Annotated in this window: 105 protein-coding genes and 1 pseudogene (1 of these 106 running past the window's edge); 51 read left to right on the forward strand and 55 right to left on the reverse strand. The window is 68.0% G+C overall.

Features of this window, described 5'->3' with window-relative positions; genetic code table 11:
- Positions 1-198: 198 nt before the first annotated feature.
- Positions 199-888, reverse strand: coding sequence for a pentapeptide repeat-containing protein (locus tag H0X95_RS00700; protein WP_059721506.1), 690 nt, complete (start codon positions 886-888; stop codon positions 199-201).
- Positions 889-1,020: 132 nt separating this feature from the next.
- Positions 1,021-2,001, reverse strand: a complete 981-nt coding sequence (locus tag H0X95_RS00705) for a bifunctional helix-turn-helix transcriptional regulator/GNAT family N-acetyltransferase (protein WP_043205865.1) — start codon at positions 1,999-2,001, stop codon at positions 1,021-1,023.
- Positions 2,002-2,244: 243 nt separating this feature from the next.
- On the opposite strand from H0X95_RS00705, the gene H0X95_RS00710 reads away from it, so the two are divergent.
- Positions 2,245-2,622, forward strand: a complete 378-nt coding sequence (locus tag H0X95_RS00710; protein WP_006484823.1) for a hypothetical protein — start codon at positions 2,245-2,247, stop codon at positions 2,620-2,622.
- An 81-nt stretch (positions 2,623-2,703) separates the two neighbouring features.
- On the opposite strand, the gene H0X95_RS00715 is transcribed toward H0X95_RS00710, so the two are convergent.
- Genes H0X95_RS00715 through H0X95_RS00730 form a run of 4 tightly spaced genes read right to left on the reverse strand, consistent with a single transcriptional unit; the run spans position 2,704 to position 6,164 of the window.
- A complete protein-coding gene (locus H0X95_RS00715) occupies positions 2,704-3,879 on the reverse strand; it encodes an ABC transporter ATP-binding protein (RefSeq protein WP_006484826.1) in 1,176 nt (391 codons plus the stop codon).
- Positions 3,876-4,529 (reverse strand): ABC transporter permease, encoded by a 654-nt coding sequence (locus H0X95_RS00720; RefSeq protein ID WP_059721462.1) that lies wholly within the window; start codon positions 4,527-4,529, stop codon positions 3,876-3,878. Before H0X95_RS00720 ends, H0X95_RS00715 begins: the two co-directional genes overlap by 4 nt.
- Positions 4,530-4,539: 10 nt before the next feature.
- Positions 4,540-5,451, reverse strand: a complete 912-nt coding sequence (locus H0X95_RS00725; protein WP_006484838.1) for a glycine betaine ABC transporter substrate-binding protein — start codon at positions 5,449-5,451, stop codon at positions 4,540-4,542.
- Entirely contained in the window at positions 5,448-6,164 is a 717-nt protein-coding gene (locus tag H0X95_RS00730) for an ABC transporter permease (protein ID WP_006484827.1), read from the reverse strand. The genes H0X95_RS00725 and H0X95_RS00730 overlap by 4 nt, the downstream gene beginning before the upstream one ends.
- On the opposite strand from H0X95_RS00730, the gene H0X95_RS00735 reads away from it, so the two are divergent.
- Positions 6,163-6,345 (forward strand): hypothetical protein, encoded by a 183-nt coding sequence (locus tag H0X95_RS00735; protein WP_006484836.1) that lies wholly within the window; start codon positions 6,163-6,165, stop codon positions 6,343-6,345. The two genes, H0X95_RS00730 and H0X95_RS00735, sit on opposite strands and share 2 nt — an antisense overlap.
- A gap of 383 nt (positions 6,346-6,728) precedes the next feature.
- Here the strand turns inward: H0X95_RS00735 and H0X95_RS00740 are convergent, their stop codons facing one another.
- Together H0X95_RS00740 and H0X95_RS00745 are read right to left on the reverse strand one after the other, a co-directional pair.
- Complete coding sequence (locus H0X95_RS00740; RefSeq protein ID WP_006484846.1) at positions 6,729-7,658, reverse strand: agmatinase; 930 nt, start codon at positions 7,656-7,658, stop codon at positions 6,729-6,731.
- A 48-nt stretch (positions 7,659-7,706) separates the two neighbouring features.
- Positions 7,707-9,008, reverse strand: coding sequence for an MFS transporter (locus tag H0X95_RS00745; RefSeq protein WP_059721461.1), 1,302 nt, complete (start codon positions 9,006-9,008; stop codon positions 7,707-7,709).
- Positions 9,009-9,171: 163 nt separating this feature from the next.
- On the opposite strand from H0X95_RS00745, the gene H0X95_RS00750 reads away from it, so the two are divergent.
- On the forward strand, positions 9,172-10,122 hold the full coding sequence (locus H0X95_RS00750) for a LysR family transcriptional regulator (protein ID WP_059721460.1): 951 nt from the start codon (positions 9,172-9,174) through the stop codon (positions 10,120-10,122).
- Positions 10,123-10,132: 10 nt separating this feature from the next.
- Here the strand turns inward: H0X95_RS00750 and H0X95_RS00755 are convergent, their stop codons facing one another.
- Positions 10,133-11,227, reverse strand: a complete 1,095-nt coding sequence (locus H0X95_RS00755; RefSeq protein ID WP_006484842.1) for an AraC family transcriptional regulator — start codon at positions 11,225-11,227, stop codon at positions 10,133-10,135.
- A gap of 293 nt (positions 11,228-11,520) precedes the next feature.
- On the opposite strand from H0X95_RS00755, the gene H0X95_RS00760 reads away from it, so the two are divergent.
- Genes H0X95_RS00760 through H0X95_RS00770 form a run of 3 tightly spaced genes read left to right on the forward strand, consistent with a single transcriptional unit; the run spans position 11,521 to position 15,785 of the window.
- The gene (locus H0X95_RS00760) at positions 11,521-12,867 is read left to right on the forward strand and encodes an APC family permease (protein ID WP_059721459.1); all 1,347 of its coding nucleotides are present in this window, start codon (positions 11,521-11,523) and stop codon (positions 12,865-12,867) included.
- A 50-nt stretch (positions 12,868-12,917) separates the two neighbouring features.
- On the forward strand, positions 12,918-14,315 hold the full coding sequence (locus H0X95_RS00765; protein ID WP_006484830.1) for an aspartate aminotransferase family protein: 1,398 nt from the start codon (positions 12,918-12,920) through the stop codon (positions 14,313-14,315).
- Between the two features lie 30 nt (positions 14,316-14,345).
- Positions 14,346-15,785, forward strand: coding sequence for an aldehyde dehydrogenase family protein (locus tag H0X95_RS00770; protein WP_059721458.1), 1,440 nt, complete (start codon positions 14,346-14,348; stop codon positions 15,783-15,785).
- Between the two features lie 78 nt (positions 15,786-15,863).
- On the opposite strand, the gene H0X95_RS00775 is transcribed toward H0X95_RS00770, so the two are convergent.
- Positions 15,864-16,721 (reverse strand): FadR/GntR family transcriptional regulator, encoded by an 858-nt coding sequence (locus H0X95_RS00775; protein ID WP_006497935.1) that lies wholly within the window; start codon positions 16,719-16,721, stop codon positions 15,864-15,866.
- A gap of 229 nt (positions 16,722-16,950) precedes the next feature.
- Between H0X95_RS00775 and H0X95_RS00780 the strand changes: the two genes are divergently transcribed.
- The 10 genes from H0X95_RS00780 (at position 16,951) to H0X95_RS00825 (ending at position 29,240) form a co-directional block, all read left to right on the forward strand.
- Entirely contained in the window at positions 16,951-18,159 is a 1,209-nt protein-coding gene (locus tag H0X95_RS00780) for an ABC transporter substrate-binding protein (RefSeq protein ID WP_059721457.1), read from the forward strand.
- A gap of 70 nt (positions 18,160-18,229) precedes the next feature.
- The gene (locus H0X95_RS00785) at positions 18,230-19,090 is read left to right on the forward strand and encodes a branched-chain amino acid ABC transporter permease (protein ID WP_012493680.1); all 861 of its coding nucleotides are present in this window, start codon (positions 18,230-18,232) and stop codon (positions 19,088-19,090) included.
- The gene (locus H0X95_RS00790) at positions 19,087-20,130 is read left to right on the forward strand and encodes a branched-chain amino acid ABC transporter permease (protein WP_059721456.1); all 1,044 of its coding nucleotides are present in this window, start codon (positions 19,087-19,089) and stop codon (positions 20,128-20,130) included. Before H0X95_RS00785 ends, H0X95_RS00790 begins: the two co-directional genes overlap by 4 nt.
- Positions 20,127-20,894: an ABC transporter ATP-binding protein gene (locus tag H0X95_RS00795; RefSeq protein ID WP_006485184.1), complete on the forward strand. Its 768-nt coding sequence runs from the start codon at positions 20,127-20,129 to the stop codon at positions 20,892-20,894. The genes H0X95_RS00790 and H0X95_RS00795 overlap by 4 nt, the downstream gene beginning before the upstream one ends.
- Positions 20,891-21,592 carry an ABC transporter ATP-binding protein gene (locus tag H0X95_RS00800; protein WP_006485194.1) on the forward strand — a complete coding sequence of 234 codons (702 nt, stop codon included), beginning with the start codon at positions 20,891-20,893 and terminating at the stop codon, positions 21,590-21,592. Before H0X95_RS00795 ends, H0X95_RS00800 begins: the two co-directional genes overlap by 4 nt.
- A gap of 34 nt (positions 21,593-21,626) precedes the next feature.
- Positions 21,627-22,916 carry a Zn-dependent hydrolase gene (locus H0X95_RS00805; protein WP_059721505.1) on the forward strand — a complete coding sequence of 430 codons (1,290 nt, stop codon included), beginning with the start codon at positions 21,627-21,629 and terminating at the stop codon, positions 22,914-22,916.
- Complete coding sequence (locus H0X95_RS00810) at positions 22,913-24,415, forward strand: M81 family metallopeptidase (protein ID WP_059721455.1); 1,503 nt, start codon at positions 22,913-22,915, stop codon at positions 24,413-24,415. The genes H0X95_RS00805 and H0X95_RS00810 overlap by 4 nt, the downstream gene beginning before the upstream one ends.
- Positions 24,416-24,542: 127 nt before the next feature.
- Complete coding sequence (locus tag H0X95_RS00815) at positions 24,543-25,730, forward strand: beta-propeller fold lactonase family protein (protein WP_034203920.1); 1,188 nt, start codon at positions 24,543-24,545, stop codon at positions 25,728-25,730.
- A 644-nt stretch (positions 25,731-26,374) separates the two neighbouring features.
- Positions 26,375-28,870, forward strand: a complete 2,496-nt coding sequence (locus H0X95_RS00820; protein ID WP_195904299.1) for a GH92 family glycosyl hydrolase — start codon at positions 26,375-26,377, stop codon at positions 28,868-28,870.
- A 49-nt stretch (positions 28,871-28,919) separates the two neighbouring features.
- The gene (locus tag H0X95_RS00825; RefSeq protein ID WP_185716441.1) at positions 28,920-29,240 is read left to right on the forward strand and encodes a beta-mannosidase; all 321 of its coding nucleotides are present in this window, start codon (positions 28,920-28,922) and stop codon (positions 29,238-29,240) included.
- Here the strand turns inward: H0X95_RS00825 and H0X95_RS36155 are convergent.
- The gene (locus H0X95_RS36155) at positions 29,194-29,328 is read right to left on the reverse strand and encodes a hypothetical protein (protein WP_006767081.1); all 135 of its coding nucleotides are present in this window, start codon (positions 29,326-29,328) and stop codon (positions 29,194-29,196) included. The two genes, H0X95_RS00825 and H0X95_RS36155, sit on opposite strands and share 47 nt — an antisense overlap.
- Positions 29,329-29,739: 411 nt before the next feature.
- Here H0X95_RS36155 and H0X95_RS00830 point away from each other — a divergent pair, with 411 nt between their 5' ends.
- Both H0X95_RS00830 and H0X95_RS00835 read left to right on the forward strand, forming a co-directional pair.
- Complete coding sequence (locus H0X95_RS00830) at positions 29,740-30,216, forward strand: hypothetical protein (protein WP_006485202.1); 477 nt, start codon at positions 29,740-29,742, stop codon at positions 30,214-30,216.
- 72 nt (positions 30,217-30,288) lie between these two features.
- Entirely contained in the window at positions 30,289-31,098 is an 810-nt protein-coding gene (locus H0X95_RS00835; protein WP_006497946.1) for an alpha/beta fold hydrolase, read from the forward strand.
- Positions 31,099-31,144: 46 nt separating this feature from the next.
- On the opposite strand, the gene H0X95_RS00840 is transcribed toward H0X95_RS00835, so the two are convergent.
- Genes H0X95_RS00840 through H0X95_RS00850 form a run of 3 tightly spaced genes read right to left on the reverse strand, consistent with a single transcriptional unit; the run spans position 31,145 to position 35,231 of the window.
- Positions 31,145-33,133: a DUF4034 domain-containing protein gene (locus tag H0X95_RS00840; RefSeq protein ID WP_230204587.1), complete on the reverse strand. Its 1,989-nt coding sequence runs from the start codon at positions 33,131-33,133 to the stop codon at positions 31,145-31,147.
- Between the two features lie 14 nt (positions 33,134-33,147).
- Positions 33,148-33,930 carry a DUF1266 domain-containing protein gene (locus H0X95_RS00845; protein ID WP_006497948.1) on the reverse strand — a complete coding sequence of 261 codons (783 nt, stop codon included), beginning with the start codon at positions 33,928-33,930 and terminating at the stop codon, positions 33,148-33,150.
- Positions 33,924-35,231 carry a hypothetical protein gene (locus tag H0X95_RS00850; RefSeq protein WP_059721452.1) on the reverse strand — a complete coding sequence of 436 codons (1,308 nt, stop codon included), beginning with the start codon at positions 35,229-35,231 and terminating at the stop codon, positions 33,924-33,926. Before H0X95_RS00850 ends, H0X95_RS00845 begins: the two co-directional genes overlap by 7 nt.
- 611 nt (positions 35,232-35,842) lie before the next feature.
- On the opposite strand from H0X95_RS00850, the gene ampC reads away from it, so the two are divergent.
- From ampC to H0X95_RS00865, 3 genes are all read left to right on the forward strand, one after another.
- Positions 35,843-37,012, forward strand: coding sequence for a class C beta-lactamase (ampC, locus tag H0X95_RS00855; protein ID WP_006485212.1), 1,170 nt, complete (start codon positions 35,843-35,845; stop codon positions 37,010-37,012).
- Positions 37,013-37,276: 264 nt separating this feature from the next.
- Complete coding sequence (locus H0X95_RS00860) at positions 37,277-38,188, forward strand: NAD-dependent epimerase/dehydratase family protein (protein ID WP_080331936.1); 912 nt, start codon at positions 37,277-37,279, stop codon at positions 38,186-38,188.
- Between the two features lie 199 nt (positions 38,189-38,387).
- Positions 38,388-39,290: a LysR substrate-binding domain-containing protein gene (locus tag H0X95_RS00865; protein ID WP_048988543.1), complete on the forward strand. Its 903-nt coding sequence runs from the start codon at positions 38,388-38,390 to the stop codon at positions 39,288-39,290.
- A 104-nt stretch (positions 39,291-39,394) separates the two neighbouring features.
- On the opposite strand, the gene H0X95_RS00870 is transcribed toward H0X95_RS00865, so the two are convergent.
- From H0X95_RS00870 to H0X95_RS00885, 4 genes are all read right to left on the reverse strand, one after another.
- On the reverse strand, positions 39,395-40,789 hold the full coding sequence (locus H0X95_RS00870) for an efflux transporter outer membrane subunit (protein ID WP_059721451.1): 1,395 nt from the start codon (positions 40,787-40,789) through the stop codon (positions 39,395-39,397).
- Positions 40,786-43,977: an efflux RND transporter permease subunit gene (locus H0X95_RS00875; protein ID WP_006497954.1), complete on the reverse strand. Its 3,192-nt coding sequence runs from the start codon at positions 43,975-43,977 to the stop codon at positions 40,786-40,788. The genes H0X95_RS00870 and H0X95_RS00875 overlap by 4 nt, the downstream gene beginning before the upstream one ends.
- Positions 43,974-45,155, reverse strand: a complete 1,182-nt coding sequence (locus H0X95_RS00880; RefSeq protein ID WP_230204586.1) for an efflux RND transporter periplasmic adaptor subunit — start codon at positions 45,153-45,155, stop codon at positions 43,974-43,976. The genes H0X95_RS00875 and H0X95_RS00880 overlap by 4 nt, the downstream gene beginning before the upstream one ends.
- Before the next feature lie 311 nt (positions 45,156-45,466).
- On the reverse strand, positions 45,467-45,811 hold the full coding sequence (locus H0X95_RS00885; RefSeq protein WP_006497957.1) for a DUF4148 domain-containing protein: 345 nt from the start codon (positions 45,809-45,811) through the stop codon (positions 45,467-45,469).
- Positions 45,812-46,142: 331 nt separating this feature from the next.
- Between H0X95_RS00885 and H0X95_RS00890 the strand changes: the two genes are divergently transcribed.
- Together H0X95_RS00890 and H0X95_RS00895 are read left to right on the forward strand one after the other, a co-directional pair.
- The gene (locus H0X95_RS00890) at positions 46,143-47,162 is read left to right on the forward strand and encodes an aldo/keto reductase (RefSeq protein WP_006485206.1); all 1,020 of its coding nucleotides are present in this window, start codon (positions 46,143-46,145) and stop codon (positions 47,160-47,162) included.
- A gap of 17 nt (positions 47,163-47,179) precedes the next feature.
- Positions 47,180-47,596, forward strand: a complete 417-nt coding sequence (locus H0X95_RS00895) for an SRPBCC family protein (RefSeq protein ID WP_059721449.1) — start codon at positions 47,180-47,182, stop codon at positions 47,594-47,596.
- 116 nt (positions 47,597-47,712) lie between these two features.
- Here H0X95_RS00895 and H0X95_RS00900 read toward each other — a convergent pair whose 3' ends face one another.
- Positions 47,713-48,651: a LysR family transcriptional regulator gene (locus H0X95_RS00900; RefSeq protein ID WP_006497959.1), complete on the reverse strand. Its 939-nt coding sequence runs from the start codon at positions 48,649-48,651 to the stop codon at positions 47,713-47,715.
- Positions 48,652-48,882: 231 nt separating this feature from the next.
- Here H0X95_RS00900 and H0X95_RS00905 point away from each other — a divergent pair, with 231 nt between their 5' ends.
- Positions 48,883-49,671: an SDR family oxidoreductase gene (locus H0X95_RS00905; protein ID WP_034203932.1), complete on the forward strand. Its 789-nt coding sequence runs from the start codon at positions 48,883-48,885 to the stop codon at positions 49,669-49,671.
- Between the two features lie 63 nt (positions 49,672-49,734).
- On the opposite strand, the gene H0X95_RS00910 is transcribed toward H0X95_RS00905, so the two are convergent.
- On the reverse strand, positions 49,735-50,703 hold the full coding sequence (locus H0X95_RS00910; protein ID WP_006497961.1) for a cyclase family protein: 969 nt from the start codon (positions 50,701-50,703) through the stop codon (positions 49,735-49,737).
- 281 nt (positions 50,704-50,984) lie between these two features.
- On the opposite strand from H0X95_RS00910, the gene H0X95_RS00915 reads away from it, so the two are divergent.
- Positions 50,985-52,568: an aldehyde dehydrogenase (NADP(+)) gene (locus tag H0X95_RS00915; protein ID WP_034203933.1), complete on the forward strand. Its 1,584-nt coding sequence runs from the start codon at positions 50,985-50,987 to the stop codon at positions 52,566-52,568.
- 60 nt (positions 52,569-52,628) lie between these two features.
- Here H0X95_RS00915 and H0X95_RS00920 read toward each other — a convergent pair whose 3' ends face one another.
- Positions 52,629-53,540: a LysR family transcriptional regulator gene (locus tag H0X95_RS00920; protein WP_006497963.1), complete on the reverse strand. Its 912-nt coding sequence runs from the start codon at positions 53,538-53,540 to the stop codon at positions 52,629-52,631.
- A gap of 101 nt (positions 53,541-53,641) precedes the next feature.
- Here H0X95_RS00920 and H0X95_RS00925 point away from each other — a divergent pair, with 101 nt between their 5' ends.
- Positions 53,642-54,661, forward strand: a complete 1,020-nt coding sequence (locus H0X95_RS00925; RefSeq protein ID WP_048988556.1) for an aldo/keto reductase — start codon at positions 53,642-53,644, stop codon at positions 54,659-54,661.
- 103 nt (positions 54,662-54,764) lie between these two features.
- Here the strand turns inward: H0X95_RS00925 and H0X95_RS00930 are convergent, their stop codons facing one another.
- A complete protein-coding gene (locus tag H0X95_RS00930) occupies positions 54,765-56,081 on the reverse strand; it encodes an MFS transporter (protein ID WP_048988559.1) in 1,317 nt (438 codons plus the stop codon).
- A gap of 227 nt (positions 56,082-56,308) precedes the next feature.
- Between H0X95_RS00930 and H0X95_RS00935 the strand changes: the two genes are divergently transcribed.
- Positions 56,309-57,472, forward strand: coding sequence for an iron-containing alcohol dehydrogenase (locus H0X95_RS00935; RefSeq protein WP_034203934.1), 1,164 nt, complete (start codon positions 56,309-56,311; stop codon positions 57,470-57,472).
- 54 nt (positions 57,473-57,526) lie between these two features.
- Positions 57,527-57,841, forward strand: coding sequence for an NIPSNAP family protein (locus H0X95_RS00940; protein WP_006497967.1), 315 nt, complete (start codon positions 57,527-57,529; stop codon positions 57,839-57,841).
- Here the strand turns inward: H0X95_RS00940 and H0X95_RS00945 are convergent.
- The 5 genes from H0X95_RS00945 to H0X95_RS00965 all read right to left on the reverse strand — a co-directional run bounded on the left by H0X95_RS00945 (position 57,834) and on the right by H0X95_RS00965 (position 62,559).
- Positions 57,834-58,775, reverse strand: a complete 942-nt coding sequence (locus H0X95_RS00945; protein WP_006497968.1) for a LysR family transcriptional regulator — start codon at positions 58,773-58,775, stop codon at positions 57,834-57,836. The two genes, H0X95_RS00940 and H0X95_RS00945, sit on opposite strands and share 8 nt — an antisense overlap.
- A 111-nt stretch (positions 58,776-58,886) precedes the next feature.
- Positions 58,887-59,669: an ABC transporter substrate-binding protein gene (locus H0X95_RS00950; RefSeq protein WP_006485210.1), complete on the reverse strand. Its 783-nt coding sequence runs from the start codon at positions 59,667-59,669 to the stop codon at positions 58,887-58,889.
- A 40-nt stretch (positions 59,670-59,709) separates the two neighbouring features.
- Entirely contained in the window at positions 59,710-61,146 is a 1,437-nt protein-coding gene (locus tag H0X95_RS00955; protein ID WP_059721448.1) for an FAD/NAD(P)-dependent oxidoreductase, read from the reverse strand.
- Positions 61,143-61,442, reverse strand: coding sequence for a (2Fe-2S)-binding protein (locus H0X95_RS00960; protein WP_006485198.1), 300 nt, complete (start codon positions 61,440-61,442; stop codon positions 61,143-61,145). Before H0X95_RS00960 ends, H0X95_RS00955 begins: the two co-directional genes overlap by 4 nt.
- On the reverse strand, positions 61,435-62,559 hold the full coding sequence (locus H0X95_RS00965; RefSeq protein ID WP_006497970.1) for an NAD(P)/FAD-dependent oxidoreductase: 1,125 nt from the start codon (positions 62,557-62,559) through the stop codon (positions 61,435-61,437). Before H0X95_RS00965 ends, H0X95_RS00960 begins: the two co-directional genes overlap by 8 nt.
- A 149-nt stretch (positions 62,560-62,708) precedes the next feature.
- Here H0X95_RS00965 and H0X95_RS00970 point away from each other — a divergent pair, with 149 nt between their 5' ends.
- Complete coding sequence (locus H0X95_RS00970; RefSeq protein ID WP_006497971.1) at positions 62,709-63,623, forward strand: LysR substrate-binding domain-containing protein; 915 nt, start codon at positions 62,709-62,711, stop codon at positions 63,621-63,623.
- A 67-nt stretch (positions 63,624-63,690) separates the two neighbouring features.
- On the opposite strand, the gene shc is transcribed toward H0X95_RS00970, so the two are convergent.
- Positions 63,691-65,730 (reverse strand): squalene--hopene cyclase, encoded by a 2,040-nt coding sequence (gene shc / locus H0X95_RS00975; protein WP_059721447.1) that lies wholly within the window; start codon positions 65,728-65,730, stop codon positions 63,691-63,693.
- 52 nt (positions 65,731-65,782) lie between these two features.
- On the opposite strand from shc, the gene H0X95_RS00980 reads away from it, so the two are divergent.
- Positions 65,783-66,469, forward strand: a complete 687-nt coding sequence (locus H0X95_RS00980) for a TetR/AcrR family transcriptional regulator (RefSeq protein ID WP_059721446.1) — start codon at positions 65,783-65,785, stop codon at positions 66,467-66,469.
- Positions 66,470-66,667: 198 nt separating this feature from the next.
- Here the strand turns inward: H0X95_RS00980 and H0X95_RS00985 are convergent, their stop codons facing one another.
- Entirely contained in the window at positions 66,668-67,576 is a 909-nt protein-coding gene (locus tag H0X95_RS00985; RefSeq protein ID WP_006497974.1) for a LysR family transcriptional regulator, read from the reverse strand.
- A gap of 130 nt (positions 67,577-67,706) precedes the next feature.
- Here H0X95_RS00985 and H0X95_RS00990 point away from each other — a divergent pair, with 130 nt between their 5' ends.
- From H0X95_RS00990 to H0X95_RS36240, 5 genes and pseudogenes are all read left to right on the forward strand, one after another.
- The gene (locus H0X95_RS00990; RefSeq protein ID WP_006497975.1) at positions 67,707-68,117 is read left to right on the forward strand and encodes a (R)-mandelonitrile lyase; all 411 of its coding nucleotides are present in this window, start codon (positions 67,707-67,709) and stop codon (positions 68,115-68,117) included.
- On the forward strand, positions 68,114-69,040 hold the full coding sequence (locus H0X95_RS00995; RefSeq protein WP_346269437.1) for a carboxymuconolactone decarboxylase family protein: 927 nt from the start codon (positions 68,114-68,116) through the stop codon (positions 69,038-69,040). Before H0X95_RS00990 ends, H0X95_RS00995 begins: the two co-directional genes overlap by 4 nt.
- A gap of 28 nt (positions 69,041-69,068) precedes the next feature.
- Complete coding sequence (locus tag H0X95_RS01000) at positions 69,069-69,806, forward strand: SDR family oxidoreductase (protein WP_048988565.1); 738 nt, start codon at positions 69,069-69,071, stop codon at positions 69,804-69,806.
- Between the two features lie 48 nt (positions 69,807-69,854).
- A complete protein-coding gene (locus H0X95_RS01005) occupies positions 69,855-70,082 on the forward strand; it encodes a tautomerase family protein (protein ID WP_006483372.1) in 228 nt (75 codons plus the stop codon).
- A 100-nt stretch (positions 70,083-70,182) separates the two neighbouring features.
- Positions 70,183-70,328: pseudogene (locus H0X95_RS36240) on the forward strand (LysR family transcriptional regulator); the annotation flags it as partial.
- A gap of 41 nt (positions 70,329-70,369) precedes the next feature.
- On the opposite strand, the gene H0X95_RS01010 reads toward H0X95_RS36240, so the two are convergent.
- From H0X95_RS01010 to H0X95_RS01020, 3 genes are read right to left on the reverse strand one after another with little or no spacing between them, the layout of a single operon-like run.
- A complete protein-coding gene (locus tag H0X95_RS01010) occupies positions 70,370-70,735 on the reverse strand; it encodes a hypothetical protein (RefSeq protein WP_006483389.1) in 366 nt (121 codons plus the stop codon).
- Positions 70,732-71,679, reverse strand: coding sequence for an alpha/beta hydrolase (locus H0X95_RS01015; RefSeq protein WP_196445875.1), 948 nt, complete (start codon positions 71,677-71,679; stop codon positions 70,732-70,734). The genes H0X95_RS01010 and H0X95_RS01015 overlap by 4 nt, the downstream gene beginning before the upstream one ends.
- A gap of 49 nt (positions 71,680-71,728) precedes the next feature.
- Positions 71,729-72,622, reverse strand: a complete 894-nt coding sequence (locus H0X95_RS01020; RefSeq protein WP_006491561.1) for a LysR substrate-binding domain-containing protein — start codon at positions 72,620-72,622, stop codon at positions 71,729-71,731.
- A 167-nt stretch (positions 72,623-72,789) separates the two neighbouring features.
- Here H0X95_RS01020 and H0X95_RS01025 point away from each other — a divergent pair, with 167 nt between their 5' ends.
- The 5 genes from H0X95_RS01025 to H0X95_RS01045 all read left to right on the forward strand — a co-directional run bounded on the left by H0X95_RS01025 (position 72,790) and on the right by H0X95_RS01045 (position 76,772).
- Positions 72,790-73,320: a hypothetical protein gene (locus tag H0X95_RS01025; protein WP_006483378.1), complete on the forward strand. Its 531-nt coding sequence runs from the start codon at positions 72,790-72,792 to the stop codon at positions 73,318-73,320.
- On the forward strand, positions 73,313-73,639 hold the full coding sequence (locus tag H0X95_RS01030; RefSeq protein ID WP_006483371.1) for a hypothetical protein: 327 nt from the start codon (positions 73,313-73,315) through the stop codon (positions 73,637-73,639). The genes H0X95_RS01025 and H0X95_RS01030 overlap by 8 nt, the downstream gene beginning before the upstream one ends.
- A gap of 18 nt (positions 73,640-73,657) precedes the next feature.
- Positions 73,658-74,503, forward strand: coding sequence for an MBL fold metallo-hydrolase (locus H0X95_RS01035; protein ID WP_059721444.1), 846 nt, complete (start codon positions 73,658-73,660; stop codon positions 74,501-74,503).
- 257 nt (positions 74,504-74,760) lie between these two features.
- Positions 74,761-75,015 carry a glyoxalase gene (locus H0X95_RS01040; RefSeq protein WP_288047147.1) on the forward strand — a complete coding sequence of 85 codons (255 nt, stop codon included), beginning with the start codon at positions 74,761-74,763 and terminating at the stop codon, positions 75,013-75,015.
- A 191-nt stretch (positions 75,016-75,206) separates the two neighbouring features.
- Positions 75,207-76,772, forward strand: a complete 1,566-nt coding sequence (locus H0X95_RS01045) for a methyl-accepting chemotaxis protein (RefSeq protein ID WP_048988569.1) — start codon at positions 75,207-75,209, stop codon at positions 76,770-76,772.
- Positions 76,773-76,781: 9 nt separating this feature from the next.
- Here H0X95_RS01045 and H0X95_RS01050 read toward each other — a convergent pair whose 3' ends face one another.
- Positions 76,782-77,189: a DUF3224 domain-containing protein gene (locus H0X95_RS01050; RefSeq protein WP_034203941.1), complete on the reverse strand. Its 408-nt coding sequence runs from the start codon at positions 77,187-77,189 to the stop codon at positions 76,782-76,784.
- Between the two features lie 239 nt (positions 77,190-77,428).
- On the opposite strand from H0X95_RS01050, the gene H0X95_RS01055 reads away from it, so the two are divergent.
- Together H0X95_RS01055 and H0X95_RS01060 are read left to right on the forward strand one after the other, a co-directional pair.
- Entirely contained in the window at positions 77,429-78,346 is a 918-nt protein-coding gene (locus H0X95_RS01055) for an acetoacetate decarboxylase family protein (RefSeq protein WP_196445876.1), read from the forward strand.
- A 43-nt stretch (positions 78,347-78,389) separates the two neighbouring features.
- On the forward strand, positions 78,390-79,640 hold the full coding sequence (locus H0X95_RS01060) for a saccharopine dehydrogenase family protein (RefSeq protein ID WP_006497984.1): 1,251 nt from the start codon (positions 78,390-78,392) through the stop codon (positions 79,638-79,640).
- 82 nt (positions 79,641-79,722) lie between these two features.
- Here H0X95_RS01060 and H0X95_RS01065 read toward each other — a convergent pair whose 3' ends face one another.
- Entirely contained in the window at positions 79,723-80,601 is an 879-nt protein-coding gene (locus tag H0X95_RS01065) for a LysR substrate-binding domain-containing protein (protein WP_059721443.1), read from the reverse strand.
- 132 nt (positions 80,602-80,733) lie between these two features.
- Between H0X95_RS01065 and H0X95_RS01070 the strand changes: the two genes are divergently transcribed.
- Positions 80,734-81,363, forward strand: coding sequence for an FMN-dependent NADH-azoreductase (locus tag H0X95_RS01070; protein WP_006483359.1), 630 nt, complete (start codon positions 80,734-80,736; stop codon positions 81,361-81,363).
- Between the two features lie 34 nt (positions 81,364-81,397).
- On the opposite strand, the gene H0X95_RS01075 is transcribed toward H0X95_RS01070, so the two are convergent.
- On the reverse strand, positions 81,398-82,015 hold the full coding sequence (locus H0X95_RS01075; RefSeq protein WP_059721442.1) for a LysE family translocator: 618 nt from the start codon (positions 82,013-82,015) through the stop codon (positions 81,398-81,400).
- Between the two features lie 67 nt (positions 82,016-82,082).
- On the opposite strand from H0X95_RS01075, the gene H0X95_RS01080 reads away from it, so the two are divergent.
- Positions 82,083-83,006, forward strand: coding sequence for a LysR family transcriptional regulator (locus H0X95_RS01080; RefSeq protein ID WP_059721441.1), 924 nt, complete (start codon positions 82,083-82,085; stop codon positions 83,004-83,006).
- A gap of 98 nt (positions 83,007-83,104) precedes the next feature.
- On the opposite strand, the gene H0X95_RS35855 is transcribed toward H0X95_RS01080, so the two are convergent.
- Complete coding sequence (locus tag H0X95_RS35855) at positions 83,105-84,106, reverse strand: hypothetical protein (RefSeq protein ID WP_230878135.1); 1,002 nt, start codon at positions 84,104-84,106, stop codon at positions 83,105-83,107.
- 737 nt (positions 84,107-84,843) lie between these two features.
- On the opposite strand from H0X95_RS35855, the gene H0X95_RS01090 reads away from it, so the two are divergent.
- Positions 84,844-85,176, forward strand: coding sequence for a cupin domain-containing protein (locus tag H0X95_RS01090; protein ID WP_006483368.1), 333 nt, complete (start codon positions 84,844-84,846; stop codon positions 85,174-85,176).
- A gap of 172 nt (positions 85,177-85,348) precedes the next feature.
- Here the strand turns inward: H0X95_RS01090 and H0X95_RS01095 are convergent, their stop codons facing one another.
- Entirely contained in the window at positions 85,349-85,648 is a 300-nt protein-coding gene (locus H0X95_RS01095) for an H-NS histone family protein (RefSeq protein ID WP_196445877.1), read from the reverse strand.
- Between the two features lie 228 nt (positions 85,649-85,876).
- Between H0X95_RS01095 and H0X95_RS01100 the strand changes: the two genes are divergently transcribed.
- Positions 85,877-86,365, forward strand: a complete 489-nt coding sequence (locus H0X95_RS01100) for a RidA family protein (protein ID WP_006483369.1) — start codon at positions 85,877-85,879, stop codon at positions 86,363-86,365.
- A gap of 41 nt (positions 86,366-86,406) precedes the next feature.
- Here H0X95_RS01100 and H0X95_RS01105 read toward each other — a convergent pair whose 3' ends face one another.
- Entirely contained in the window at positions 86,407-87,396 is a 990-nt protein-coding gene (locus H0X95_RS01105) for an AraC family transcriptional regulator (RefSeq protein WP_058903851.1), read from the reverse strand.
- Positions 87,393-88,451: an NAD-dependent epimerase/dehydratase family protein gene (locus H0X95_RS01110; protein ID WP_006497990.1), complete on the reverse strand. Its 1,059-nt coding sequence runs from the start codon at positions 88,449-88,451 to the stop codon at positions 87,393-87,395. The genes H0X95_RS01105 and H0X95_RS01110 overlap by 4 nt, the downstream gene beginning before the upstream one ends.
- A 767-nt stretch (positions 88,452-89,218) precedes the next feature.
- Here H0X95_RS01110 and H0X95_RS01115 point away from each other — a divergent pair.
- Together H0X95_RS01115 and H0X95_RS01120 are read left to right on the forward strand one after the other, a co-directional pair.
- Positions 89,219-89,470, forward strand: a complete 252-nt coding sequence (locus tag H0X95_RS01115) for a hypothetical protein (protein ID WP_006483379.1) — start codon at positions 89,219-89,221, stop codon at positions 89,468-89,470.
- A gap of 343 nt (positions 89,471-89,813) precedes the next feature.
- Complete coding sequence (locus H0X95_RS01120; protein ID WP_227746376.1) at positions 89,814-90,899, forward strand: helix-turn-helix transcriptional regulator; 1,086 nt, start codon at positions 89,814-89,816, stop codon at positions 90,897-90,899.
- A 35-nt stretch (positions 90,900-90,934) separates the two neighbouring features.
- Here H0X95_RS01120 and H0X95_RS01125 read toward each other — a convergent pair whose 3' ends face one another.
- Together H0X95_RS01125 and H0X95_RS01130 are read right to left on the reverse strand one after the other, a co-directional pair.
- Positions 90,935-91,129 carry a hypothetical protein gene (locus H0X95_RS01125; RefSeq protein WP_006483370.1) on the reverse strand — a complete coding sequence of 65 codons (195 nt, stop codon included), beginning with the start codon at positions 91,127-91,129 and terminating at the stop codon, positions 90,935-90,937.
- Positions 91,130-91,219: 90 nt separating this feature from the next.
- Positions 91,220-93,397: a glycoside hydrolase family 28 protein gene (locus H0X95_RS01130; RefSeq protein WP_059721440.1), complete on the reverse strand. Its 2,178-nt coding sequence runs from the start codon at positions 93,395-93,397 to the stop codon at positions 91,220-91,222.
- A gap of 577 nt (positions 93,398-93,974) precedes the next feature.
- Here H0X95_RS01130 and H0X95_RS01135 point away from each other — a divergent pair.
- From H0X95_RS01135 to H0X95_RS01145, 3 genes are read left to right on the forward strand one after another with little or no spacing between them, the layout of a single operon-like run.
- Complete coding sequence (locus H0X95_RS01135; protein WP_006481984.1) at positions 93,975-94,961, forward strand: TRAP transporter substrate-binding protein; 987 nt, start codon at positions 93,975-93,977, stop codon at positions 94,959-94,961.
- Positions 94,958-95,530 (forward strand): TRAP transporter small permease, encoded by a 573-nt coding sequence (locus H0X95_RS01140; protein WP_012493692.1) that lies wholly within the window; start codon positions 94,958-94,960, stop codon positions 95,528-95,530. The genes H0X95_RS01135 and H0X95_RS01140 overlap by 4 nt, the downstream gene beginning before the upstream one ends.
- 4 nt (positions 95,531-95,534) lie before the next feature.
- On the forward strand, positions 95,535-96,887 hold the full coding sequence (locus tag H0X95_RS01145) for a TRAP transporter large permease (protein WP_006482542.1): 1,353 nt from the start codon (positions 95,535-95,537) through the stop codon (positions 96,885-96,887).
- A 109-nt stretch (positions 96,888-96,996) separates the two neighbouring features.
- Here the strand turns inward: H0X95_RS01145 and H0X95_RS01150 are convergent, their stop codons facing one another.
- The 14 genes in view from H0X95_RS01150 to H0X95_RS01215 are tightly spaced (at most 37 nt apart) and all read right to left on the reverse strand, a layout consistent with a single transcriptional unit that may run on beyond the window.
- A complete protein-coding gene (locus tag H0X95_RS01150; protein ID WP_006482540.1) occupies positions 96,997-97,239 on the reverse strand; it encodes a hypothetical protein in 243 nt (80 codons plus the stop codon).
- Positions 97,240-97,271: 32 nt separating this feature from the next.
- Positions 97,272-98,690 carry an FAD-binding oxidoreductase gene (locus H0X95_RS01155; RefSeq protein WP_059721438.1) on the reverse strand — a complete coding sequence of 473 codons (1,419 nt, stop codon included), beginning with the start codon at positions 98,688-98,690 and terminating at the stop codon, positions 97,272-97,274.
- Positions 98,691-98,692: 2 nt separating this feature from the next.
- Positions 98,693-99,235: a hypothetical protein gene (locus H0X95_RS01160; protein ID WP_006491295.1), complete on the reverse strand. Its 543-nt coding sequence runs from the start codon at positions 99,233-99,235 to the stop codon at positions 98,693-98,695.
- 37 nt (positions 99,236-99,272) lie between these two features.
- Positions 99,273-100,352: an ABC transporter permease gene (locus tag H0X95_RS01165; RefSeq protein WP_034203954.1), complete on the reverse strand. Its 1,080-nt coding sequence runs from the start codon at positions 100,350-100,352 to the stop codon at positions 99,273-99,275.
- Positions 100,345-101,358 (reverse strand): ATP-binding cassette domain-containing protein, encoded by a 1,014-nt coding sequence (locus tag H0X95_RS01170; RefSeq protein ID WP_034204100.1) that lies wholly within the window; start codon positions 101,356-101,358, stop codon positions 100,345-100,347. Before H0X95_RS01170 ends, H0X95_RS01165 begins: the two co-directional genes overlap by 8 nt.
- An 11-nt stretch (positions 101,359-101,369) precedes the next feature.
- The gene (locus H0X95_RS01175) at positions 101,370-102,443 is read right to left on the reverse strand and encodes a TauD/TfdA family dioxygenase (RefSeq protein ID WP_034203955.1); all 1,074 of its coding nucleotides are present in this window, start codon (positions 102,441-102,443) and stop codon (positions 101,370-101,372) included.
- A 3-nt stretch (positions 102,444-102,446) separates the two neighbouring features.
- Positions 102,447-103,109 (reverse strand): class I SAM-dependent methyltransferase, encoded by a 663-nt coding sequence (locus H0X95_RS01180; RefSeq protein WP_059721437.1) that lies wholly within the window; start codon positions 103,107-103,109, stop codon positions 102,447-102,449.
- Positions 103,110-103,138: 29 nt separating this feature from the next.
- Positions 103,139-104,383, reverse strand: a complete 1,245-nt coding sequence (locus tag H0X95_RS01185; RefSeq protein WP_196445878.1) for a citrate/2-methylcitrate synthase — start codon at positions 104,381-104,383, stop codon at positions 103,139-103,141.
- A gap of 1 nt (position 104,384) precedes the next feature.
- A complete protein-coding gene (locus H0X95_RS01190) occupies positions 104,385-106,235 on the reverse strand; it encodes an acyl-CoA dehydrogenase (protein ID WP_059721435.1) in 1,851 nt (616 codons plus the stop codon).
- Positions 106,235-107,326 (reverse strand): hypothetical protein, encoded by a 1,092-nt coding sequence (locus tag H0X95_RS01195; RefSeq protein WP_059721434.1) that lies wholly within the window; start codon positions 107,324-107,326, stop codon positions 106,235-106,237. The genes H0X95_RS01190 and H0X95_RS01195 overlap by 1 nt, the downstream gene beginning before the upstream one ends.
- Positions 107,323-108,906: an acyl-CoA ligase (AMP-forming), exosortase A system-associated gene (locus H0X95_RS01200; protein WP_059721433.1), complete on the reverse strand. Its 1,584-nt coding sequence runs from the start codon at positions 108,904-108,906 to the stop codon at positions 107,323-107,325. Before H0X95_RS01200 ends, H0X95_RS01195 begins: the two co-directional genes overlap by 4 nt.
- Positions 108,907-108,922: 16 nt before the next feature.
- Entirely contained in the window at positions 108,923-110,098 is a 1,176-nt protein-coding gene (locus tag H0X95_RS01205; RefSeq protein WP_006493646.1) for a PLP-dependent decarboxylase, read from the reverse strand.
- Entirely contained in the window at positions 110,088-111,071 is a 984-nt protein-coding gene (locus tag H0X95_RS01210) for a 3-oxoacyl-ACP synthase (protein ID WP_059721432.1), read from the reverse strand. Before H0X95_RS01210 ends, H0X95_RS01205 begins: the two co-directional genes overlap by 11 nt.
- A gap of 3 nt (positions 111,072-111,074) precedes the next feature.
- Positions 111,075-111,414, reverse strand: the 3' end of a protein-coding gene (locus tag H0X95_RS01215) for a ferritin-like domain-containing protein (protein ID WP_048988596.1). The gene runs 644 nt beyond the window's last position; 340 of the gene's 984 nt are visible here — the last part of the coding sequence; its start codon lies beyond the right edge, outside the window — the gene reads right to left on this strand; the stop codon is at positions 111,075-111,077.

The raw sequence follows: 111,414 nt of genomic DNA on the forward strand, positions 1-111,414 counted from the left end.
TCGGATAAATCGCTGTAAGGATGTCTCCGGATTTTCCCTAGTGATGGGTAGGGTGGCGACGCGGTGCGGCAGCGTGCACATCGCGCTTGCGAGCGTACTGGCGGTGGCCGGAATGCGGTCGAAGTGATGAGAATATTAGACGGCTGGATAGCCCGCGCCGTCTCGCGACGACGAAGCGGGCGCGGGTGTGGCGGCGCGTTATGCGACCCGAATCCCGAAGTTCTCGATCAGCATGGCCGCCTGATCGTAGGAGACGGTCGCGCCGCGCAGCACGCCGGACGCGAGCAGCCTGGGCGTGCCGCCCAGATCCACGTCGCGCAGGTCGGCACCCTCGAAGCGAGCGTCGTTCAGATGTGCGTTGCGCAGGCTGCCGCCTTCGAACACGGCATCGCGGAAGTCCACGCCGGCGAGATCGGCGTCCGAGAAATCGAGCGCCACGAGCCGGGTTTTACGGAACGAAAAGCGCCGCAGGCTCGCGCCGACCAGCAGCGTGCTGGCGAATTCGAGTCCCAGCGATTTGCATTCCTCAAAATCGGCACCGGTCAGCCGGCATTCGTTGAAGCGGACCGATCCGAGCTTGCTGCGCCGCCAGCTCGTATTGTTGAGGTCGCACGACCGGAACGCGGCGTCCTCGAGATCCGACGACGCAAAGTCGGTTTGGCGGGCCCGGCAGCGAATCCACGTGGTGTGCGCGAGCGTGGCGCCGACGAACGACGCTTCCGCGAGCGCGCAGCGCTCGAATCGCGCGCCGCGCAGATCCAGGCGCGACAGATCGGCGCTTTCGAGGTCGCAATCCTCCAGGTGGAGGGGCGCAGGTGAGCCTTCGATGAGCTGCATCAATTCGGCGCGATCCAGCGTGCGGCCGGTCACGAGGACACCGGGAGTCATGAGCGGATCCATTGTCGGGCGAATGTTCGGGGCAGACATTATCCGGATTTCGCGCGCGTCGTGCATCGGGCGGCGTGCGACAGCTAACGCCGGGCTGCTGCCCCCCACGCACGGCGAAGCTGTCCGCCGATATCAATCGCCGGACGGCCCGGGCCGGCTGAAGCGCTGCTCGACGACCTTGGTTCCCCAGTGCGTGCCTGCCGACTCGTTCGTCAACGCAAAGCCGAACGACTCGTACAGATGGCGCGCCGCATCGAGCCCCTTGAAGGTCCACAGGTAGGTTTCGCGAAACCGGTGTTCGTCGACGAAACGCATCGCCAGCGTCATCAATTGACGCCCGACGCCCGAGCCGCGCAACGCGTCGTTGACGATGAACCAGCGCAGGTGCGCGACGCCCGTCGCCGGGTCGCCGTCGATCGCGAGCGACGCGAGTGTCCGGCCGTCTTCCTGGCACAGCCACAGCGCCTTGCCGGCGGCCGGCAGCGTGCCCGCGAAGGCGGCCAGCTCGGTCGCCACCCGCTGTTCGAAGAAGGCGCCGAAACCCCAGTGTTCCGCATAGAAGCGCGCATGCAGGCTCGCGATGTCGCCGATGCAGCCCGGCTGATAGCCTTCGCGAATCGACGGCGCGTCGGCGGGTGCGACGGGCGCGCGGGCCGCGTTGTCCTGGGCGAGTGCATCGGCATACAGCGCGAGCGAACGCAGCAGCGCCTGCTGGTCGGCCGGAATCATCCGGCGCAGCGCGTTCGACACCTGATCGGTCGCGAACGTATCGATTCTTTTTCGGAGCTTTTTGCCTTCGGCGGTCAGGTACAGCTCGATCGCCCGCGCGTCTTCGCTCGACACGCGCCGCTCCACGATACCGGCGGCTTCGAGCCGCGCGAGTTGCCGGCTCGTGTTCGATTTGTCGAGCCGCAGGATGGCGCCCAGATCCTTCGCGTTGATGCCGGGCGCCATCCCGATCTCGAGGATCGCGTGCACGGCCGACGGCGCCCAGTCGCTGTCGGCCAGCGTCGCGCGCATGAAGCCGAGCTCGCGTACCAGTTTGCGCGAGAAGTCGCGCAATTCGAGGATGGTCGCGTCGCGCGGCTTGGCCGGCGCGTCGATGAGGTCCATGGTCTGCCCCTGAAAGGTTGCGTATCGCAATCGATAATAGTTGCGGGTCGCAACTTGATCAAGGCGGATTTTCACGTAATCGATTGCTTCGGGGCGGCGCATCCGTGCGGCCGCCACCGCGACGGGTACTGAAGCGGATGGCCGGGCGCGGCGAAGTGACTGCATACTGGGCGGCGCTGGCCGAACTGCGAGCAGGGGCATCGGCCGACCCTCGATCGACGACCGCGGACCACGGAGATCACCATGAACAAGCTGTTGCCGATGACGATCGCGTTGCTGGCCGGGAGTGGCCTCGGCGCGGTGCCGCTCCATGCGGCCGGCGTGATGGATGCGGCGCCGTGCAGCGCCGCGCATGCGGCGGATCAGCGCGGCGGGAACGCCGCGATGCCGGGCACGTCGGTCCGCAGCTTCTCGACCGCCGGTTGTTCGGGCGCGGTTTTGCAGGGCGACCGGGCCACGGCAACCGTCAACGGCGACAGGGTGGAGTTGCGCGACGGCGTCGTCTATGTGAACGGCCGATCGTATGGTGCCGTCACGCCCGCGCAGACCGTCGAATACGAAGTCGCGCGCGATCGGCGCACATTGAAGGTCGACGGAAAAACGCGCGCGCCGCTGCGCTGATGCGTCTGGTTGTTTTCTGCAACGCGCGATGTCGATTCACTTCCCGAAGCCGGTGCAACGAAGCACCGGCCCGGGCGCGACTCAGGACGTGGCGACCGAGGCGACCGTCTCGGCCGGGCTGCCAGGCGGCTGGCCGGTTTGCCGGCGCGAGCGGCCCGAGCTGAGGTACGCGGCGATCGAGTCCTGCGTGATCTCGCCGAGCCACGCACCGTCGGGGTCGAGCACCGGCATCCACGACGCGCTGTACTGGTACATCTTCGACAGCACGATGCGCAGGTTGTCGTCCGCCGCGACGCCGGCCGGGAACGGCGTCACGCGTTCGCCGCACACGCCGCCGTCGGTGCGTGCCGCGCGGCGCGTCACGTAGCCGAGCGCCCGGCCCGCGTCGTCGAGCACGGTCAGGTAGCGGCAGTCGGTTTCGTCCATCACCGCCAGTGCGTGTGCGAGCGGCGTATCGACGCGCGCGGTTTCGGGTTGCGTGGCGGCGTCGCCGGCCTTCACGAGCAGCAGGCGCTTGAGCGTGCTGTCCTGGCCGACGAACTGCGCGACGAATTCGTCGCGCGGGCGGGCGAGCAGCGTGTCGGGGTGATCGTACTGAACGAGCTGGCCGCGCCGGAACACGGCGATGCGATCGCCGAGCTTGATCGCTTCGTCGATGTCGTGGCTCACCATGATCACGGTCTTGTTCAGTTGCCGCTGCATCTGGAAGAACTCGTTCTGGATCGATTCGCGATTGATCGGATCGACCGCGCCGAACGGCTCGTCCATCAGCAGCACGGGCGGATCGGCGGCCAGCGCGCGAATCACGCCGATGCGCTGCTGCTGCCCGCCCGACAGCTCGCGCGGATAGCGCTTCAGGTACAGCTTCGGATCGAGCGCGACCATCGACATCAGGTCGCGCGCGCGTTCGGCGCAGCGCTTCTTGTCCCAGCCGAGCAGGCGCGGCACGACGGTGATGTTCTCCTCGATCGTCATGTTCGGGAACAGGCCGATCTGCTGGATCACGTAGCCGATGTGGCGCCGCAGGTCGACTTCGTTCAGCTGCGCCGTGTCCTCGCCGTTGATGAGCACGCGGCCCGACGTGGCGGCGATGAGCCGGTTGATCATCTTGAGCGTGGTGGTCTTGCCGCAGCCCGACGGGCCGAGGAACACGCAGATTTCCCCTTCGGGCACCGACAGGCTCACGGAGTCGACCGCGCGCACGGCCTGGCCGTCCTTGCGCGTGAAGGTCTTGGTCAGTTGGTCGAGTTCGATCATGTCTTCTGCACTCCCTTCGGTGTCAATGCACGTTGCAGCATCTGCAGCAGCCGGTCGGCAACGATCGCGAGCAGGCTCACGAGCACCGCGCCCACCAGCAGCTTCATCATGCTGCTCTGCCCGATCGCACGCAGGATCAGCGTGCCGAGGCCGCCCGCGCCGATCACGGCGGCGATCGTCATCACGCCGATGTTCATCACGACCGCGGTGCGCACGCCCGCGAGAATCACCGGCACCGCGAGCGGCAAGTCGACGAGACGCAGGCGCTGCCACGAGGTCATCCCGATGCCGGTGCCGGCTTCCTTGATCCCTGCATCCACGTTGTGCAAGGCCAGGTACGTATTGCGCATGATCGGCAGCAGCGAGTAGAGGAATACGGCCGTGATCGCGGGCGCGGCGCCGATGCCCTGGCCGAAGCGCGAGAAGAACGGGATCATCAGGCCGAACAGCGCGATGGACGGCAGCGTGAGCACGAGCGTGGCGATGCCGAGCAGCGGCCCGGCGAGCCATTCGTGGCGATTGATCAGGATGCCGAGCGGTACGCCGGCGACGATCGCGCAACCTACGGCGATCGCGACGAGCCACACGTGCTGCAGCGTGAGCTGCAGCAACTCGGGCCAGCTCGAAGCGAGATAGTCGAATACGCTCATCGGTCCTCCTTCAGGGCAGCGGGTGGGTGCGCAGGAACGCATCGGCGACGTCGCGCGGCGACTTGCCGTCGAGATCGACGGCCTTGGCCATCGCCTGCATCGCGTCGTTGTCGAGCGCGGCCGACAGCGCGTTGAGCTGCGTCGCGAGCTTCGGATTGCTTTCAAGCGTGCCCTTGCGGACCACGGGCGTCGCGTTGTACGGCGGGAAGAAGTGCTTGTCGTCCTCGAGCGGCACGATGCCGAAGCCCTTCACGCGGCCGTCGGTCGTGTAGACGAGGCCGATCTTCAACTGATTGTTGTGCAGGGCCGTATAGACGAGCCCCGGATCCATCTGCTTCAGTTGCGCGCGGCTGAACTGCATGCCGTAGGCGGCGAGCAGCGGCTTCAGGCCGTCGGGGCGATTCGCGAATTCCGCGTCCATGCCGAATACGTAATGCTTCGCGGCGGGATCGTTCTTCAGGTGCTCGGCGAGCTGCGACACCGTGCGGATGCCGGTGGCCTGCGCGAGTTCGCTCGGCAGGCCGATCGCGTAGGTGTCGTTGAGCGGCGACGCATCGAGCCACACGAGCCCGCGCGGCACGTCGAGCGCCTTGACGCGCCGGTACATCTCCTCGGGCGACAGCTTGTCCTGGATCTTGTTGTAGACGAGCGCCGCCGTGCCCGTGTAGTCCCACATCAGGTCGAACTGGCCGTTCTCCAGCGCGCTGCGCGCGAGCGTGCTGCCGAGCCCGGCGCGGACTTCGACGTCGTAGCCGCGCGAGCGCAGGTATTGCGACGTGAGTTCCGCCAGCACGTACTGCTCGGTGAAGTTCTTCGCGCCCAGCACGAGCTTCGCGGCGAACGCCGGCGTGCTCGCGGCGACGCACAGCGCGCCGACGGTGCACAGGCGTGCGAACGATCGAAGGATGCGATGAAGCGTCATGCGGCACCTCCGTGGCGTGCCAGCCAGTGACGGCTGCCGGCCGCGACGATGCCGTCCAGCACCAGTGCCAGGATCGCGGTGAGCGACGCGCCGAGCAGCAGCAGCGGCTGGTTGTCGAGGTAGATGCCGGGGAAGATCAGCGAGCCGAGACTGTCCGCGCCGATCAGGTAGGCGAGCGGCGCCGTGCCGACGTTGATCGCGAGCGCGGTGCGCACGCCGCCGACGATGATCGGCAAGGCGTTGGGCAATTCCACGCGAACCAGCGATTGCCAGCCCGTCATGCCGATGCCCTTGGCGGCTTCGCGCAGCGCGGCCGGTACGTTCTTCATCCCTTCGTAGGCGTTACGCGTGACGGGCAGCAGCGAGGCGAGAAACAGCGCGACGATCGCCGGCACGTTGCCGATGCCGAAGATGCCGAGCGCGATGGCGAGCACCGCGAGCGACGGGATCGTATTGCCGATGTTGAAGACCTGCATGAAGCGCTCGGCCTGGCGCTGGAATCGCGGCCGGCTCAGCAGTACGCCGGCCGGCACGCCCACGGCGATGGCCAGTGTCATCGAATAGACGACCAGCAGCATGTGCTGGCCCGCGTAGTAGGCGAGATCGTCCGAGCGCTGCTTGAACGTCTCGGCGCCGATGCCGCGCGCCAATGCCCATCCCACGGCGATGATGGCCACCAGGCTGCCCACCAGCTGGACAGTGCGTCGAGTCATGAAGATACGCCTCCTCGATTCGGTGCGGCGCGCGCAGGCGCACGCCGCGATGACGCCGCATGGCGTCGCGATGGAAGTTCGTGATCCCGGCATGGCCGCGATTGAACTGACGGAAACAGTGCTGCCGGCTGCACCGAGGTGCGGCTGGCGGTCGGTTGAACGCGACGACGCGTTCGTCTGATTGTCAGGTTCAGCCCGGCGGCGCCGTAACGGCGAGGCGCGTTCGAGCAGGGCACCGTCCTGTGAAGACGGCATGGATGCGGGCGGCTTGGCGCCGACCGCTGGGGCCGGAGGCCCCTTTTGACGTGGCGAAACGGATGCATGCGCAACGAAGTGCGAAATGACATCACGTTGCGCACGAGATCATGCGTTTTGTGATGAAGTTGAGGCGAGTATAGAACAATCGATCGAACGCGTCTACCGTGGGGAGCGATCGCGGCGATGCGTGGCCGGTCGTGCGAGGGCCACGAGCAGGGTGCGTGAAAATTGATTCGAAGCCCGAATCAGTGGGCGAGACCGGCGTGGCGACGGGCGATGCGCGAGCGGTCTCGCCGCATGAAATCGTTACCGCGCGATGCGGCGCGCGGTGGTGCCGATCACGTTGGTCAGCAGCCGCACGATCGTCAGCGCGGTCATCTCGCGCACATCGAGCGCCGGGTGATATTCGACGACGTCGATTCCCGCGAGCCGCGTGTTCGCGCACAGGTGCCGCAGTACGCCGCGCGTCTGGTGGAACGTCAGGCCGCCCGGCATCGGCGCGACCACGCCCGGCGCGATGCTCGGGTCGAGGCCGTCGATGTCGACGGTCACGAACCACGGCGCGTCGTCCACGAGGTGCCGCGTGACGGCTTCGATGCCTTCATCGTGCACGACGTCGGCCGGCACGAGCACGTTGCCCGAGCGCAGCGCGTCCTCCACGTCGCTCGGGCGCGCGCTGCCGCTGCCGCGCAGGCCGACCTGGACGATCCGCCTGACGAACGGCATCTCGCGGATGCGCCGGATCGGGCTCGAATAGCCGTGCCGTTCGCCGTTCACCTCGTCGCGGAAGTCGAGATGCGCGTCGAACTGCAGCACGTTCAGCGGTCCGTACGCGTCGAACGCGCGCACGCACAGCGCCGGAATCGAATCGTCGCCGCCGAGCACCACCGGAATCGCGCCGCGCTCGAGCAGCGACGCGACGGCGGACGTCACGGCCGCCGCGTTGCGCGCGACGTCCAGCGTGCCGGGCAGGTTGCCGCAATCGACGCAGGTCGCGCCCGTGTCGCCGAACAGCGTGCCTTGCAGGTCGAAGTCATAGTGTCCGATCTGGCGCCCGTAGCGGAAGCTGCGCTCGCGCACCTTGTCGGGCGCGTTGGACGCGTCGCAGTGCAGCAGCGCCGGGCCGTACGGCACGCCGTACGGCGCGCCGAGGACGGCGAACGTGGCGGAGACTCGCTCCGTATCCGGCTCGCAACCCTGAGCAAGAAACGGCACCTTCGGTGAATCGCAAAGCATGTTTTCCTCGTTGAATAAGCGGGCCGAACGCGTGTGAACGTGTGACCGTCAGTCGGCGACCACGTGTTCGAGCACGTCGGAGCGGATCGGCCCGAGCATGAAGATGTAGATCAGGCATCCGATGATCGCCATGATCGACGCCGAGATCAGGCCGGGCGTGAACGAGCCGGTCGCGTCCTTCAGCAGGCCGATCACGGCCGGGCTCGCGATGCCCGCGAGATTGGAGATGCAGTTCTGGAACCCGGCGACCGTGCCGGCCACCGAGCGTTCGCCGCGTGCGGACACGTCGGCCGGCAGCGCGAGAATGCTCGACGTGGCGACCGACACGCCGAAGAACGCGATCGACAGGAGCAGCAGCGCGAGCCAAGCCTGCGACGCGAGCCCCGCCAGACCGATCGTCGCGCTCAGCGCCATCCCGACGACGATGCAGAACTTGCGCGCAAAGTTCAGGCCGTAGTGGCTTGCCGCGATGCGGTCGGAGATCCAGCCGCCGACCCACGAGCCGACCAGCCCCGCGAGGCCCGGCAGGATGCCGTAGAAACCGAGCTGCAGCAGGCTGAAACCGCGTTCCTTCACCAGGTAGGTCGGGTACCACGTGATGAAGAAGTAGACGACGTAGCCCTGGCAGGCGAAGCCGAGCGACATTGCCCACACCACACGCGACGTGAACAGCCGGCCCCACTTGATGCGGACCGGTGCGCGCTTTTCGGTGGGTGCGTCCTGGTCGACGTGCTTGGCTTCGGCCGCGTTGACGAAGCGGTTCTGCGACGGAAACTCGCTCGCGACCAGCAGCCAGACGACGACCCACACGAGGCCGATCGCGCCGGTGAAGATGAACGACGCGCGCCAGCCGTACGCGGTGATGATCGCGGTGCAGATCGGCAGCGCGATCAGTGTGCCGCCGCGCGCGCCGCAATCGTAGATGCCGGACGCGAGGCCGCGTTCGGTCGGCGGGAACCAGCGCTCGACGAATTTCGTCGCGGACGGGAACGCGCCGGCTTCGCCGACGCCGAGCAGGAAACGCAGGCCGAGCAGCGACGCGCCGCCGCGCGCGAGGCTCGTCGCCATCGTGAATGCCGACCACCACACGACCGCGCCCGCGAACACGAGTTTCGCGCCGAACCGGTCGACGAGCATGCCGGCCGGGATCTGGCAGGCCGCATAAGTCCAGAAGAACGCGCCGAGGATCAGGCCCGATTCGGCGGACGACAGGTGCAGCTCCGTATTCATGTACGGCAGCGCGACCGCCAGGTTGGCGCGGTCCATGTAGTTGGTGACGATCGCGAGAAACGCGAGGAACACCATGAACCAGCGGAATTTGGTGGGCTTGTGCGCCCGTAAGCTCGACATTGTCTGCATCGTTGTGTCCCCTGACCTGCCCGTTGCGGCCGCTTTTGTGTTCAAAGCCGTGATTTCATCGAATTCCGGCCTGTTCCGCCAATACATTGTCGGACCGCGACCTATAACCGTGGGTTATGCTCTCGCGATCGTGCGGCGTCGAAAGGAGGGGAACATGGCAAGGCGAACGCTGAACTATCACCAGGTCGAACTGCTGTACGAGGTGGTCCGGTGCCGGACGCTGACGGCGGCGGCGCGCAATCTGCACATCTCTCAGCCGGCGGTCACGAAGCAGTTGAAGGTGCTGGAAGAAAGCCTCGGCGTCGAGCTGTTCAAGCGCGAGAAAGGCCGGTTGCTGCCGACGGCCGAAGCGATCCTGCTGTTCGAGCAGACCGAGCGGACCAACGCGAGCCTGCATGCGCTCAACGAACTCGCGGACGGCTTGCGCGCGGGCACGCTCGGCCGCCTCGGCATCTGCGCGTATCCGGCGGTCACCGAACGGCTGCTGCCGGAAGCGATCACCGTGTTCCAGGCGAAGTACCCGAAGGTGTTCGTCGAAGTCGCGATCGAGAACGCGGAGCGGATGCTCGATCTCGTCGAGAGCCAGCAAGTGGATCTCGGCATCTGCGCGCCGTTTCGCGCGATGCGCAACGTCACCGAACAGCATCTGCTCGATTCGACGATCGTCTGCGCGATGCGCGCCGACGATCCGCTGGCCGTGCGGCAGACGGTGACGCTCGCCGATCTCGAAGCCGGCGGGCTGACGAGCGTCGATGCGCTGGAAGGCATCCCCGAACTGGAGGCGCTGCTGTCGGCGTCCGAGAACCGGCACACGATTCACGCGCGCGTGTCGAGTTCGGCGCTCGCGTGCCGGATGGTGCAACTGGCCGGGCGGCGCGCGATCGTCGACAGCCTGACCGCCGTGTCGATCGATGCGGCCGGCCTCGCGTTCGTGCCGATCGACACGATTCCGCCGCGCCGTATCGCGATGCTGCGCCCGTCGCTGCGGCCGGGTAGTGCGTTCACCGAAGCGTTCTGCCGGATCCTCGAAAGCCAGGCGAAGCGACTTCAGGTCGACATGACGCGCCGGTGCGCGAGCCGGCGGCGCGTCAGGGCGAAGGGGTAACGCATCCGAGTCACGCGTCGGTGTCCGACGCCGAGCGCGGCGTCTTGCCGGTCCAGCGCCGGTACGCGTGACGGAAGCTGCGCGGTTCGCTGTAACCGAGCCGCTCGGCGATCGCGGCGACGCTCAACGCATGATCGTCGAGCAACCGCACGGCTTCGTCGCGACGCACGTCGTCGAGCAACGACTGGAACGTGATGCCGTCCTTGTCGAGCCGCCGGCGCAGCGTGCGTTCGGTCAGGTGCAGCGCGCCGGCGAGCGCCGTCATCGACTTGAACCGCACGAGGTCGCGCGCCATCAATTCCTTCGCGCGATCGGCGAAGCGCGTGCCGACCGACGCGGCCCACTGCCGTTCGAGCACCTCGCACTGGCCGTGCAGCGCATTGAAGCTGACTTCGTTCGCGAGGCGCGGCGCTTCCGTGCCGTTCACCGACGTGAACACGAGCCGGTTGTCGGCCGCATTGAAGACGACCGGGCAGCCGAAGTGGCGCGCGTAGTCGGCCGCGTTGCGCGGCGTGCGGCGCGCGAGCTGCACCTGCTCGGGCCACACCGGCTTGCCGACGAGGTCGGACACGATCAGGCGCAGGCTCGACAGGCACATGTCGGCCTGGAACACCTCGAGATCGGGCTCGCCGTTGTAGCGGCCGATGGTCACGCTCATGCCGCCGGCATGCGCGTCGATACGCACGTCGAAATACAGCCCCATGAACAGCGGAAACTGGCCCATGCAGCGGAACGCCTGCATCACCGAGCCGCTGATCAGCATCGCGTAGCCGGCGAGACCCAGCGTCGACACATGCAGCCGCGCGCCGATCGACAGCCCGATCGACGGCACGCCGCTGCAGCGCAGCAGGTTGCGAAAGCAACGTTGCTCCTGGCCGCGATTCACGTGCAGGTTCGGCGATGCGACTTCGTCCGCGCCGAGCCCCGTGCCTTCGAGCAGTGCGGCGCCGTCGATGCGCCGCACGCGGCACTCGTCCAGCGCGACCGCGATCGCGTGAACCGTGGCGGGAATATCCTCCTGGCGTCCGGCCGGACGCGCGAGGCCGAGCGCCGAACGCAGGCTGCGTTCGGCCCGGCTCTGGTTTCGTTGGGAACGGCTGTCCATGGTGCCGATGCGGTGACGGGGTCGCACAGAACATAGCCGGAATGTCCGCAAAACGCCAGTGCCGCACAGCAGCATGCAGGGCGGCAGGGCACCATGCCCGACGATGTGTCCGGAAATATCCCTCGATTACGTCCGCTTTTCTCATTCGTCGTCGATTTTTTGGCGCACCACACTTTCTTCCAGTCGTGCCCCGCCGGCAGCGCCGGACGCACGCGTGTTGAAGTCATGGACGCCACCCACGTGAGGACAGCATGGACAACGACAGGCCAGGTCGAACCGCATCAGCCGCCGCGATGCACGAGTTCGAGGCGTACGCGCCGCGCGGCGACACCGACGCACGCAAGCCGCACCTGCTCGGACTCTCGACGCTGGTGATCTTCGGCCTCGCGTACATGCTGCCGATGACGGTGTTCACGACCTACGGCCTCGTCACGAGCGAGACGAACGGGCATCTGACGGCCGCGTACGCGGTCACGCTGATCGCGATGCTGTTTACCGCGCGCAGCTACGGCCACATGGCGCGGCTGATGCCGAGCGCCGGCTCGGCCTACACGTTCGCGAGCCGCAACTTCGGCACGTCGGCCGGTTTCATGGTCGGCTGGGCGTTGCTGATGGATTACCTGTTCATTCCGATGATCAGCTATCTCGCGATCGGCATCTACATGAAACAGATTTTTCCGACGGTGCCGGCCAGCGTGTGGATCATCGGCAGCATCGCGCTGATCACCGGGCTGAACATCGTCGGCATCCGGCTCGTCAATCGCGTGAACCTGATCCTGATCGCGAGCCAGCTCGTGTTCATCGCGGTCTTCGTGATCGCGTCGGCGCACGTCGCGGCGGGCGAAGGGCTGTCGATTGCCATCGCGTTGCCGTCGTCCGGCGATGCACGCGCGATCTTCGCCGGCGCCGCGATTTTGTGCCTGTCGTTCCTCGGCTTCGATGCGGTCACCACGCTGTCGGAGGAAACGCGCGAGCCGCGGCGCACGGTGCCGCGCGCGATCCTGCTCTGCACGCTCGCGAGCGGCCTGCTGTTCATGCTGATCGCGTATGTCGGTCAAGTGGTGTTTCCCGACTGGCATGCGTTCAAGGATCTCGATTCGGCGAGCCTCGAACTGATGCGGCGGGTCGGCGGCCGCACGCTGTCGGCGTTCTTCGTCGCGGTGTACGTGGCCGGCTGCTTCGCGAGCGCGATGGCGGGCCAGGCGAGCGTGACGCGCGTGCTGTTCGCGATGGGCCGCGACCGCGTGCTGCCCGAATGCGTGTTCGGCCATCTGCATGCGCGGTTGCATACGCCGGTGCGGGCGACGCTCGCGGTCGGCGTCGTGTCGCTGTCCGCGCTCTTCATCACGCTCGATCTCGCGTCGACGATGATCAGTTTCGGCGCGCTCGTCGCGTTCGCGATCGTGAACCTGTGCGTGATGCGCAGCTATCTGAGCCGGCCCGAGCATCGCCACGCAGCGGGCTGGATTGCATACGGCCTGATGCCGGCGATCGGCTTCGCGATGAACGTGTGGCTCTGGTCGGGGCTGTCGCGCCAGACGTTCTACGTCGGCATCGGCTGGCTCGTGGTCGGGCTCTGCCAGCTCGTCTGGCTGACGCGCGGTTTCACGCGGCCGGCGCCGACGCTGTCGATGAATTGAAGGACCGGCTGCGCGATGCCGGTTTTGAAACCCTGAAGGAGGAGTGATCCATGCACGCTGTTGACGTCAATCTCGATGCGGACCTGCAGGCGCTCGGCAAGCGCCATCTGCTGATGCACTTCACGCATGCCGATGCATACCGCGAGAACGCGCTGACCGTGTTCGACCGCGGCGAAGGCTGCTGGCTCGTCGACCGCAGCGGCAAGCGCTATTTCGACGGGCTGGCCGGGCTGTACTGCGTGCAGGTCGGCTACAGCCACGGCGCGGAGATCGGCGATGCGATTCGCGAGCAGATGGTGCGGCTGCCATTCGCGACCAACTGGGGCTACGGGCACGAACCGGCGATCCGGCTCGCGCACCGGCTCGCGGCGCTCGCGCCCGAGGGCCTGAACCGCGTGTTCTTCACGTCGAGCGGCTCGGAGTCGAACGAATCGGCGATCAAGCTGGTGCGCCAGTATCACCAGTCGCGCGGCGAGCCGCAGCGGCGCAAGTTCATCGCGCGGCGCGTCGCGTATCACGGCACGTCGTTCGGCGCGCTCGCGCTGAACGGGATGACGAACTTCCGCAAGCATTTCGAGCCGCTGATGTCGGGCGTGCGGCACGTGGGCAACACGAAACGCTACGGCCGCCCGGCGGGCGAGACGGAGGCGCAGTTCACGCGCCATCTGCTCGACGAAATCGAATCGCTGATCGTGCAGGAGGGGCCGGACACGGTCGCCGCGATCGTCGTCGAGCCGCTGCAGAACGCGGGCGGCAGCCTGACGCCGCCGGCCGGCTACGCGGCCGGGCTGCGCGACATCTGCGACCGGCACGGCGTGCTGCTCGTCGCCGACGAGGTGATCTGCGGGTTCGGCCGGCTCGGCGAGTATTTCGGGTCGGCGCGCTACGGGCTGAAGCCGGACATCATCACGTTCGCGAAGGGCATCGCGTCGGGCTACGTGCCGCTCGGCGGCGTGATCGCGAGCGACGCGGTCGTCGACACGGTGCTCGACGGGCCGCAGCAGATGTTCCTGCACGGCGCGACCTACGGCGGCCATCCGGTCGCGTGCACGGCCGCGCTCGCGAACCTCGCGATCATGGAGCGCGAAGGGGTGCTCGCGAACGTTCGCGACAACGAAGCGGTGTTTCGCCGGACGCTCGACGGGCTGCTCGAACTGCCGTGCGTCGGCGACGTGCGCGGCGACGGCTATCACTACTCGCTCGAGCTCGTGACCGACAAGGTCGCGCGCCGCTGGGCGGCCGGCATCAGCGCGCAGGCGTTCGTGTCGACGCTGCTCGCGCCGGCGATCTTCGACGCGGGGCTGCTGTGCCGCGCGGGCGTGGATCACGAAGGCACGCCGATCGTGCAGTTTTCGCCGCCGCTGGTGATGTCGCGCGACGAGATCGCATGGTTCGTCGCGCAGATCCGCGACATCCTCGTCGAGACCTACGCGCGGGCGACGCGCTGAGCGCGGCATCCGTCATTCCGGGAGTATTCGATGCGAACCTCACAGCAGTCCTATATCGACGGCCAGTGGCGCGATCCGGCCGAGGCGCGATCGATCGACGTGATCGATCCGGCCACCGCGCGGCCGTATGCACGGCTCGCGATCGGCGGCGCGACCGAGGTCGACCGTGCGGTCGGCGCGGCGAAGCACGCGTTCGACACGTATTCGCGCTGGTCGGTGGACGAGCGCGTCGCGTTGCTGAAGCGCGTCCTCGAGATCTACCAGCGCCGCTACGAAGAAGTCGCGCAGACGATCAGCCAGGAGATGGGCGCGCCGATCGCGTTCGCGCGGGCGATGCAGGCGGCGGTCGGCACCGCGCATCTCGAACAGACGATCCGCGCGCTGCAGTCGTTCCGCTTCAGCACGCAGACCGGCTCGCTGCTGGTGTCGCACGAGCCGATCGGCGTGTGCGCGCTGATCACGCCGTGGAACTGGCCGATCAACCAGATCGTGTGCAAGGTCGCGCCGGCGCTCGCGGCCGGCTGCACGATGGTGCTCAAGCCGAGCGAGATCGCGCCGTTCAGCGCGATCCTGTTTGCGGAGATCCTGCACGAAGCCGGTGTGCCGGCCGGCGTGTTCAACCTCGTGCACGGCTACGGACAGGAAGTGGGCGACGCGCTGTCGCGGCATCCGGACGTCGACATGGTGTCGTTCACGGGCTCGACGCGCGCGGGCGTCGAGGTCGCGAAGGCGGCGGCCGATACCGTGAAGCGCGTGCACCAGGAGCTCGGCAGCAAGAGCCCGAACCTGATCTTGCCCGATGCCGACATCGAGGATGCCGTCACGCGCGGCGCGCGCAGCTGCTTCAGCAACAGCGGCCAGTCGTGCAACGCGCCGACGCGCATGCTGGTGCACGTCGATCATCTGGCGCGGGCCGAGCAGGCGGCGCGCCGGGAAGCGGAACGCACCGTCGTCGGCGATCCGCGTTCGACGGAAACCGGCATCGGGCCGGTGGTCAGCCGCACGCAGTTCGAGCGCATCCGGCACTTCATCCGGCTCGGGATCGAAGAGGGCGCGACGCTCGTCGCCGGCGGCCCCGGCCGGCCGGAGGGGCTCGCGGACGGGTTCTACGTGCGGCCGACGGTGTTTTCGAACGTCACGCCGGGCATGACGATCGCCACGGAGGAAATCTTCGGACCGGTGCTGTCGATCATGACCTACCGGACCGAGGACGAGGCCGTCGCGCTCGCGAACGATTCGGTCTACGGGCTCGCGGCGTACGTGCAGTCGAAGGATCTCGAGCGCGCGCGCCGGATCGCCGCGCGGTTGCGCGTCGGCAACGTCCACATCAACTACCCGGCATGGAACCCGGCCGCGCCGTTCGGCGGCTACAAGCGCTCGGGGAACGGGCGCGAGTACGCGGAGTTCGGCCTCGTCGAGTATCTGGAAACGAAGGGCACGACCGGGTACACGGAAGGCGACGCGCGATGATGGCCTGAGCGCGCGGAAGAAGTCCGCGGGGTCGCCGCGCAGCGGCCGGCCCCGACGCCACGCCGCCGGTGCCGCCGCTCAGCGCTCTTCCGCGTCCGCCTCGGCCGCATCGGGTCCCGCCACCGGCGCGGCGGCGGCCCGCCGGCGAATCTCGGAATCGAGGATCAACCGCCCGCGCAGCTTCCCTTTCATCCGCTTCACATGCTTGGGCGCCTCGGTCATGTGCTCGACCATCAGCGCCCGGACGCGCTCGGCGTCGCGCTCGCGCGCGGCCTGCAGGATCGCCTTGTGAATCGACACGTTCGCTTCGCCGAAGCGCTTGTGCTCGACGAGCGGCGTATCGTTCCGGAACTCGATCAACTGCCGGATCATCTCGTTGATCAGTTCGCAACTGAAGCGCAGGAACGGATTCGGATTCGCGGCCGCGAGGATATCGTGGAACGTCGTGTCCTCCTGCCGCTGACGCAGCATGTGGCCGCGATCGTGCACGCCCGACGCGCCGTCGCAGCACGCGATGTTCGCTTCCAGCGCCGCGAAGTCGCGCTCCGTCAGGTGCGGCACGGCGCCGGCGGCCAGCTCGGGTTCGAGCAGCTTGCGCACCGTATAGATGTCGTCGATCGTCACGTCCTTGAAGAACAGGTAGTTCTGCAACAGCTGAAGCGTGCGGTCGAGCGGCACCTCGACGACCATCCCGCCGCCCGACGGCCCCGTCGTGACCTTGATGAGCCCCTGCACCTCGAGCGATTTCAGCGCTTCCCGGATCGTGCTCTTGCTCACCGCATAGAGCTGCTGCAGCTCGGCTTCGCGCGGCAGGCGGTCGCCCGGCTTCAGGTCCTTCTCGGTGATCAGCCGCTTGATCTCCTCGGCGACGAGGTCGGCCCGCTTCGGCTGCTTGATTTCGACCGCGAGGCCCGCCCTGGCTCGGTCCATGACCATCTTCACGACTCCTTTGTCTGACCGCGCGCCGCGTCATCGTCGACGATCGGTCCCGGCGCGGGTACGGAATTTTGCCTGATTGACACCAATTTTGATCAACTCTAGCATCAGGTTCATTCTATTTATCATGATAAATAGAATGAACCGGCGGCGCGCATCCAGGAGTGGCGTGGGCACGGTTTGGCAGTCGGTCGTATCGCGTGTGTCCCCCATCATGAGGAGCGTCAACTTGAATCGCCGAGAACTGTTGAAACTGGCCGCGCTGTCGGCCGTGCCGGGCGCGCTCGGCAGCATGTCGTCCCGTGTCGCGTTCGCGCAGGGCTCGCCCATCCAGCTCGCCTGCCCGGTGCCGATGTCCGGCCCGTTCGCCGCCAACGGCAAGTACGCCGATCTCGGCATGCAACTGGTCGTCAAGCAATACGGCAAGGTGCTCGGCGCGCCGCTCGCCTATACGGCGCTCGATACCGAGGGCAAGCCCGCGACCGCCGTGCGGCGCGTGCAGGAGATCGCGCAGCAGAAGGGCGTGCGATTCTTCGCGGGCGGCATCCTGTCGTCCGAATCGCTGGCGATGGGCAAGGAAGTCCAGAAGGCGGGCGGCGTGTTCATCACGACGGCCGGCGCGGACGAGATCACCGGCAAGGACTGCAACGCGGCGACCTTCCGCTGGTCGGTGCCGACCTTCGGCGCGATCGAGCAGACGGTGCGCCCGTTGATCCAGATGCTGCCGAAGGCGAAGCGCTGGTACACGATCACGCCGCAATACGTGTTCGGCGACGGGCTGCTGTCGGCCGCGAAGGCGATCTTCAAGGAAAAGGGCATCGAGCACGTCGGCAACAGCTACCACTCGCTCGCCGAGAAGGAGTTCAGCGGCTACCTGACGAACGCGGCCGCCGCGCAGCCCGACGTGCTGCTGATCCTGAACTTCGGCTCGCAATCGTCGGACACGCTGCGCCAGGCCGTCAGCTTCGGGATGAAGCGCAACTGCACGATCCTGCTCGCGTGGGCGTCGGGCCTCGAACAGTTCGAGGCGCTCGGGTCGGACATCTGCGATGGCGTGTATTTCGGCGCGCAGTACTGGCACGGCATCGATTCGCCGCTGAACCGCGATCTGGTGAAGCGCGCGAACGCCGCGTTCAAGGCAAACCCGAACTACAGCCTCGCGGGTTCGTACATCTGCTCGAAGATCCTGATCGACGCGATGGTGAAGGCCGGCAGCGCCGATCCGAAGAAGGTCGTCGCCGCGATGGAAGGGATGAAGTACGACGGCCTCACGGGCCCGGAGGAAATCCGCAAGGGCGACCACCAGGTGCTGAAGAACTACTACCTGCTGAAAGGCAAGCCGAAGGCCCGGATGAAGAACGCGGACGACTATGCGGACATCGTCAGCTCGGGCCAGTCGTTCCTGCCGCTCGACAAGACGGGCTGCAAGCTCGCTTGACGCCGTGCATGCGTTCGCGGCGCATCGCGCGCCGCGGGCGTCCGTTACCTTCCTTTCCGACACGGAAGCCATGAACGTCTATCTGCTGCAGATCGTCAACGGCATCGGCGTGGGCATGCTGTATTTCCTGCTCGCCGTCGGCCTGTCGATCGTGTTCGGCCTGCTGCGCTTCGTGAATTTCGCTCACGGCGCGTTCTATTTGCTCGGTGCGTATCTCTGCTACCAGGCGCTGCAATGGTCGGCGAATTTCTGGGTCGCGCTCGCGATCGTGCCGCTCGTGGTCGGCGCGTTCGCGTGGGGCGTCGAAAAACTCGTGCTGCGCCACGTGTACGCGCAGCAGCACGAATTCCACATCCTCGCGACGGTGGGGCTCGCGCTCGTGCTGCAGGAGTGCGCGATCCTCGCGTGGGGGCCGCTCGGCGACAACGTGCCGCCGCCCGACGCACTGAACGGCGTCGTGATCTGGGGCGGCTTCGTCTATCCGAAGTACCGGCTGTTCGTGATCGGGTTCACGGCCGTGCTCGCCGCGCTGCTGTGGTGGGTGCTCGACGGCACGCGGCTCGGCAGTACGGTGCGCGCGGGCAGCGAGTCGACGGAGATGGTGTCGCTGCTCGGCATCAACGTGACGCGCGTGTTCAGCCTCGTGTTCGCGCTCGGCGCGGCGACGGCCGCGCTGGCCGGCGTGCTCGCCGCGCCGATCCGCGGCGTCGATCCGTTCATGGGGATCGAGGCGCTCGGCATTGCATTCGTCGTGGTGGTCGTCGGCGGAATGGGGAATTTTCTCGGCGCGCTCGTCGGCGGCCTGCTGGTCGGCATCGTGCAGAGCCTGATGAGCACGCTGTGGCCGGAAGGCGCGCGGCTGATGATCTATGTCGCGATGGCCGCCGTGCTGCTGCTGCGTCCGAACGGTTTGCTGGGGAGGGCCGCATGATCGAATCGTCGAAACCGCTGCCGCCGGGCGCGGCGGCGTCGCAACGCCCGCGGCCGTGGCGCGGCGTGCTGCAGCGGCCGGAAGGCTGGCTCGCGGTGGTGGCCGCGTGCGTGTTGCCGCTCGTGTTGAGTTCGGGCTCACTCGCGACCGAAGTGCTGGTGTTCGCGCTCGCCGCGCTCGGCTGCAACCTGCTGCTCGGCTACACGGGGCTACTGTCGTTCGGGCAGGGCATCTTCTTCGGGCTCGGCAGTTACACGGCGGGGCTGGTGCTGACGCGCGGCGTCGCGTCCGTGACGGCCGCGCTGGTCGCGGCCGCGGTGTTCGGCGCGATCGCGGCCGCACTCGTCGGCTGGTTCTCGATCCGGCAGCGCGGTACGTACTTCGTGATGCTGACGCTCGCGTTCGGGCAACTGTTCTACTTCCTCGCGTATACGACGCCGGATGTGACGGGCGGCGACAACGGGTTGCTCGACATCCCGCGTCCGGCGCTGTCCGCGTTCGGCCATCCGCTCGTGTCGCTCGATTCGCCGTGGCGCTACTACGGCTTCGTCGCGGTGCTGTTCGTCGCGGTGTTCTGGCTGCTGCTGCGCGTATCGCGCTCGGTATTCGGCCGGACGCTGCTCGCGATTCGCGACAACGAGGCGCGCGCGGCGGCGGCCGGCTACGACGTGAAGCGCTTCAAGCTCGCGGCGTTCGTGATCTCGGGCGCGGTCACGGGCCTTGCGGGCGCGCTGCACGCGCTGATGACGGGCATCGCGCCGCTGTCGAACATCGACTATCACACGAGCGAGATGATCCTCGTGATGACGGTGATCGGCGGCACGGGCAACCTGTTCGCGTCGGTGCTCGGCGCGGCGTTCTACGTGCTGTTCGCGGACTGGCTGTCGACGCTGTGGCCGCGCTGGCTGCTGCTGCTCGGCCTCGTGCTGATCGCGGTCAGCCTGTTCATGCAGCGCGGGTTGTGGGGGCTGGGCGAACGAGTCGTGGCGTCGCTGCGGCGTGGCGATCGCACGGTGGTCACGGTCAAGGAGCGGCAATGAGCGAAGCGATTCTCGAAGCGCGCGGCATCGTCAAGCGCTACGGCAAGTTCACCGCGCTGGGCGGCGTCGATCTGCGCATCATGCCGCGCACCGTGCATTCGGTGATCGGCCCGAACGGCGCGGGCAAGACGACGCTGTTCCATACGCTGACCGGCACGCTGCCGATCACGTCGGGCTCGATCCTGTTCGACGGGCACGACGTGTCGCACGAACCCGATCACAAGCGCGTGCGGCGCGGCATCGCCCGCTCGTTCCAGGTGACGAGCCTGTTTCCGAACCTGAGCGTGCGCGAAAACCTGCGCGTCGCCGCGCAGGGCGTCGAATCGCGGCGGGCGCTCAATCCGTGGACGCCGCCGCGCGGGGCGCTCGCGCACGACGGCATCATCGACGACGTACTCGAGCGGCTCGGCCTGCAGCGCTTCGCCGACACGGCGTCCGGCGTGCTGTCGCATGGGCAGCAGCGCCGGCTCGAGGTCGGCATGGCGCTGGCGGCGCGGCCGCGCGCGATCTTTCTCGACGAGCCGACGTCGGGCATGGGCATCGACGATCTCGACGACATGAAGGCGCTGATCCGCGGCCTGCGCGACGACTACACGGTCGTGCTGATCGAACACAACATGGGCATCGTGATGGACATCTCGGACACGATCACGGTGATGCAGCAGGGACGCGTGCTGGTCGAAGGCCGACCCGATGCGATTCGCGGCGACGCGCGCGTGCGCAGTGCGTATCTCGGCAACATGATCACGGGAGGCCGCGCATGATGCTCGACGTGAAGGAGGTGCACGCGTGCTACGGCAAGAGCCACGTGCTGCAGGGCATTTCGCTGAACGTGAACGAAGGCGAGACGGTGACGCTGCTCGGCCGCAACGGCGCGGGCAAGTCGACGACGCTCAAGACGATCGCGGGCGTCGTCGCGCCGACCGGCGGCACGGTGACGTTCGCGGGCCGGCCGGTGTCCGGGCAGCCGGCGCACCGGATCGCCGCGCGCGGCCTGTGCTTCGTGCCCGAGCATCGCGGGATTTTCCGGCTGCTGTCGGTCGAGGAAAACCTGCGGCTCGGCGCGCGTCGCGATTCGCCGTGGCAGCTCGACGACATCTACCGGATCTTTCCGCGGCTGAAGGAGCGTCGCCGCAACGGCGGCGCGCAGTTGTCGGGCGGCGAGCAGCAGATGCTCGCGATCGGCCGCGCGTTGATGAATCATCCGCGGCTGCTGATGCTCGACGAACCGGTCGAGGGGCTTGCGCCGGTGATCGTCGAGGAGATCGTCGCGCAGTTGAAGCAGATCAAGGCGGCCGGTGTCGCGATCCTGCTCGTCGAACAGAACCTCGAAGTGTGCACGCAGCTCGCGGATCGCCACTTCGTGATCGAACAGGGCGTGATCGTCTACGAAGGCAGCAACGCGGCGTTCGCGGCCGACCATGACGTGAAGGACCGCTACCTGGGCGTCGGTGTCGCATGAGCGCCGGGCCCTTTCAATGCGAGGAATGGCAACGATGCAAGTACAGGATGTGACTCCGGGCGTCGCGGCGTCCGGCTTGCGCGTCGATGGCGCGCGGCTGTGGGACAGCCTGATGCGGCTCGCGCGGATCGGCGCGACCGACAAGGGCGGCGTGTGCCGCCTCGCGCTCACGGACCTCGATCGCCAGGCGCGCGACCTGTTCGTCGCGTGGGCGAAGGACATCGGTTGCACGGTGCGCGTCGATGCGATCGGCAATATCTTCGCGCGGCGCGCGGGCGAACGCGACGACCTGCCGCCCGTGGCGACGGGCAGCCACATCGACACGCAGCCGACCGGCGGCAAGTTCGACGGCAACTACGGCGTGCTGGCCGGCCTCGAGGTGCTGCGTACGCTCGCCGCCGCCGGGGTGCGCACGCGCGCGCCGCTCGAGGTGGCCGTCTGGACCAACGAAGAAGGGTCGCGCTTCGTCCCGGTGATGATGGGCTCCGGCGTATTCGCGGGCGCGTTCACGCTCGACCATGCGCTCGCGCAATGCGATCGCGACGGCGTGTCGGTGCGCGATGCGCTGGCCGCGATCGGGTACGCGGGCAGTGCGGACGACGGGCGCGGCGCGCATCCCGTCGGCGCGTATTTCGAAGCGCATATCGAGCAGGGGCCGGTGCTGGAGGCGCACGACACGACGATCGGCGTGGTCGAGGGCGCGCTCGGACAACGCTGGTACGACGTGACCGTGCACGGGATGGAGGCGCATGCCGGCCCCACGCCGATGGAACTGCGCCGCGATGCGCTGCTGGTCGCGGCCGATCTCGTGCGTGCGGTGAACGGCATCGCGCGCGCGCATCCGCCGCACGGACGCGGCACGGTCGGCTGGGTCGACGTGCACCCGAATTCGCGCAACGTGATTCCCGGTCGCGTGACGCTGACCGTCGACCTGCGCGCGGCCGACGACGCGACGCTGACGGCGATGGACGCGCAACTGCGCGCGGCATGCGCCGACCTGGGCGCGGCGGCCGGGATGCGGATCGACATCGAGCCGGTCGTGTATTTTCCGCCGCAGCCGTTCGATCCGGCGCTGGTCGAGCAGGTCCGCGCCGGCGCGCGCGCGCTCGGGCTGTCCTCGATGAACGTGATCAGCGGCGCGGGCCACGATGCGGTGTATCTCGCGCGCGTGGCGCCGACCGCGATGATCTTCGTGCCGTGCAAGGACGGGATCAGCCACAACGAGATCGAGGACGCCGATCCGGCACATCTGGAAGCCGGCTGCAACGTGCTGCTGCATGCGATGCTGGGCGCGGCCGGGATTGCGGAGGGCCGTGCACGATGAAGATCCTGATCGCCCGGATGAACCACGAGACCAATACGTTCTCGCCGGTGCCGACGCCGCTCGCCGCGTTCGGCCGTAACGGCCCCGACTGGGGCGACCATGCGTATCGCGCGAATCGCGGGATGCGCACCGCGATGGCCGCGTTCATCGACGCGGCCGAGCGCGAAGGCGCCGATATCGTGACGCCGGTGTCGGCCGCCGCGAACCCGAGCGGGCCGGTCGCGGCCGACGCGTATGCGGCGATCTGCGATGCGATCGTCGCCGCCGCGCCAGGCTGCGACGCGGTGATGCTCGACCTGCACGGCGCGATGGTCGCCGAGCAGAGCGCGGACGGCGAGGGCGACCTGCTCGCGCGGGTGCGCGCGGCGCTGCCGGCTGCGCCGATCGCGGTCGCGCTCGACCTGCATGCGAACGTCACGCAGAAGATGATCGACAACGCGGACGTGATCGTCAGTTTCAAGACGTATCCGCACGTCGACATGTACGAGACCGGCGAGCATGCGGCGCGGCTGCTGCTGGACCGATTGCACGGCCGCGCGCGGCCCGTGCTCGCGTGGCGGCAGCCGCCGCTGATGACGTCGACGCTGCGCAGCGCGAGCGCCGAAGGCGCAATGCGGCGCGCGGTGGAAGCCGCATGCGCGGCCGAGGCGGACGGCATGCTCGCGGTCTCGGTGCTGCCCGGTTTCTCGCTCGCGGATATTCCCGCGCCGTGCATCAGCGTGGTCGTGGTAGCCGACGGCGACCGCGCCGCGGCCGACGCCGTCGCCGAACGCATCGCGCGGCAGATCTGGGATGCGCGCGACGAATTCGTCTATCGCAGCGCGCCGCTCGCCGAATCGGTCGCGCAGGCCGCGGCGCTCGCCGACGGCGCGGACCGCCCGGTGCTGATGCTCGATCACGGCGACAACTGCATGTCGGGCGGCCCGTGCGACACGATGGACCTGCTCGAAGCCGCGCTCGCGCACGGGCTCGACGGAATCGTCAGCGGGCCGTTGTGCGACCCCGAAGCCGTCGCGGCGCTGATCGACGCGGGCGTCGGCGCTACCGTCACGGTGCCGGTCGGCAACCGTCTGCCGTCGCACGGCGGCGTGCGGCGCGAACCGTTCCGCGCGACGGGCATCGTGCGCGCGATCACCGACGGCGAGTACGTGATCACGGGGCCGACGTACACCGGGCAGCGTGCGTACATGGGTCGCGCGGCGGTGCTCGACATCGGCACGGCCACGCTCGTCGTCACCGAGCGCACGCAGGAGCCGTGGGATCTCGGCGTGTTCGAGAGCGTGGGTGTCGATCCGCGGCGCGCGCGCTTCCTGATGCTGAAGTCGCGGATGTATTGCCGGCCGGTGTTCGTGCCGATTTCGTCCGCGCTGGTCGAATGCGACAGCCGCGGCGTGACGGGCTCGGACTTCGGGCTGTTTCGCTACGCGCGGCTCGCGCGGCCGGTGTATCCGCTCGACGACGTCGTCGAGTGGTCATCGGGGATGCGACGCACGGATTGACGGAACCGGACCGGGCGCGAGACGCCGGGTCGGCCCGCTTTCGGGCATCATCCGATAGCGCCGGCCCGTCGAGCAGCAGGGCCGGGCAATCCATTGCGTCCGCAACCGATCCGGAGAACCGACCGCCATGCATTCGAATCCTTTCCGCCTGCGCAGCGCGCGCCTGCTCGCCGCGCTGACCCTCGCCACGACGGCCGTTGCCGTGCACGCCGCCGACTGGATCGTGTCCGGCAACGACGGCAAGTACCAGCGCGTCGAGGGCCGCGACACCTATCTGCCTGCCCCGCCCGCCGACACGCTGACGCTGCTCGACGCCAGCACGTTCCCGCCGAAGGTCGCCCTGCAGGTCGACGTCGAGAACGGTATCCAGGGGCCGCCGCAGGCCGTCGCGATCACGCCCGATGCGAAGCTCGCGCTCGTCGGTGCGCCGACGCGCTACGACACGGCCGCGAAGCAGCTCGTATTCGACACGTTTCTACAAGTCGTGAATCTCGACAGCGCGCCGCCGGCGATCACGCGCATCGAGCTCGGCACGCATCCGCAAGGGATCGCGATCGACCGCTCGGGCCGGCTCGCGCTCGTCGCCAACGTCGACGGCAGCGTGTCGATCGTGCGTATCGACGGCACCCACGTGACGCTCGACGGCAACCTGAAAATCGGCAAGAAGCGGCTGGCCGGGATCAGCTTCACGCACGACGGCAAGCATGCGCTCGTGTCGCTGCGCGACGAGCAGGGCATCGCGGTACTGAACGTCGACGACGGCAAGGTGACCGACAGCGGCACGCGCCTGAGCACCGGCGTCGCGCCGTATACGATCGACGTGTCGAGCGACAACCGCTGGGCCGTCGTCAGCAACGTCGGGCTCGCGGGGCTGCCCGGTTACTCCGGCACGCTCGCGGGCGACGCCGATTCGGTCGCGCTGATCGACGTGTCGCGCGTGCCGTTCCGCACGGTCCAGTACCTGACGGTGCCGTCGCTGCCGGAAGGCGTCGCGATTTCGCCGAACGGCAAGTGGATCGCCGTGCAGGCGATGGACGGTTCGAACCTGACGGCCGACAACCCGGGCCGCCACAAACTCGGCAAGGTGCTGCTGTTCGAGATCCGCGACGGGCAGGCCGTGAAGGTGAGCGAGGCGCCCGGCGGCGAAGCCGCGCAGGGCATCGTGTTTACCGCCGACAGCCGGCACGTGATCGTGCAGTTCAACGTCGAACGGCAGCTTGCGCTGTATGCGGTCGACGGCGGCAAGCTGCGCGATACGGGCAAGCGGATCGCGCTGACCGGCGGCCCGTCTTCGCTGAGGACGTTGCCGCGCTGACGCGCCGCCGCGCGCTTCGTCAATTCTTTCGCATCCCTGAGTGAACGGGGCGCCCGGAGTCGCCGGACGCCCGTCGCCGCACATCCCGCTCCGGCTGGTTGCAACGCAACAAACGCCGGCAATTTGTGCTCAAAGCCACTTAAATTCCAATTGTTTAGTTAAACAAACTGAAAATTCGGGAAACTTCTTGTGGTGAATAAACAGTCGTTACGGCACTGTTAAGTCCCCGGGAAGGGAGCGCCGGATGCGGTGGCGATTCGGTGGGCAGCACGCCCGCGCCCGCCGCGGTAGCGGCAGGCGCCGGAAATTCGCAAGCGGAAGTCTGCGCGGCGCCGATTGGGGGGCAGCCGGCGTCGCGCCGCGCAAGGTGGCAAGCCTGGCGGCGCGTCGGAACATCATCGACGCCGGATGATTCGTTTAATTAATGGTACTAAACGAAAATGAAAAATCCACGACTCTTGATCGTCGCTGCACTGACGTGTGCGGCGCTCGCCGCGTGTGGCGGCGATGACGTGAACGGTACGTCGACCGCCGGCAACGGCGGCACGGACGGGCCATCGACATCGGGGCCATCGCAACCGGGACAACCGGGGCAGCCAGCGCAACCGGGCCAGCCGTCCACGCCGACGCCCACGCGCACCAACATGCAATTGACGCAGTTCGTCAATCCGCTGATCGGCACGCAGGTCAACGGCGACTCCGGCTACGCGGGCAACGTGAACCCGGGCGCCACGGTGCCGTTCGGGATGGTCGATTTCGGGCCGAACACGCCGCGCTACAACTTCAACGGGTCGGGCGGCTACCTGTCGTCGGGCGGATCGACCGGTACGATCGATTTCTTCAGCGTCACGCACCTGAGCGGCGTCGGCTGCCCGGGGCAGGGCGCAGTCGCGATGCTGCCCACCGACGGGGCGAACGCCATCGCGCCGGGCGGCAGACCGGCCGGCATCGGATACAGCTATGCGGATGAAGTGGCTCAACCGGGCTACTACAAGGTGCGCCTCGCGAACGGCATCACGACGGAACTGAGCGCGACCGCGCGTTCCGGCCTCGCGCGCTTCACGTACACGGACAAGAACAAGGGCTTTTTCTCGATCGATGCGAAACTGAACGGCAACAGCGATTCGGGCAGCACGAGCATCACCGCGAACAACGTGGCGCTCGCGCTCGCCAGCGACGGCCGGTCGATGAGCGGGCAGGCGGTCGCGCCGGCGTTCTGCACGCCGTACGGCACGATCTGGAATGCTCCCGTGTATTTCTATGCGACCTTCGACAAGCCGCTGCGCAAGCAAACGGGTACGTTGTCGGTGAATACCGCGAGCAACGGTGCAGCGACACTGCAGTTCGACCTGACCGATGCGGACAAGACCGTGACCGTGAAGGTCGGCATCTCGTCCGTCAGCGTGTCGAACGCGCAGGCCAACCTCGCGGCCGAGGGCGAAAAACTGGCGTTCGACGATGCGCGGACGAAGGCCTCCGCGGCGTGGAACGACCGGCTCAACACGATCCAGATCGATCAGGCGAAGGACCCGGCTGCGCTGAACGCCACGCAGAAGGCGAATCTCACGAAGTTCTACACGGCGCTGTATCACGTGTTCAGCGCGCCGACGCTCTACAGCGACACGAATGGCGAGTTCCGCAGCATGCGTCAGCCGAAGAACGCGAACGGCAGCTATCCGACCTCGGTGGACCGGACCGGCACCGTCCCGCAGCGTGCCACCGCGAACGTCAAGGACTATGCGTACAAACGTCCGGACGGCTCGCAAGGTGGCGGCGCCAATCACTACACGGGTTTCTCGCTGTGGGATACGTATCGTTCCCAGGCGCAGTTGCTCGCGATGCTCGCGCCACAGGAAGCGAGCGACATGATGCAGTCGCTCGTCGTCGACGGGCTGCAGTGCGGCGCGTTTCCGCACTGGGTCGACGGCAGTGACGATTCGACGCCGATGGCGGGCGACAACGCGCTGAACGTGATTGCCGGTTCCTACAAATTCGGCGCGACCGATTTCGATCTGGTGTCGGCCGCGCGCCTGACGAAGCAGTCGGTGTTCGATCCGTCGAGCGCGTGCAACGACCGCGCGAGCGCACCGGGGCTCGCCAATTTCCTGACGGCCCATTATCTGTCGCAGAGCGACGACGGCCATTCGTCGTCGGCGACCATCGAGCGCGTGCTGAGCGACCGCTCGGCGGCCGCGTTCCTGCAGGCGCTGCCTGCCAGCGTGCTGAACGCGCCGTCGGTCGGCGTGACGGCGGACAACATCGGCACGCTGTACACGCGCGCATCGTGGTGGCGCAACATCTTCGACTACCCGAACAAGGTGATCGCCGCGCGTAACGCGCCGCCGGCCGGTGCGGCGCCCGGCACGCTGGGCGCGCTCGTGCCGGGTTCGTTCCACGAATCGACGGAGCCGAACTACTTCTGGTCCTTCGCGCAGGACTGGTCCGCGCTGATCGATGCGATCGGCGGCAAGCAGGCGGCCGTCGCGCGGCTGAACAAGCTGTTCGCGATCACGACGCCGTATTCGACGGTGCCGACTTCGGGCAGCCTGAACGGCGGCGAATCGTCGAACGGCCTCTATATCGGCAACGAACCGTCGTTCCAGTCGCCATGGGGCTACAACTGGGCCGGGCAACCGAGCGGGGCGCAGTACATCCTGCCGATCATCATGGCGCAGACGTTCGGCACCGGCCGCGACGGCCTGCCGGGCAACGACGACATGGGCGCGACGTCGAGCTGGTACGTGTGGGCGACGCTCGGCATGTTCCCGGTCATTCCGTCGGAAGCTGGTCTTGCGTTGTCCACGCCGCAATTCAGCGGCATCACGGTCTGGCTCGGCAACGGCAAGACGCTGCGGCTCGAAAGCGACCAGCAGGTCGCGGCGGACGATACCGGCCGTGCCGCGTTCCCGTATATCCAGTCGCTGAAGGTCAACGGCGGGGACTATGCGGGCTCGTGGCTGCCGCTCGGCAAGATCGCCAACGGTGGGACGATGCGCTACGCGCTGTCCGCGACGCCGACGCAATGGGCGGCCGCCGACGACCTGACGCCGCCGTCCGGGCCGAACGCGGACTATACGCAGATGACCGCCGGCGGCGCGTCGACTGCGATGCGCACGCAGCGCCAGGTCGGCGCGCGATAAAGGCAGGGATGCCCGCAGGGCAGCTGCGCTGCGCGCATCCGCGGAGACGATGCCATCATGGAGGACAACTACAATCCTGCCGGCGTTCTGCAGCGACAACTATCTGAACCTGATGCCGGGCGCGAAGCGGCAGATCACGATCGACCTGCCGCATGCGAACGGCGCCCCGATATCGCGCGTCGCGTTGCGGATCGACGGGTGGCGACTCGATCGGCCGAACTGCAGGCTCGGGCTCGGCGGTGTGCCGGTCGGGTTCAACGAGCGCGCGCTGACGGTCGATCAGGCGGTGGCGACGTTCGCGAGTGCCCGCGTCGCGACGTGCGTCAGGGACGCAGCAGATCGAACCCGCCGAAGACCACGACACCGCTGAGCACGATCATCGCGACGGAGTGCTGGCCGAAGTAGAGAATCGCGGCGGCAAGCCACGTCGTGATGCAGAAGGCGCCGATGCGGGCCATCGTGTGTTCCTCGAATGCGTGATGAAGCGAATGCATGCCGCACGGCGTTGGCCGCTCGCGTGGATGAGCGGGGGGACGCAGGGCAGACGAACGGAAAAGGCGACCCGGAAAGCCGCGATTGCGGCGTCGGCACAGGTTGCATGCCGCGTGCAACGGCGCGGAGAGTCGAAGCCGGCGGCCGTGGCGCGTTCGGGCCCGACGGAGGCGTTCGACGTGCGTATCCAGCCGGCGAAGCAGCGATTCTACCAGCGCCGTCCGCCTGCCAATCTGGCCCTTTCGCGGTCGATTGAAGTGCGCGCGGGGTAATCCACCCGGCCCCGATATTCAAGTTTCGTGTGACGAATGCCGTAAACGAACTGGAAGGCAATTTTCGCCCTTGTCACTTCGTTTACCGACACACGGACCGACACGATGCAGATCGATTTCTCCACGACCGCGCGATCCCCGCTCGCGGACAGCGGCGTGACCGCGAACGCGCCCGCCGCGACGTCGTCCAGCGGCGGCACGACGGATGCAGCGAGCACGACGGGCACGACCGGCGCCACGGGCGCGACCGACACGACCCGTACCACCGGCACGAAGGATTCGACCGGCGCCACCGGCGAAACGCTCGGCGCGGCGGGCGCATCGTCGGAAGACCCGGCGGTCGCGCAGTTGAAGGCGCTGATCGAGCGGCTGCAGAAGCAGCTCGCGACGCTGGAGCGGCAGATGGCCACCGCGGCGCAGCGCGCGAAGGACGACCCGGCCGCGGCCGTCGAACAGCAGTCGCTGAGCGCGGAAGCCAGCGCGATTTCGGCTGCGCTCGCGACGGCCATCTCGCAACTCGCGGCGGCGCTCGAAAAATCCGGCGGCTCGCCGTCGGGCGGGCTGGTGTCGACGCAGGCCTGAGCGCCCGCGGCGGCACGTCGGCCGCCCGCATTACAATCGCAAGCTCGTCTCCCTCTCGAGGACGGCTGAACGATGCATGCGGAACCCGACGACGAACTCGTTCGCTTCGACGCGCACGGCGGCACGCCGCTGCCGGCGGCCGACGCGGAAGGATGGCTCGACCACGACGGCGCGCGCATGTGGCACGCGTCGTTCGGCCAGGGGCCGGCGGTCGTGCTGCTGCACGGCGGCCTCGGCCACGGCGGCAACTGGGGCAACCAGGTGCCGGCGCTGCTCGCGGCCGGCTACCGCGCGATCGTGATCGACAGCCGTGGGCACGGTCGCAGCACGCGCGACGACCGACCCTATTCGTACGAACGCATGGCATCGGACGTGCTGGCCGTGCTCGACGCGCTGCACGTCGACCGTGCACGCTTCGTCGGCTGGAGCGACGGCGCGTGCATCGCGCTCGTGCTCGCCGCCCGCGCACCGGAACGCGCGGCCGGCGTGTTCTTCTTCGCGTGCAACATGGATCCGGGCGGCACGAAGGAGATGGTGCCGAGCCCGCTGATCGACCGCTGTTTCGCGCGGCATCGCAAGGACTATGCGCGACTGTCCGCGACACCGGACCAGTTCGATGCGTTCGTCGCGGCCGTCAGCGAAATGATGCGCACGCAACCCGATTACACCGCGCAGGACCTCGCGGCGATCGCCGTGCCGGTGGCGATCGTGCAGGGCGAGCACGACGAATTCATCCGGCCCGAGCATGCGGCGTACTTGGCACGCACGATCCCCGGCGCGACGCTGACGATCCTGCCCGGCGTGAGCCATTTCGCGCCGCTGCAGCGGCCCGAACGGTTCAACGCGGCGATGCTGGCGTTTCTCGAGCGGCTGCCGGGATGATGCACGCACGGCCCGCCGGCGAGCGGGCGCGTGCGTCGGCCCGGGTTCAGACCATCGCGTTGTCGGCGCCCGGAATTTCGTGCGCCTTGATCTGCTTGCGCTGCAGCTTGTAGCGCAGCTTCCCGAGCATGCCGTCCTCATGGCTGACGCGCGTGATGTTCTGCACGTATTCGTCGTCCGGTGCGATGGCCTGCGCGCCCATGATCCATCGCACGCTTTCGCGATAGTCGTACAGCGACTTGTCGTTGATGTCCGCAAGGAAGAACGACAGCGCGGCCATCGCGGCAGGGTGACCGGCTTCGGCATGTCGGCGCAGTTCGTCGACGTAGCGATGGCGCGACGGATAATCCTCGATGTCGCCGATGAACATCAGCATGCACTCGAGGCCGTCCGTATGCCCCATCTCGTGCGCCTTGCGCGCGGCCTCGACGGCCTCGGCCTGCATGCGCACGCGTTCGGCACGGTCCGTGCTGGTCTGCCCGATGTGATGGTACGTATAGCCGAGCCGGTACGCAGCCATGTTGCCGCCGGCCTCCATCGATTCGCGGAAGTAGTGGGCGGCGCGGTACGGGTCGGCCTCGACATGCGTGCCGTCCTTGTAGAAGCAGCCGAGCAGGTAGCCGCACGAATCGCCGCCCGCCTCGTAGCCGAGCTTGCAGATGGCGAGGGCATCGGCGGGGCGCCGGTTCTCATACTCGAACGCGGTGGCGATCTGGTTCCATGCGAGCGAGCCGGGCTCGTTCTCGCGCGCGGCTTCGAGCCAGGCGTCGCCGCGCGCGTCGTCCCGCGCGAAGCCGAACGTGCCGGTGCGATGCGCATAGCCGCGCAGGATCATCGCCGACGTGCAGGCGCGCGCGTCCGATGCACGTTCGATCGCGCGCGGCAGCCAGTCGCCCTGTGGATCGAGGCCGAGCGCCAGCCGCAAGCCCATCGCCATCGCGCGGTTGTCGTCGATCGGCTCGTTGCGTTCGGCTTCCTGCAGCCGCGCGTAGGCTTGTTCGTACTCGCTGCGCTTGAAGTGGCTGTACGCGAGCCAGTGCAGCGTTTCCCAGCGGTGATACGGATGCAGCGCGGCCTGCGCACGCGCGAGCGTCGCGGTCATCGCGTGGCGTGCGTCGTCTTCGTCGTCGTTCGCATCGAGCGTGTTGCCGGCGTAGTCGTCGCGCCAGATCTCGTGCAGCAGCCGGTCCTTTTCGACCGCATCGAGGTGCGCGCACGCGTCGGACGCGACGAACGCGCGGATGTGATCGTGCGAGCCGCCCCAGCGCGGCTGCATGTACCAGATGAACGTGCGCATCGGGAAGAACAGCTTCGGGTGGACGTGCAGCGTCGCCTCCATCCAGTACCACTTCTCCTTACGCAGCTTCTTGCCCTGGACCGGGCCCGGCAACGCGTCCGGAAATGCCGGCGGGCAGGCGACCGGCACGTCGGGATTCAGCCCCGAACGCGCGAACATCTGCTGCAGTTCGGCGTGCGTGGCTTCGTCGTCGGCGCCGGCGTTCAGCTGCAGTTCGGTGACGGGCCAGCGGCGCTCGCGCACGAGCTGCGCCAGCCACTCGGGTTCGCCGAACGACGACACGCTCGTGAAGATCACCATTGGCGCGCTCCACATCGTCGGCGCGAGCGCCAGCGCGCGCAGCGCGGCGACGAGCGTCAACGTCGCGCACGCATGCGCGCCGATCCAGCCGGCTTCGGTCACCGTTTCGGCCCAGCCGCCGCCGCGGTATTCGTAGGCCCAGTGGTGCCAGTAATGCGCTTCGCCCAGCCACGCGTGCGCGGAGCGCGGGTTCGCGGCCTGCCACGCGCGCAGGCGCGCGAGGCCCTCGGCGCCGGCGTCGAGGCACGACTGCACGTCGGCCGGCAGCGCGTCGACGTACCGCCCTTCGGCGATGCGATCGTCGAAGCTCGCGGCGAGCGCGGCATCGAGTTGCGCGTCGAGCGCGGCGAACTCGCCCGCGCGCAGCAGCGCGTCGACGTCGCAAATGAACCAGCGGGATGTCGCGGGCGGAATCAGGTCGGCGGAAGCGGAGGACATGTCGGTATCGGCGGTCATGACGAAACGGGTTGAGGATCGAAGATGCGGTAGCGCTTCCACGGCAGCGAAAGCCAGTTTCCGGACGGATTGCGCAGGTACTCGCGCACTTCCTGCGTGGCGCGCGACGACGCGGGGCCGTCCTGGCCGCTGCCGCGCAGCCACTGCTGGCGCGCCCGCGCATACGCGAGTCCGAAGTCTTCCCAGCTGTCGAAGCTGTCCTGCGCGCGCTGGGCGTTGAGCAGCAGCACGACCCACGCGTGCTGTTCGGACGTCCAGCCGAGCAGCGCGATGCAGCGCACGAGAAATGCGGTGCGCGCGCAGTCGAACGCGAGTGCGTCGCGCACGCGCCCGACGGCGGCGAGTTGTTCGTAGAAGCCGTCGTGCGAGCGGCCGACGCCGCGGATCCAGCCCGCAAGGATCGACGGCACGCGCTGCACGATCTGCCACTCGGGCAGGTCGGCCGGCAGGTCGAGTTCGCGCCTGACCTGGCGTGCGAGCCGTTCGCGCTGCGAATCGGGCAGCGCATGGACGAGATCGTCGCAATCGCAGCGCAGCCCGTTGCGGATCAACAGGATGTCGGCCAGCGCGAGCGCCCAGCGACGGCGGTTCGGCGGCGCCTGCTCGGCCTGCGCATGCGCGAGACGAACGGCCGTGGTTTGCCGTACCGGCACCGCGCTGTCGGCGCCCGCGGCCTGGTCGGCGTCGACTTCGCGCACCATCCGCGCGGCGACCCGGAACGAGCGACACACGTACCACACGAGCCACAGCGCGACCGCGCCGAGCAGCAGTTTCAGCATGACGGGCTCCCGTCCGCCGGCACGGGCAACGCGAACGCCGCGCACAGCGCGGGATCGATCGCGATGCCTTCGATCTCGAATGCGGTCGTGGCCGGTGGTGCATTCGGTGCGCGCGCGGCCGGCAGCGCATCGGCCGGCAATGCGTGGCGCGCGGCCGCCGCGACGGCCGGATCGATCTGCCGCAGCTGGCCGAGCGCATAGGGCGCGTTGCGCAGCAGCAGCCATTGCAGCACGGCCGGCGGCTGCTCGAAATGCTCGATCAGGTGGAAGTTGTCGCTCATCACGCTCAGCAGATGGTCGGGCGAGCGCACGTCGGTGACGAAGGTCCAGGCGCCGGTGGCCGCGCCCGGCGCGTCCGGCTCGAACACGAGGCCCATGCCCTCGCAATCCGGATGGCGCTCGCCGCGCGGCGCGAGCGCGCGCAGGAACTGGCGGACGTCGTCGGCATAGCGGCGCACCGGATGACGATTCTGCTTGCCCTTGATCTGGTCGATGCGCAGGCCGTCGCCGCTGACCTGCAGGCTGATCGTCACGTGCGGCTGGTTGCCCGCGCCGCGCAGCGTGAACAGGCGCAGCCGGCCGTCCTGCGCGGCTTGCGCGTACTGCTCGCCGTAGCCGCCGCGCAACCGGCGGCGATCCGCGAACTGGCCGAGGCAGTGCTGCATGTAGTACGACTCGTACGCGAGCTCCTCGCGCAGCGCCGCATGGCTGCCGACGAATTCGAACACGATTCCGTTCGGCGTGCGCAGCACCTCGCGCAGCGCGAGGCCGCTGCTCGGCACCCAGCCCTTGTCGCGGCGCGCCTTCATCCGCTGGTGCTCGCGTTCCCACATGTCGAGCGCCATCGCGCAGGTGATGCGCTGCAGTTTCTGCGCGAGCCGCGTGCCGGCGCGCGAGCGCAGGAATTCGACCAGCACGCGTTCGCGGTCGATCAGCAGCATGTGCTCGGGATCGATGAAGTAGAGCCGCGCGGGCTCGGCGGCGAGTGGCGGCGCAGCGTCGGCCACCTGGCCGGGTGCCGCGGACGCCGCGGACGCCGATTGCGCGCGGAACCGGCGCACGAGCCATTCGGGCGCCGGCCGGTCGGCGCCGGCGAGTGCGCGGTAATCGGCGAGCGAATCGAGCGGCTGCGCCTGCTCGAACGCACCGACGACCCAGCGGAAGAAATGGTTGCCGAGCCACGCACGGATCTCGGCGGGATCGTCGCGCTCGGTGCTGCGGCGGGCGATCGCTGCCTTGATGTCGGGTGCATTGACGACGTCGCGCGGCCGATAGGCCGACGCGGCCACGGTTTCGGTCACGGGCTCACTCTCCGGTCGGGCAGGGCGTGCGCGGGCGGTGCGCGCAGGACCCTGACGGTTCTTTTGGCTCAACGGCGAAACGGCGAACATGCGCGCGCAAGAACGCGCTGGCGTCGCGTATTCCGGTTCAGGTCGATCAGTGCGTGAACGTCACGCGAGCGCGCGGGAGCCGATGACGCGGGAGCGGGCGAGCGGGATAGGGCGATTCATGGATTCTCTCAGGTCGGATTTTATTTTTGGCTTTCGCGAGTCTACTTCGATCCGTGCGGATGAATCAATCACGCGGCTGGCCGGCGCCGCTGGATCTGACAAGACTTATCTCTTTTTCATCGATTTTCGACGCGGCGCCACCCGGCCGCCGGATTCGATGTTGTTAAAACCGGCAGGTTTTCCCGGAAAACGGGTGAGTGGCCCGGCCATGACGGCGGCCTCGTTCCCGCCTTCCACTTATCTCATAAGTTTTTCTTTCGGCTCGCGCAACATATCGTCGATTGTTGGCGGCCGGGCGGTAGCGGATAGTCCTGCTTCGACAGGCCGGTCGCCACCTTTTTCGCGCGGCGCGGCCGGATCTGTTGTCCATGCAACCATCGGAAAGAGAAGGAACCGCCCCCATGCGATTCAATGCGACACGCTTCGCCGCGACCCTGCTGGTCGCCGCATGCGCGACCGCCACGGCCGGTCGCGCGGCCGCCGTCACGCAGGACGACCTCCGCGACACCGTCACGCGCCAGATCGCGCCGCTGATGAAGCAGTACGCGATTCCCGGCATGGCGATCGGCATCGTCGCCGACGGCAAGCCGTACGTGTTCGACTACGGTGTGATGTCCAAGCAAACCGGCAAGCCGGTGACCGGCGACACGCTGTTCGAGATCGGCTCGGTCAGCAAGACGCTGACCGCGACATTGGCGTCGGACGCGCAGGAGGGCGGCGAACTGTCGCTCGCGGACCCTGCAGGCAAATATCTGCCCGAGCTGCAGGGCAAGCCGTTCGGCGTCGTGACGCTGCTCCAGCTCGGCACGCACACGCCCGGCGGAACGCCCCTGCAGGTGCCGGACAGCATCCGCGACGACGCGGGCCTGATCCGCTATCTCGACGCGTGGCGGCCCGCGTATGCGCCGGGCACGCACCGCAAGTATTCGAACGTCGCGATCGGCATGCTCGGCTGGCTCACCGCGAAGGCGATGCACCAGGATTTCGCGACGCTGATGGAGCAGCGGCTCTTTCCCGCGATCGGGATGACGCATACGTACATCAACGTGCCCGCCGCGCGCATGGCCGACTATGCGCAGGGCTACACGAAGGACGGCAAGCCGGTGCGGATGACGGAAGGCATGCTGTGGCAACCGGCTTACGGCGTGCGGACCACGGCGGCCGACCTGCTGCGCTTCGTGCAGGCGAACATGGGGATGATCCACACCGCGCCGCGCTTGCAGCGCGCGATCGAACGCACGCACACCGGCTACTTCCGCGCGGGGCCGCTGACGCAGGACCTGATCTGGGAACAGTACCCGTACCCGGTCGCGCTGCCGACGCTGCTGGCGGGCAACGCGCCGAAGATGCTGTTCGATGCGGTGCCGGCCAGCGCGATCCAACCGCCGCTCGCGCCGAACCCGGCGACCTGGATCAACAAGACGGGCTCGACCGGCGGTTTCAGCACGTACGTCGCGTTCGTTCCCGCGAAGCGGATCGGGATCGTGATGCTCGCGAACGGCAACGTGCCGATCGAGGAGCGCGTGAAGGCCGCCTACCGGATTCTCGGGTCGCTCGGCGACGCGCGGTAACGTTGTCGCGCCCGCCCGTCGGGAAGCGTTCATGACGGGCGGGCGAGCCCGTGGTCGGCGGCTCGGGCCGGCGGCACGAGATCGCGGCCGACGGCTGCACGCCGGTCGAAGCGGGCTTCGCCTGACGCGGCCCATCATCCCGCCGCGCGCAAAACTGTTTTAGCGATTCACGCCTTCCGCCGTCGGCACCGGCCGTCGATACTGCGACGCACGACATTTCGCGGGACGGGTGCCGCATGGCCCGTTTCGCCTCCGGAGCAGCGGATGAAAGGCATCAGGATATTCGTGACGGGCGCGACCGGCTACATCGGCGGCTCGGTGGCCGCGCGGCTCGTCGCGGCAGGGCACGTCGTCACCGGGCTCACGCGCGATGGCAGCCACGCCGCGAAGCTCGCGGCGGCCGGCATCATGCCGGTCGTCGGCACGCTCGACGACACGGCGCTGCTGTACGCGTTCGCGCGCGACGCGGACTGCGTCGTCAACGCGGCGAGCAGCGATCACCGCGAGGCCGTCGAAACGATCATCGCGGCGCTGAGCGGCTCGGGCAAGACGTTCCTGCACACGAGCGGCACGAGCGTGATCGCGGACGATGCGCAAGGCGCACACGGCGACGCGATCGTGTTCGACGAAACGACGCCGATCGTCGAGCCTGCGAAGGCCGAGCGCCGCGCGATCGACCGGCTCGTGATGTCGGCCGCGTCCCTCGGCATCCGCTCGGCCGTGATCTGCAACAGCATGATCTACGGCGACGGCCTCGGCCTGCGTCGCGACAGCGCGCAACTGCCGCTGCTCGCGGCCATCGCGCGCGATGCCGGCGCGGTGCGCGTGATCGGCAAGGGGCTGAACCGCTGGTCGAACGTGCACGTCGCCGACGTCGCCGCTCTGTATCTGCGTGCGGTCCATGCGGCGCCACCGGGTGGGTTCTACTACGCGGAAAACGGCGAAGCGTCGTTCGCGCAGATCGGCCGTGCGCTCGCCGCGCGGCTCGGGTTGCGCTCGGTCGTCGAATGGGACGTCGCCGATGCCGCGCAGGCGCTCGGTCACTCGCGTGCGCATTTCTCGCTCGCGTCGAACAGCCGCGTGAAGGCGCTGCGCGCGCGGCGGGAACTCGGATGGGCGCCGAAGCACGGCGCGATGCTGGACTGGATTCGCGACGAGATGCCCGTCGCGGCCTGACACGGCCGCTTCGCGTCGTCTGACGAAAAGCTGCGCGTGTTGGCGTGGCCGGCCTCCCGCTTCACCCCCGATTGTTCGGACAATATTCGCCGCGAATTATTGAATCGAAATCAACTGTGATTCGCACGCGCGCCCGCTTATCAAACCGGCGCGGCGGCACTATCGTGGCGGTTCCTGACACCGCTGACGACTGCCGACCATGAAGACGACCCTCGACGAGATGCTCGCGTTCGTGACCATCGCCGATACCGGTTCGTTGACGGGGGCGGCGGACAAACTGCACCAGCCGACCTCGGTGATGAGCCGGATCCTGCGACGCCTCGAGGAAAAGCTCGATACCACGCTGATCCGCCGCACCACGCGCCGCCTCGAAGTGACCGAGGAGGGCAAGCTCTTTCTCGACTACGCGCGCGAAATCATCGCGTCGGTCGAATTCGCCGAGGAACAGATCGTCAGCCAGCGCGAGACGCCGGCCGGGCGGCTGCGGATCAATGCGGCGATGCCGTTCATGCAGCACGTGATCGCGCCGATGATGCCGGGCTTTCGCGACGCGTACCCGGCGATCGAGGTCGAACTGCATACGAGCGACGAGATCATCGACCTGCTCGAACAGCGCACCGACGTCGCGATCCGGATCGGCGAGCTGCGCGATTCGACGCTGCATGCACGCCGGCTCGGCAGCAGCCGGCTGCGCATTCTGGCGAGTCCGGCTTATCTGGAGAAAGCCGGCGTGCCGACGCGTGTCGCCGATCTCGCGAACCATACGCTGCTCGGTTTCGTGCAGCCGGAGACGCTGAACCACTGGCCGCTGCGCACCGCGGACGGCGACGTGTACCGCATTCATCCGGCGCTGCAGGCGTCGAGCGGCGAGACGTTGCTGACGCTCGCGCTCAATGGCGCGGGCATCGTATGCCTCGCCGACTACATGACGGGCACGCATCGCCGCGATGGCAGCCTCGTCGAACTGCTCGTCGACGACACCATCGAGTTTCGCCAGCCGATTCACGCGGTGTTCTATCGCAACACGACGCTGTCGTCGCGCATCGTCAGCTTTCTCGACTATGTGAGCGCGCAGTTGAAGGCAGGCGGCGACATCGATTGACGTCGATGCCGCCCGCACGGGTTCACGCGACGTAAAAAGGGCGACGGGTTCGCATGACATCGAACCCGTCGCCCTTTGCGCATCGCTCGAAGCGAACCGCGTGCTTACTGCCCCAGCGCACTCATCAGCCTGACCCGGCTCAACGTTTCCTCGGTGCGCGCCTGGGCGAGCGAATCCTCGGCCGCGAGCAGCGCACGCTGCACCTCCAGCGTATCGATGAACGCCGATTCGCCGCTGCGCCACGAGCGGTTGATCTGCGTATACGCATCACGCGCATTCGACACCGCGCGCTCGAGGCGCTCGGTCCGGCCGTGATTCCGGGCGGTCGCGGCCGCCGATGTCTCGACGTCGCCGACGGCCGTCAGCACCGCCGTGCGATAGGCGGCGAGTGCCTGGTCGGCCTGTGCGCGCCGCAACGCGACGACGCTGCGGCGCCGGCCGCCGTCGAACAACGGCGCGCTCGCGCCGGCGCCGGCCATCCACGCGAGCGAACGCGCGAGCGACGCGCCCGAGAAACCGTCGATCGCCGCGCCGATCACGCCGATCAGTTGCAGGTGCGGCTTCAGGTCGGCCTCGGCGACGCCGATGCGCGCATAGGCCGCGACGACGCGCGCCTCGGCCGCGCGCACGTCGGGCCGCCGGCGCAGCAGGTCGGCCGGCGTGCCGATGCCCGGCGCGGCGGCGGTCCACACCGGCGCGGGCGCGGGCGGGTCGAGCCGCGCATAGATCGCCTGCGGCGTCGACGCGGTGATGATCGACAGCCTATGGATCGCGGCTTGCCGCTGCAGTTGCAGCGCGGGCAGCTCGGCCAGCGTCGTTTCCGTCTGCGCGGTGGCGCGGTCGACGTCGGCGGCCGGCACGACGCCGGCGTCGAACAGGCGCCGTGTCGATTCCTCGGTGCTGCGCTGGCTCAACGCGTTGGCCTCGACCAGCGCGAGCCGCTGTTCGAGGCCGCGCACCGTCACGTAGGTGCGCACGGTTTCGTCGATCGTCGCGATCCGCACGGCCGTCGCATCGTTTTGCGCCGATGCGATATCCGCGTCGGCTGCCGACACCCCCTGGCGGATGCGGCCGAAGATGTCGATTTCCCATGCGAGGCTCGCATTCAGGTCGAACGCGTTGCCGGTCGTCGGCGTATCGGTCGGGAACGCCTGCGATGCGGAAAGCCGCTGACGGCTGGCGCCGGCATTCAGGTCGACGGACGGGAACCATGACGACGCCGCGCCGATCCGCACCGCGCGGGCCGCATCGATGCGCGCGACGGCCGCCTGCAGGTCCAGGTTGTTCGCGAGCGCAGTGTCGACCAGCCGGTCGAGGATCGGATCGTGGAAGCCATGCCACCACGCGCCGGTGTCGGCGGCCGGGCCGCCGGCCGCGAGATCCGCGTTCGCATAGGTCGCGGCCAGCGGCGGCGGGGTGACGGTGGCGACCGGGGCGCTCGTGCACGCGGTCAGGATGGCCGCCGCGGACAGCGCGGCCACGAGTCGAACGAACTTCATTGCACAGCCTCCGTCGCGACGGCTGCGACAGCGGTCTTGCGCATCGCGAGCCGGCGAACCATCACATAGAACACGGGCGTAAACAGCAGCCCGAAGAACGTCACGCCGATCATCCCGAAGAACACCGCCGCGCCGACGGCCTGGCGCATTTCCGCGCCCGCGCCTTCGGAGATCACGAGCGGCAGCACGCCGAGGATGAACGCGAGCGACGTCATCACGATCGGGCGCAGCCGCTGCACGCATGCTTCGACGACGGCCTCGACGAGCTCGGCGCCGTCGGCCTCCAGCTGTCTTGCAACCTCGACGATCAGGATCGCGTTCTTCGCGGCGAGCCCGACCAGCACGATGAAGCCGATCTGCGTGAGGATGTTCACGTCCTGGCCGAGCGCGCGCACGCCGAGCGAGGCGGCAAGCAGGCACATCGGCACGATCAGCAGGATCGATACCGGCAGGCTCCAGCTGCCGTACTGCGCGGCGAGCACCAGATAGACGAGCAGCACGCACAGCGGGAACACGAGCAGCCCCGTGTTGCCGGCCGTGGTCTGCTGATAGGACAGATCGGTCCACTCGAACGAGATGCCGGGCGGCAGCACCTGTTTCGCCAGTGTTTCCATCGTCTTGATCGCGAAGCCCGAGCCGAGGCCCGGCGCGGTATCGCCGTTGATTTCGGTGGCCGGATACAGGTTGTAGCGCGGCGCGCGATCGACGCCGAGCATGTCGTCGATACGCGTCACGCTGCCAATCGGCACCATCTCGCCGTCGCGATTGCGCACCTTCAGCCGCGCGAGATCCGACGCGCCGACGCGGAACGGCAGGTCCGCCTGCGCGGTCACGCGATAGGTGCGCCCGACGATGTTGAAGTCGTTGATATAGGTCGAACCGAAATACGTCTCGACCGCGTCGTTGATCGCCTGGCTCGGCACGCCGAGCATCTCGGCCTTCTCGCGGTCGAGTTCGACGTGCACCTGCGGGCTCGTCGCGGAGTAGGGCGTGTAGACGCCGACCATGCCGGGCGTGCGGTTCGCGGCCGCGACGAGATCCTGCGTCGCCTTCGCGAGCGCGGCGGTGCCGAGGCCGTTGCGGTCTTCGAGCCGCATCGCGAAGCCGCCCGTGCTGCCGAGACCCTGCACCGGCGGCGGCATCGCGACGACGATCGACGCTTCGGTGATGGTCGCGAGCCGCTTGCGCATCTCGGCGGCAATCGTGTCGATCGTCAGGCCGCGCGCCTTGCGTTCGGGCCAGGGCTGGAACACCGGGAACAGGCCGGCGCTGTTCGCCGAGTTCGTGCCGGTCGCCGCGTTGACGCCGGAGAACACCGGCACGCGCGCGACACCGGGCACCGACAGCGCGATGTCCTCGATCTTGCGCGCGATCGCGCTGGTGCGTTCGAGCGTCGCGCCGTCGGGCATCCGCACGAGCACGACGAGGTAGCCGCGATCCTGAGCGGGAATGAAGCCCTTCGGGCTCGACACGAGCAGGTAGCCGGTCGCGGCGATCAGTACCACGTACAGTGCGGCCATGGCGGGAATGATCCGGACGACTTTCCGGACCAGCCGGCCATACGCATCGGACAGCCGCTGGAACAGGCGGTTGAACGCGTTCGAGAAGCGTCGCGCGACGCGCATCGCCGGCGCGAACGGCGCGGCCATGCGGGATGTCGGCGTCGGTGCGTCATGGTCACCGGCGTGCGCTTTCAGCATCATCGCGGACAGCGCGGGCGCGAGCGTTACCGACGTGAAGAACGAGATCGCGGTCGACACGGCGATCGTCACGCCGAACTGGCGGAAGAACTGGCCCGAGATGCCGGGAATGAACGAGGTCGGCACGAACACCGCGCACAGCACGAGCGTGATCGCGAACAGCGCGCCGCCGACTTCCTTCATCGTCAGCAGTGTCGCGTCGCGCGGCCCCGCACCGGCCGACAGGTGCCGCTCGACGTTCTCGACCACGACGATCGCATTGTCGACGACGATCCCCACCGCGAGCACGAGGCCGAACAGCGTCAGGTTGTTGATCGAGTAGCCGAGCACGGCCATCGCCGCGAACGTGCCGACGAGCGACACCGGAATCGACAGGATCGGGATGATCGACGGCCGCCAGCCCTGCAGGAACAGCAGCACGACGAACACGACGAGCACGACGGCCTCGTAGATCGTCTTGACGAGTTCGTGGATGCTGTCGCCGATGAACGCGGTCGGGTTGTAGCCGATGTTGTAGACGATGCCTTTCGGGAAGTCCCTGGACAGTTCGGCCATCTTCTTCTCGACCGCGGCCATCGTCGCGACCGCGTTCGCGCCGGGCTGCTGCAGCACCTGCAGCGCGATCGTCGGGTGGCGCAGCATGTAGCTGTCGGTCGCATACGCGAGGGCGCCGATTTCGACGCGTGCGACGTCCTTCAGCCGCACGAGCCTGCCATCCTTGCCCTGCTTGACGACGATGTCGCTGAAATCCTCGGGACGCTTGAGCCGCCCCTCGAAGATCAGGTTCGGCTGGAATGCCTGGTTCGTGATCGGCGCCTGCGCGACCACGCCGCCCGCGAGCTGCGTGTTCTGCGCGCGTACCGCGGCGATCAGGTCGGCCGGGCTCAGGCCGAACGACGCGACGCGCTCGGGGTCGAGCCAGATGCGCATCGAGTATTCGCGCGCGCCGAGTGCGTTGATGTCGCCGACGCCTTCGATCCGCTTGAGCACGTCCGCGACGTTGCGGATCGCATAGTTCGATACGTACAGCGGATCGTAGCGCTGGTCCGGCGAGTACAGGAAGATCGTGCCGAGCTGCGTCGGCGACGACTTGCGTACCGACACGCCGCTGCGCTGCACCGGTTCGGGCAGGCGCGGCGTCGCGAGCGCGACGCGGTTCTGCACCAGCACCTGCGCCTTGTCGACGTCGGTGCCGGGCTTGAACGTCGCGGTAATGTTCAGGCTGCCGTCCGACGTCGCCTGACTGTACATGTACAGCATGTCTTCCACGCCGTTCACTTCCAGTTCGATCGGCGTCGATACCGTTTGCGAGACCGTTTCCGCGGAGGCGCCCGGATAGGTCGCCTGGATCACGACGGTCGGCGGCGCGATGTCCGGATACTCGGACACCGCGAGCGAGAAATAGGCCAGCGCACCGGCGATCGTCAACACGATCGACAGGACGATCGCGAGCACCGGCTGCTGGACGGACAGGCGGCCGAGGTTCATTGCGCGCTCCCCATCGTGCCGCTCGCCGCGTGGGCCACCGTGGCCGCTTCGATCGCGCGCGGCACGGCCTTGACCTTGTCGCCGGCCTGCACGCGCTGGAAGCCGTCGACGATCACGGTATCGCCCGCCTTCAACCCCGCATCGATCTCGCGCAGGTTGCCGTACAGGCGGCCGGGCGTGACCGGGCGGATCGCGACGGTGCCGTTCGCGTCGACGAAGTACAGCACGCGGCGCGTCGCATCGGTCGCGACGGCCGCATCGGGCACGAGCAGCGCGTGGTGCGCGACGCGGCTCGACAGGTACACGCGGCCGAACTGGCCGGGGCTCAGGCGCCGGTCCGGATTCGCGACGCGTGCGCGCTGGCGCAGCGTGCCGGTCGAGTCGTCGAGGCGGTTGTCGACGAAATCCATCGTCCCCGTCAGCGACGGCCGGGCATCGCCCGGCAGCGCGATCGCGACCTGCCGCGACGACGCGTTGCCGCCGCTTGTCCGCGCTTCGCGCGTATAGCGCAGGTAACTTTCCTCGTCGACATCGAAGTAGATGTCGATCGGATCCTGCGACACGATCGTCGTCAGCACGGTCGCGTCGCTGTCGCCGCCTTTCACGAGATTGCCTTCGCTCACGAGTTTGCGGCTGATGCGGCCGGACATCGGCGCGACGATGCGCGTGAACGACAGGTCGAGCCGCGCGCGTTCGAGTGCGCCTTGTGCGCTCGTCACCTCGGCCTGCGCGCTTTGCACGGCCTGCCTGCGCTGGTCGTAGAGGCTCTGCGCGATCGTATCGGTCTTGATCAGGATGCTCGCGCGCTCGAAATCCTGCCGGCTCAGCTTCAGTTGCGACTGGGCGCGTTCGAGCGCGCCCTGCGCGGCGGTGACGGCCGCCTGGTACGGGCGCGGGTCGATGACGAACAGCAGGTCGCCCTTGCGGACGGTCGCGCCGTCCTGGAACGCGACCTTGTCGAGATAACCGCTCACGCGCGGACGCACGTCGACGGTGTCGACCGCTTCGAAGCGGCCGGTGTAGACGTCGACGTCGTGGACGTCGCGCACGACGGGCGCACTGACGATCACGTTGGGCGTCGCGGCCGGGGCCTTGTCGTCCGACTGGCAGCCGGCCAACGCGAAGAGCGCGGCGAGCGGAACGGCGGCCAGCACGGCCGATCGCGCGATGCGTTTCAATCCTGGATATCGGTTCATATGCGTACGAGATGTCGAGTGGGGCGCGTGGCGCCGGACGGTGCGAAGTATCGGGCGCGGCGCGCGGCGGATAAACGGACGAAGCGGCATAAGAACTTGTACTGCGCAGTCACGAATCGCTGCCTGCATCGGCGACCGGCGAGCCGGTTTCGCGGAGCACGGCGAGCAAGCGGAAGGGCAGCGACGACGCGCGGCCCGAATGCCTGTTCAGGCGATTCGGGCCGGCCATGCGGAGGGGGCGGACGCGCGATTGCGCGTATCGGAAGGCGTGCTTGCTTGCACGCCGACGTGGCTCAATGCCCGCGATAGATCGAGTCGCGGCCGTTGACCGACATCGCGCGGCCGGATTCGCCGGCCGTGCGGGTTTCGCTGCCGTAACCGGTCGTGTTCGCGGCCGGGGTGGCGTTCGGGGCGGATTGCGCGACGGCGTTTTCGCGCACACGCTGTTCGGCGGCGAGGATCGCGGCCGGATACTGGTTGTGGTCCAGCGCCGGGGTATAGCCGACGGCCGCGAGGCGGGCCATCTCGGCCTTCACTTCGGCGCGGGTCAGCTGATGGTCGGCCTGCTGCGCGAACGACAGCGCCGGTGCGGCAAGGATCAGGGCGGCAAGGGTGGAAGAAACGAGCGTTTTCATCATGGGTACCTGTGTGGTTGAGTGAGCCGCAACCAACGTCGACCACGTCGATGTCGTTGCGCGTGCAGCCAATATAGGTACGCCGACGCCCGGGAAAAACGGCTGCCGGACCAAATCATTTTTGATTCTGAGTCACGAATCGAACGTGAATTCGGTCGGCAGCCTTGCCGGCCGGGCGTCTGGCCCGAGCAGCGGCTAGGGGCCGGTGATCGAAACAGGCCGCCAATCGGCCCATTAGACCTCGCGGGACTCAAGTGTGTCGAATTCCGTCTTGGACAGACTTAACCGGTCTCCCTAGACTGAACTCGCTTTCCTTTACTCCCTGGAGAAAATCATGAGTCTCAAAGACAAGCTGCCCGGCAACAAGATCCTCGGTTTCGGTACCGCCCCGCTCGGCAACATGTTCCGCGACATCCCCGACGCGGAAGCCGCGGCCACCGTCGAAGCCGCGTGGCAACACGGCATCCGCTATTTCGATTCGGCCCCGTTCTACGGCGCCGGCCTGGCGGAAATCCGCCTCGGCGACGCGCTCGCGAACCATCCGCGTGACGAGTACGTGCTGAGCACGAAGGTCGGCCGCGTGATCCTCGACGAAATCGAAGACGTGTCGGCGCGCGATCTCGGCGAAAAGGGCGGCCTGTTCGAACACGGCCGGCCGAACCGCATCGTCAACGACTACTCGGCCGACGCGACGCTGCGCTCGATCGAGGACAGCCTGAAGCGTCTGCGCACCGACCGCCTCGATATCGTGTGGGTGCACGACATCGCGCAGGACTTCTACGGCGACGAATGGCTCGCGCAATTCGAAGTGGCGCGCAAGGGCGCATTCCGCGTGCTGAGCAAGCTGCGCGAGGAAGGCGTGATCAAGGCGTGGGGCCTCGGCGTGAACCGCGTCGAACCGATCGAACTGGTGCTCGACCTCGCCGAACCGCAACCGGACGGCATGCTGCTGGCCGGCCGCTACACGCTGCTCGATCACGAGCGCGCGCTGCAACGCGTGATGCCGGCGGCGGCCGCGCAGAACGTCGGGATCGTCGTCGGCGGCCCGTACAGCTCGGGCGTGCTCGCGGGCGGCACGCACTTCGAATACCAGAAGGCGTCGCCGGAAATCCTCGCGAAGGTCGACCGGATCAAGGCGATCGCCGCGCGCTACGACGTGCCGATCAAGGCCGCCGCGCTGCAGTTCTCGATGTCGCATCCGGCGACCGTCGCGGTGATCCCGGGCGCGAGCCGTCCGGAGCGGATCGCGGAAGACCAGGCCGCGCTGAACGTGGCGATTCCGGCCGACTTCTGGCGCGAGATGCGTGAACAAGGCCTGATCGCGGCCAATGCGCCGCTGCCGACCGATCGTTGATCCTGAAAGGTGATGACATGACACAGGCACATGCAAGTATCGAGATCGCGGCTTCGGCCGACACGGTCTGGCAACTGATCGGCGGCTTCGGGTCGCTGCCCGACTGGCTGTCGTACATTCCGGCCAGCGAGCTGAGCGAGGGCGGGCGCGTGCGGCGTCTCGCGAATCCGGCGGGCGATGCGATCGTCGAGCGGCTGGTCGCGTTCGACGAAGCGGAGCGCAGCTATACGTACGCGATCCTCGAAGCACCGTTTCCGGTCGTGAACTATCGCTCCACGCTGCGCGTGCGCGAGAACGGCCCGAACGCGTCGAAGGTCGAGTGGTCCGGCACGTTCACGCCGCACGGCGCGACCGACGACGAAGCGATCCGGCTGTTCCGCGGCATCTACGAAGACGGCCTCGCGGAACTGGCGAAGCGCTTCGCGGTGGCCTGACGGCGACACGTCGCATCGTGTGACGGAGGCGGGGCGTCCGGCTCCCGCCACGCCTTCGCCGCGGGTGTCGCCTGCGGCGAAGGCTTGGGCGCAGGTGTGAGCGCGTCGGCGTGGTTCTACACCGACGGGCCGCCGCCATCGGCGTGCAGCTCGTCGATCAGCAGCCGCGCGCCCGGCGAGATCGGCGCGCCCTTGCGCGTGACGAGTTCGTAAGGCTCGCTGCGCGAACCGATCCGCAGCGGCAGGATGCGCGTCATGTCGTGCCGCGCGAAGAATTCGGCGACGTCGATCGACACCAGCGCGACGAACGACGGATTGCCCTGCAACAGCGCGAGCGTCGCGAATGCCGACGTCGTTTCGAGCAGATGCGGCGGAAAGCGGATGTCGGCTTCGAGGAATTCGCGTTCCAGGAGCAGCCGCATCGGCATGTTCGCGCGATACACGACCCACCTGTATTCGGCGAGGTCGCGCAGCGCGAGCTTCTTTGCGCCCTTGAGCGGATGGCGCACGTTCGCGACCACCGCGAGCGTCTCGTCCTGCAGCTTCACGCTGTCGTAGAGCTGTGGCGTGCGGCTGATCGTCGTGCGGCAGATTGCAAGATCGAGCCGGCCTGCGTCGATCTCGCTCAGCAGCGCTTCGCTGGTGTCCTCGACGATCTCGACGGACATCTCCGGATGGCGTGCGACGAGCGTCGAGATCGCATCGGTCAGCCGCGGCACCGCGCCCATGATCACGCCGACGCTCACGCGCCCGCCATGTCCGCGCAGGATGCCGACGATTTCCTCGCGCAGATGTGCGAGATCGGTATGAATCAGCCGCGCGTAGCGGATCACGCAATCGCCGACCTCGGTCGGTTCGAGCCCGCGGTTGGTGCGATTGAACAGCGGCGTGCCGAAGGTCGTCTCGATCTCCTGCAGCGCCTTGCTCGCGCCCGGCTGCGTGAGCGCGACCTGCTGCGCGGCCTTGAGCAGCGAGCCCTGGTCGGCGAGCGCGATCAGCAGGCGCAGCTGCTTCAGGTGAAGGCGGGAAATGATGGAGTGAAGCGGCGGGGTCATGGATGTGACGAAAAGTTATACCGGTATCACGTCCCGTCAATTGTCTCGACGATTGCGATTCCTTATGCTGGCCCGTCGAGCCTTTTTATCAAGCTGTTTTTGGATGGGTGAACCGGGATGCCGCCGGCGTGCGGCGGAAAGCGGGCGCACTCACTATAACTTGAACTTATTGCCGTGTCGATTGCGGTCGCACCCGGACGACACGCGCTGGATGCCAGGAGCGAAGCACACATGGATCTGAACATCGAAGGCCGCTGGGCGCTGGTTTGCGCGGCCAGCAAGGGGCTGGGCAAGGGGTGCGCGCAGGCGCTCGTCGCCGAGGGCGTGAACGTCGTGATCACCGCGCGCGGCAGCGACGCGCTCGACGCGACCGCCCGCGAACTGCGCGCGCTCAACCCGGCCGTCACGGTGGTGGCCGTGGCCGGCGACATCACGACGAGCGCGGGCCGCACGGCGGCGCTCGCGGCCGCGCCGCAAGTCGACATCCTCGTGAACAACGCGGGCGGCCCGCCGCCGGGCGATTTCCGCGAATGGACGCGCGACGACTGGATCGCGGCGCTCGACGCGAACATGCTGACGGCGATCGAGCTGATCAAGGCGACCGTCGACGGGATGACCGAGCGCGGCTTCGGGCGCATCGTCAACATCACGTCGAGCGCCGTGAAAGCGCCGATCGACGTGCTCGGCCTGTCGAACGGCGCCCGCACGGGGCTGACCGGCTTCATCGCGGGCATCGCGCGGCAGAAGCGCATCGCGGCGCGCAACGTGACGATCAACAACCTGCTGCCGGGGCTGTTCGATACCGACCGTCTGAAGAAGGCGACCGAAGCGTCCGCGCAGGCAGAAGGGACGGACTACGAAGCGACGCGTGAAGCGAAGCGCCGCAACGTGCCGGCCGGGCGTTTCGGCACGGCCGACGAATTCGGCGCGGTCTGCGCGTTCCTGTGCAGCGCGCACGCCGGTTACCTGACCGGGCAGAACGTGCTGCTCGACGGCGGCGCATATCCGGGCACGTTCTGATCGCGCGGCGTTCGTCGCGGGATGCCCGGGCCGCACGGTGCGCCCGGGCATGGCTTGCCCGCGTTACTTGATCACCAGCGGATTGACCGGCGCACCGGTGCCGCCGACGATCTTCAGCGGCGCGGCGGTGTACAGGAATTGCCACTGGCCGTCGCGCGCGCAATCTTCCGCGAGCGCATCGAGCAGCACGACCTCGGTGAACACGACGCCGAGGTTGCGCATCAGCGCGTTGTGCAGCGGAATCATCACGCCCGACACGGGGTCGACCGTCACTTCGTTGCCCATCGTATCGGTGACGAGGTTCGGAATCTCCATCTCGCGGAACCATTCGACGAGCTCGCGGCTGAACGTGAGCCCCGGCTCGACGTAGTCGCGATAGAACTCGGCTTCGTCGCGCTCGTAGAACGATCCGATCCAGCCGGTGCGGATCAGCAGGATGTCGCGCGGCTCGATCGTCACGTTCTGCGCGCGCGCCGCGTCGAGCAGGTCGTGATGATCGAACGTCTCGCCCTTGTCGAGCACGCGCTTGTTGCGATGGCGCGCGATGTCGATCAGCACCGCGCGGCCCGCGATACCGCGCTCGGCGATCGGCAGGATGCTCGCGCGTTCGAGGCCGCCGACCGTGCTCAGCGCGTCGTAGCCGTTCCACAGCGTATCGTCGTACCACACGTGCCCGAGCGCGTCGCACTGCGTCGAGCCCTGCACGTGCATGAAGATCACGTCGTCCGCGTATTCGACGTTGCCGTCGAAGTGCGCCTTGCCCGCGAGGAAATGGCCCTTGTCGAGCACGTTCATCCGCATCGACGGGCGCCGGCCCGGAAACAGCGGCTCGCCCTTCGCGTGGCCGATGTCCACCTGCAGCGTGAAGGTGCGGCCCTGGCGCACGGCGGCGATGCCGCGCATCACCTGTTCGGACTGCAGATAATTCAGCGCGCCGACTTCATCGTCGGGGCCCCACTTGCCCCAGTTGGTCGGCAGGCCGTCGAGCAGGCGCTTGACGTCGGGGCCATCGGCCGGTTTCTGCACACACATGTTCGTCTCCATCGTTGTGATCGACGCGAACCCGGGGGCGATTTGCCGTGCGGGCATTCGGCATCGGACGGGCGCGCCCGGTGCGGCGCGACGTCGGGCCAGTATAGAAATCGCGCCGCCCATCCGGTATTGAGAGCCGCTCATAGCGCTATGAAAAGCTGTCATGCGCGAAGTATTGACGCGGGTCGGGCGGGTTTGAAACCATCGTGGTCGATCGTGGCGGCGCTGCATGCGCGTCGACGCCAACGCATCCAGTCGATTGATCCACACAGGAAACGGAAATGAACATCGCAGGCAACTTGCTGATCGGTCAGCGCGCGCGGCGCGGCACCCAGGGCGTCACGTATGCGATCGACGCGGCGAGCGGCGAACGCATGGAGCCGGCTTTCGGCGGCGCGACCGTCGTCGATCTCGACGAAGCGTGCGCGCTGGCCTGGGCGGCCTTCGACGCGTATCGCGAGACCCCGCCCGAAGCACGCGCGCAGTTTCTCGAAGCGATCGCGGCGAACATCCTCGCGCTCGGCGATGCGCTGGTCGAGCGCTGCGTCGCCGAATCGGGCCTGCCGCGCGCGCGTGTCGAAGGCGAGCGCGGCCGCACGGTCGGCCAGTTGCGCCTGTTCGCCGGCGTGGTGCGCGCGGGCGACTACCTCGAAGCGCGCATCGATCCGGCGCAGCCGGAACGCCAACCCGCGCCGCGCCCCGATCTGCGCCTGCGTCATATCGGCGTCGGCCCGGTCGCGGTATTCGGCGCGAGCAACTTCCCGCTCGCGTTCTCGGTGGCGGGCGGCGATACCGCGTCCGCGCTCGCGGCCGGCTGCCCGGTGATCGTGAAGGCGCACTCGGCGCACCCCGGCACGTCGGAACTCGTCGGGATGGCCGTGCAGCAGGCCGTGAAAGCATGCGGGATGCCGGAAGGCACGTTCTCGCTGCTGTTCGGCAGCGGCCTTGAAATCGGCCAGGGGCTCGTGCGCGACCGCCGGATCAAGGCGGTCGGCTTCACCGGTTCGCGCCATGCGGGGACCGAACTGATCGCGATCGCGAACGCGCGGCCCGAACCGATCCCCGTCTATGCGGAGATGAGCAGCATCAACCCCGTGCTGTTGTTCCCGCACGCGCTGGAACAACGCGGCGACGCGATCGCACAGGCATTCGTGCAGTCGCTGACGCTCGGTGCCGGCCAGTTCTGCACGAACCCCGGGCTGATCTTCGCGGTGGAAGGGCCGGCGCTCGAACGCTTCATCGCGGCGGCGGCCGGGCGGCTCGCGCAGGCGCCGGCCGCGACGATGCTCACGCCCGGTATTCACCAGGCGTTCGAGCGTGCGGTCGCGGTGTTCGCGCAGCATCCTCAGGTGCGGACCGTCGCGCGCGCCCAGGCGCCTGCCGGTGCGAACCAGGGGCAGGGCGCGCTGTTCGTGACGAGCGCCGACGCATTCCGCGAATCGAAGGCGTTGCACGAGGAGATTTTCGGCGCGGCGTCGCTGATCGTTCGGTGTCCGGACCTGAACACGATGCTCGCGCTGATCGAGTCGCTGGAAGGGCAGCTGACGGCGGCGATTCATCTCGACGAAGCCGATTACGCGGACGCGCGCCGATTCCTGCCGGCGCTGGAGCGGCGCGCGGGCCGCGTGCTGGTCAACGGCTTCGGCACCGGCGTCGAGGTCGCGCATGCGATGGTGCACGGCGGCCCGTATCCGTCCACCGCGGACGGGCGTTCGACGTCGGTCGGCAGCCTCGCGATCCGCCGCTTCCTGCGGCCGGTCAGCTATCAGGACATGCCGGATGCGCTGCTTCCCGACGCATTGCGAACGAGCAACCCGTGGGCGCTGAACCGCCTGCTCGACGGCAAGCTCACGCTCGCGCGGTAAGCGGCGAGCGAATGGCAGGCGGGGCGTCGCGACGCACCGGCGCCCCGCGTTTTCACGGCCTTATTTGCCGACTGCCGCGACGACCTCCTCGCCGGTCAGGATCTCGCGGAAGATGCCCACCAGCGGGCGCAGGTTGACCTTGTGCCACGCGGCCCACAGCGGCGTGCGGTAGCTGAACCACGGCAGCTCGCGCAGCACGACGCCTTCCGGCACCTGGTGACGCAGGCTTTGCTGGATCATCGTCACGCCGAGCCCGGCGGCGACGAGCCCGAGCGCGGCGAGCGGCTCGGTCGCTTCCACCGAGATGTCCGGCGAAAAACCGGCCTTCGCACAGGCCGCGACGAACGCGCCGTGCCGCGGCGCGCTTTCCTGCTGCGTGACGCCGATCCACGCCTGCGCGGCAAGATCGTCGGCGACCAGCGTCTTCTTCTTCGCGAGCGGATGCCCGTCGGGCAGCGCGAGCAGCATCGGATCGTTCAGCACCATCGTCGAATCGAGTTCGGGATCGTCCGGTGCGGGCGGCTCGGTCACGAGCGCGATGTCGAGGCTGCGTTCGCGCAGGCCTTCGAGCTGCGCGGCGCAGGGATAGTTGTACAGCGCGATATGCACCGACGGGCGCTCCGCGCGCAGCGTTTTCAGCGCGCGCGGCAGCACGCCCGAGTGCGTGGCCGTTTCCAGATAGCCGATGCACAGACCGCCTTCGTCGCCGCGACCGAGCCGGCGCGCGAGCGATTCGAGCCGGTTCGCATGGCGCAGGAACGCATGCGCTTCGCTGAGGAACGTGCGCCCGTCACGCGTCAGACGAATGCGCTGCTGGCTGCGTTCGAACAGCGTCAGGCCGAGCTTTTCCTCGAGCTGCGCGATCTGGCGGCTGAGCGGCGACTGCGAAATGTGCAGGCGTTCGGCCGCGCGGCCGACGTGTTCCTCTTCCGCGACCGCGATGAAATATTGAAGCTGGCGGATGTCGAGCATGTAAGACCTTATGGGACTCAAGTGTGATGAATTATGTCTTGGACAGACTTATTCATGCAACCTAGACTGGGCGCACTTTCCTGTCCCATCCGGAGAAACGCATGGCTCTCAACGACACGCTGCCCGCCGACAACCGGCTCGGTTTCGGCGCGGCGCCGCTCGGCAACATGTTCCGCGACATTCCCGACGCGGAAGCGCACGCGACCGTCGAAGCCGCGTGGGCACGCGGCATCCGCTACTTCGACACCGCGCCGTCGTATGGCGCGGGGCTCGCGGAAGCGCGTCTCGGCGACGCGCTGGCCGGCCGGCGCCGCGACGACTACTTCATCAGCACGAAGGTGGGCCGCATCGTGCTCGACGATCTGGAGGAAGCGGCCACCCGCGACTACGGCGAGAAGAGCGGGATCTTCGCGCACGGCCGCGCGAACCGGCTGGTGAGCGACTACTCGGCCGACGCGACGCTGCGCTCGATCGAGGACAGCCTGAAGCGGCTGCGCACCGATCGTCTCGACATCGTGTGGGTGCACGACGTCGCGCAGGACATCTACGGCGACGAATGGCTCGCGCAGTTCGAGGTGGCGCGCAAGGGCGCATTTCGCGTACTGGGCAAGCTGCGCGAGGAAGGCGTGATCGGCGCGTGGGGCCTCGGCGTGAACCGTGTCGAGCCGATCGAGTTGCTGCTCGACCTCGCCGAACCGCAACCGGACGGCATGCTGCTGGCCGGCCGCTACACGCTGCTCGATCACGAACGCGCGCTGCAGCGCGTGATGCCGGCCGCCGCGGCCCGTCACGTCGGGATCGTCGTCGGCGGCCCGTACAGCTCGGGCGTGCTCGTCGGCGGCGCGCACTTCGAATACCGGAAGGCGCCGCCCGAGGTCGTCGCGAAGGTCGAGCGGATCAACGCGATCGCCGCGCGCCACGACGTGCCGGTCAAGGCCGCCGCGCTGCAGTTCGTGCTCGCGCATCCGGCGACGGCCGCGGTGATTCCGGGCGCGAGCCGCCCGGAGCGCATCGCGGAAGATGCCGCGGCGCTGACGTTCGAGATCCCCGCCGATTTCTGGCGCGAGATGCGCGAGCAGCAGCTCGTCGCGGCCGATGCGCCGCTGCCGATCGATCGTTGATTCCGTCAGCGCCGCCGAGTCCGTCTGGCCGCTGACGACGCGACGAGGCCCGCTCGCGCGGGCCTCGTCGTTTCGGCAGAAGGAAAGCTCGGCTGCGTGACCGTCAGCCGTGCGTGCGCGGCCGGTAATCGATCAGGCTGGAGAACACCGCGATCAGCACGGCCATCGCGACGAAGAACAGCAGCGCGAGGAAGTACGAGCCCGACCACTGGACGATCACGCCGATCAGGATCGGCACCACGACGCCGACCATGCTGCCGCAGAAGTTCATCGTGCCGCCGAGCACGCCGGCGCGTTCCGGGCCGCCGACGATCGCCGGCAGGCTCCAGTACATCCCGCAGAAGCGGATGAAGAACATCGCGATGCTCAGCAGCAGCACCACGGCGTTTGCGTTCGCGATATAGGCCGCCGCGAGGATGCACGCGGCCGCGATCAGCGACGAGCCGCTGAACATCGTGCGCATCACCAGGTTCGGCGACGCGCCCGACGCCTTCCAGCGATCGCCGATGGTGCCGCCGATCAGTTCGCCGACGAAGCCCGACATGAAGATGATGAAGGTCGCGCCGCCCGTCGTCGCGATGTTGAAGCCGTAGGTCTTGTGCAGGTAGCTCGGCATCCACGTCAGCAGCCCGTAGAACACCGCGAGGATGCAGCTGTAGCCGGCGAACATCGCGAGCACCGAGCGATCCTTCACCAGTTCGCGCAGCGGCACGCGTTCGCCCGTGGTTTGCGTCGGCGCATTCGCGCGCGTGATGTGTTCGAGCTCGGCCGCATTCACGCCCGGATGCTCGGACGGATGGTTGCGGATGTAGCGCCATACGAGCACGCCCACCAGCATCGTGCCGACGCCCGCGATCACGAACGCGATGCGCCACGATCCGAACCACGCGATCAGCCCGGAAATCAGGATCGCGCCGAGCGCGCTGCCGAGCGGCGCGCCGCCGTCGACCAGCACCGCGCCGCGGCCGCGTTCGTGCGGCGTCAGCCACGTGCCGATCAGCTTCGCGCCGGCCGGGAACACCGGCGATTCGGAGAAGCCGAGGCCCATGCGCGTGAGCATCAGCAGGATCCAGTTGTGCGATGCCGCGCCGAGCGCCTGGAACGCGCCCCATGCGAGCGTCGCGGTCGCGATGATGCCGCGCGTGTGATAGCGGTCGAGCATCACGCCGACCGGGATCTGCATCAGCGCGTACGACCAGAAGAACGCGCTCAGCATCAGGCCTTCGAGCGCCGGCGACAGGTTGAATTCCGGTGCGATCAGCGGCATCGCGACCGACAGCGACGCGCGGTCGATGTAATTGATCGCGACCAGCAGCAGCATGAGCAGGAAGATGCGCCAGCGGACGTTGGTCGGCCGCGCCGACGCGTCGAGCGAAGTCGGCGCGGCGGCCGGGACGGCGGGGGAAGTCGAGGGGGGCATGCGTGTCTCCGTCGTTATGGTTGCGGGGGCGATGGCATCGTCGCCGTGCAGCGACTGTAGGGGCATGGCCGCGTCTTGCCTAATGACGCTTCGTGATCGCGTGATAACCAAACGGCGCGGCGCGCGGGGAATAAGCGGACGTTATCGGGCGATCCGGTTTTTTCATTACCGGCGGCAATCGGCCGCTTGTAGTGTTCGGTGCGGAGACTTCACACGGAGAAAGCACCATGAGCCCATTCCAATATTTCTTTCCCACCACGCTGAAATTCGGCAACGGCCTCGCGCGGCAGGCCGGCGAACTGCTGAAGCCGCTGTTCAGCGGCAAGCTGCTGGTCGTGACCGACGAAGGCCTGATCAAGAGCGGCGTGCTCGAAGGATTCTTCGCATCGCTGCGCGACGCGGACGTCGCCTACGAAATCTTCTCGGGTGTCGAGGCGAACCCGAGCACGGCCGTGCTCGACAGCGCGCTGACGTTCCTGAAGGAGCATCGCTGCACCGCCGTGATCGGCGTCGGCGGTGGCAGCAGCATCGACACGGCGAAGGGCGTGGCCGCGATGGCCACCAACGGCGGCACGATTCTCGACTATGAGGGCTACAACAAGATCCCGGACGAACCGCTGCCGATCTTCGCGATCCCGACCACGTCGGGCACCGGCAGCGAATGCACGGCGTCGACGGTGTTCACGAACCAGGAAACGCTGTTCAAGACCGTGATCGTCAGCCACAAGCTGTTCCCGAAGCTCGCGATCCTCGACGCGGAGCTCACGCTGAAGCTGCCGGCCGCGATCACCGCGGCCACCGGCATGGACGCGCTGACGCATGCGATCGAATCGTATGTGTCGAAGCAGGCGAACCCGGTGAGCCAGTCGCTCGCGCTGGGCGCGATCCGCCTGATCGGGCGCAGCCTGCGCAACGCGTTCTACGTCGGCTCCGATCTCGCGGCGCGCGAGGACATGCTGCTCGGCTCGTTCCTGGCCGGCGTCGCGTTTTCGCAGTCGAAGCTCGGCAACGTGCATGCGATCTCGCACACGATGGGCGGCGTGTTCAACATCGCGCACGGCATCGCGAACGCGGCGCTGCTGCCGTACGTGATCGAATTCAATCGGCCGGCCTGCCCGGCGCTGTATCGCGACATCGCGGCAGCGCTCGGCGGCGACGTGACCGGCGTCGATGCGGAAACGGCCGCGCGCGCACTGGTCGAGCAGATCGTCGAACTCAATCGCGCGCTCGCGATTCCGTCGAACATCCGCGAGCTCGGCGTCGATCTCGCGCACCTGCCGCAGATGGTGGCCGACTCGATGCGCAGCGGCAACGTGCTGGTCAACCCGCGGCTGACGACCGCGCGCGACGTCGAAGGCATCATCCGCGCCGCGTACGGCGGCGAACTCTGATCGCGCGACCCGCGCGAAGTGCGATTACCCGAATCGATTCAACCAGGAGCAGTCATGTATTACGAAATGCGGACCTACACGGTCCAGATCGGCAAGATGAACGAATACCTGCGGCACTTCGAGAAGGAAGGGCTGCCGGTGATCTCCCGCTATGCGACGCTGGTCGGCTGGTGGTACACGGAAATCGGCGAACTGAACCAGGTCGTCCACATCTGGGCATACGAAAGCCTCGACGATCGCATCAAGCGCCGTACCGCGCTGTACGAGGATCCGGACTGGCTCGAGAAGTTCGTGCCGAAGGCGTTCCCGATGCTCGAGAAGATGGAGTCGAAGCTGCTGCGCCCGGCCGCGTTCTCGCCGATCAGGTAAGCAGGGGACCTTGCAGCGTTTCGACGAGCAGGCGCGCACCCGGCGACAGGTGCGCGAAGGTACGGGCGACGACGCCGTACGGCTCGTCGAGCGCCGGGATCGCGACGGGCAGGCACGCAATCAGGCCGAAGCGCTCGCCGAACTCGGCGACTTCGCGCGGGATCACGGCCACCAGCTCGGGGTCCGCCTGCAGCAGCGTGAGCGTCGCGAACGTCGACGCGGTTTCGATCGGATAGCGCGGCACCTCGATGCCGGCGTCGGCCAGTGCGCGTTCGAGCGCGAGCCGCATCGGCGTGTTGACCGGATACGCGACCCATTCCGCATCGGTGAGATCGCGCAGCGTCAGCGTGTCGCGCCCGGCGAGCGCATGCGTGCGCGCGGTCACGACCGCGAGCGGTTCGGATTTCAGCGGCAGGTAGTCATACGCTTCCGGGCGGCGGCTGTTGCCGTTGCGGCAGATCGCGAGGTCGATGCGGCCGTCGTCGATCAGCGCGAGCAGGCTCGCGCTGGTGCCTTCGACGATCTCGACCGACAGGTTCGGCTGGCGGCGGCGCAGGTCGGTGAGCGCGCGCGTGAGCAGCGGCACCGCGCCCATGATCACGCCGACCGCGAGATGGCCGCCATGCCCCTGCGTGAGCGCGAGGACTTCGGTGTGCAGGTGTTCGAGGTCGCTGTAGATGAGGCGCGCGTAGCGCGTGACGCAGCGGCCGAGGTCGTTCGCGACGAGGCCCTTCGGTTGCCGCTCGAACAGCGGCATGCCGAGGATGTCCTCGATCTCGCGCAGCACCTTGGTGGCGCCGGGCTGCGAGATCGCGATCTCTTCGGCGGCCTTGTGCAGCGAACCGTGGTTTTCGAGCGCGATCAGCAGTTTGAGCTGCTTGAGGCGAAGGCGCGACGCGATATTGGCGAGGGAGGGAACGGCCAGCGGCTTCATGGCAACGACCAAACCGAAAGCGCGCATTATAGCCCGTCCGGCCCATAAACGATCCTGAGGATCGCCAAGAAATCGCGGGTTTTCCGGCCTTCGGATCACCCGCGCATGCGGTCAATTTCCGTACATGTCGAAGTCGAAATACTTCGACTGGATCGCGTTGTACGTGCCGTCGCCGCGAATCTGCGCGATGGCGCGATTCAGTGCGTCACGCAGGTCGGTGTCGGCCTTGCGCACGCCGGCCGCATCGCCGTTACCCATGATCTTCGCGTCGTACACCACGCCGCCCGCGAACGAGAAGCCCTTGCCGCGCGGCGTCGCCAGGAACCCGAGCTGGCCCTGCACGGCATCCATCAGCACGCCGTCGACGCGCCCGGTGACGAGATCCGCATACGCCTGGTCGTAGCTCGGATACGGCACGACCTCGACCTTCGCGGCCGCCCACTTCTCGCGCGCATAGGTTTCCTGGACCGTGCCCTGTTCGACCGCGACGCGCTTGCCGGCGAGCTTCGCCGCGTCCGGCAGCAGCCCCGACCCGGTACGCGCGATCAGCCGCGTCTGGTTGCGGTACAGGCGGTCGGTGAAGTCGATCTGCTGGCGCCGCTGTTCGGTCGCGGCCATCGACGACAGGATCACGTCGAACTTGCGCGCCTGCAGCCCCGGAATCAGCCCGTCGAAGCTGCTCGACACCCACACGCATTTCGCATTCAGCTTCGCGCACAGCGCGTTGCCGAGGTCGATGTCGAAGCCCTTCACGCTGCCGTCGGTCGCGGTCGACTCGAACGGCGGGTAGGTCGGGTCGACGCCGATGCGGATGGTCGTCCATTCCTTCGCCGACGCCAGCGACGCGACAGCCATCGCGGCGGCGGAAAGGAGAATCGTGAGGCGCGTCTTCATGGTCTGGCTCCGTTCGTGTGGGGAAGAGTGGGCGTGCGCGTCAGCTCGGGAATTCGCCGCGCTGAAAATCGTTCGACAGTTCGAGGGCGTCGGCCATCTCGCCGACGGTGACCGGCTTGATCGGCGCGCGGATCCGGTAGTGACCGACGTCGCCGACGCCGCGCTGCTGCACGTCGGCGATCAGTTCGCCGACCGTCATGCCGCACCAGCGCCCCTGGCACGGACCCATTCCGCAGCGCGTAAACGCCTTCATCTGGTTCGGCCCCTGGCAGCCGAGCGCCGCGAGCTGGCGAATCTCGCCGGCCGTGACTTCCTCGCAGCGGCACACGATCGTGTCGTCGTCGGGGCGGCGCAGCGCGGCGGGCGGCGTATACAGCGCGTCGAGCAGCGGGCGCACCGCGAGATGGCGGCGCCATGCACGCAGCACCGGGCGTTCGCGTGCGGCCTGCCGTTGCGCGTCGAGCGCACCGAGTTGCCGGGCGATGTCGAGCGCCGCCACTTCGCCGGCGAGTGCCGCCGCCTGTGCGCCGCCGATCCCTGCGCCGTCGCCCGCGATCCAGACGTGCGGCACGCTGCTGCGGCCGCGCGCGTCGCGCTGCGGGCGCCAGCATGCCGACGCTTCGTCCCATTCATGCGCGCAGCCGAGCGCGCGCGCGAGCTGCGTCGACGGAATGACGCCCTGATGCAGCAGCACGAGGGACGTGTCGAGCGCTTGTACGACGCCTTCCGCGTCGCGAAAGCGGATGCGTTCGGCGCGATCGTCGCCGTCGATGCGGATGTCGGTCGCGCCGCGATGGACGGGAATCCCGGCGTCTCGCACCGCACGCAGCATGCGCCAGCCCTTGAGCAGATAGTCGACGCCGCGCAGTGCCGGCAGCGCATGGGGAAGCGCGCGGCGCCACGCGTCGCGCGGTGTCGTATCGACCAGCGCGCGCACGCGCCGGCCCGCATTCAGCAATTGCGCGGCGAACAGCCACAGCAGCGGGCCGCTGCCCGCCAGCACGGCGTCGGCCGACGGCGCGAGGCCCGACGCTTTCAGCAGCGTTTGCGCGGCGCCGACGCCCATCACGCCGGGCAACGTCCAGCCGGGCACCGGCCACGGCCGCTCCTGCGCGCCGGTCGCGATCAGCACCGCGCGCGGGCCGATTTCGAGCGTGCCGCGCGACGGGCCGCTCTGCGTGAGCATCGCGACGGGTGTCGGTTCGAATGCGACCTGCCACACGACGCTGCGCGGCAGGTAATGCGCGCCGCTGGCGAGCAGGCCGTCGACGAGCGGCCGGCCGGCCGCATAGTCGGCGCCAAGCCATTGCGCGAGCGGCGCCGGCGCATCGGCCACGTTGCGGTAGATCTGGCCGCCGGGCGCGCGGCCTTCGTCCGCGACGACGACCGACAAGCCGGCCGTGCGCGCGGCGATGGCTGCCGCCATCCCGGCCGGCCCGGCGCCGACGATCAGCAGGTCGCACTGGCGGCGCGTCATGCGAGCCTCGCCTTGCCGTGCATCGCGCGCACCTGCATGCCGTCGGCGACGGGCGTCATGCAGCCTTGCACGTTCGGGACGCCGTCGATTTCGACGAGGCAGTCGAAGCACACGCCCATCATGCAGAACGGGCCGCGCGGCGCGCCGCTCACGGCGCTCGTGCGGCACGCGGCCGAACCGGCGGCGAGCATCGCGGCCGCGACGCTGTATTGCGCGGGCACGTCGTGCGGCGTGCCGTCGATATGGATGCGCACGCGTTCGAGCGTCGCGGCGGCGGGAACGAGGGATTCAAACATGCCGGGCTTCCGTGGGCGCGTCAAAGCGCGCGGTGGTAAAGGCGGACAGGTCGGCCGGCGCGGCGCCGCCGGCGATCCACGGCGCGACGAGATCGGCGTGGGTTGCCGCGAGCGTCACGCCGCTGTGGCAGATCGCGATGAACGCGCCGGGATGCGTGGTCGACGCCTCGTAGACGGGCAGGCCGTCGGGCGTCATGATGCGCAGCGCGCCCCACGCGCGCACGATGCGTGCATGCGCGAGCGCGGGGAAGGCGGTGCGTGCGCGACGCGCGATGTCGACCATCGCCGGGCGCGTCTGGCCGTCGTCGAAGCCGACGTCTTCGGCCGAGTCGCCGAGCAGCACCGAGCCTTCCGGCGTCTGCCGGACGACGAGCGTCGGATAGTCGAGAAACGGCGCGAGCCGTTCGGTGACCATGATCTGGCCGCGCAACGGCGAGATCGGTGCGCGCAGGTCGACCATCGGCGCGAGCCGCGCGTTGTCGAGGCCGGCCGCGAGCACCACGCGCCCGGCTTCGAGCCGTGCGTGGCGCGTGTCGATCTCGAAGCGCCCCGCGTGCGGGCGGATTTCGCTGACCTCGCTGCGCGGCAGATAGACACCGCCGCACCGCTGAAACGCCTGCAGCATCGCGCGCAGCGTATAGAGCGGATTCGCGTGACCGTCGTTCGGCGACCACAGCGCGCCGGCCAGCGACGGCGACGCCGACGGAATGCGCCGGCGCAGCGCCGCCGGATCGAGGACTTCGTACGACAGCGCGGCTTCCTGCCGGCGCAGCGATTCGAGCAGGTCGGTCGCGCCGTCGAGTTCCGCGCGGTGTTCGAACAGCTCGATGCCGCCCGGGCGTTCGAACGCGCAGTCCACGCCGGTTTCGCGCTGCAACTGCGCGGCGAACGCATGCCAGCGCTCGGACGATTCGCGCGACCAGCGCGCATACGGCACGCAGCGGCCGCCTTTGCCCTGCACCCACACGAGCCCGAAATTGCCGCGCGCCGCGCGAAACGCGATGTCGTCGCCGTCGCACACCGCGACGCGCTGGCCGAGACGCGCGATGCCCCACGCGATGGCCATGCCGACGAGACCGCCGCCGGCCACGACGACGTCGAAGCGGCGCACGGTCATGCGCGGCTCCAGTGTCGCGGGTGAGGCGGTTGCGTGTTATATCCCATGGCGGCGCGGCTCCTTGCTTTCAGTACGTTGCGGAACCGATGTTCGGACAGGCAAAATGGGCTGTCCAATACAGCTTGATCAACGCTCCATAATCCAGTGTTATGACCACGCCCTCGCTCAGGATTCGTCAGATCGAAGCGTTTCGCGCGGTGATGCAGCGCCATACCGTCACACGCGCGGCACGCGATCTCCATATCTCGCAGCCGGCCGTGAGCCGGCTGATCGCCGATCTCGAGGACCGGATCGGCTTCGTGCTGTTCGAGCGGCAGCAGGGGCGTTTCACGCCGACCGCGCAGGCGCGCGTGCTGTACGAGGAGGTCGAACGCGCGTTCGTCGGGCTCGACCGCGTCGCGCAGGCCGCCGAGCAGATCCGCGCGATGCGGCGCGGCACGCTGCGCGTGGCCGGCTCGCCCGCCGTCGCGCTCGATCTGCTGCCCGAACTCGTCACGCGTTTCTCGCACGCGCATCCGGGTGTCGACATCACGCTGCTCGCGCACAGCGCGTCCACCGTCGTCGACAAGGTCGCGTCCGGGCAATGCGATGTGGGGCTGATCGCGGAACCCGTCCCACATCCGGCGGTGCGTGGCGAGCGGCTCGCGGAAGCCGCGATGTGCTGCATCGTGCCGCGCGGGCACCGGCTCGCGCGCAAGCGCGTCGTGCAGCCGGCCGACCTGCGCGACGAAGCGTTCATCTCGTTTCCGCCGAGCTTCGAGGCGCGCAGCGCGATCGATCGCGTATTCGTGGAAGCCGGCGTGTCGCGCGTGCTGTCGATCGAGGCGCAACTGTCGCAGACGATCGTCGCGTTCGTCGCGAACGGCGCGGGCGTCGCGCTGATCGATCCGGTGACGGCCGCGTATGCGGGCCAGCGCGTGGCCGTCAAGCCGTTCGAGCCGGCCGTGCCCGATCACTTCTATCTGGTGACGTCCGCGTCGCAGCCGCTGTCGATGATCGGCGACGCGTTCTGCGCGGATTTGCGCGACGCGTTCGCCAGGATGCGGGAGCAGGGGGCCGGGTGATCCGGCCGGGAAGGAATGGCCGCGGCGGTCGCGCCGGGGGCGTCGGCGCACCCCGGCGAGCGACCGCTCAGGCGAGCGCCGTGTCGGCGGCCGCCACCGCGGCCGGGGTCGCCGCGGCAGCACCCGCCAGCCGCCGATAACGCGCGAGCGCCCACAGCGGGAAGTACGCGGTATAGCCGTGATACTTCAGGTAGAAGATGCGCGGGAAGCCCGGCGCATTGTGCGAGCGGTGCCACCAGAAGCCGTCTTCCTGCTGCACCGACTGCAGATACGCGATGCCGCGCTTCACCGAATCGGATTCGCAGTCGCCGAACGCCATCTGCGCGAGCAGCGCCCACGCGGTGCAGTTCGACGTGCTCTCGCCGCCGTTCGTGCCGGCCAGCGTCGGGTCGAGGTAGCTGTCGTTCGTCTCGCCCCAGCCGCCGTCCGCGTGCTGCCGCGCGCGCAGCCAGTCGAGCGCGCGGGCGATATAGGGCTGCGACTTGTCCTCGCCCGCGAGCGCGAGACCGGCCAGCACGCTCCACGTGCCATAGAGGTAGTTCGTGCCCCAGCGCCCCCACCAACTGCCGTCGGGCTGCTGCGTGCGCTTCACGTAGTCGATGCAGCGCGCGAGCGACGCGCGGTCTTCCGCGCGCTTCGTCACGCCGAAGCACAGCAGCACGCGGCCCGATACGTCCTCGGTGGGCGGGTCGAGCAGCGCGCCGTGATCGGCGAACGGGATCGCGTTCAGATACATGCGGTCGCAGTCGGCGTCGAACGCCGCGAAGCCGCCGTTGCGCGATTGCAGCCCGCGCATCCAGTCGAGCGCGCGTGCGACGCGCGGCGCGTACGGATTCGAGCCGTTCGCGTGGCGATGCGTGCGGCCGCGGCGATCGAGCATCGCGGTGACGAGCGCCGTGTCGTCGATGTCCGGGTAGTACGGGTTCGCGTACTGGAACGCCCAGCCGCCCGGTTCGACGTCGGCCGGGACGTTCTCGATCCAGTCGCCGCGCACGTCGTTCACCTGCCGCGCGGCCAGCCAGTCGTACGCGCGTGCGATGCGCTCGTCGAGTTCGCGCAGCGTGCCGGCAGCCGTCTCGCCGGTTTCCGGCGCCGCGACACCGCGCGCCTGCTCGAGCGCCATCGTGCTCCAGGCGGTATCCCAGACCGGCGACAGGCACGGCTGGCAATACACGCTGCCGTCCGGCCGCGTGACCAGCAGCTTTTCCAGCGCGTTTTCGCAATCGCGGCGTAGCGGATGGTCGTCCGGGTAGCCGAGCACCTGCATCATCTGGTAGCTGTAGACGATCGGCGGGAAGATGCCGCCGAGCCCGTCCTCGCCGTTCATCCGTTCCGCGCACCACGCTTGCGCATGCCGGATCGCGCGCTGCCGCAGGCGCTTCGGCATCAGCGGCTCGATATGCCGCACCGCGCGGTCGAGCGCGAGGAACAGCCGGCGCATGCCGCGCGCGGGCGGGAAGTACCGGCGTTCCTGTTCCGGGGGCGTGACGAACAGCTCGCGGATCGAGACGTTGCGCGGATTGCGCGCACGCGCCTTCAGCGAGCACAGCACCAGCAGCGGCACCATCGTCGTGCGCGCCCAGTACGCGACCTTGTACATCGAGATCGGCACCCACTTCGGGAACAGCACGAATTCGATCGGCATGAACGGCGCCGCGCGCCACGGCACCTGGCCGAACGTCGCGAGCAGGATGCGGGTGAACACGTTCGAGCGCGCCGCGCCGCCGAGCTTCAGGATCGCGTCGCGCGCGCGGATCATGTGCGGCGCCTGTTCGCTGTCGCCGGCCGCCTTCAGCGCGAAGTACGCCTTCACGCTGCACGACACGTCCGGCGCGCCGTCGACGTACAGATCCCAGGCGCCGTGCGTGTCGAGTCGCTGGTTCGCACGCAGGTAGCGCGCCATCTTCTCCTGGCGCACGTCGTCGATCCGGTCCATGAAATGCATCATCAGGATGTATTCCGCGGTGATCGTCGCGTCGGATTCGAGTTCGAAACACCAGCTGCCGTCGGGCTGCTGAAGGCGCACGAGTGCGTCGCGTCCACGGGCGATGGCAGTGTCGAGCGTGGACCAGGGAGAGGGGGCCGATTTGTTCATGCGGCGGATCATACCATCCAGCCGGAATGTTTATCTCGAGACGTGCAGTGCTACCATCCGCACCATGAAAAAACGCCTCGAACCCGCGCCGCGCGACGTGTCCGCGCCCGTCGAACCGGCCGGAGCGCCCAACGCACGGGCCCCTGAAGGATCATCGGCGCCGCCGGCTGCCGCCGTGGCCGGCGTGCGGCGAAAAAAAGCGCCGGACCAGGTGCGCGCGCAATTGCTGGCGGCTGCATCGGAGATCGCGACGCATCACGGCGTGGCCGCATTGACGCTCGATGCGGTGGCCGAGCGTGCCGGCGTGACGAAAGGCGCGCTGCAATATCACTTCGCGAACAAGCAGGGGCTGCTGGATGCGCTGTTCGGGCAGGCGACCGAGCGGTTCGGCGCGCAGATGGCCGCGCGGATGGCGGTGGATTCCGGCGGCGACGGCGCGGCGGCGCGCGCGTATCTGCATGCGGTGCTCGATGCGGCCAATCCGGCCGCGAGTACCGACGTGCTGCGTGTGCTCGTCGCGTCGATGATCACCGAGCAGGACACGCGCGCGCGCTGGTCGGTGCCGATGCGCGAATGGACGCGGCCCGACCCGGTGCCGCTCGAGCAGGCCGCGACGCTGATGATCTGCCGGCTCGCGGCCGACGGGTTGTGGATTTCCGAACTGCTCGACAGCATCGAGATATCGGCCGAATTGCGCGCGGAAATCGTCCGGCAGCTCGATGCGATGAGCCGGGGCGTGTTTCCGAAGTGATGCGCGGCACGGGATCGATGTCGTCGGGCGAGATTCTGTCGCGCGACGGCGGGGTTCGACGTGCCACGTGTATCGAGGTCGTGATGGCCGATCACGTTTGCCCGGGACTCAACCCCGCTCGGTTCGATCCCGCGGCAGCGCGTGCATGGGGCATGGCCTTTCGGACGCTGCCGGCTACTGAACCACGGGCGTGACCGCTCATCCTTGCCGCGGGTTGCGTTGATACCCGGCCCTGAGCGCGTCGACCACGAGCTCCACCGCCCGCGACGATTTGCGCCGGCTCGGGTAATAGACGTGATGCCCGACGAACGTCGGAAACCAGTCCTCCAGCACCCAGCCGAGCCGGCCGGCTTCGACGTGATGCGCGACCAGATCCTTCGGCACATATGCGAGCCCGAAGCCGGCGAGCGCCGCGTCGACCATCTGATAGACGTTGTTGAACGTCAACTGCCCTTCGACGCGAACCTGCAACTCGCGGCGTCCCTTGCTCAACTCCCACGATAGCAGCGCGTTTCTGGTCGGCAACCGCAGATTGATGCAGTTGTGTTGTGTCAGGTCCTGCGGCGTTTTCGTCGCGGGCCGGGACGCGAGGTAATCGGGAGAACCGATGATCGACATCGTCATGTCCGGCGCGATACGCTGCGCGACCATGTCCTTGGCGACCTGGTCGCCGAGCCGTATGCCGATGTCGTAGCGGCCCGCGATGAGGTCGGTCAGACCATAGTCGTTCACCAGCTCGACCTTGAGCGCCGGATACCGGCGCAGCAGCGGTTGCAGCCGTGGCCACACGTACTCGTTCGCCGCATAGTCGGTCGCGGTGATCCGGACGTTGCCGGCCGGCTGGTCCGTCATCGCGCGCAGCGATTCCAGTTCCACCTCGATTTCCTGAAAGCGTGGGGCGATCGATTCCAGCAACCGCTGGCCGGCCTCGGTCGGCGACACGCTGCGTGTCGTGCGCGTCAGCAGCGGAATGCCCATGCGCCCCTCCAGCGCGCGCACCGTTCGGCTCAACGCCGATTGAGACACGCCGAGTTGCGCGGCCGCCCGCGTGAAATTGCGCTCGCGCGCGACGGTCATGAACGCCGCCAGGTCGTTGAAGTCTTCCATTGATTCATGCACCACAGCATAGGCCTATGCCGATTTTGCCATCTAGTCGCATGAATCGCGAGTCATTAAAGTGGGATGGCTGGCCGCCGGAGCGATCCATGCGGCACCTTTTTCGGTAGAGGACGACATCATGGAACTGAAGCGCGCGGGCTCGCAGCCCTCGATCAAGGGCCCCGACGAATGGTTCACCGGCACGGTCCGGATCGACCCGCTGAACGCACCGCCGCCGCCGGCGCGCGTGTCGTGCGCCAGCGTGACGTTCGAGCCGGGCGCACGCACCGCATGGCACACGCATCCGCTCGGCCAGACGCTGCTCGTGACCGCCGGCTGTGGCTGGACGCAATGCGACGGCGAGCCGCGCGTCGAGATCCGCGCGGGCGACGTGATCTGGTGCCCGCCCGGTCACAAGCACTGGCACGGCGCGACGTCGACCACCGCGATGACCCATATCGCGATTCAGGAAGCGCTCGACGGCAAGAACGTCGACTGGCTGGACAAGGTGACGGACGAGCAATACCTCGGTAGCGGCGAACCGCAATGAACGCGCCCGCTGCCCTGACTCCGATGCCGGCTGGAGGTCGTTGGCCGCGTCGGTCGGCGGGGCGAAAAGCGATGGACGCAACGTCAACTGGCCCGAACCCGTCACCGATGTGCAATACGGCGCACGGTGACGATCGCACGCGTCGCCCGTTGCGGTTCGTCGCCGCGACGGGCCTGGCGCTGCTCGCCGCCGCGTGCACTCACATGCAAAGGACCGACACCATGCAGGAACCCTTGTCTTCCCCCGATTTGAAAGCGGTCGCCCCGGCCTTCGAGCGATACACGACGCACACCGTGTTCGACGGCTTGTGGAAGCGGCCGCACCTGTCGCCGCGCGATCGCAGCATCGTGACGCTGTCGGTGCTGATCGCCCGCGGCCAGACCGTCGAGATGCCGCTGCATGTCCGCCTCGCGCTGGATCACGGCGTGAAGCCCGCGGAAATATCGGAAATGATCGCGCACCTGGCCTTTTACGCGGGATGGGCCAACGCGAGCGCCGCGTCGATCGTCGTCAAGCACGTCTATGACGAACGCGGCATCGGGCCCGATCAGCTTGCGCCGGCGGACGCCACGCCGCTGCCGCTGAACGAGGCGGCCGAGGCGCAGCGCGCACGGACGGTCGCGGAAAACTTCGGCGCCGTCGCGCCGGGCGTGGTCGAGTACACGACCGATGCGCTGTTTCGCGACCTGTGGCTTCGCCCGGGGCTCGCGCCGCGCGACCGCAGCCTGGTGACGGTGAGTGCGCTCGTCGCCAACGGCCAGGTGGCGCAGATCCCGTATCACCTGAACCGCGCGATGGACAACGGGCTCACGCAGGCCGAGGCATCCGAGGCGTTGACGCAACTGGCGTTCTACGCGGGATGGCCGAACGTCTTTTCGGCGATGCCCGTGTTCAAGGATGTGTTTTCACGGCGCGCGGCGTGACCTGCGCGCAACTGAAGAGAGGAACATCATGACCGACAACATCGACGGCAAGGTCGTCGTTATTACCGGCGCGAGCAGCGGCCTCGGCGAAGAAACCGCGCGGCATCTGGCGCAACGTGGTGCGAAGCTGGTGCTCGGCGCGCGTCGCGTGGACCGGCTGGAGCGGCTCGCCGACGAAATCGGCGCGGGACGGCAAGCGATGCTCGAAACGGACGTCACCGAACGCGACGCAGTCCAGCGCCTGGTCGACCGCGCGGTCAACCTGCACGGCCGCATCGACGTGATGCTGAACAACGCGGGGCTGATGCCGAGCTCGATGCTCGAACGCCTGCACGTCGACGAATGGGACCGGATGATCGACGTCAACATCAAGGGCGTGCTGTATGGCATCGCCGCCGCGCTGCCGCACATGATCCGGCAGAAGGGCGGGCACATCATCAACGTGTCGTCCGTGGCCGGGCACAAGGTCGGCCCGGGCGGCGCCGTGTACGCGGCGACCAAGCATGCGGTGCGCGCGCTGACCGAAGGCTTGCGGCAGGAGGTCAAGCCGCACAACATCCGCACGACCATCCTGTCGCCGGGGGCGGTGGCGACCGAGCTGACCCGGACCATTACCGACCCGGACGTCGCGAAGGGCATGAGCCAGGTGTATCAGCAGGCCATCCCGGCATCGGCGTTCGCGCGCGCGGTGGAATACGCGATGAGCCAGCCCGACGACGTGGACATCAACGAAGTGCTGTTCCGGCCCACGAATCAGGCCTATTGAGTACGGCCGCGCGCATGCGGCCGTTGTCGAATGTCGGAGAAGAACGCTATGCCCCACATCATCGTCAAAGCGTGGCCCGGGAAAACCGAGGAGCAGAAGCAACGTCTGGCGGACGCCATCACACGCGACGTGATGACGATACTCGGTTATGGTCAGGAGTCCGTGTCAGTCGGCTTCGAGGAAATTCCCTCGGATAGGTGGAAGGAAGAAGTCTATCGTCCGGATATCGAGGCGCGTGCCGCAACGCTGTACAAAAAACCGGGCTACCGGATGTAAGCGCGCATCGCAGGCGCGCCGGCTTTGACACAGATCGCTCTGCAAGTGCAAGTCCCCGTGCCGAAGCCACGATGAAGTGCGGCTGCGCCTATGTCGACGCGGCGCGCTCGTCGAGGTGTTGCCGGGGACTGGCGGCCCGAGCCGCTCGCCGCATCGCTCGCCGTCGCTCATCGGCGCAACCTTTCGCCGTGCGTGCGGGCTTTCATGGACTGGATCGGGGGCGTATTGGCGCCGTATCTGGATTAGCGGGGTAGGGGCGACGTGTCGGGGGATGTGGTCCGTTGGCGTTATGCAAACTTGCCGACATCCGCGGCTTCCTTGACGAATCGTCCGGTCGCCAGCAGCGCCTGTTCGATGTCAGCGACGATGGCCCGATTGTTGACCGGCGCGGTCACGCACCATCCCCAGAGATCGTCGTCGATTTCATAGTGGCCGCGGGCATACGACCAATAGCTGAAATAGCGGTCCTGCGACCCGGCGATCTGCGGGTCGTCGAGGCCGTCCGGATGCGCGAGCCGGACGGAATGCAGCGCATCCCGGAGCATGGCGGCGACGTCGGGAAAGTCGGCCGCACGATGGTCGTCGAGTATTTCGACCAGCAGATCGCTACCGTGATAAACCGGTCGAACCCGGAATCGAATCGTGTGGATCATCGCTCGGTTTTTTGTTGCGGAAACGCGTGGCGCGCGCACCGATCGTCTGGCGATGCCTGAACGAACGCCGCAATGGCTTCCACCACACCGCTTGCCACAGGGAGATCCGGGTTCGAATACGCGGCAAGATTGTCGTCGAGCGTATCCGTGTGAACGGCCTTGAGCACGTGATTGGCATTCGCGACGATCGTCAGCCGGGCGCCTGGACTCGCGTCCTTCAACCGTTGCGCGTCCTGCACGCCCACCTGAATATCGCGCGCGCCCTGCACGATCAGCACCGGTTTCGCATACCCGGCCAGAAGGGCCGCCGGATCGATGGCCAGTTCGCTCATCAGGAACCGCTGAACCTGCGGCCTGAACAACGGCATCAGTGCAGGAGCGATCGTGGCTGCGTCGACCGTCTTCCCGGCTTCGAGCGATTCGAGTATCGACATCGCGTTGCCCAGAACGGCGGCATTCGCGGGGTTCGACCGCAGTTGCTGCGTCAACACCTGTGCGAGCGGCCGCCCCGGCGTGGACACGAGGATCAGGCCGTGGATGTCGGCGGTTTGCCGCGCCGCCGACAACGCGACCCATCCTCCCTCGCTATGCCCCAGCACCCATACGCGGCGCGCACCGGTCCGCGCACGGATGGCCGCCACCCACGCGCGGACGTCTGCCGCGTAGTCGTCGATCGTGACGTCGTCCGCTTCCGCGATCGCCGAAGCGCTACCGTACATGCCGCGCTTGTCGATGCGAACCGACGCGATACCTTGGCCGAGCAATCCTTCGGCGAGCAACCGGTAAGTCGATGCCTGAAGGCCGTTTGGTCCGTTGCCGTTCCGGTCGGTCGGACCCGATCCCGGCACGATCAGCACCACCGGAGCATCGCCCGCCGCTGGAGACGACAGCGTGCCGCTCAGCGGGCCGACAGGCCCCGGTATTTCGATTTCCGTCTGCATCATGTGTGAATGACGTTCCTGATCCGTGTGGTGATGAACTTCGGGCACGGCATCAACGTACCGAATCCCGCGCCTCGCCAAGCACCCATTCCGCAAACGCCTGTACCGGCGCCGCGCTCAATTCGATCGGCTCGGGCAGCACGAGGCAGAAGTTTTTCGTCACCGCTTTGCCGTCCGGCCAGGGCGCGACCAGACGCCCTTGCTCAAGCTCGGCCCCGATGTAAAGGCGCGGCACCAGTGCGACACCGAGGCCGGCCAGCGCGGCCTCGATCAGCATCGAATGGAGATCGTATCGCGGGCCGACCGCCGAATTGGTCAGCACGATGCCGGCCTCCTGCGCATAGATCTGCCACGCATCCGGATTCTGCCGCCGGTGAAGGCGCGGGAGCGCATCCAGCGACGGGTTCGCGCCAGCGTCTTCGAGGAGCGACGGGCTGCAGACGGGCACCAGCACCTCTTCCAGCAGCGGATGCAGATGCATGCCGGCCCACGCCGGATGCGCGAAATGAATGGCTGCGTCGAATCCGCTGCCGGCCAGGAGGAACGGCTCCATCCGTTCGGCGATGTGCACGGTGATGGTCGGATGCCGATCCTGAAAGCGCTTCAGCCGGGGGATCAGCCAGCGGGTCGCGAAGGTCGGAATCGCGGCGATATCGAGACTCGCGCCTTCCACGGGCTGGCCCATCAGATACAGGCTGTCCCGTTCCAGCCGATCGAGAATCTCGCGCACCTGCACCGCGTATCGCGTGCCGTTGGGCGCCAGCCGCACGCGGTTGCCGACGCGCTCGAACAGCGTCACGCCCAGAAACGCCTCCAGCCGGCCGATCTGGCGACTGACGGCGCCCTCGGTGCGGGCCAGTTCGTCGGCGGCGCGGGCGAAACTGCCGTGTCGGGCCGCCGCCTCGAAGGCCAGGAGCGCGGAATTGCTCGGAATCTTGCGTCGCATCGGGATCGAGTTGGTGAGTGCGCTCGACGGCCTGCTTGATCAAATATCACTGAAGGCTGATTTTAAGTCGATATCTGCGCGGAAAACAGCAGATTAGCATTACGTCACTGCACTGAATATCCCGCATTCGAAGCCCAGGATGCACATCCGTCACGAAGGACAATCCGATGATCTACACCGTGGAATGCAGCTTCGCCGACCCTGCCAGCGAAGCCGAATGGAATGACTTCTACAGTGCCGACAAGCTGCCGGCCCTCATCTCGGTGACCGGCTTCCACACGTCGCAGCGTTTCAGGGCGGTAAGCGACGGCTGCCCCGTCTACCTGGCCATTCACACGATCGACGGCCTCGACGTGCTGACCGGAGACGAATATCGGCAGAAGGGCGGCGGCAATTTCGCGCGCTGGCAGCAACACATCACCGACTGGCACCGCAATCTCTACGGCGATATCGGTCGGGCACCGGCGGTCGATGCCGGCGAATTGCTCGCGCTGAGTGCCGGCGGGCCCGATCCGCTGATCGGGCTGGGCCTGAAGCCGCTGGCCATGCAAGCCGTGGCGCTGGCGCAGTGCCCGGCGCGTCGCTGGCTCGCGGTCCTGCCGCGCCGCGACGCCGCGCTTGCCGGGAACCTGCCGGCCGGCCTCGACCTGTATGCGCCGATGACGCCGCAACTGACGAAGCAGGCCCGCGATGCCTAACGTGACGTTCCATATCGATGCGGACCGCATGCCGCCCGATGCGCGCCTCGCCGAACTGTCCGCCGACTGCGTCGAACTCTGTACGGCGGTTCTCCAGGCAGAAGTCCGGAACGTCCACGTCATTTACGTGGCGGTCCGGCACGGATGCGGGCATCCGGTTTACGCGGAAATCCAGTATCGCGAGGCGTCGTGTCGCCCGCTCGCGGTCATGAGCGCGTTCATGGAAGCGCTGGATCGCGCGATCGTTCGCCGCACGGGCCTGACGGCGCGCATCCGTTGTTTCGGTCATGCCGCGCCGAACCTTCACGCCCGAAACTAGCCGCTGCGGAGAAGCAGGATGTCCAACGTTACGTTTCCCGGCCGGCGTGTCGGGGATTTCACGATCACCGCGATCAGCGACGGCTACCTCACGGCCAGCCTCGATTTCCTGTCGAATATCGACGTGTCCGACGCTACCGCGATGCAGCGCGCGGCCGGGCAGCACGAGCCGTCCGCCGTGCATATCAACTGCTACGTGGTGCGCGGTGCGGGCCGCACGATTCTCGTCGACGCCGGGGCCGGCGGCATCAGGCAATGGGGCGGCCGCCTGATGGACAATTTGCGGCTGGCCGGCATCGACGCTACCGCGATCGACACCGTCCTGCTCACCCACGCCCATCCCGACCATGTCGGCGGGCTGCTCAATGCCGCCGGACAGGTTGCGTTTCCGAATGCGGAACTCGTCGCGCATCGGCGCGAAGTCGAATTCTGGCGCGACGACGGCAACCTGAGCCGCGCAAGCGAGCGCGCCCGTGGCAATTTCCGGATCGCGCGTCACGCATTCGATGCTTACGGCGACGCGCTCCGGACCGTCGACGAAGGCGAGGTGCTCCCGGGGATCGCTGCGATATCCCTACCGGGACATACCGACGGACACACCGGCTACCTGCTCGAATCCGGCGATCGGGGCCTGCTCGTGTGGGGCGATATCGTGCATTTTCCGCACATCCAGATCGAACGGCCGGACGTCGCGATCGCATTCGATCAGGATGCGTCGCAAGCGGCGACGACGCGTTCGCGGCTGCTGGATCGGGTCAGCTCGGAAGGGCTGCTGATCGCCGGCATGCATCTGGGCGAACCCGGCTTCGCGCGCATCAGGCGAACGCACGGCGAATACGGGCTGTTTTACGAGACCGACGCATGAGGCGATGCACGCGGACGTGCGTGGTCGATACCCGGTGTCCGCTTTGCAGGCTGCCGCTCGAGGAGGACAATCCAGCCTGGACCCTCGTCGGCGGTCGCACGTCATGGCCCCATTCCAGCCCGATGGACGGCATACCGTCACGCCGCGGATCGTCGTTGCGGATCCGCGCAACCTGATCGTCTTCATCCGCGCGGTGTTCGACGCGGAAGGCGAATTCCGTACCGGTTTGCCTGCCGAGATCCGGATCGGCCGCCGTCGTGGTGATCAGCGGCGCAGACGGCCTGCGCGGTCCGATGCCGGCGTTTTTGCACGTGTATGTCCAGGACACCGATTCGACTTGTGGACGGGCGCTCGCGGCGCAAGCGATCCCGCTGGAAGCGCCCGCCGACATGCCGTACCGCGACCGGCGGCCGATGGTGAAGGCTGCGTGGAGAAAGGTCTGGCAGATCGCCACGCACCAGCGCGACCTGTCGATCGACGAGATTCGTTCCAGGCTCGGCGACGGCCGGTAGCCGCGCTGCTGCCTCCTTCCCTCTGTCGCAATCGTCAAGATTCGCGTCGCGTGCGGATAAAAGCCGCCCGTTCCCCGCGCCGTTAACCCGTTCGCAGCCCCCGCGCCTCGTCTTGCGTCACGGCGCGCGTCGTTCGTGTTCCGGAATTCACATCCGCCGCTGGCCGTGCCCGGCCGGCTCAAGGGAACGTCATGCGAAAACAACTCACTATCCGTGGTGGACTCGTCGCGACCATCGCCGGCTACACCGTGCTGCTCGTGCTGGTGGTCGGCGCAGGCATCGCGGCGCTTTATATGGGCAACGGTTCGCTCGAGGCGATGTACCGCGACGATACCGCGTCGCTGCTGCATCTGAAGACCAGCTCCGAGCGAATGCTGGTGCTGCGCGAACGCATGAGCGACGTCGCGCAGATCATCAGCGCCGGCCAGCCCGCGAAGGCGGAAGTCGCGCAACTCCACACGCTGCTCAAGCAGAGCGACGACGAGCTGGACGCGTACACGCGCCTGCATCCGCGCGACGCCGGCGAGCAGGCGCTGTTCGACACGCTGCAGAATCGCCGGCGCGCGCTGCTCGACCGCGTGTTCCTGAAGGCGCTGTCGCAGCTCGACGGCGACGACGCGTTCAACTTCCTCGACACCCAGCGCACCGCGCCGCCGGCATTGTTCGCCGCCTACCAGGAGGCGATCGACGCGCTCGAATCGTTCCAGGTCACGCGTCAGAAGGCGCGCTACGATGCGGCCGGTACGAATTTCCACCGGATCGTATGGGGGATGGGGGCGGTCGCGGTGCTGGCGCTCGTCGTCGGCTTCGTTGCGCAGCGCGTGCTCGCGAAGGCGATCATCGGGCCGATCAATCTCGCGGTCGACCAGTTCGAAAAGATCTCGAAGGGCGACCTGACCGGCACCGTCGTCGTGCCGGGCGAGAACGAGATGGCGTATCTGCTGAATGCGCTGAAGCGGATGCAGGACGGCCTCGTCGAGACCGTCAGCCAGGTGCGCGCGAGCACCGAGACGATCGTCGGCGACGTGCGCACGATCGCGAGCGGCAACGTCGACCTGTCCGCGCGCACCGAGCAGCAGGCCGTGTCGCTGCAGCAGGCGGCCGCGAGCGTCGAGCAACTGACGGCGGCCGTGCGCCAGAACGCGGACAACGCGCGCGATGCGCGCACCTACGTCGAGGGCGCGGCCGGCATTGCATCGCGCGGCGGCGAAGCGATGCAGCGCGTCGTCGAGACGATGTCGGAAATTTCGCACAGCTCGACACGCATCTCCGGCATCGTCGGCGTGATCGAGAGCATCGCGTTCCAGACCAACATCCTCGCGCTGAACGCCGCCGTCGAAGCCGCGCGCGCGGGTGAGCAAGGCCGCGGTTTCGCGGTCGTCGCGAGCGAGGTGCGCGGGCTCGCGCAACGTTGTGCGGCGGCGGCGAAGGAAATCCGCGATCTGATCGGCCATTCCGCGCGACGCGTCGAAGATGGCAGCGGCCTCGTCGCCCTGGCCGGCTCGGCGATGGCCGAGCTGGTTGCGGCGGTCGAGCGCGTCAACACGATCATGGGCGAAACCAGCCAGGCATTCGACGAGCAGTCGTCGGGCATCGAACAGGTGAACGCCGCGGTGATTCAGATGGAGCAGACGATGCAGCGCAATGCCGCACTGGTCGAGGAGGCGGCGGCCGCGGCGCTGTCGCTCGACGAACAGGGCGCGCGGCTGAGTGCGGCGGTCGCGCAGTTCCGTCTGCGCGAAGCGGCGCTCGCGTGACGGGCGCGCTTATTGCGGTGCGTCCGGCAACGCGTAGTCGAAGCGGTACGCATGCCGGCCGTTGTCGATGTCGATGTGCATCGAACCGGACAGCCCGAGCAACTCGTCCGTGCCGGAATCGGGCACGACCGTGATCGACTGCGCCGGCTGCCCGCGCGTCATGGTGGAGCTGTGCTGCAGGACAAAACTGCCCTTGCGTCCGCCGAGCACGCCTGTGACGGTTTCCATCGCCACGTACCCGGCCGAACCCTGAACGCTGCTGCGAAACGCGAGCATTTCGCCTTGGCTGACGGCTTCCAGATCGCCGTGAAAATGCTTGTCCAGCGACATGCGGCCGAGCCCGCTGGATTCGGCGACGCGACTCAGGGATTCCGGATTCAGCTTCACTTCGAATGGACCGCTGGCCTGCAGTTTCATTGGCATTCTCCTCGTTGAATGGGCACTCCGCACTATAAGCCAAGCGGGTTCCGCCGACGGTGACCGAATGCCGGCCGTGTACGGGACGAGCCGTCGCGCCACCGCAGTCCGACATCTTCCTCTACTCATCGCCTTGACCTTGAAGCTGACTTGAAGCTTAGAGTCCATGCTGACGGCAGTGAATCGGCAGGCCGAGGATTTCGCCTGCCACGGTCGAGCATCGACGAGAGGCGACGAACATGGACAGACGTTTTACACAGGTCGAATTCGGGCCGCACACGGTCGACGTGCCCGAGGGCGGGTACTACGACCGGTTCCGGATGAATCCGGACCTGGACGCGGTGGCGCGCGATCCCGCGGCGGGGAACATCGATTTTTTCCGGCGAATTCCGAAGCGTCAGGTGGCATCACGCGTGGGCCCGACCTGGGCGCCGAACTTCTACTACCGTTCCAGCAGCATTCAACTGCTGTTCCTTGCACCGCTCGACCGCTTGCGGACCATGCTGCCGATCCCGCTCGAACCGCTGCGGGCGCTGCCCGGATACGGGCTCGTCGCGCTGACGTTCTTTTCGTATTCGGTCTGCGACAACGATCCGTATGACGAAGTATCGGTCGCGGTGGTCATTCGCCGGCCCGGCGCGACAGGTTCGCACGCGCTGGAACTGATCGACTCGATGCGGCGCCGGAGTTTCTTCGCGCACGTGCTGGCGCTGCCGGTCACGACGGACATTGCGCGGGTACGTGGCGTACACGGCTATCAGTTGCCGAAGTGGCTCGCCGAGATCGACGTGAACATCGATGCCACCGCGCGCGCGCGTATCGCCGGCCCGGGCGGGCGGCCGGATCTGAGCCTGAGCGTGCCGCTGCCGACGCTGACCCACGTCCCGTCGCAATCGCACATGGGTACGACGACGATGGTCAATCGCATCGACGGCGAATGGCATCAGTCGTCGGTGCAGACCAACATGCTGTCGTTCGCGCAGCGCCTGTTGCCGCGCAACGTCGAGCTGGTGCGGCACGGCGGGCCGCTGAGCCAGTTGCTCGACGGGCTCGGCGCATCCACAATCATGCGTCTCGACGTGGTCAAGGATGTGCAACTGGTTCTAAATCTGCCGACGCCTTTGAGGGCGTTCGACGAATCCGGAAAGCCACGCTAACGATACGGATGCGTGCGACGTGCGCGCACGGAAGGAGTCGTCCATGCCTCAACCGACCTACGATCTCGTCGTATTTGGCGCCACCAGTTTCGTCGGGCAAATCCTGACCCGCTATCTGTCCGACTACCTGTCGGACGCGGGCGCGGGCGATACGTTGCGCTGGGCGATCGCGGGCCGCTCCGACGCGAAGCTCAGGCAGGTCCGGGATACGCTCGGCGCGGCCGGGCAGTCGGTGCCGATCATCGTCGCCGACGCGGCCGACGAAGCGCAGCTTCAGGCACTGTGCGCGCAAACGCGGGTGGTCGTGTCCACCGTCGGCCCCTACGCGCTGTACGGCGAGCCGCTGGTCAGGGTCTGCGCGCAAACCGGCACCGACTATTGCGATCTCACCGGCGAGACGCAGTGGATCAGGCGGATGATCGACCGGTACGAAGCCGCGGCCCGGCAATCGGGCGCGCGCATCGTGCATTGCTGCGGCTTCGATTCGGTGCCTTCCGACATGGGCGTGTTCTTCCTGCAGCAACAGGCGCGGCAGCAATGGGGCGAGCCGGCCGCTCATGTGAAGATGCGCGTCAAAACGCTGAAGGGCGGTGCGTCGGGCGGCACCGTGGCCAGCGTGATCAACGTCGTGCGCGAGGCGGCGGCGGATCCGGCATTGCGCCGCGAACTGCTCGATCCTTATTCGTTGTGCCCGCAACGGCATGGTTTCACGGTGCGGCAGCACGCGGTGCGATCCGCCGAATTCGATCGCGACTGCGGCGCGTGGATCGCACCGTTCGTGATGGCCGCGATCAACGAGCGCGTCGTGCACCGCTCCAATGCGCTGGCGGGCAATGCGTACGGCAGCCGCTTCACCTATGACGAGGCCGTGATGACGGGCACGGGCCTGAAAGGACGCGTGACCGCGCTGACGATGGTGGCGGGCCTCGGCGCATTCATGGTGGGCGTCCTCATCGGGCCGGTGCGCAGCCTGATGGCGCGCTTCCTGCTGCCGAAACCCGGCGAGGGGCCGAGCGTCGACGCTCAACGGGCCGGCCGCTACGATTTGCGCTTCTTCGGCCGCACCGACGACGGGCGAATCTTGCGCGTGAAAGTCACCGGCGATCGCGATCCCGGCTACGGCTCCACCGGCAAGATGCTCGGTCAGGCCGCGCTCGGCCTCGCGCTCGATTGCCGCCGCGACGGCGTGAAGACCGGCCGCGGCGGCGGTTTCTGGACGCCCGCGACGATGTTCGACGAGCGCTATATCGAGCGCCTGGTTCGCCATGCCGGCTTGCGTTTCGAGGTGATTTGAAGGCAGTCGCCATCCGCTATTCGAGCCGGGCGGGACGCCATGCAGGGGCCGGCGCCGGCGGGACGCCCGCGGGCGCTGCCCGCTACGCCCGGTTGCGCGTGCCTGCTCCGGCGCGGGCGGCCGTTTCGTCCAGGATCATTGCGGCGAATTCGACGGCCGCCGGCATCCGCGCGTCGTGCATCATCACGAATTCCATCTCCGGCAGCGCCGGCAAGCCTTCGGGCAAGCCGAGTTCGCGAAGCGTGTCGTCGATCGCGCTGCGCGGCACCGGTGCGATCGCGATGCCGGCCCGTGCGAAGGTCCGGATGCCGGTCACGCTCGGGCTTTCGCACGCGATCCGGTAACGCATGCCGGCCAGCGCGAGCGCCGTGATGGCGGCGCCGCGATACGGGCATGGATCGGGGAAGCACGCGAGCGGCACGTCGCCTTCCGGCAGCGGCTCATGCCGCGCGAACGCCCAGACGAGCGGCTCTTGCCACAACGTCGCGCCATGGCCCGAGTGCGAGCACCGGCTGCCGATCACGAGATCGAATTCGCCGTCGGCATGCTGTCGAAACAGGCTGTCGCCGATATCGACGACGAGCTCCAGCCGCAGGCCGCGTCGCGCGGCGCCATGGCGGCGCATCAGGTCCGGCAGCCAGCCGCCTGCGAAATCCTCCGACACGCCGATCCGCAGCTTGACGTCGACCGCGTTACCCGTTCCCAGCCTGGCGCGCGCTTCCGCGCTCAGGTTGAGCATCGCACGCGCGTAGCCGAGCAGCGTTTCGCCGTGTGGGGTGAGCGTCACGCTGCGCGTATTGCGCACGAGCAGTGTCTGGCCGACCTGTTGCTCGAGGCGCACGATCTGCGCGCTGACCGCGGACTGGCTGAGGTTCAGCCGGCGCCCGGCGCCGGTGAAGCTGCGCACGTCGGCGACTGCAACGAACGTATGAAGCAGCGCGGTGTCGAGAGGAGGGTTCATTCATCACCAATCCGGGTCAATTCGATCAATTAATATCGTTTCCGGATTATAGGCCGACCCGCTAGGCTGCGAAGTGCAGTGGGCGAGCGCGCATCCCGCGCGCCGTCGTCACTTCTGGCAAGGACCGGCGTCATGACACGCGTGCTCTATATCGAAGGCTCACCCAACAAGGCATATTCGGCGTCCATCGAGGTATGCGACGCGTTTCTCGACACATACCGGCAAGTGCATCCCGATCACGAGATTCGGAAGCTCGATATCTGGGATCTGCCGATGCCCGAGTTCGATGCCGCCGCGCTGGCCGCGAAATATGCGGGATTGAGCGGCACGGCATTGACGCCGGAGCAGGCGGCAGCGTGGCGGCAGATCGAGCGGCTCGCGGCGCCGTTCCACGCAGCGGACAAGTTCCTGTTCGGCGTGCCGCTGTGGAATTTCAGCATTCCGTACAAACTCAAGCACCTGATCGACGTGATCTCGCAGAAGGATGTGTTGTTCACGTTCGATGCAGCGGGTTTTGCCGGCAAGCTGATCGGCAAAAAGGCGGCGGTGGTCTACGCGCGCGGGCTGGCCTATCAGTCGCCGGGGTCGTTGACGCCGGCTGCCGAGTTCGATCTGCAGCGCCCTTACATGGAAACGTGGCTCAGGTTCGTGGGCGTGACGGACGTCACCGGGATCGTCGTCGAGCGCACGTTGTTCCCGGACGGGAAGGTCGACCGCAGCCGCGCGATCGACGAAGCGCGGGCGATTGCGCGCACGTTCTGATGTCGCCGCGCGCTGCATCCGCGCGGGCCGAGGGTCAGCGCCCGCCGCGTGCGATGGCGAGCGCGACGCCGAAGCTCACCAGCAGGCATCCGAACGTGCGATCGATCCAGTGCCGCAGCGACAGCAGGCGATCGCGGACGGCCGTGGCGGAGAAACACAGCGCCACGAGGCTGAACCAGCCGGCATGTGCGGCCGCGATGAATGCGCCGTAACCGATTTGCACGATCAGCGGCGTGTCGGGGCGCACGGCCTGCATGAACAGGCTGACGATGAACACCGTGGTTTTGGGATTCAGCGCGTTGGTCAGAAAGCCCGTGCGCAGCGCGGCGAGATCGGACAGCGGCGCCACGCGGGTGTCGGCTTGCGCGTCGCCGGCTTTCGTCATGAGCATCTTTGCGCCGAGGTAGATCAGGTACATCGCGCCGATCAGCTTGACGGCGTTGAAGAGCCACAGCGATTGTCGGATCAGGAGCCCGACGCCCAGCAGCGTGTAGCTCACGTGGACCGTCACGCCGAGCCCGATCCCGCATGCGGTGAACACGCCGGAACGACGCGACAGCATCAGGCTGTTGCGCGTGACCATCGCGAAGTCAGGCCCCGGGCTGATGACGGCCAGCAGCGTAATGGTGACTACGACTATCAGTTCGGTCATGGTGTTGCTCCAGCGATGAATGGGTTGATGGCACAATCGTATCCATCGTGCTTCATCGGGGAAAACGATGTTTTCTGACCAGAATGGTGAGTCTGGATCACAGTCGATTCGGACGAACCTGCCGTCGCTGATGGCGCTGCGTTGTTTCGAGGCGGCGGCGCGTCACGAGAATTTCAGCCGCGCGGCCGACGAGCTGTGCCTGACCCATGGCGCGGTCAGCCGCGCGGTACGTCTGCTCGAGGACGACCTGGGCGTGGCGCTGTTCGAGCGACGCAGTCGTCGCGTGTTCCTGACCGATGCCGGCCGCACGCTCGCCCAGGCCGTCCATGATGGCCTGGGGCTGATGCGTCACGCCGCCCACGCATTGCGCACCGAGGCCGCCCGTGCGCGACGTCCGGTCCTGTCGTGCGAGCCGACGCTCCTGATGCGCTGGCTGATTCCGCGCTGGCCGGATTTCCAGGCGCGGCATGCGGGCGTCGATATCCATCTGGCCGCCGCGGGCGGGCCGTTCTCGTTCGACGACGGTATCGACATGGCGATTCGTCGCAACGATTTCGCGTGGCCGGCCGGGTATCACGCGGAACATCTGTTCGCCGAACGGGTGGGGCCGGTTTGCCGGCCGGACAGGGTCGGCGCGTGGTTTGCATCGCGTCGCGGCGGCCGCGCGTTGAAGCCCGACGCTGCGCTGCTGCATACGCGGACCCGGCCGGACGCATGGCACGCGTGGGCGGCGGCGGCGAAGCAGCCGGCCGCGAACGGGCGCGGGCAGCGGTTCGATCACTTCTACTTCAGTCTGCAGGCGGCCGTCGCGGGGCTTGGGGTGGCGATCGGGCCGTGGCATCTGGTGCGCGACGACATCGAAAGCGGTGTGCTGGTTGCGCCGATGGGGTTCGTCGAGGATGGATCCGATTACTACCTGTTGACGCCGGCGCCGGTGGCGGACGGGAGTGCGCAGGCGGCGTTGCTGGGCTGGTTGAGGGGACGGGTTTGACGGCGGTTGCCAAGCGGGCCTTCAAACAGGCGGCGAAGCGTGTGCCCGAAGCGCCGGGGTGATTCAGGCGATGGCAGGCGTGGCATGCCTCGCCGCTGTCAACGGACCGGCACGGACCGGTCGTCGCGTTGAACCAGGACTCGTACCGCCCGCACGAGATGGCGATTGATCGTCGGAATCAGCGAGGCGGGAATCTCGTGAGGGCCGGCAGTTCGAAAATCGGCTACGTGCATGATATGAACCAACCCGACGTTGAACTGAACGAATGCTTCGATGTCCGGGTCGTCCCGGATGGCCGCTTTCATCGCGTCATCATCGACCCAGTGTGACCAATACAGCGTGAACGTGGGCGTGTCGACTGGCGGAAGCGCCCGGAAACCTGCATGAACGAGCCGCTCGAATTGCGTCCGGTTCGCCTTGACGATACAGGATGCACCGTACAGGCCGATACCACTGCGCGCGAGGTGGTCGATCCACCAGTCGTTCTGCCATCGCTCGTATCCGAGCAACGCGCCCTCGAGGCGTTCCATGTTCTCGCAACCGTCCCCTTCCAGGTTGATGTGCTGCCGGATTAATTCCAGCGCGCGGAAGCGCCACTCCTCACCTTTGCGCGCATAGAAGATTTGCCCGATACGACGAGCGGGACGATCCGGGCGAGCCGGAGCGTCCTGGATGATTTCGTGAGCGTGCAGGACACCTCGAGCGACATACGCGTCGAAACGTGCCTTCAGTTCCACCGACGGTAACCATTCGCTGTTGAATTCAACGAACCCGAACGGCTTCCGCCCGTGCACCATCAAAGCCAGTTCGTAACCGGTATGGACCAGGTAAGGCATGTGAGCGCCGGTATCGACATGCCTGCGGAGGTATCCCTGGCGCGAATCATGTCCGAACTCGATCCCGAAGACCTCGCACACGGCGATGACCTGCGCCGGAGTCAGGCGATACCAGTCGTCGAGTTCCGCCTCCTCGGGTGCGTCCGGATCGACGAGTCGTCGCAGCGTATCGAGGTCGTCGGTTTCGAAGCGAACTTCCAGGCACGGGTAAAGCAGATCCGCGTCGATGGCCGACAGAATGAAAGAAGTTTGCGGATATCGCATGGTAGTTCCCGATGTACCGATATCAGATACCGTAGTCGCCGCTGTCCCGCCACTCGAAGATAGTCACGTGGCTTGCAGCCTGGGGCTGAACGTTCGCGTCGTTCGTCAAACAGGCTGATGCACGATCTTGATCGCGCTGCCCGAGCGCAAGGAAAGTTCAGTCGACGATATAGCACTCGCGGATTTTTTGGATTGTGGCAAGTTCGTCGAGCGGCTTCAAGGTCGCCTTGGGCAGGGAGCGACGACTGTCTCTGTATCCGGAATGGGCAGCGCAGTGGTTCCGCGCTACGCTCGTCGGCATTGATCGACGCAGATGCCAGACTGGTCTTTGCCGAATTCAATTGCACGCGACGCGGGGTTTCCCGGGAACAAGCCGTCGCGATCGACATTGCAGGCGACGAACAGAGTTGGCGCAAAGATCGACATCGTCACCATTGCGTGCAAACCTGAGTGTTGCAAGGGCAATACCGGATAGCCGGCCAGACGCACGGGCGTGGCAGATTTCGACCGGCTTTGCCGAAATGGCGCATGATGGCGTGCGCGTCGCTAAAAGATCGTTGCGATGTGCTTTATCGCACCTGTGAATGAGCGTGGATAAAGTTGCACTCATTCTTCATCTTTTTTACAAAACATTTAACGACGCGCGTGCAACCCCGGGCGATGTCGGGCCGCAGCGAACATTTCCCGTCGCCTTTAAACCCGCATCTTTACCCGACCATCCACGACGAGGCGTGGCGATGCTACTTCAAACCGGTAATTTATTCAGCGCCGAAGGGCGGCGCGGCGGCGACGAGCGAATCGACATGCTGGTCACGGGCCCGCACGTGAACGTCGAGCGAATCGTATCGATGGGGCATGCGAGCCCGGACGGGTTCTGGTACGACGACTCGCGCGCCGAATGGGTCGTGCTGCTGTCCGGCGCGGCCGTGCTCGAATTCGAAGCGGATGCAACGCGGCTCGATATGCGCGCGGGAGATTACGTGCTGATCGAGCCGCATTGCCGTCATCGTGTCGCGTGGACGCATGACGAAATGCAAACCGTCTGGCTTGCGATCTATTACGAACGCTGAAGAAAGGATTGGCGTGCGGCACGATCGGTCGATTGACCCGTGCGCGACACGCCGATCGGGCAAAACCTCGTCAACCGGAACGGCCTTGGAAACCCGCCGGTATCGATGCCCGACTCAATGCCCAAATCGCCGGACAGCGCGTTGAATCGCGCGCCGGATCATGCCGGCAATCTTATTCCTGGATCAGGAATCGATTGCGATTCTTCGCATCCTTGATCCATGCGGGCGCGCGACCGCGGCCCGACCAGGTCGCGCCGGTCTTCGGATCGCGATACTTTGCCTGCACGGGAGCGCCCGCTTGTTTGGCCGGCCGACCGCGGCGCGTACCGAAAATGTCTTTTTCGGTAATGCCGTATTCCGCGACTTTGGTGCGGATGGCGTCGACGATCGCCTGGAATTCAGCGACGCGCGCTGCTTCGGCTTTCTCGGCCAAAGCGTCCATTTGAGCTTTCAGTTCCTTGTAAGTTGCCATATATCACTCTTCAGGTTGTGTCCATACATGATAGCGGTTTCAACCGGAAATGATAAAGAAAATTGCGCCGACTACGAATTCCATTGCCGATATGGCAATGCACGACTGCTTCGAACACCTGAGAAGTGGTTTGACTTGAATCGTTTGCGTCCGATCTTCTCCGGCGAGACACGCTGCGGAGACTCAATTATTCTTTATCTTTTTTCAGAGGGATTGGGGAATTCACTGATGAACAGGGATGACACGCTGAAACAGGTTGCAGCCGAATTCGGATTCGATCCGGACGAAACGATCAGGATCGGCGGAAAGTACACGCCCGTGCTGGTCGACGGAAGCACGGCCTACATTGCCGGCCAGGTGCCGCGTATCGGGGAAGTGGTGCATTTCGTCGGCGTCGTGGGCGAATCCGTTTCGCTGGACGATGGCCGCCGCGCGGCCGGCATCTCGGCGCTGCGCGCGCTGTCGCTGATCCGCAAGCATTGCGGCACGCTCGATGCGATCGCGACGGTGCCGCGCATGACCGTGTACGTGCGCAGCGCGCCCGGCTTCACGATGCAAAGCGAAGTGGCCGACGGCGCGTCCGACGTGTTGTACGCGGTGCTCGGCGACGCCGGCGTCCATACGCGTTCGTCGGTCGGCGTGCTGCAATTGCCGAAGGGTGCATCGGTCGAAGCGGATTTCATTTTCGGGCTGAACCGCGGCGGTGCCGCTGGTTGATTCGCCGTGGCTGGGCGACGGAACGCGCCGCCTGGCGTCGATCAGCGCGCCGTGCGCGAACGGGCGGCTTCGGGCGTCATTCCGGTCCATTCACTGAATGCGCGGAAGAACGAATTCGGATCCTGGTAGCCGAGCAGGAAAGCGATCTGACTGTAGGGCAGATCCGAGCGATCGAGGTAATGCCACGCGAGCTTCTCGCGAACTTCCGCGAGCAGCGTTTTGAAGTTCGCGCCTTCGTCGCCGAGCCGCCGCTGCAGCGTCCGCTTGCTGATCGCGAGCGTTCGGGCGACGCCGTCCGTGGTGGCGAGCCCGCCCGGAATCAATTCGAGCAGCGCCGCGCGCACGCGCTCGACGATGCCGGCTTCGGCCGACAACGCGTCGAGGCGGCGGCGCAGGTCGGGCTCGAAAATCTGCCACATCGCATGGTTCGCGGTCACGAACGGACGCCGCGCATCCTGCAGCGCCACGCTGACGGAAGGCGCATCGCCGTACTGTGGCGTCACGCCGAAAAAGCGCGCATAGCCGGGATGCGGGCGAACGTCGCGCGGCAGCGTGACGGCGCGCGCCGGCAACTCGGTGCGGGTCGCGAGCCGTGCCAGTTTCACGAAGAAGCCGAGTTCGGCCGCGACCAGCATGCCGGGCGGCGGCACCTCGCGTTCCAGGAAGTCGACGGCGAGGGTGAGCGCGTCGGCCTCGTGCGACACACGCAACCGGATCGGGCCGATCAGCGGCTTGAACTGGCCGATCCGCCGGATCGCGATCTCCAGGTTGGGGCTGCACAACGCGGCGAACAGCGGCGGATCGAAGGCTTCGACCGAGAGCAGATCGAGGATGCGCAGTGCGACGGCCGGCATGTTCGCCATGTCCTCCATCGCACGCCACATGCGGAAGTACTCGCGGGTCGTCAGCCCGTTCTCCGGCCGCGTGAACAGATCGGCAGGCAATTGCGCGTGCCGCAGCAGTTCGTCGGCGCGCAGGCCGAGGTCGACCATCACGACCTGCCAGCCCGGCGAAATCGCGAAGCGGTTCATCGCCGCAATTGCCCGGTTTCGACGAGTTGCTGAAAGAAATCGTTCATCGACTCGGCGAGCGGGCGATAGCGGATCCCCAGTTCGTTGCGGCTGCGGCTGTTGTCGGCGCGCCAGGGCAGCCCGATGTTGCGGGCGACCACGCGGCGCGTCACGCTCTTGTTCGCGAGCGGGCCGACCAACCACACCAGCCATTTGGGCAGGATGCGCCGCGGAATCGGGTAGTCGGCGCCATATCGTTCCAGCAGCGTGGCGGCCATCGCCGGCAGGCTCGTGTCGTGCGCCGACACGATGTAGCGGCCGTTGGCGTTCGGCAGGAACGCCGCACGCAGATGCGCGTCGGCCACGTCGCGGACATCCACGGCGCCCAGGCCGAGATCCGGCACGCCGGCCTTCATCGTGCCGTTGCCCATCTGCCGCACGATCTCGAAGCTTTCCGATGTCGCATACGGGTTGATGCCGGGCCCGATCACGAGCGACGGGTTGACGGTCACGAGATCCCAGCGTTGCTGCTGGCGGGCGATCTTCCACGCTTCGCGCTCGGCAACCGTCTTCGAATACGAATAGGGCTGATGGGTCAGCGACGAACTGGTGTTCCAGATCGCTTCGGTGAACACACCACCGGGTGTTGCGGCGAGATCGGCGTTGTCGCCGTAGATCGCGGCGCAACTGCTGGTCAGTACGACGCGCCGCACCGACGGCGTGCGGTTGGCCGTCTCGAGCACATTGCGCGTGCCGAGCAGCGCCGGATCGACCAGCTCCTTCTGCGGATCGGTGACCGTGACGGTGAACGGCGACGCGGTATGGAACACGGTCCCGCAACCGGCCATCGCGTCGGCATATGACCCGGGTTCGAGCAGGTCGGCGCGGAAATAGCGGATCGTGCCGGGCTTGCCGGCCGCGATGCGCTGCAGATGCTCGAGCTTGTCGGGGCTGTCGGGGTCGCGCACGGCCGCATGGACCGTCAGGCCGGCCTCGAGCAGCCGCTGCACGAGCCAGCCCGCGACGTAGCCGGTTGCGCCCGTCACCATGACGGGCAGGTCGGTATCGATATTCATGGACGGGATTCCGTTGCAGAGATGATGCGCCATGATGCCGCCTTTTGCGCGCCACTTCACTCGCAAAGCGCGCCAATTGACATGCAGGGCGCGACAGCGTCGCGACGTACGCAGGCTCATGCGAGCGCCATTCACGCGATCGGATCGACGGCGTCAGGCGCATCGGACCGTCTCTGCACGACGCGCTCGCGAGCGACGGCAGGAAATTCCGCGGCGCGCTGTTTCGCGCCAATGCTCGGCTTTCCTATCGAATGGATGACGACTGGAACGATGCCGCGCGCTGGAACATCACGAAGCCCGGTGGTGCATCCGGGCGTCCGGACGGGCGGGAAGCGCTGGAGCCGCCGGACTGACGTGTGACGTGCGCGGCATCGCGTGCGACGAAGCGGCACGTCGCTTCCGGCGGTCGATTCGTCAGATGTGAAAGCGCGCGATTCGTCGTGCGGTAGCGTCCCGCTCCTGTCTTCATCCCCGTCATTTCGGGAAGCCGCGACCTGACCGATATCAACCGGCATCCCCACTTTTGGGGATGCTGGCGCCGCGCGGTACGCCTACGATGATCAACAAGGCACCGGGGACCGGATATCACCAGAACAATCGAGCAGGCTTGTCGTTCCGTGTCGATCGCCGTGAACGTCCGCACGGTCGATCGTCACAGTCGTCGCGTACGCTGACGTGCAACGTAGGCGGTGCGTCGTTGGCGCCGCGAACGACGGCGCGTTGATGACGGAAGGCCTGATGTCGTATTTCGGGGAATTTCAATCAATATGCTCGCACGAGACTATGTGGAACGAGAGCTCTCGCATATCCAGCGCATGGTGGCGCTGCTGGACAGCGAGACGGACGTCGACGACGTGTCGATGTCGGGCGCGGGACGCGTCAGGCATCCGAGTTACTGGCGCGGGCGCATCGAGGAACTGCTGTCGACGCCCGACGTGCCGCGTCACGTCAGAAAGCTGAGCGAAGCGGTGCTCGCGAAGATCGACGAGATGGAAGCGCGATTCGCGACGATGAAGTAAGTGCATCGTCGGGAGCAGGCGCCGAACCGCGTGCCATCGCATCACGATCGGCCTCGAACGCCGCCACTTGCGACAACCTTTCGTTCCGCGCCAACCGCGCCAACCGCGCCAACCGCGCCAACCGCGCCAACCGCGCCAACCGCGCAGGCCGCCATCCGCCGTCTGCGTCAACGCCGATTCCACGGCCGCCGTGTCAAAGACGGCCATTACGTCAGACGAGAAACGGTAACAAACGTGGTATTTCGATCAAACCCGCATCGGCAATTTGAACAATGAGGCCGATTGAGTAAGATGCCCGAACGACGTTCGACGAAAACGCACGGCGCGGGGTGGCCAGATGCAGATGAACGGGTTGATTCCATCGGCATGGATCGATGACATCTACGCCGCGGCACTGGGCGATCAACGATGGGAAGCGGTGCTGGACGGGCTGCGCTTGTCGGTCGGCGCACGCATGGCCACATTGCTGTCGTTCGACGATGCGGCGAGGCTGCCGGCGATCGAACAGGCGGCCGGCGACGATCCGTCGTGGGTCGCCGCGTGCCACCACAGCTACAACACCGAGTTCTACCTGTACGACCCGGTCGTGCCGGTTGCCGCCGACTGGCCGGCGGGGCGCTGGTTCGAGGACGTCAAGCACCTGTCGGTGCGCGAGCGCACACATGGCGTGTTCTACCGGGAATTCCTGCAGCCGTTCGGGCTCGGCAGCATCTCGGGCCTGTACATTCATCGCGGCGAAGGTGCCGGCGCGTTCCTGAGCGTACAGGGCGGCCCGGAAGCGCAAGGGCTGTCCGACGCGCAGCGCCGCACCATCGAAATCATGGGCGCCCACATCAGCCGCGCACTGCGCATCCACGCACGCATCGGCGAGCTCGAAGCGCGCGTGGCCGCCGCGGAGTCGGCGCTCGATGCGGTGCCGGTGCCGGTATTCCTGCTCGGCGCGCAGCGCGAGCTGCGCTATATGAATCGCGCCGCCCAGCAGCTGATCGCCGCTGAACCGGCGCTGCGGATCGTGAACGGCCGGTTCGCGCCGGAAGGCTGCGTCGACGATGCGCAATGGCGGCACGCGTTCGCGCGCGGCGGGCTGTTGCTGCGGCGTACCACCGGCGAACCGCTGCCGCTCGCGCTGATTCCCGTTCCCGAACAGTCGCGCCTCGCGCGCGAACGGCCCGGCGTCGCGGCGCTGATGACGGCCGCCGACCTGCGTTCGCCGGCGGCGCGCGCGCAGCGCTTGCGGGTGTTCTACGGGCTGTCGTCGGCCGAAGCCGATCTCGCCGTGCTGCTGTGCTGCGACGGGCATTCGCCGCAGGAATGCGCGGCGCTGCGCGGCGTGTCGATCGGCACGGTCCGTGCGCAGATCAAGTCGATCTACACGAAGACGGACGTCGCGCGCGCCGCGCAACTGACGTCGCTCGTCATGCAGACCTGAACGATCGATGCACGCGCGCGCGGCGGCGTTTTGACCTATCCGCCGCCGATTCCCTGCAGTATCTTGCCGGTCCCGCCGCAGACGGTGCATGGCTGACCCTCCACCCGGCCGGTGCCGCGGCAGACGCGGCACGTGTCCTCGCCGATGCCCGGCGCGTCGGCCGGGCCTTCGTCGCCGGCGTTCGGCGAGGCAGCCGGGTCGGGGGTCGCTGATGGCTTCGTGGTCGACATCACAGGCTCCTTTCGCGTTGCGTGATGTCACGGCGAGCATCGCGCGTGCCCGCGAGGCGGCACGCGCGACGGCGACGGCAGGACCGCGCGTTACAGCGCCGGCGCCCACGTCGACCCGAACGGGTTCGACTGGTCGATGCCCGGGAAGTCGACGAACGCCTTGCTGCAGTCGAGCACGCTGGCCGGATCGATCGCGTGGACCGCGCTGCCGTTGACGACCACCCGGTTCGCGGTCGACGGGAACACCGGCAGGTTCACGTTGCGCAGCGTGAGGTTCGCGTCGGACGCGATCGTCGCGATGCCGTCGGGCGTATCGGCCACCACGTCGGTCAGCGACATCACGAGCGGGAACGCCGGCTCGCCGTAGCCGCCGGTGTTCGCCTCGAAGCCCTGCAGCTTCACGCCGGCCGCGCCCTCGATCACGACGTTCGCGAGCGAGATGTCGTGGAAGTTCGGATACAGCGGGCCGCTCGCGGGCACGGCCTTGGTGCTGTAGTACGGCGTGAACAGCAGCGCGTTCTTCGCATCGCGGATGCAGATATTCGCGTAGTGGATGTTGCTCACTTCGCCGCCGCGCGCATAGTCGGACTTGATGCGCAGTCCTTCTTCCGAATCGCGGAACGCATTGTCGTACACCTGAACGTTGGTCACGCCGCCGTTGGTCTCGCTGCCGATCGAGATGCCGTGCCCCCAGTAGATGTGGTTGTGCGCGATCACGACGCCCCATTTGCGATCGGCGCGCACGTCGCGATTGCCGTCGATGCCGAACAGCCCCGAGCCGGCGGGCGCCGGATTGTTGCTACCCTTGAGCGCGATATCGTCGTCGCCGGTGCTCACGTAGTTGTACGCGAACACGAAGTTCTTCAGGTAGCCGTCGAACGAGATCGCGGCGGCGGACGTCGTCGTGCTGCCGGTCGACAGCGCCACCGACGTCGGCTTCGACGCGGAGCCCGGGTCGAACGCGTCGGTGTTCTTCACGTTGTCCGCGTTGAACGTCTGCCCGTTGTACAGCGGGTTGCCGTTGCCGGCCGGGTTCGCGAACGCGGCGAGCGTCGGCGTCTGCACCTTCACGTTCCAGATCGTCAGCCCGTCGACGCCGCTCGGCACCACGTGGAAATTCGGGCTGTTGTTCAGCGTGATGCGGTACAGCGTGAGGTTCTTCGCGTAGTTGAACACCATCAGCCGGAAATTCGACTGCGAGCCGAAGCCGGTCGTGCCGTTCTGCACCATGTTGCCGAGATACGCGAGATCCCACCACGTCATGTTGCGCACGGTCGATTTCGAATCGACGACCGTGCCGCCGTCGTCGCATGCGGTGCCGTCGGGCGCCACGGTGCCGCTCTTGTACGCCGCGTAGGTGTTCGAGCAGGTCAGGTCGACCTTCATCAGCGGGTATTTCGCATCGGACGTCACGAGCTCCGCGTAGCCGCGCCCGTCGATCCGGCCGTCGCCGACCACGGCCGCGTTGACGAGGTTGGTGCCGGTGATCAGCGCGGCGCAGTTCGACGAGCTGCCGGCTTTCGTCGCGCTGACGGCCGTGTTGCCGCAGTACGGGCCGGCGGCGTTCGGCGAATACGCCTTCACGTCGCGCGACGCATACAGCGTGACGCCCTTGTCGATCCACAGCGTGACGCCGGACGGCAGCGTCAGCGGCCCGCTGATGAAGCCGTTGCCGGGACCCGCGCGATTGACGACGAGCCGCACCGCGAACTTGCTCGCGCGGTACTTCCGCTTCGCGAGTTCCTCGCCGGACGCGCCGGCGAGGTTCGCGTTCGGCGCGGCGGCCGTCTTTTGCGCGGCGGTGGCCGCGGCGTCCGCCGCCGCGATCGTCGCGCCCACTTCGGCGTCGACCGCCGCGCCGCAGGCGTCGAGCGCGGCCTGGATGCGCGCCTGGTCGGGGTTGGCCGTCGCGGTCGACACGGCCTTGCCGACGCCGGCCGTCGACGGATCGGCCTCCGGCGGCAGCGAGCCGTCGGGGCGGCTCACGAGCGTATTGGCGGCTTCGAGCGTGCTGCACACCTGCGTGTCGGCGGGCAACGCCGGTTCGGGCGGCAGGTTCGGGTCGACGGTCGTCGTGCCGACCTGGAACACGCTGGTCGCGGGCGGTGCGGTCGACGCCGCGCCGCCGCCGGTACTCGCGTCGCCGCCGCCGCACGCGGTGAGCGCGGCGGCGGTGGCGAGCAGCGCGGCGAGCAGGCCGAGCGCACGCGGGCGTCGGCTGGGCGGGGAATTCGGCCGGGAATGTGGCCGGGCAACGGAAAGTGTCATGACGGAGATCTCCTGAAGAGGCATCGGCGGCGCGATGCCGGGTTGGTATCGGGTCGTTCGGGCGGCGCGGGTCGCCGCGACGCGAGCGCGAGCGGTGACGGGCAGCGGGCAACGCTGAAGCGGGCGGGAGCGGCCGCCGGCGCGGGTCGTCGAGCCGGGCGCCACCGACGCGAATCGCGTCGTGCGGGATGCGGGCCGGCGCGCGCTCGTGGCGCCGCGGCGGCGTGACAACATCGTGGTCAGTCATCCTATAACGACGACAAGCGAAGCGAAACAAGGCTGCCGGATGTCGGGAAACCGCCACGTCGGTATCCCGTTTGCATGCCGACCCGTTTCCGGAAAACGTTTCGCGAAAAAGCGCGGAAACAGAGAATGCGATTCCTCGATTTCCGTCAAAAGCCCTTGATGGCAGCGGTTATAGGGGTATGCACCAAGTGAGTTAAACGGTTAACCGACGTACATTCGCTCGACACGTCATACGACGTATGACTCTGCGGTTCAAGGAAGCGTACCGGCGACGCAGGCGCCTGCCGACGGATCGCCGCACAACAACGATCGACCATCAAGGAGACTCACCATGAAGCACCGATTCACCGGCTCCCGTACCGCCCTGGCCGTCGCACTGATGGCCGGCTTCGCGATGTCCGCGCAGGCGCGCGTGTTCCGCTCGGCGGACGTGCACGGCGACACCTTCCCGACCAACATGGCCGTGAAGTTCATGGGCGAGGAACTGTCGAAGCAGACGGGCGGCAAGGATTCGATCAAGGTGTTCGGCAACAGCGCGCTCGGCTCCGAGAAGGACACGGTCGACCAGGTGCGGATCGGCGCGATCGACATGGCCCGCGTGAACGGCGCGTCGTTCAACGAGATCGTGCCGGAATCGCTGATTCCGTCGTTCCCGTTCCTGTTCCGCGACGTCGCGCACTTCCGCAAGGCGATGTACGGGCCGGCCGGCCAGAAGATCCTCGATGCGTTCACCGCGAAGGGGATGATCGCGCTGACGTTCTACGAGAGCGGCGCGCGCTCGATCTACGCGAAGCGCCCGGTGCGCTCGCCGGCCGACATGAAGGGGCTGAAGGTGCGCGTGCAACCGTCCGACCTGATGGTCGACGAGATCAAGGCGATGGGCGGCACGCCGACGCCGATGCCGTTCGCCGAGGTGTACACGGGCCTGAAGACGGGCCTCGTCGATGCGGCGGAAAACAACCTGCCGTCGTACGAGGAAACCAAGCATTACGAAGTCGCGCCCGATTACTCGGAGACGCAGCACGCGATGACGCCGGAAGTGCTGGTGTTCTCGAAGAAGATCTGGGACACGCTGTCGCCGCAGGAGCAGGCGGCGATCCGCAAGGCGGCGGCCGATTCGGTGCCGTACTACCAGAAGCTGTGGACCGCGCGCGAGGCGTCCGCGCAGCAGCTGGTGACGAAGGGCGGCGCGAAGATCCTGCCGGCCGCGCAGATCGATCGCGCGGCGTTCGTGAAGGCGATGCAGCCGCTGTGGACCAAGTATGAAAAGACGCCGCAGATGAAGCAGATCGTCGACGAGATCGAGGCCACCAAGTGACGCGTCGCACTTCCCTGAACAGCGCGGCGGCCGCGGGCGCGTCGGCCGCCGCCCCCGACGGCGCGGCGCCGGCGCGGCCGCACGCCGCGCCGCTGCTGCGCTGCGTGAACGACGTGCTGTTCCGCGTGCTGGCGGGAATCGCTTCAGCATGCCTCGCGGTACTCACGGTGCTGGTGTTCTATGCGGTCGTGATGCGCTACGTGTTCGAGAATGCGCCGGATTTCGTCGAGCCGATCGCGCTGTTGCTCGTGATCGTGATCGCGATGTTCGGCGCGGCGATGAAGGTGCGCGACGGCGGCCATATCGGCCTCGATTCGCTGGTGCGCCGGCTGTCGCCGAAGGCGCGCACGGTCGTCATCGCGATCCAGCACCTGAGCCTGATCGCGTTCGCGATCATGATCATGATCGGCTGCGGCAGCATGGCCGCCGAGACGATGGGCGACCGCATCCCGATCATCGGGCTGCCCGAAGGCGTGCGCTACCTGATCACGATGCCCGCGGCGGTTGCGATCATCTTCTTCTCGCTCGAGCACCTGCTCGCGCTTCGTCGTACTTCGTCGGGACAATAACGCCATGGAACTCGCGATCCTGTCCGTCAGTTTTCTGATCTTCCTCGTGCTCGGCGTGCCCGTGTCGTTCGCGCTCGGCATTGCGTGCGTGCTCACCTACCTGGTCGAAGGCCTGCCGATCGCGACCGCGATGCAGGCGATGATCTCGGGGATGAACGCGTTCTCGTTCCTCGCGGTGCCGTTCTTCATCTTTTCCGGCGAACTGATGCTGCACGGCGGCATCGCGGACCGGATCCTGCGCTTCGCGCAGGCGACCGTCGGCCACTTCCGCGGCGGCCTCGGGATGGCGAACGTCGTCGCATGCACGCTGTTCGGCGGCGTGTCGGGCTCGCCGACCGCCGATACGTCGGCGATGGGCGGCGTGGTGATTCCGCTGATGAAGCGCGAAGGCTACAGCGCCGCGTACGCGGTCAACGTGACCACGCACGCGTCGCTCGCCGGCGCGCTGATGCCGACGTCGACCAACATGATCATCTACGCGTTCGCCGCGCAGGGCATCACCGGGATGCTGCACGGCCAGCCGGTGAGCGGCGTGTCGATCGGCGACCTGCTGTTCTCGGGCCTCCTGCCGGTGTTGTGGGTGATGGGCTTCGTGCTCGCCGCCGCGTACTGGCAGGCCGTGCGTCACGGCTATCCGCGCCGCGAGGACGGCTCGTCCGCGCTGCCGCGGTTTCCCGGCTGGTATGCGGTGCTGCGCAGCTTCGTCGGCGCGGTGCCCGGGCTGATGGTGATCGCGATCATCCTCGTGTGCGTCGCGAAGGGCATCGCCACCGCGACCGAGGCGGCCGCGATCGCCGTCGTGTACTCGCTGGTGTTGACCGCGGTGGTCTACCGGACACTGACGGCCGAGAAGCTGCGCCGCGCGCTGTCGCATGCGGCGCGCACGACGGGCGTCGTGCTGCTGCTGATCGCGGTGTCCAACATGCTGCGCTTCCAGATGTCGTATCTGGAGATCCCGGATGCGATCGAAGGGCTGCTGAAGCAGTCGACCGCCGCGCCGTGGCTGATGCTGCTGTACATCAACATCATCCAGGTGTTCCTCGGCACGTTCGTCGACATGGCCGCGCACATCCTGATCACGACGCCGCTGTTCCTGCCGATCGCGATGGCGTGCGGCGTCGGCCCGGTGCAGTTCGGGATCATGCTGCTGCTGAACTGCTCGCTCGGCCTCGTGCATCCGCCGATCGGGTCGGTGCAGTTCGTCGGCTGCGCGATCGGCAACGTATCGATCGGCGAGACCACGAAAATGGCGTGGCCGTACTACCTTGCGATCTTCAGCGCGATCAACATCGTCACGTACATGCCGTTCTTCTCGACGTGGCTGCCGAGCCTGATCAGCGGGCACGCGGTGTTCTGATTGCGTTGCGCGTTGCGCGTTTCGCCCGTCGCGGCGCCGGACGACCGAGGTGGTCCGGCGCCGCGGTTGCATGCGCGGCGCGCTTGCCGGGCCGTCGCGAGCCGGCTGCTCAATCCTGCCGTCCATCCGGTTCGAGGTCGCGAGCGATCGACCGTTCGTCGCGCCAGTCCGCCAGTTCGCGCCACAGCGCCGGGCGCGCATGGTCGCGCGGCGGCAACGGGATCACGCAGGCGACGCCCCGCACGTTGACCACCACGCCCGAGTCGGGCAGCGTGGCCGGGATGCCCGAGGACGAAGGATCGGCGTCGGGTTCGGAAGGCGTGCCCGGGCCGGGCGGGTGTCGAAACATCATGCGAAATCTCCGTGGCGCCGTGAAGCGGCGCATCAGTAACGGACCCGCCCGACCAGCCCGAGCGGATCGATCGCATGCTGGACGGCGCCGGCGAGTTGCCGGTGCGCGGCCGGCACGTGCTTGCGGTAGTACGCGATATTGACCGGCCCGACGCCATGTTCCGCGCTGAAGCAGCCGCCCGCGCGCACGACGCGGTCGTACAGCGCGCCGCGCAACGCCACCTGCTGCAGCGGCCCGTAGCGTTCTGCTTCGGTATGCGGAATCGATACGACGAGATGGCAGCCGCCGTCGCCGAAATGCCCGAACGCATGGCAGCGCAGCGCCGGATGCGCGGCGGCGAGCCATTGCTCGGCGTCGGCGACGAATCCGGCCAGCGCGCCGCGCGGAAACGACACGTCGAACGACAGCGGCACGCCGTCCTGCGCGACCGCGACCGGCAATGCGTCGCGAATCCGCCAGAACCGTTCCGCCGGCGCACACGCCGCGTCGAGCACCCGCCGTTCGCTTGCGAGCGCGTCGAGCGTCGCGACCGTGCGTTCCTCGAGCAGCGCATCGAGCCCCGGCATGCCGGTCGCGATCTCGACGAGCGCGTAGCACGCGGCAGCGCTCGCGTCGAACGGCGCGCGCAACGCGGGAAACGCGGCGGCGACGCAACCGACCGCCGCCGCCGACATGAATTCGAACGCCGACAGCATCTCGCCGAACGCGCGTTCGAATGCGAGCAGGCCGGCGAGCGCCGCGTCGTACGACGCGAACGCGACGAACGCCGCGCACGACGACCGCTCGAGCGGCGCGAGCGCGAACGACACGGCCGTCACGAGCCCGTTCGCGCCATTCGCGCCGATGAAGCACTGCGCGACGTCGAAGCCCGCGTTGCGCTTGCGCAGCGGCGCGAGCGCGTCGATCACGGTGCCGGCTTCATCCGCAAGCACCACTTCGATGCCGAGCACGTGACGGCGCACGTCGCCGTACTTGATCAGGCGGCTGCCGCCCGCGTTCGCGCCGACGAGGCCGCCGGCCGCCGGATCGCTGCCGAGATCGATCGGCACGCAGAGCCCGGCTTCGCCCGCCACGCGATTGATGTCGGACAGCCGCACGCCGGCGTCGACGGTGATGCTGCGATTCGAAGGATCGAACCCGCGAACGGCGCGCATCCGCTCGAACGACACCACGCATTGCGTGCCGCTGCGATCGGGCACGGCGGCGCCGACGAGCCCGGTGCGCGCGCCCTGGGCGACGAGCGCGATCCGGTGCGCGACGGCGACGCGGACGAGCGCGCGCACGTCGACGGTCGACGCCGGCCGCGCGACGCCGAGCGGCACGCCGCCGTATCGCGCGACGTCGGTCGCATACGGCTCGCAGGCCGCGCCGTCGAGCCAGCCGTCGCCGAGTGCCGCGGCGAGCGCGTGCCGCTGCGCGGCGTGGGCTGCGTGTGCGGGCAGCGCGTTCATCGTCAGCTTGCCCGCGCGAGCTGCTTGCGCAGCCGGCCGCGCACGACGACCAGCGCGATCAGCGGCACGACGCCGCCCCACAGCGGGCTGTGGCGCATCGTGATCGACACCGCGAGCGCGACGACGGTGACGGCGAGCAGCACGAGCGACAGCGAACGCGCGCGCGCATGGTCGACGAACGTGCCGTCGACGAAGCCGCCGTCCGACCACGCGGTATGCACGATGCCGACCACCAGCACGCAGACGAGCATCGCGGCCGGCCCGAGTTCCTCGCCCCACAGACGGCTACCTGTCGGCGAGACGAGCGCGAGCACCGCACCGATCACGAGGAACAGGTCGACGCCGAGCGCGATGCTGTTGCGTTCCGCGCGGCGCATCAGCCACGCGCCGTGCACGAGCGCGAGCACGCCGCCGATCAGGAACGCGTGGGTCCAGCGCAGGTCCGGCTGCTCGGGGCCGAGCCGGCCGTAGAACAGGAACACGATCGCCGGCAGGAAATTGCTCGCGTGCAGCAGGTAGCCGGTTATGGGATGGTTCGATTTCATCGATGATTCTCCTTCGTCGAAACAGCGGGGCGACGCGTCAAGCGTCGTGCCAGCGGAACAGCCGCACGGCGGCGAACAGGAACAGCGCGGTGCACGCGGTCATGCCGAGCAGTTGCGGCGCGAGCTGCGCGTACGGCGCGCCGTCGACCAGCGCGCCGCGCAGCGCGACCGCGAACTGGTTGGTCGGCAGGAACGCGAGCCCGGCCTTCAGCCACGCGGGCGCGTCGTGCATCGGGATCGTCAGGTCGCTGAAGAACAGCAGCGGGTAGTAGGTGACGTTGCATGCGAGTTCGGCCGCGGCGAGCGAGCGGGCGCGGCTCGCCAGCAGCACGCCGATGCTCAGCACCATCGCCGCGCCGAGCAGCACGATCGGCAACGCGCGCAGCCCGTCCGGTGTCGCGATCGGCAGCGCGATGCCGAACGCGGCGCGCGCGACCGTCAGCAGCACGAGCGCCGACAGCGCCATCATCGCCATCCGCGCGACGATCAGCGCGGCGAGGAACACGCCGCGCGACACCGGAAAGCACACGTACAGCTTGAACGTATTGCGCTCGCGCAGCGCGGCGATCGCGGTGGTCGTCGAATTGAGGCCGATCGCCATGAACGCCATCACGAGGATGCCGGTCGCGAAGAACGCGCCGTAGTCGAACGGCCGGCGCGTCGGCGCGGCATTCTCGAAGCGCGCCTGTGCGGCCGGCAGCCCGAGCCGCTGCGCGGCGCAGCGCGCAAGCGCGATCTCGACGACCCGCGATGCGGCCTTCACCGCGAGCGGGCCGTTGAAGTCGTAGCGGATCGTCGCCGGCGTGCGCTCGTCGGCGCCGAGCACGACGGTCACGCGATCGGCCGGCGCGCCGCGGCCGCCGAAGGTCGCCTTCACCGTGTCGCTGTGCGACAGGCTGGCGACGATCTGCGCTTCGCATGCGCGGCTGTACGGCGTTGCGCCGCCGGGCACGTCGAACGCGATGTCGGCCGTGCCGAGCGAGCCCGAGCCGCCGAACGCGAACAGCATCACGCTCAGCAGAAACACCGGGAACACGAGCGTCCAGAATAGCGACGAGCGGCTGCGCAGATAGCCGAGCAACTCGTTGCGCACGAGGATCAGGAACACCTTAGTCATGGGTCGGGCCCTCGGTGCACAGGCGCAGCAGGTCGCCCGGCGTGCTCGGCGCGAGCGCCAGATGCTGGATGCCGCGTTCGCCGACGATCCGGTGCACGTTCGGATGCAGCGTCGCGTCGCCGAACGCCTCGACCACGTGCGCGGCCGACACGCGCACGCCGGTCACGCCGGGCAGCGCCGCGAGCCGCTTGCGCAGCGCGCGCGCATCGGCTTCGTCGCGGCAATGCAGCACCGCGCGCGCGTCGCCGACGAGCTCGGCGCGCAGCGTATCCCGGTCGCCCTGGTAGCGCACGCCGCCGTCGCGTACCCATACGAGATCGTCGACCACGCTCAGTTCTTCCTCGGAATGGCAGATCATCGCGACGCTCGTGCCGCTTGCGCGGTGGCGCAGCAGATCGATCACGACGCCCGCATAGCGGCGGTCGAGGCCCGTGAACGGCTCGTCGAGCACGGCCAGCTCGGGCCGGTGCGCGAGCGCGACGTACAGGTCGACGCGCTGGCGCTGCCCCTTCGACAGCGCGCGGCACGGCTTGTCGAGCAGTTCGGCGATGCCGAGCGCGTCGGCGATCGCCGCATCGGTGTGCGCGTACATCGCGCGGTGCAGCGCGACGATCTCGGATACACGCAGATGATCGGGATACTCGACCTTCTGCAATTGCGCGCCGAGCCGCTGTAACGACCGCGAATCGCGCATGAAGCGTTCGGCCGGCACGTCGAGCACGCGCACGTCGCTGCCGCCGCGCCGGAAGCCGAGCAGCGTTTCGAGCAGCGTGGTCTTGCCGGAACCGTTCGGCCCGACGATCGCGGTGATCGCGCCGAGCCGGAAGCGCACGTGGCGCGCGGACAAGCGGAAATCGCCGGCCGCGACGTCGATCGCGCGCGCGCCGAGCGCCGCGCCCGGCGCATGCGCGTCGGGCCGCGGCGGCGTGCCCGCGCGCTGCGGTCGATCGAACGCGGGGGACGGGCCGAACATCGCGCGCACGGACGCAAGAAACGAAACGCTCATCGTCGGCATCCTCAGTCGAACAGCATGACCTGCGTGTCGCGCGCGCCCCGGTACGGGTTGCGGCCGTGCGCGACCAGCATGTTGTCGACGACGAGCACGTCGCCGGCCTGCCACGGGAACGCGAATTCCTCGTCGTCGAGCGCGTCGTAGATCGCCACCAGATCGTCGAACGGCATCGGCGCGCCGTCGCCGTAGCGGATCTCGTACGGGAACGCGGCGCGCGCGCCGTACATGCGCTGCAGGTAGCGATAGCTGAGCTCGCCCATCGAGCGCGGGTTCGGGTGCTGCGCGCTCGCCTGGTTGAACCACACCGTCTCGCCGGTGCGCGGATGCGTGCGCAGCGCGCTGCCGACGTGCGACACGGTCACGCTGCCGTCGTCGAGCCAGCGGCAGCCGACGCCGCGTTCCGCGCACAGCCGCTCGACTTCGTCGCGCTCGGTCGTCCCGAATGCGTCGTCCCACGGCCGGTGGTACGCGGCGAACGGCAGGTTCGGGTTCGCGGCGAGACTGTCCACGCGGTCGCCCGGCGCCGCGAAATTGCGCAGGTACATCACGCCGCGTTCGGCGAACCGCTCGCGCAGCGCGGCCGGCACGCGCGCGGTCACGCGCCGCATGTCGCAGATCGGCGTCTCGCCGCCGGCTTCCGCCGGCAGCCGGCAGTAGAACGCGACGAGGCGCGGAAACGCGGGCATGTAGGCCATTTCCTGATGCAGCCCGATCCTGAACGGCGGCGGCATGCGGGTCGACTCGTAGACCTGGCCGTCGATCTGCCGGCGCGGCGCGGCGCCGGCCGTGTAGCCGTTCGCGTGCGGCGGATACAGCGCGCCGAGGCGGCCGAACGCGGCGGTGTCGGGCACCGCGAAGCCGCGCCACAGCAGCGCGCCGCATGCGTCGAGCAGCGTGTCGATCGTGTCGAGTCGCGAGCGGTACCACGCGACGAACATCTCCGGCGACGTCGCGAGTTCGGCGCTGCGCGGCGTCACGCACAGCGGCAGCGTCGCGCCGGGCGCGACCGCCGCGCAGTGCACGTCGTCGGCGCCGAGCCGCGCGGCGGCATGCGCGGCGAGGAAGGCGAGATCGGTCATCGCTCAGGCCAGCGCCGGTTTCTTCAGCAGGATTTCGAAGCCGAGCGCGCCGAGCCCCATACTCGGGCTGTAGAGCGACGCGACTTCTGCCAGACCGGCCTCGGCGACGAGCGCATGCGCTTCGTCGAGCGTGATCTTTTCCTCGACGTGGGTCGGCGGATAGTCGGCGGCCGCGCGCATCGCGGTGAAGCGGTCGAGCAGGTGCTGCGGCGCGTCGCGGCGCATGTCGTGCACGAGCGCGATGCCGCCCGGCGCCAGCACGCGGTACATCTCGGTCAGGCTGAGCGCCTTGTCGGGCAGGTGATGCAGCGTCGCGCGGCCGACCGCCATCGTCAGCGTGCCGTCGTCGAACGGCAGCGCGAGCGCGTCGCCGACGCGCATCTCGATCGTGTCGTCGAGCCCGAGTTCGTGGATGCGCGGGCGGCCTTCGTCGAGCATCGCCGGATCGAGGTCGATGCCGACGTAGCGCCAGCCGCGCATCGCCGGATCGGTCGCGAGCCGCACCGGCACGACGCCGGTGGCCGTGCCGATGTCGGCGATCGTGCCGGCCGTCATCCCGCGCGCCAGCTGGCGGATGCGGCTGATGAACAGCAGGTCCCACGGTTCGAGCGTTTCGGTGGCGAAGCGATCGTAGTCGTTCGCCGGGCGCAGGTTCTTGAGCAGCATGACGTTCCTTGTGCGAAAAGGGTGAGGGTTCACAGCCAGCCGACCGGCACGGCGGCCAGCAGCCGCCGCGCGGTCGCGCTGTTGACGCCGAACGCCGGGCGGCGGCGCCGTTCCACCGCATGCGCGGCCATCGCCGCGATGCGCGCGCCGAGTCCGACGCCGACGCCCCACGACGGCGCGGCGACACCGAGTTCGAGCAGCGTCGCGGCGGTCAGGAAATCGATGTTCGGTCGCAGTGCGCGGCGCGCGTCGGCCTGTGCGCAGCACGCGTCGAACAGCGTCACGTAGCCGCCGTCGAAGCCGCATGCGGCGAACCGGCCGCGCATGTGCGGCGGACGCGGATCGGCGACGAACAGCGGATGGCCGAAGCCGTACAGCGTGCGTTTCGCGTCGAGCGCCGTATCGATCGCCGCGCGGCCGGCCGCGTCGAGCGCGGCGGCCGGCGCGCCGGCGCCGCCCGGTATGGATCGCGCGAGTGCCGTGAGCCACTGCATCGCTTCGAGCGCCGCCCCGACGTGCGACGGCCCGCTCGCGAGGAAGCCGGACGCGATCGCCTGCGTCAGCGTGACGCCGGTGCCGATCGCGACGCGCGGCGCGAGCACGGTCGGCGTGATGTAGCCGAAGCCGGCGTGCCACGCGACGAGCAGCATGTCCATCGCCGCTTGTGCCGGCGAGTCGTGGCGTGTCGCGCCGGTCAGCACGAGCATGCGTTGCGCGTGCGTCCGCGCTGCATCGAGCGCGGTGCCGCCGCGGGCGTCCGGGCCGGCGGCGAACGGCCGCCCCTCGATCGCCGCATGCAGCAGGAACGGCGCGGCGGCCGCGCACAGCAGCATCGTGTCGAGATCGGCATCGTCCGGCGCCGGGCCGCGCACGCGGTCGGTCACGTCGTCGAGGCCGCGCAGCAGGCCGGACGCGGCCGCGAACACCGGCGCGACGCCGGCCGCGCCGAGCTCGGCTGCGATCGACTGCGCGACCGAGCCCGGCGCGAGCGCGTCGGCGAACGCCGCGAGCCGCGCACCGATCGTCGCCTCGTGCGCGCGATGGTCGGTGCTGCCGGGCGCGACGTCGAACCACAGATGCGCGAGCGCGCCTTCGAACGTCGTCGCGCCGATCAGCGCGTTCAGGTCGAGATCGCGCACGCGCAGCGCTTCGGGGTCGAGCGTCGCGCCGTCGATGTCGGTGCCGCGATGGCGCGTCGTCGGCCGGCCGAGCAGGTTGCGCGGCGCATCGCCGGTCTTCGCGGCGAGGACGCTGGAGCCAAGTGTCGTATCCATGTCATTCCACCGCGGCGAGTTCGTCGCTGCTGACGCTGATCGCCGCGTGCGCCATCGCGGCGATCACGGCCGCGTGCTGGTCGACGACGGGCAGCACGTTCGCGAAGTAGTAGCGCGCGCTTTTCAGCTTGCCGCGATAGAACGCGAGTTCGGCCGGTGCGTCGGCCGTCTCCGGCGCATCGAGCCGGCGCGCGGCGATCGTCGCCGATTCGAGCAGCACCCACGCCGACGTGACCACGCCGAACATCTCCAGGAAGCGCGTGTAGAACTGGCTGCTGCGATGCGTGTGGCCGTCCTGCACGTCGCGCGCGATGTCGTCGAGCGCGGCGGCGATGCGGTCGGCGCCCGCGCGCAGCGCATCGAACAGCGGCCGCAATTCCGCATGCGTGGCGGTGTGATGCTGCTGCGCGAGGAACGCGTCGAGTTCGTCGCGGTAGTACTGGATCAGCCGCGAATGACGGCCGAAGCCGAGCTTGTCGCGCACGAGATCCTGCGCCTGGATGTAGTTCGTGCCTTCCCAGATCGACAGAATTTTCACGTCGCGCGCGTTCTGCTCGACGGGGCTCGCATCGGTATAGCCGAGCCCGCCGTGCACCTGGATCGCCGTTTCGCAGATGCGCCACGCCTGGTCGGAGATGAACGCCTTGCAGATCGGCGTCAGCAGCAGTTGCAGCTTGCGATGGCGTTCGATCTCCGCCGGGTCGGCGTCGGGCGTCGCCTCGAGCATCGCCGCGCGCGTCGCGGTCGCCGCGAGCTTGCCGAGCAGGCCGCGGCAGCCGTCGACGCGGCTTTTCATGTCGACCAGCATGCGCTGCACGTCCGCGTGCTCGACGATCGCGACGCGCGCGGCATTGGTGTTCGACGCGCGCTCGATCGGCCGGCCCTGCAGCCGGCGGCCCGCATACTCGACCGCGTGCAGGTACGCGCTCGACGCGACGCCGACGCCGAACATCCCGGTGCTCATCCGCGCCTGGTTCATCAGCGGCATCAGCTGCAGCAGGCCGACGTTGCGCCGGCCGCCGAGCAGCCAGCCTTTCGTCGTGCCGTTCGCGCCGAATACCAGATGCGTGTTCGCGCAGCCCTTCAGCCCCATCTTGCGCGGCAGGCCGATGCAGTCGACATGGTTCGGCTGCAGCTCGCCGGTTTCGTCGTCAGGCCAGAAGCGTGGCACGACGAGGCACGACAGCGAGAACGAATCCGGCGACGCGGTATCGATGCGCCCGAGCACGAAATACAGCGTGTTCTCCGTCAGCTCGTGCATGCCGGCCGAGATGTAGACCTTCTCGCCGTCGATCGCGTAGACGTCGCGTTCGATCGGCGTCGCGCGCAGCGCCACGGCGGTGAGGTCGGTGCCGGCCTGCGGTTCGGTCGCGCAGAAGCACGCGTCCCAGCGGTACGCTTCGAGCGGTGCGATCAGCGCCTTCTGGTGCGGCGTGCCGTGCATCTGCAGCAGCTTGATCGCGGGGCGCGTGAAGCCGCCGTAGGTCATGAACGACGGATTCGCGCCCATGAACATCTCGTAGATCATCTGCGTGACGATCGGCGGCAGCCCGTGCGCGGTGCCGAACAGCGTGTTCGACCATTCGTCGCGAAAGCGCGCCCACAGCGCGTGGAAATGCGACGGAATCCGGACCTGGCCGTCGTCGAGCAGCGTGCAGCCCTCGACGTCGGCCTGCTGATAGCTGCGGCCGAGGTCGAGCGCGAAGTCGCGCGCGCGTTCGAGCAGCGCGTCGATCGATGCACGATCGTGCGTGCCGTACAGGCCGTGCTCCGCCAGGAACCGCTTGTCGGCCTCGAACAGTTCCCACAGAAAGAAGCGCAGCTCGCGCAGGCTCACCTTGTATGCGCTCATCATGCGTCTCCTTCGATGTCGAGCGCGGCGTCGAGGCCGCCGGCCAGGTCGACGACGGCGGCGGCGGCCCCGCCATGCAGCGCCGCGTCCCACACGAGCACCGTGCGGCGTTCGCCTTCGTCGAGCGCGCCCGCGAGCCGGATCAGCGCGGCGGCCGATTCGGCCGACGACAGATGGCCCGAGCCGTCGTGCTGGATGCGCGCGGCAACCGGAATCGACGCGGCATCGGCCACGCGCGCCGCGAAGCCGGGATCGAAGCCGGGCGGCACGCACCAGTCGATCTGGTTCGCGCGCAGGTTCGCCTGCTCGAGCGCGCGGCGGATCGCGCGGGCCGCGACTGGCGCGAGCGTGTCGCGCAGCGCGGCCGGCGCATCGGCCCACGGATCCGTGACCGACGGCCCGAATTCGAGCGCGACGGCGCGCACGCCGCCCCACGCGGCCGGCTCCGGCGCGGGGCCCGCGCGCGATACGAGCAATGCGGCGGCCGCGTCGCCGTAGCCGACCAGGTCGCCGAACTGGCGGAAGAACGGGTAGAGCCACTTGTCGCTGAGGATCACGAGCGCGTGATCGCCCTCGTCGAGCAGCCCGTCGAGCAGCATCAGCGCCGAATACCAGCCGAGCGTGCCGTTCTGGCCGAGCGCGAACGGCGTCACGCGCTGCAGCCCGAGTTCGTACTGCATGCGGCCGACGACCGAGTCGCCAATCCCTTCGTTGAGCGCGCAGCTCGCGACGATCACGTGCGTCGTGCGCGCCAGCGCGCCGGAGCCGAGCTGGTCGCGCAGGTCGAGCGCCGCATCGGCGGCGAGGTCGGCGAGGCTGCGCCCGGGCGGCGCGACGCGCAGCGCGGGCCGGCCGCCGGGCGCGAGGCGCGTGCCTTCGTCGGGCGTCAGCGCGCCCATGCCGCGCGGCCGCGCAAAGCGCGCCTGCGGCAGCAGCAGGTGCCGGTAGCCGGGGTGGCGCTCCTGCGCCTGGATCGCGCTGAACACGACGGCGGGCGGCAGCACCACGACGCCGCCGGACAACGCGAGCGTACCGGGCGCGGCGACGCGCGGCGCGCCGATACAGGTTTCATCGAGCGTCGACAGGGTCATGCGGCGGTCTCCTCGAGGTTCGGGCGCGCGAACGCGTCGCGATACTGCGCTTTCAGCGCCGGTCGGTCGATCTTGCCGTTCGGGTTGCGCGGCAACGCCGGCAGCGGCTCGACGACGAGCGGGTTCATGTAGGTGGGCAACGCGTCGCGGCACGCGCGGGCGATGTCGGCGCGGCACGCGTCGGCGTCGAGCGTCGATACGACGCATGCGGCGATCGCTTCTCCGAGTGCGGGATGCGGGACGCTGAACACCGCGGCCTCGCGGATGTGCGGCAGCGCGAACAGCACGTCCTCGACCTCGGTCGGGCTCACGCGATAGCCGGACGTCTTGATCATGTCGTCGCCGCGTGCGACGAAGTACAGGTAGCCGTCCGCGTCGCGCCGCACGATGTCGCCCGACCACACGGCGACGTCCGGGCGCGGAATCTCGCCGTGCCGGCGCGGTAGCGGGCGGAAACGCTGCGCGGTCAGCTCGGGCCGGTTCCAGTAGCCGAGCGTGACGAACGCGCCGCGATGCACGAGTTCGCCGGGTTCGTCGGCCGCGCATTCGCTGCCATCCGCGCGCAGCACGAGGATCTCCGCGTTCGGCACGGCCTTGCCGATCGACGTCGGGCGCAGCGCGGCATCCGCGGGCGGCAGGTAGGTCGAGCGGAATGCCTCGGTCAGCCCGTACATCAGGTACGGCGAAGCCTGCGTGAACAGCGCCTGCAGGCGGTGCAGCAGCGGCGTCGCGAGATGGCCGCCGGTGTTCGCGAAGCGGCGGACCCGCGTGCGTGCGGTGTCGCTCCAGCCGGCGGACGCGAGCTGCATCCACAGCGGCGGCACGCCGGTGATCGACGTGACGCCGAACGCGTCGCAATGGCGCGGCACCTCGGCCGGCTGCAGGAAGTCGAGCGGCGTGTAGCACGCGCCGGACGCCAGCGCGGTCGTGAGCTGGCTCAGGCCCGCATCGAAGCTGAGCGGCAGCACGCCGAGCACGACGTCGTCGGCGGCGAGCCGCTGGTACGCGGCGACACTGAATGCGCCCGACACCAGGTTGCGGTGCGATACGACGACGCCCTTCGGCTTGCCGGTGGAGCCGGACGTGTAGAGCAGCGCGGCCGGATCGTCGTCGACCGGCCGGCCGGCGGGGGCCGCTGCCGACGCCGGCGTGTCGGTGGCCGGCGAATCGATCGCATCGGCCAGCTCCTCGATCAGCAGCGTGCGCGCGCCGACGAGCGCGGCGAGCGCCGGCAGGCGCTTGAGCCGTTGCGCGCCGGTCACGAACAGCGCGGCGCCGCTGTCGGCGACGATGTGTTCGATCTGCGCTTCCTTCAACTGCGGATTGACCGGTACGAAGATCGCGCCGAGTGCGTTGGCCGCGAGCATCGCGACCACGGTTTCGACGCGCTTCGGCGCGTAGATCGCGACGCGTTCGCCGGGCTGCACGCCGCGCGCCGCGAGCACGGCGGCGGCGCGCCGGACCGCGCGGGCGAGCTGGTCGTAAGTCAGGGTGCCGCCGCCGTCGGCATACGCCGGATGATGCGGCCAACGCTCGGCGCCGTGTTCGAGCAGGTCGGCGATGCTGATCAATGCGTTCATGATCGGCTCCTCGGGTTCAGGCCGGCCGCACGTACACGTGCGCGGCTTCGTGGGACAGGAAATGCGCCATCGAGTACGTGCGGTGATACGCGCCGCAGCGTTCGAACACCGCGATGTCGCCGACCTGCGGCGGCGCGCCCGCGTCGTCGCGGCCGATCACGTCCGCGCGGCTGCAGGTGCTGCCGACGTAGAGCGTCGGCACGCCGCGCGACGGCGGCGCGGGCATGCGGCGCACGAGCGACGGCGCGGCCAGGCGGCGCATCACCGATTCGGTCTGCGCGAGCAGGAACGCATGCGACAGGCCGCCGTCGCAAACGGCGATCGTGCGGTCCTGCCACGTCTTGACCGCGACGACGCGCGTCGCGAACACGCCCGCATCGGCGAAGATCGCGCGGCCCGATTCGTGCGCGAGCGAATACCGGCCGGCCAGCGGCGCGAGCGCGGCGGCATAGCGTTCGAACGCGGCATCGCCCGGATGATCGTCGGCAAACCCGCCGCCGAGGCTCAACGAACCGAGCGGTGCGCCGTTGGCGGGCGCGAGATCGCGGGCCAGCGCCGCGAGCCGCTCGGGCAGCACGAGCGTGTCGGGCTGCGTCGGGTCCTGGCGGATGAACGAATGCGGGCCGGAGAACACGTGCAGCCCGGCCACCGGCAGGCCGGCGGCGGCGAGCGTGCGCACCGCGTCGTGCGCCTCGTTCGGCGTCATCCCGAAGTGGTCGTGCCACTGCGCGCGGGCGTGAACGCCTGCCAGCGCGCCGGCATTCACGCGCAGCAGGACGGCGCCCGGCGTGCTGCCGCCGGCCGCCGCTTCGCGGGCGAGCGGCACGAAACGGGCGACCGCGTCGGGGTTGTCGAGCACGAAATGGCAGCGCGACGCGAGCCCGGCACGCATGAACATCTCGTCCATCGACGGATTGTTCAGGTAGCGCGCCGTCTTGATCCGGCCGATCACCGCGTCGAGTTCGCCGCGGCTCGCGAGTTCGACGCCGTCCTCGTACGCATGCGCGCAGCGCGCGAGCATGTCCTGGTTCGGGTTCGCCTTCAGCGACACGATCAGCCGCGTGCCGAGGCGCGCCTTCAGCGACCGGTAGCGGGCGATCGCGACCTCCGGCTCGTACACGTAGCACGGCGTGCGCAGATCGGCGATCCACGCGTGATCGCCGGCGGATGGAAGCGGGCGCTCAGGCGTCATGGCGGCCCACCGGATGGAGCGTGGCGGCCGCATACGCGCCGCAGTTCGACTGCATCACGCCGAGCACGCGCTGGCCGTGCGCGACCGCGTCGAGCCCGACGTCGGCCAGGTTGATCGGAAAATCCGAACAGCACGCGTGGCCGCGCGCATGGATGTTGTCCGCATACAGCCGCTCGGCCGGCACGCGCATCGCGCGGCACAGCGCGTTCCAGCCGGGCAGGTCGGCATTGTGCGGCAGCACGAGGTCGTACGCGTCGAGCGCATGCGGCTCGAGCGCGACGGCCGCGTCGATCGCGCGGCGCGTGTACGGCCACTCCATCATGATCAGGTCGGCCTCGTTCGCGGCGACGGTGTCCGACCCGCGATGCCATTTCGCGTGCGTCTCGATCGCGATGCCGCCGAGCCGGTTCTTCGTGCTGTTGCGCGCGATCAGCATCGCGGCCGCGCCGTCGCACTGCACGCCCGTCATCTGCCGCATCCGGTAATCCTCGCCGTACACGCGGTCGGACGACACGACGAGCGCCGCGTCGAGCTGCGGATGGCGGCACATCAGCGCGCGCACGGTCTCGATGCCGGCCGCGACCGACACGCAGTTCAGTTGCGCGACGGAGCCGAGCCACAGCGGCTCGATGCCGAATTGCGCGGCCACTTCGTGCGGCAGGCTGCGCGGCGCGGGCGGCACGCTGAATTGCTGCGTGTGGACGTGCACGATCGCACCGACGTCGGACGGATGCACGCGCGCGGTGTCGAGCAGCCGGCCGACCGCCGCGATCGCGAGATCGGTCTCGCTCGTGTCGAGCGCCATGTGGAAATAGCGGCTGCCCGACTGCGCGATCGCGGCCGCCCGCTGCGCCGGATAGTCGCGTTCGGCGGCCCAGGCCTCGATATCGACGGGCGGGCCCGGCAGCTCGTAGGCCACCGCGTCGATGCCGATCCAGAAATCGCGTGACGCTTGGGAGGAGGTCGTCGTCATGGTTCAGTTGAGCGGCATCGCCGCGTAGTCGAGGACGTCGAGCTTTTCGAAGGTCGCCTGTACGGTCGGCGTGAGCAGGCCCATCTCGCGGATCGTCGGCACCAGGCGCCGGAAGATCGAGCGGCGGATCGAGCTCGACACCGGCGATTCGCGCACCATCGCGCTGCATTCGCGCCTGGACAGACCCATCGGTTCCCAGATGTCGTCCGCGCACAGGTGGTCGTACAGCACGGCCGCGCCTTCGCTGATGAACTCCTCGCGCTCGCGCAGCTCGTGCGAGCTCATCTCCGCGTACACGCGGCACAGCGTGATCCGGCCGACCGCGAAGTGGCGTGCTTCGTCG

Origin of the sequence: Burkholderia sp. 9779_493, from assembly GCF_015712215.1 — a bacterium.
GTDB lineage: Bacteria > Pseudomonadota > Gammaproteobacteria > Burkholderiales > Burkholderiaceae > Burkholderia > Burkholderia cenocepacia.

What these genes read in the sequence shown, in the direction of transcription:
- H0X95_RS00870 (WP_059721451.1), bottom strand. Translation starts at nt 40,789, where the DNA reads ATGAAGTTCGTTCGACTCGTGGCCGCGCTGTCCGCGGCGGCCATCCTG.
- H0X95_RS00755 (WP_006484842.1), bottom strand. Translation starts at nt 11,227, where the DNA reads ATGGACAGCCGTTCCCAACGAAACCAGAGCCGGGCCGAACGCAGCCTG.
- H0X95_RS00770 (WP_059721458.1), top strand. Translation starts at nt 14,346, where the DNA reads ATGCGAACCTCACAGCAGTCCTATATCGACGGCCAGTGGCGCGATCCG.
- H0X95_RS00785 (WP_012493680.1), top strand. Translation starts at nt 18,230, where the DNA reads ATGAACGTCTATCTGCTGCAGATCGTCAACGGCATCGGCGTGGGCATG.
- H0X95_RS00700 (WP_059721506.1), bottom strand. Translation starts at nt 888, where the DNA reads ATGACTCCCGGTGTCCTCGTGACCGGCCGCACGCTGGATCGCGCCGAA.
- H0X95_RS01000 (WP_048988565.1), top strand. Translation starts at nt 69,069, where the DNA reads ATGACCGACAACATCGACGGCAAGGTCGTCGTTATTACCGGCGCGAGC.
- H0X95_RS00955 (WP_059721448.1), bottom strand. Translation starts at nt 61,146, where the DNA reads ATGACGCGCCGCCAGTGCGACCTGCTGATCGTCGGCGCCGGGCCGGCC.
- H0X95_RS01045 (WP_048988569.1), top strand. Translation starts at nt 75,207, where the DNA reads ATGCGAAAACAACTCACTATCCGTGGTGGACTCGTCGCGACCATCGCC.
- H0X95_RS00865 (WP_048988543.1), top strand. Translation starts at nt 38,388, where the DNA reads ATGAAGACGACCCTCGACGAGATGCTCGCGTTCGTGACCATCGCCGAT.
- ampC (WP_006485212.1), top strand. Translation starts at nt 35,843, where the DNA reads ATGCGATTCAATGCGACACGCTTCGCCGCGACCCTGCTGGTCGCCGCA.
- H0X95_RS01075 (WP_059721442.1), bottom strand. Translation starts at nt 82,015, where the DNA reads ATGACCGAACTGATAGTCGTAGTCACCATTACGCTGCTGGCCGTCATC.
- H0X95_RS00705 (WP_043205865.1), bottom strand. Translation starts at nt 2,001, where the DNA reads ATGGACCTCATCGACGCGCCGGCCAAGCCGCGCGACGCGACCATCCTC.
- H0X95_RS00775 (WP_006497935.1), bottom strand. Translation starts at nt 16,721, where the DNA reads ATGGTCATGGACCGAGCCAGGGCGGGCCTCGCGGTCGAAATCAAGCAG.
- H0X95_RS01035 (WP_059721444.1), top strand. Translation starts at nt 73,658, where the DNA reads ATGTCCAACGTTACGTTTCCCGGCCGGCGTGTCGGGGATTTCACGATC.
- H0X95_RS01120 (WP_227746376.1), top strand. Translation starts at nt 89,814, where the DNA reads ATGAACGGGTTGATTCCATCGGCATGGATCGATGACATCTACGCCGCG.
- H0X95_RS01020 (WP_006491561.1), bottom strand. Translation starts at nt 72,622, where the DNA reads ATGCGACGCAAGATTCCGAGCAATTCCGCGCTCCTGGCCTTCGAGGCG.
- H0X95_RS00815 (WP_034203920.1), top strand. Translation starts at nt 24,543, where the DNA reads ATGCATTCGAATCCTTTCCGCCTGCGCAGCGCGCGCCTGCTCGCCGCG.
- H0X95_RS00765 (WP_006484830.1), top strand. Translation starts at nt 12,918, where the DNA reads ATGCACGCTGTTGACGTCAATCTCGATGCGGACCTGCAGGCGCTCGGC.
- H0X95_RS00910 (WP_006497961.1), bottom strand. Translation starts at nt 50,703, where the DNA reads ATGTGTGTGCAGAAACCGGCCGATGGCCCCGACGTCAAGCGCCTGCTC.
- H0X95_RS00930 (WP_048988559.1), bottom strand. Translation starts at nt 56,081, where the DNA reads ATGCCCCCCTCGACTTCCCCCGCCGTCCCGGCCGCCGCGCCGACTTCG.
- H0X95_RS00710 (WP_006484823.1), top strand. Translation starts at nt 2,245, where the DNA reads ATGAACAAGCTGTTGCCGATGACGATCGCGTTGCTGGCCGGGAGTGGC.
- H0X95_RS01205 (WP_006493646.1), bottom strand. Translation starts at nt 110,098, where the DNA reads ATGACGCCTGAGCGCCCGCTTCCATCCGCCGGCGATCACGCGTGGATC.
- shc (WP_059721447.1), bottom strand. Translation starts at nt 65,730, where the DNA reads ATGATCCGCCGCATGAACAAATCGGCCCCCTCTCCCTGGTCCACGCTC.
- H0X95_RS00720 (WP_059721462.1), bottom strand. Translation starts at nt 4,529, where the DNA reads ATGAGCGTATTCGACTATCTCGCTTCGAGCTGGCCCGAGTTGCTGCAG.
- H0X95_RS00915 (WP_034203933.1), top strand. Translation starts at nt 50,985, where the DNA reads ATGAACATCGCAGGCAACTTGCTGATCGGTCAGCGCGCGCGGCGCGGC.
- H0X95_RS01145 (WP_006482542.1), top strand. Translation starts at nt 95,535, where the DNA reads ATGGAACTCGCGATCCTGTCCGTCAGTTTTCTGATCTTCCTCGTGCTC.
- H0X95_RS00905 (WP_034203932.1), top strand. Translation starts at nt 48,883, where the DNA reads ATGGATCTGAACATCGAAGGCCGCTGGGCGCTGGTTTGCGCGGCCAGC.
- H0X95_RS00750 (WP_059721460.1), top strand. Translation starts at nt 9,172, where the DNA reads ATGGCAAGGCGAACGCTGAACTATCACCAGGTCGAACTGCTGTACGAG.
- H0X95_RS01070 (WP_006483359.1), top strand. Translation starts at nt 80,734, where the DNA reads ATGACACGCGTGCTCTATATCGAAGGCTCACCCAACAAGGCATATTCG.
- H0X95_RS01175 (WP_034203955.1), bottom strand. Translation starts at nt 102,443, where the DNA reads ATGACCGATCTCGCCTTCCTCGCCGCGCATGCCGCCGCGCGGCTCGGC.
- H0X95_RS00795 (WP_006485184.1), top strand. Translation starts at nt 20,127, where the DNA reads ATGAGCGAAGCGATTCTCGAAGCGCGCGGCATCGTCAAGCGCTACGGC.
- H0X95_RS00985 (WP_006497974.1), bottom strand. Translation starts at nt 67,576, where the DNA reads ATGGAAGACTTCAACGACCTGGCGGCGTTCATGACCGTCGCGCGCGAG.
- H0X95_RS00885 (WP_006497957.1), bottom strand. Translation starts at nt 45,811, where the DNA reads ATGATGAAAACGCTCGTTTCTTCCACCCTTGCCGCCCTGATCCTTGCC.
- H0X95_RS00835 (WP_006497946.1), top strand. Translation starts at nt 30,289, where the DNA reads ATGCATGCGGAACCCGACGACGAACTCGTTCGCTTCGACGCGCACGGC.
- H0X95_RS01050 (WP_034203941.1), bottom strand. Translation starts at nt 77,189, where the DNA reads ATGAAACTGCAGGCCAGCGGTCCATTCGAAGTGAAGCTGAATCCGGAA.
- H0X95_RS00790 (WP_059721456.1), top strand. Translation starts at nt 19,087, where the DNA reads ATGATCGAATCGTCGAAACCGCTGCCGCCGGGCGCGGCGGCGTCGCAA.
- H0X95_RS01185 (WP_196445878.1), bottom strand. Translation starts at nt 104,383, where the DNA reads ATGGATACGACACTTGGCTCCAGCGTCCTCGCCGCGAAGACCGGCGAT.
- H0X95_RS01210 (WP_059721432.1), bottom strand. Translation starts at nt 111,071, where the DNA reads ATGACGACGACCTCCTCCCAAGCGTCACGCGATTTCTGGATCGGCATC.
- H0X95_RS01195 (WP_059721434.1), bottom strand. Translation starts at nt 107,326, where the DNA reads ATGACCCTGTCGACGCTCGATGAAACCTGTATCGGCGCGCCGCGCGTC.
- H0X95_RS01150 (WP_006482540.1), bottom strand. Translation starts at nt 97,239, where the DNA reads ATGATGTTTCGACACCCGCCCGGCCCGGGCACGCCTTCCGAACCCGAC.
- H0X95_RS01095 (WP_196445877.1), bottom strand. Translation starts at nt 85,648, where the DNA reads ATGGCAACTTACAAGGAACTGAAAGCTCAAATGGACGCTTTGGCCGAG.
- H0X95_RS01105 (WP_058903851.1), bottom strand. Translation starts at nt 87,396, where the DNA reads ATGAACCGCTTCGCGATTTCGCCGGGCTGGCAGGTCGTGATGGTCGAC.
- H0X95_RS00950 (WP_006485210.1), bottom strand. Translation starts at nt 59,669, where the DNA reads ATGAAGACGCGCCTCACGATTCTCCTTTCCGCCGCCGCGATGGCTGTC.
- H0X95_RS01005 (WP_006483372.1), top strand. Translation starts at nt 69,855, where the DNA reads ATGCCCCACATCATCGTCAAAGCGTGGCCCGGGAAAACCGAGGAGCAG.
- H0X95_RS00995 (WP_346269437.1), top strand. Translation starts at nt 68,114, where the DNA reads ATGAACGCGCCCGCTGCCCTGACTCCGATGCCGGCTGGAGGTCGTTGG.
- H0X95_RS01015 (WP_196445875.1), bottom strand. Translation starts at nt 71,679, where the DNA reads ATGATGCAGACGGAAATCGAAATACCGGGGCCTGTCGGCCCGCTGAGC.
- H0X95_RS00990 (WP_006497975.1), top strand. Translation starts at nt 67,707, where the DNA reads ATGGAACTGAAGCGCGCGGGCTCGCAGCCCTCGATCAAGGGCCCCGAC.
- H0X95_RS00920 (WP_006497963.1), bottom strand. Translation starts at nt 53,540, where the DNA reads ATGCTCGACATCCGCCAGCTTCAATATTTCATCGCGGTCGCGGAAGAG.
- H0X95_RS01110 (WP_006497990.1), bottom strand. Translation starts at nt 88,451, where the DNA reads ATGAATATCGATACCGACCTGCCCGTCATGGTGACGGGCGCAACCGGC.
- H0X95_RS01135 (WP_006481984.1), top strand. Translation starts at nt 93,975, where the DNA reads ATGAAGCACCGATTCACCGGCTCCCGTACCGCCCTGGCCGTCGCACTG.
- H0X95_RS00945 (WP_006497968.1), bottom strand. Translation starts at nt 58,775, where the DNA reads ATGAAGCCGCTGGCCGTTCCCTCCCTCGCCAATATCGCGTCGCGCCTT.
- H0X95_RS01060 (WP_006497984.1), top strand. Translation starts at nt 78,390, where the DNA reads ATGCCTCAACCGACCTACGATCTCGTCGTATTTGGCGCCACCAGTTTC.
- H0X95_RS00805 (WP_059721505.1), top strand. Translation starts at nt 21,627, where the DNA reads ATGCAAGTACAGGATGTGACTCCGGGCGTCGCGGCGTCCGGCTTGCGC.
- H0X95_RS01180 (WP_059721437.1), bottom strand. Translation starts at nt 103,109, where the DNA reads ATGCTGCTCAAGAACCTGCGCCCGGCGAACGACTACGATCGCTTCGCC.
- H0X95_RS00965 (WP_006497970.1), bottom strand. Translation starts at nt 62,559, where the DNA reads ATGACCGTGCGCCGCTTCGACGTCGTCGTGGCCGGCGGCGGTCTCGTC.
- H0X95_RS00960 (WP_006485198.1), bottom strand. Translation starts at nt 61,442, where the DNA reads ATGTTTGAATCCCTCGTTCCCGCCGCCGCGACGCTCGAACGCGTGCGC.
- H0X95_RS01190 (WP_059721435.1), bottom strand. Translation starts at nt 106,235, where the DNA reads ATGAGCGCATACAAGGTGAGCCTGCGCGAGCTGCGCTTCTTTCTGTGG.
- H0X95_RS00745 (WP_059721461.1), bottom strand. Translation starts at nt 9,008, where the DNA reads ATGTCGAGCTTACGGGCGCACAAGCCCACCAAATTCCGCTGGTTCATG.
- H0X95_RS35855 (WP_230878135.1), bottom strand. Translation starts at nt 84,106, where the DNA reads ATGCGATATCCGCAAACTTCTTTCATTCTGTCGGCCATCGACGCGGAT.
- H0X95_RS01100 (WP_006483369.1), top strand. Translation starts at nt 85,877, where the DNA reads ATGAACAGGGATGACACGCTGAAACAGGTTGCAGCCGAATTCGGATTC.
- H0X95_RS00830 (WP_006485202.1), top strand. Translation starts at nt 29,740, where the DNA reads ATGCAGATCGATTTCTCCACGACCGCGCGATCCCCGCTCGCGGACAGC.
- H0X95_RS00760 (WP_059721459.1), top strand. Translation starts at nt 11,521, where the DNA reads ATGCACGAGTTCGAGGCGTACGCGCCGCGCGGCGACACCGACGCACGC.
- H0X95_RS00940 (WP_006497967.1), top strand. Translation starts at nt 57,527, where the DNA reads ATGTATTACGAAATGCGGACCTACACGGTCCAGATCGGCAAGATGAAC.
- H0X95_RS00845 (WP_006497948.1), bottom strand. Translation starts at nt 33,930, where the DNA reads ATGCTGAAACTGCTGCTCGGCGCGGTCGCGCTGTGGCTCGTGTGGTAC.
- H0X95_RS01130 (WP_059721440.1), bottom strand. Translation starts at nt 93,397, where the DNA reads ATGACACTTTCCGTTGCCCGGCCACATTCCCGGCCGAATTCCCCGCCC.
- H0X95_RS00935 (WP_034203934.1), top strand. Translation starts at nt 56,309, where the DNA reads ATGAGCCCATTCCAATATTTCTTTCCCACCACGCTGAAATTCGGCAAC.
- H0X95_RS36155 (WP_006767081.1), bottom strand. Translation starts at nt 29,328, where the DNA reads ATGGCCCGCATCGGCGCCTTCTGCATCACGACGTGGCTTGCCGCCGCG.
- H0X95_RS01155 (WP_059721438.1), bottom strand. Translation starts at nt 98,690, where the DNA reads ATGAACGCGCTGCCCGCACACGCAGCCCACGCCGCGCAGCGGCACGCG.
- H0X95_RS00735 (WP_006484836.1), top strand. Translation starts at nt 6,163, where the DNA reads ATGAAGATACGCCTCCTCGATTCGGTGCGGCGCGCGCAGGCGCACGCC.
- H0X95_RS00725 (WP_006484838.1), bottom strand. Translation starts at nt 5,451, where the DNA reads ATGACGCTTCATCGCATCCTTCGATCGTTCGCACGCCTGTGCACCGTC.
- H0X95_RS00825 (WP_185716441.1), top strand. Translation starts at nt 28,920, where the DNA reads ATGCCATCATGGAGGACAACTACAATCCTGCCGGCGTTCTGCAGCGAC.
- H0X95_RS01065 (WP_059721443.1), bottom strand. Translation starts at nt 80,601, where the DNA reads ATGAACCCTCCTCTCGACACCGCGCTGCTTCATACGTTCGTTGCAGTC.
- H0X95_RS01125 (WP_006483370.1), bottom strand. Translation starts at nt 91,129, where the DNA reads ATGTCGACCACGAAGCCATCAGCGACCCCCGACCCGGCTGCCTCGCCG.
- H0X95_RS00980 (WP_059721446.1), top strand. Translation starts at nt 65,783, where the DNA reads ATGAAAAAACGCCTCGAACCCGCGCCGCGCGACGTGTCCGCGCCCGTC.
- H0X95_RS00840 (WP_230204587.1), bottom strand. Translation starts at nt 33,133, where the DNA reads ATGTCCTCCGCTTCCGCCGACCTGATTCCGCCCGCGACATCCCGCTGG.
- H0X95_RS01055 (WP_196445876.1), top strand. Translation starts at nt 77,429, where the DNA reads ATGGACAGACGTTTTACACAGGTCGAATTCGGGCCGCACACGGTCGAC.
- H0X95_RS01090 (WP_006483368.1), top strand. Translation starts at nt 84,844, where the DNA reads ATGCTACTTCAAACCGGTAATTTATTCAGCGCCGAAGGGCGGCGCGGC.
- H0X95_RS01200 (WP_059721433.1), bottom strand. Translation starts at nt 108,906, where the DNA reads ATGAACGCATTGATCAGCATCGCCGACCTGCTCGAACACGGCGCCGAG.
- H0X95_RS01165 (WP_034203954.1), bottom strand. Translation starts at nt 100,352, where the DNA reads ATGACTAAGGTGTTCCTGATCCTCGTGCGCAACGAGTTGCTCGGCTAT.
- H0X95_RS00740 (WP_006484846.1), bottom strand. Translation starts at nt 7,658, where the DNA reads ATGCTTTGCGATTCACCGAAGGTGCCGTTTCTTGCTCAGGGTTGCGAG.
- H0X95_RS00925 (WP_048988556.1), top strand. Translation starts at nt 53,642, where the DNA reads ATGGCTCTCAACGACACGCTGCCCGCCGACAACCGGCTCGGTTTCGGC.
- H0X95_RS00900 (WP_006497959.1), bottom strand. Translation starts at nt 48,651, where the DNA reads ATGACCCCGCCGCTTCACTCCATCATTTCCCGCCTTCACCTGAAGCAG.
- H0X95_RS01025 (WP_006483378.1), top strand. Translation starts at nt 72,790, where the DNA reads ATGATCTACACCGTGGAATGCAGCTTCGCCGACCCTGCCAGCGAAGCC.
- H0X95_RS01080 (WP_059721441.1), top strand. Translation starts at nt 82,083, where the DNA reads ATGTTTTCTGACCAGAATGGTGAGTCTGGATCACAGTCGATTCGGACG.
- H0X95_RS00820 (WP_195904299.1), top strand. Translation starts at nt 26,375, where the DNA reads ATGCAATTGACGCAGTTCGTCAATCCGCTGATCGGCACGCAGGTCAAC.
- H0X95_RS01010 (WP_006483389.1), bottom strand. Translation starts at nt 70,735, where the DNA reads ATGATCCACACGATTCGATTCCGGGTTCGACCGGTTTATCACGGTAGC.
- H0X95_RS00810 (WP_059721455.1), top strand. Translation starts at nt 22,913, where the DNA reads ATGAAGATCCTGATCGCCCGGATGAACCACGAGACCAATACGTTCTCG.
- H0X95_RS01160 (WP_006491295.1), bottom strand. Translation starts at nt 99,235, where the DNA reads ATGAAATCGAACCATCCCATAACCGGCTACCTGCTGCACGCGAGCAAT.
- H0X95_RS00860 (WP_080331936.1), top strand. Translation starts at nt 37,277, where the DNA reads ATGAAAGGCATCAGGATATTCGTGACGGGCGCGACCGGCTACATCGGC.
- H0X95_RS00895 (WP_059721449.1), top strand. Translation starts at nt 47,180, where the DNA reads ATGACACAGGCACATGCAAGTATCGAGATCGCGGCTTCGGCCGACACG.
- H0X95_RS00715 (WP_006484826.1), bottom strand. Translation starts at nt 3,879, where the DNA reads ATGATCGAACTCGACCAACTGACCAAGACCTTCACGCGCAAGGACGGC.
- H0X95_RS00970 (WP_006497971.1), top strand. Translation starts at nt 62,709, where the DNA reads ATGACCACGCCCTCGCTCAGGATTCGTCAGATCGAAGCGTTTCGCGCG.
- H0X95_RS00800 (WP_006485194.1), top strand. Translation starts at nt 20,891, where the DNA reads ATGATGCTCGACGTGAAGGAGGTGCACGCGTGCTACGGCAAGAGCCAC.
- H0X95_RS01030 (WP_006483371.1), top strand. Translation starts at nt 73,313, where the DNA reads ATGCCTAACGTGACGTTCCATATCGATGCGGACCGCATGCCGCCCGAT.
- H0X95_RS00875 (WP_006497954.1), bottom strand. Translation starts at nt 43,977, where the DNA reads ATGAACCTCGGCCGCCTGTCCGTCCAGCAGCCGGTGCTCGCGATCGTC.
- H0X95_RS01170 (WP_034204100.1), bottom strand. Translation starts at nt 101,358, where the DNA reads ATGAGCGTTTCGTTTCTTGCGTCCGTGCGCGCGATGTTCGGCCCGTCC.
- H0X95_RS01115 (WP_006483379.1), top strand. Translation starts at nt 89,219, where the DNA reads ATGCTCGCACGAGACTATGTGGAACGAGAGCTCTCGCATATCCAGCGC.
- H0X95_RS00730 (WP_006484827.1), bottom strand. Translation starts at nt 6,164, where the DNA reads ATGACTCGACGCACTGTCCAGCTGGTGGGCAGCCTGGTGGCCATCATC.
- H0X95_RS00890 (WP_006485206.1), top strand. Translation starts at nt 46,143, where the DNA reads ATGAGTCTCAAAGACAAGCTGCCCGGCAACAAGATCCTCGGTTTCGGT.